This window comes from Arthrobacter sp. 01T425, from assembly GCF_056398725.1.
In genome coordinates, this window is the sequence record NZ_JBFTPY010000002.1 from 170,271 (window position 1) to 282,358 (window position 112,088).

Sequence of the window (112,088 nt, forward strand, 5' to 3'; positions counted from 1 at the left end):
GAGCGAAGTTGCCTAATCACACTTACAGCATTTCTGAAATTGTCGGAACCTCGAACGAGGGCGTCGATGCGGCCGTCCGGAACGGCATCGCCGAGGCCGCCAAGACCCTCCGGAACCTTGACTGGTTCGAAGTCAAGGAGATCCGCGGCCACCTTGAAAACGGGCAGGTCGCCGACTGGCAGGTCACCATCAAGCTCGGGTTCCGCCTGGAGCGTTGACGCCAGACTCCGGAGCGGGCCGGCACGCACCGTCCCGCTCCGGAGAAACCCGCAACCCGTCAGGGCAGAGGAGGCCAGGGCGGAGAGGAAAACTTCATGCGCTATACGCATCTGGGCCGCTCCGGCCTGACAGTCTCGCGCCTTTGCCTGGGCACCATGAACTTTGGCCCGCAGACCGAGGAGACGCAGGCCTTCGCCATCCTGGACACCGCGCAGGCCGCCGGCATCAACTTCGTCGACACGGCCAATGTGTATGGCGGGTCCAGCCACCGCGGCTGGACGGAGGAAATACTCGGCCGCTGGTTCGCCCAGGGGGGCGAGCGCCGCGAGCGCACGGTGCTTGCCACCAAGTTGTTCGGCACCATGACCGACCGGCCCAACGAGTCCAAACTCTCGGCACTGCACATCCGCCGGGCGCTCGATGCCAGCCTGAAGCGGCTGCAGACGGACTATATCGATCTGTACCAGTTCCATCACGTGGACCGGAACACGCCCTGGGATGAGATCTGGCAGGCTATCGAGGTCGCCGTCCAGCAAGGCAAGATCCTGTACTCCGGCAGCAGCAACTTCGCCGGCTGGCACATCGCCCGGGCCCAGGAAACAGCCGGCCGCCGCAACTACAACGGGCTGGTCAGCGAGCAGTCGATTTACAACCTGCTGACCCGGGACGTGGAATTGGAGGTCATCCCGGCCGCCCAGCAGTATGGCCTGGGGATCCTGCCATGGTCGCCGTTGCACGGCGGCCTGCTCGGCGGAGTGCTGAAGAAGGAGAACGACGGCGTCCGTCGCATCGCGGGCCGGGCCCTCGAGGCGCTCAAGTCGCACCAGAAACAGATCCGGCGATACGAGGAATTCGCCGCCGAACTGGGTCAGGAACCCGCGGACCTGGCACTCGCGTGGCTGCTCCACCAGCCGGCAGTCACCGCTCCGATCATCGGCCCGCGTACCCTCGAGCAGCTCGAAGCCTCCGTCAGGGCGCACAAATTGAAGCTCGACACCGATGCGCTCAAGCGCCTCGACGAGATCTTCCCGGGCCACAGGACGGCTCCGGAAGACTACGCATGGTAGGGCGCAGTCGGCTGTTTTGGCACCCCGCCCGGCGAACCCACGGGTGTCGGGTGGCTCTTTGATACTAAGCATGATTAGTATTAGGGCAGAAGGATGTAGCGCACCCGGCGATCCGGGTGCCTCCTCTATGAAAGAAGAAGGAACGAAAAATGGGTTTTCTCGCATTTCTGATTCTGGGCCTCATCGCCGGCGCCATCGCTAAGGCTATCCTCCCGGGACGTCAGGGCGGTGGCATCATCATCACTCTGATCCTGGGCGTCGTCGGCGCCCTGCTCGGCGGATTCATTGGCAGCGCACTGTTCGGCGTTGGCATCAACGAGTTCTTCTCGCTGTCGACTTGGCTGCTGGCCATCGGCGGTGCGATCATCGTCCTGCTCGTTTACGGCATGATCAGCAAGCGCTCAGCCCGCTAACACGGAAGCTGACCGGAAACCGGCCCTGGGTTATTCCCGGGGCCGGTTTTTTGCACTATTTTGACAGCAAGGCGGCCTGCCGGCCGCATGGTCCGGCACTGCCACCCACTGTCCACGAACTGTTCAACAACGTCTACTTTTCACCTACGTCAGGGAGCAGGAGCACAGCATGAAGGGCAAATTTCTTTTCGCCACCGGACTGGCAGCAGGGTACGTCCTGGGATCGCGGTCAGGCCGCGCAGCCTATGACAAGCTCAAGGCCAGGTCGGCAGAGCTCTGGAACAGCAAGCCGGTCCAGGACAAGGTGGCCGCGGCAGCAGAAACGGTCAAAGACAAAGCCCCCGAGGTCTCCGAGCATCTCGGCGAAGCCGCGCGCCGCGCCGGTACCGTCATAAGCTCCGCTGTCCACCGCGATGCCGGCCACGGAAGCACGTCCGCGGCCACGCCCGGAACGGCCACGCCAGGAAAACCGGGAGCAGCCACGCCCGGAACGCCGGCACCCGCGGCCCGCGATGTCCATTCCGACCCTGCGCTCACCGACCAGACCGGCCAGGACTGGTCAGACGAGGGCGGCGCCACCCCGGCGGGCCCCGCCACCAACGTGGACGGGGACAAACTGCCCTAGGAGTTTCTTTGAGGGGCCACCGTCGCCGCCCCTGCCGGCTACCGCCCGCCGGAGGGCAGCAGCACGCCGGCCACCACGGTGGCCCCCAGTTCCTCCGAGCGCAGCACCCGGGCCGCCAGTCCGTGCCCGCGGAGGATTCCGGCCGTCTGCGCGGACTGCCGGCGGCTGGTCTCTATCAGCACGTGGCCGCCGGGCGCCAGCCACTGCCGCGCGCCGGCGGCGACCCGCCGCTGCACCTGAAGCCCGTCGGCGCCGCCGTCGAGGCAGGCCCGCGGCTCGTGGACGCGCGCTTCCTGCGGCATGGTTTCGATGTCTGCCGAGGGAACGTAGGGGGCGTTGACGGCCAGCAGCCGGACCCGGCCCCGGAGGGCCGCCGGGAGGGGAGCATAGAGATCACCCTCGTGGACCTCCCCGCCCAGGGGCAGGACGTTGGTGCGTGCACAGGACACGGCCGCGGGGTCGATATCGGCGCAGTGGAGTTCGGCGGGGCCGGCGAGTGCCGCGAGCGCCGCACCGACAGCGCCGGACCCGCAGCACAGATCGACAACGACCGGTGCCGGGGCGTCGCCCCGCGCCATGCGGCTTGCGTCCAGGAACGCAGCGGCCTGCCGGACGAGGAATTCCGTCCGGCGGCGGGGCACGAAGACTCCGGCGTCGACCGCGATGCGGAGTCCGCAGAATTCCGCCCAACCGAGAATGTGTTCAAGGGGAAGGCCGGCGACCCTCCGGCCGGCCATCCGTTCGAGCGCCTCCGGGGTCGGGGCCGCGTCGATCAGCAGGCGGGCCTCGTCTTCGGCAAACACGCAGCCGGCTGCCCGGAGCCTGGCCGTGAGTATCTCGTGCGGGGAAAGATGGCGGATTACTGGCATGGGTGCGCCTTTCGGTCGGGTGTCAGACGCCCTCACCGTGAGCTGGCCGAGGCCGGCACTGCTGGGCGGGCATCCTTTCTGGACTTGCGTGAACGGGACCCACCTCCTTTTGCTGCAGTTGCTCGATTGCCCCATGCTACCGAAGCCGCCCGCGGCCAGCTGTGATTGGGTCTGCTGTGATTAGTCCGGGTTTTGCGGCGGACTGCGGCGGCGGATTGTGACGCCTGCTTGGGATGCCTTGGCGGCGGCGGCTGGCAGGATGGCAGCATGGACTCCCTCCCTGCCCACGATCTCATCTGGACCGGCTCCTACACGGCAGATTCCGGCGGCCGCGGCACGGGGATCGGCGCGGTTGCCGCGGCGGCCGACGGCACATTGCGCTGGTTGGGTGTTGCGGCGGCGGCCGACTCGCCGTCCTTCCTGGCGGTCCACCCGTCTCTCCCTGTGGTCTATGCCGTGGCCGAGCAGGCCAGGACCGTCCGGGCCTACCGCCGGGCCGGCGCGTTTGGACTGGAGCCCGCGGGCCCGGCGTGGCCGGCCGGTGACGCGGCCTGCCATGTCGCCGTCGAGCCTTCCGGCCGTTTCCTCGTTGTCTGCTGCTGGGGCGACGGCCGGGTGCTGTTCTATGAGCTCGACGCCGACGGCGGCATTGTTGACCGGACGGCCGGCGTCGAATCGCGCGACCCGTACGGTGAGACTCCCGGCGGCGGCCCCGGCGAACGGGAAAAACGGCCGAGCCGCGCTCATGCGGCACTTATGCTGGCCGACGGCAGGGTGATGACCACCGACCTCGGCCACGACCTGCTGCGGATCTGGAATGTCGGATCCGGACCGGGGCTGGCTCTGGGGCCGGCCCTGGACCACGAGGTGGTCCTGCCGCGGGGCAGCGGCCCCCGGCACCTGGTCCAGCATCAGGGCGGCCATGTCTTTGTGGTGACCGAGTATTCAATCGAGGTGGCTGTGGCCGGGTTGTCGCCGGACTCCGGGGACTTCCGGCTCGGATTCGTCGGGCCCGCCGGCGCCGCCGGGGCGCAGCCGGATGATTCGGCGGCAGAGATCGCGTTGGCGGCCGACGGCAGGTACGCCTATGTGGGCGTCCGCGGTTCGAACCGGGTCTGCGTGCTGGAGGTGGAGGCCGGGGGCGCGGCGCTGCGTCAGGTGGCCGACGTCCCCAGCGGCGGCGACTGGCCCCGGCACCACGTGGTCCGCGACGGCTTGCTGCACGTCGCCCACGAACGCTCCGGCGACATCGTGACGTTTCCTCTGGACGCGGCATCAGGGTTGCCGGGTATCCCTGCGGACCGGCTGCAGGTGGCCTCCCCCACGGCGCTGGTGCCGGCCCGGCCCCGGCTGGCGCACCGGGGGTGAGGAGCCGGCACCCGGCTGACGCGGTGCTGCGGCGAAGAGCAGGCCGCCGGGTCAGCAGGCCGCGGCAAGCCCCGCAGCAGCCTGATGGACGCCCTGTTCGCCCCCATCCAGCTGGATCCCGCCCAACTGAAACCCTCCCTCCGGCTGGAACACGCTCTCCGCCTGGAAACCGTCGGCGAAGTGGAGTCCGTCCCCCGGCTGGATACCGCCGTCGAGCTGGAAGCCACAGGGACAGCGCCACAGGGCCGGAAGATCGAGGGACGGGTCCGCGGGCCCGAACGAGTAGGAGGGCATCGCCGGCTCCGGCGAGGTCCACTGCATGGGTGCGCCGCAGTGCAGCGGGGCGCCGGGCGGGAGCACTGTCGCAGGGTCCCCGGTCAGGGTTGCGGATTCAGCCACGGCGCCTACTCTCGTTGAGATCTAAAAAACAAGTAGTAAGCATACATATAACTAGTTAAACGAGCTAGTTATGCCGCTCGGCGCCGATGGCCGCGCTCATCCGGCGGAGGAAAGTAATGACCACGCGGGCGTCCTCCGCGCTCATGGACTCTGCCACCTCCATCATGCGCCGGTGCATGTGTCCAAGCGTGGCGCGGACTTCGGAATCCGTCGCCACCGTCGGCACGATCACAAGGGAGCGCCGGTCCGTCGGGTGCGGCTCCCGCCGGACATGCTCGCTTGCTACCAGCCGGTCGATCAGGGACGTTGTGGAAGCGGTGGTGATACCCAGGACGCGGCTGAGATCCTTCGGGCCAACCCGTTCGCCTGTCGCTTTGGCCCGCAGCAGGTAGCGCAAAGCCAGCAGGTCGGTCTCACCCATCCCCATCGAATCGCGGGTGGACCGCCTGGTCGCCACCTCCGAGATCCGATAGTCGCGGAGGGCCTGCAGGATCGCCGCCGGAGGATCCAGGCTGTCATCGGGGCCATACCAGTATCCGGAGGCGCCGTGGGAGTCCATTCGCCAAGCCTAGCGGAACTGGTAACTAGCCAGCCGTGCAAATGAGCCTATACCGGCGTCCACAATCTATATACGCTAAGGCGCACAACCCAATAAAGACTGCTCACGGCTGATAAACGGCACTGGGACGCGAAGGGAAACTGATGGCCCGGATTGCAATAGACAGGCAGGGGATGGAACTAGCCGAGCGGATGGAATTGCTCGTTCATAACGCAACTGGGATCTTCTCCACGTTTCGTTGGACCAGGGCACGAGTGGATCGTCACGGCCGTCCTCCCCGACGGATACAGGATGTCCCTGATCCACGCCCGGGAGGGCGTGGCAGACGGTGACGTGCAAATGGCCAACAAGATGATAGAAACCCTGAAGACGCTGGGGTACCGGAAGGACGAGATCGGCCCGAGAGACTGAGCGCGAAAAGCCACGATCGACAGCGCTGATCGGTCGAGGTGCCGGGGCAGATGGCCGGGCCCACTATCCGCACCGCTGGGTCAGCAGCCCTTGGCAGGAGTGAGCCCGGGGCAGCCGTCCGCCAGGTTCGAGGCAGCCCCAATGCGCGGCCCGCTGAAACCCTAAGCCTCGGCCACATTCACACCCTGCTGACCGCAACCCCGCGGCCGGTTCTGGATTTCCACGAGGCGTCCGTTTTCCAGCCGCGGCTACCGGAGGCTCTGAATGCGCACAACTGGCGTAACCGCGTGTTCAACCTCGCCACGCACGACGTCGGTCTGGGCGGAACCGGGCTAACTTCCCACAAGCTCAGGCACACCGCGGCAAGCGCCGCCGTAGTTGCTGGCGCCGACGTCAACGTCGTTTAGCCCCTGCTTGGACACAAAGATGCCACGGCGACACTGAACACTTACGGGCATTCATGGCCGGAACGGCTGGACGAAAGTATCGCGCGCATTTGAGTCCGCCAGGGCTGCCGGTCTGGAGGCCACCCAGGGCAATGTCTCCAAAATGTCCCCACGAAGGGCCTAGCCCATCTTCCAAAACAATCAGAAAACGCACACAAAAAAACCCCGATCCCCTGCAATTGCAGGAAACCGGGGTTTTTCCACTCTTCGCTAAAAGAGTGGGCCCTGTGGGGATCGAACCCACGACCCACGGATTAAAAGTCCGATGCTCTACCAACTGAGCTAAAGGCCCCAGCCGACAGCCCCGAACCAGCGGATAAATCCGCTGATGCAGCGCGTTTCGGCCCAGTCCATTTCTGGACGTTAACACTGTACCCCAGACCCGGGCCGGCTTTTTTCACGTTGGCCGCACCGGCGGCGTCGGCCCCCGGCGTCTGCGGCAGCAGCGCGCACCGATCCTCGATTCCCTTGCGGCACTGGAGTAGCGTGGGGGCATGAGCGAGCAAGCAGGATCAAGCGCCCCCGGCCCGCGGCACCACAAGCCGAAACCCTTCGCACCGATCGACTTTGAGCCTTTCGCCGGAGGGGCCGATCCTGCCCGCGTCTCGGAGGCGGCCCATCTGGCCGCGCAGGCTCTCGTGCGCCGCGGCCGGGACAGCGACGATCCTAAAGTCACCAAACGGCTCGTCAAACTCGCCGATGAGCAGGGCCTGGAAGCAATCGCCGAAATGTGGGCCGAAAGCCCCGCCCGGTCCCTCCCCGGCGCGCTGTGGCGTCTGTACGCCCTGCGGGCCGCCACCATCCAGGATCCCGAGCGGATCTCCGTCTACTTCAAGGCGGGCAAGGACACGGCCCAGGTTTCGCATGTGGTCGCCGGCGCGGCCGAACCGCCCGGCGCCGATGAGATGAAATCCATGGCGGACGCCATCCTCTCCGGGGCGTTCGACGGCGAATTCGACGTCGCCCTGGAACGCTCCGCAGCGTTCTGCCGCGTGGTGGCCCTGGGCCAGGCAACGCTTGCGGATAACGCCGAGCACAGCAACGAAAACCACGCCAGCAAACTCACCCGCAACTCGCATCTGCTCGTCAAGACGGCCGAGGACCTCGAGCACGCCGCCAACGCGTGGCGGCTGGGCGAGCTGGACTGAGGGGCCTGGCGGCAGGGGCCCGGATGACGGGCCCGCAGCACCCAGGACACGCACGACGCGGGCAGGCTGTCAATGTTGACTTGCATGAACCTACGTAGAAAACTAAAAGCGGTGCCGAACCGCGAAACCCCCGGGCTTCAACATTTAGCCGCCTAGAGCGGCCTACCGCCGAGAGGCGTATCCGGTTCGGCACCATTTTCATGCCTTCTTACCCTGATGTTCGCCCGGTTTTCACCTGCGCCGTCACACGCCGCGTCGGGCCGGGCCGGACCCGCCGGGGACGGTAAAGTGATGCGTATGCACTGGTCACCGTCAAGTCACACGGCCGGCCGGCTCCACCCGCGAACCTCCTCCCGGAAGACCGGTGACACCACGTGAAGCTGCGCCTGTTCCCCCAGGAGTCCGCCGGACTGAACCTGCTCTCCCAAATGGCGCGCCAGATCGTGCTGGGGACCGGAACACTCTCGGAGATCCTCGGCGCCCCGGCCAGCGAGCATGCCCGGCTGGTGGAGGACATGCACAACCACGAGGCCAAATCCGCGGAGCTGCACTTTGCCCTCCTGACCCACATGCGCACCAGCTTCGTGAACCCGCTGCCGCGCGAGGACATGTACACGCTGTCCCGGTTCCTCAACGAGGCCATGGAGAAGCTCGACGCCGCCGCCGAGCTCGTCTCCCTCTACAAGCTCGAACGGCTGCCCAGGCGGGCCGCCGACCAGCTGGAAATCATCAGCCGCCAGGCCGAACTAACGGTCGATGCGATGCGGCGGCTGAACAATCTGGACGACCTCGAGGACTACTGGATCGAGATCCTGCGCCTGGCCAAGCGTGCCGAGCGCACGCACCGGGTCTGGGTCGCGGACATGCTCCACGAGATGAAGGCCATGCAGTACGCGCGCAACCGCGACGTCGCGAACCAGCTCGTGGAAGTCACGAAGGACATGCGCCGGATCGCCACCCAGGTGGGCAGCATCATCGTCAAGGAATCCTGACGTGGTGCTCTTCTTCCTTGCCCTGGTGCTGCTCTGCGCCGGGGCCTTTGCATTCCTCAACGGGTTCAGGGACGCGTCCTCGTCGGTGGCGCTGGCCGTGCGGACGCGGGCGCTGACCCCAACTGTGGCGGTGATTCTGGCCAGCCTGTTCAACTTCATCGGTGCCGGGCTGAGCGCCGTCCTGGCGCTGGCCGTCAGCCAGGCGTGGCTGTCGCTGCCGCCGGGCACAAACGGCCTGACGATTCTGCTGGCCGCGCTGCTGAGCGCCATCCTCTGGGGCGTCTACTTGTGGTGGCGCGGCATTCCCTCGTCCTCCACCCATGCCCTGGTCGGCGGCCTCGCCGGGGCGGGGGTCGCGAGCGTCGCCGTCGGCGGAAACCCCGTCATGGGCGTTGACGCCTCGCTCCTGTCCCAGGTGGTGCTCCCGCTGCTGATCTCACCGGTGATCGCCTATGCGGGGTCGTTCCTGCTGGTCTGGCCCGCGGGCTGGGCGGCCCGGTACACGCCGCCCAATGTCGTCAACACCCGCTCCCGGCGGGCCCAGGCCATTGCCGCGGGCGCCGTCGCCTTCGGGCACGGGCTGCAGGACGGCCAACGCACCAGCGCCGTGGTGATCCTGGCGCTGCTGGCGGCCGGTCTCTCCGACGGCGGTTCAGTGCCGGCGTGGGTGGCCCTGCTGACGGCCGTCTTGCTGTCGGCGGGAACCCTGGCGGGCGGGTGGCGGATTTCCTACACCATCGGCTACCGGCTGACCCGGGTCGATCCCCTGCGCGGATTCGTCGCGCAGATGTACAGCGCGGTGATGCTGCTGGTGGGCGCGATCGGGCTGCACTGGCCCGTCTCCACCACGCACACGGTGACGGCGGCAACCCTTGGCGCCGGCGCCAACCAGAGTTTCCCGGGCACCGACCGGCGGCTGGTGATCCGCATCCTGGTGTTCTGGGTAGCGACCCCGGTTGTCACCGCCGCCGCCGCGTTCGTCCTGCAGTTGGCGCTATCGACGGTGGCCGGCCTGTAGGACTCGGTTGGTTATCCGAAGCGGCCGGAGACGTAGTCCTCGGTGGCCTTCTCGGTCGGGTTGCTGAAGATCGTGGGGGTGTCGCCGAACTCGATCAGCTTGCCCGGCTTGCCGGTGCCGGCAATGTTGAAGAAGGCCGTCTTGTCCGACACGCGGGCCGCCTGCTGCATGTTGTGCGTCACGATCACCACCGTGTACTGGTCCTTGAGCTCGTTGATGAGGTCCTCAATGGCCAGCGTCGAGATCGGGTCCAGGGCGGAGCAGGGCTCGTCCATGAGGATCACCTGGGGTTCAACGGCAATCGCGCGCGCAATGCACAGGCGCTGCTGCTGGCCGCCAGAGAGCCCGGAGCCGGGCTTGGCCAGACGGTCCTTGACCTCGTTCCAGAGGTTGGCCCCCTGCAGGGACCGCTCCACCAGGACATCGGCCTCGCCCTTGGAGATCTTCGTGTTGTTCAGCTTCACGCCGGCCAGCACGTTGTCCCGGATGGACATGGTGGGGAACGGGTTGGGGCGCTGGAACACCATGCCGATCTGGGACCGGACGGTGACCGGATCGACGCCGGGGCCGTACAGGTTGTCCCCGTCCAGCAGCACTTCGCCTTCAACCCTCGCACCGGGAATGACCTCGTGCATGCGGTTGAGGGTGCGCAGGAAGGTGGACTTGCCGCAGCCCGAGGGGCCGATGAAGGCCGTGACGGACTTGGCGTCGATGTTGATGTTGACGCCTTCGACGGCCAGGAATTTGCTGTAGTAGACGTTCAGGTCCTTGACGTCGATGCGCTTAGACATGGTATTCCTTCACTTGCTGGAGGTAGGGGCGGCGGACGCGGCCGTGGCCTAGCGGCCTGTCTTGGGGGCGAACATGCGGGCAATCAGGCGGGCGCCAAGATTGAGCAGCATCACCAGGATGATGAGCACCAGGGCCGCGCCCCAGGCCCGTTGGGAGGACGGATCCGGGTTGGACGGCGAGGTGGGGTTCAGGATCTGGGTGTAGATGAAGGTCGGCAGGGAGGCCATCCAGCCGCTGAACACGTTGGTGTTGATGGTGGTCGCGAATCCGGCGGTGACCAGAATCGGCGCGGTTTCGCCGATAACGCGGGCGATCGCCAGGGTGATGCCGGACGCGATGCCGGAGATCGCCGTCGGGAGGACCACCTTGAGGATGGTCCGCCACTTGCGGACGCCGAGAGCGTAGGCGGCCTCGCGGAGTTCGTTGGGCACGATCTTGAGCATTTCCTCGCTGGAGCGGACCACTACCGGGATCATCAGCACCGACAGTGCGACGGCGGCGACGGCGCCGGTCTTGGTGCCCGGGCCGACCACCGCGAAGAACGCGGCGGCGGCGAACAGGCCGGCGACAATCGAGGGGATGCCGGTCATGACGTCCACGAAAAAGGTGATGGCCCGGGCCAGTGCGCGGTCCTCGCCGTATTCCACGAGGTAGATCGCGGTCAGCAGGCCCACGGGGACCGAGATGAGGGTGGCGAGCACCGTGATCAGCAAGGTGCCCATGAGCGCGTGGTAGATGCCGCCCAGCAGGGGGGCACCTTCCTCGACCGTCTTGTTGTCAAAGGCGCCGGTGACACCGTTCATGGAGGTGGTGAGGAAACCGGGATCCAGGAGCCCGGGTAGCCCATTGATCAACACGGTCCAGATCACCGAGAACAGGGGCAGCAGGGCAACCAGGAAGGCCCCCACAACCAGGCAGGTGGCCAGCTTGTCCTTGGCTTTGCGGGCGCCTTCCACAATAAGGCTCCAGCCCACCAGGCCGGCGGCGAAGAGGACGGCGGAGACGATTCCCCAGCCGAAGGCATTGAAGCCGATCAGCGCGAGGATCGCGGCGCCGAGGATCAAGGCAACGGCCAGGACGATGTACGGCGCGGCCTTGGGCAGTTGGCCCCTGGTCAGCGCCGAGCGCTTGCGTACCGGAGTCAGGGTGGAGGTCATTTAGTTGGCTCCCGAGAATTCTTTGTGCCGGCTGATGATTCCCCGGGCAATCATGTTCACTCCGAGGGTAATGACGAACAGCACCAGGCCCGCGGCGATCAGCGTGCTGACCTTGAGCCCGCTGGCCTCGGGGAAGTTCAGGGCGATTTCGGCGGCGATGGTCTGGTTGCCGGTCTGGATCAGGCTGGCGGTCAGGGCTCCGGAGGACAGCACCAGCGCGACGGCCATGGTCTCGCCGAGGGCCCGGCCCAGTCCCAGCATCACGGCGCTGATGATTCCCGGCCGGCCGAACGGCAGCACGGTCATCCGGATCATCTCCCAGCGGGTGGCCCCGAGCGCCAGCGCGGCCTCTTCGTGCAGCTTGGGGGTCTGCAGGAAGATTTCGCGGGTCAGGGAGGTGATGATCGGCAGGACCATGACGGCGAGCACGATGCCGGCCGTCAGGATGGTCTTGCCGGTGGCGGAGGCGGGGCCCTGGAAGATCGGCAGCCAGCCCATGTTCTCGGCCAGCCAGTTGTACGACGGCGAGATTTCCTTGGCCAGGAACGCGACGCCCCAGGCGCCGTAGACCACGGACGGGATGGCGGCGAGGAGGTCAATCACGTAACCCAGGCCGGAGGCGAGCTTGCGCGGCGCGAAGTGCGAAATGAACAGCGCGACGCCGATCGCGATCGGCGTCGCGATCACGAGAGCGATCACCGAGGCGATGAGGGTGCCGATGACGAGCGGCCAGATGTAGGTGAAGAATCCTTCGCCGCCCTGGATCTTGTCCGCCGGAGCCACGAGGGCGGGGAGCGCCTGGATCACGAGAAACAGTGCCACGCCGAAGAGCACGACGAGGATCAAACACCCTGCTGCCAAGGTGGCTGCGGAAAAGACTTTGTCACCGGCGTGGCCTGCGCCCCGGGACTTGGTCAGGGAGGTGGTGGTCACTTCACGGTCCTTCGGTTTGGATGGGGTCCGGGCGCCGGGTGCGGAGGCCTCCGCGGCCGGTGCCCGGCAAATATAGATGTATGGAACAAACGCGTCAGTTCCCTGCTCCATGGCGGCCGCCGGTGACGGCCGCCATGGAGCAGGGAACCTCGATCAGGCCTGTGTTTCCACTATGCCTTTTTCCACTTCGCCTCGCGGCGCAGCGTATCCCTAGGCCTTGGCCTTGACGGAGTCGACGGCAGCCATGGCCTTGTCCTGGAGGGTCTTGGACAGCGGCGCCGACTTGGCGGCGTCGGCGGCGGCCTGCTGGCCCGCGTCGGAGGCGGCGTACTTGACGAAGGCCTTGACCAGGTCAGCGGTGGCCTGCGTGTCGTAGCTGGTGCAGACGATGTGGTAGGACACCAGGACGATCGGGTAGGCACCCGCGACCGTGGTGGTGCGGTCCAGCTTGATGGCGAGGTCGTTGGCGTTGCGGCCCTCGACCGGCTTGCCCTGGTCGACTGCCTTGGAAGCTGCCTCGGCGGAGATCTTCGTGAAGGAGTCGCCGACCTTGATCTGCGCGGTGCCGAGCTTGCCGCTGACAGCGGAGTCGTCGGCGTAGGTCACGGCGCCGGGGGTGTCGGTGACAGTCTTGACGACGCCGGAGGTGCCCTTGGCGTTCTCGCCCTTCAGGCTGGCGGGCCAGACGCCGGCTGCCTTGTCGGTCCACACGGAGGGGGCTACGGCGGACAGGTAGTCGGTGAAGTTGGTGGTGGTGCCCGAGTCATCGGAGCGGTTCACCGGTGTGACCTTGAGGTCCGGCAGCTGGACGCCCGGGTTCATGGCCGCGATGGCGGGGTCATTCCAGTTGGCGACCTCGCCGCGGAAGATCTTTGCGACGGTGGCGGCGTCGAGCTTCAGGTCCGTGATGCCAGGGACGTTGAAGGCGACGGCGATCGGGGAAATGTAGACCGGAATGTCAATGGCTCCGTCGGGACCACACTTTTCCTTGGAGCTGGCGAGTTCGTCATCCTTGAGGTAGGCATCGGAGCCGGCGAACTGGGCCGAGCCGTCGAGGATCGCCTTGCGTCCGGCGCCGGAACCGTCCGGGGAGTACTGCACAGTTGCGCCCTGGTTCGCGGTAGCGAAGTTGGTCTTCCAGACATCCATGGCTGCGCCCTGGGCGGAAGAACCGATGCCGGTCAGGGTGCCGGTGACCGCGGGACCCGAGGCGGACGGCGCCGCGGTCTGGGCCGTGTTGGTTGCGTTGTCCGAACCGCAGGCGGTCAGCGCAAGTGCGCCGACGGCGATTACAGCGATAGCCGCGTTGCGGCCGAAGCGGAGAGCCTTCACTGAGTTGTACCCCTTCCAGGGCTGTGAGTGCCGGGCCTGGAGAAGGCCCGCAGGGATGCGTACGGGTTTGTACCTTTACCGACCGTAAGTGGCCCAGGTGAAGAGAATTGCGGACCAAAGTGAACGGCCGGTGAACGACGCGGGGCTATTGGCTTACATATGCCGGGCCGCCATTGTGTTCTGTGCGTCACAGTCGTATCAGCCACACAGTGCCCGCGGCCCGTGCCGTGTCCTGCCGTGCCGGCCGTCCCGGCGCAGCAAATAGACTGGAGGGCATGGCCTCCGCGACTGGACTCTCCGCAAGCGCACGATTCCTGCGCGGCCGGGTCCGCACCGGCTTTGTCCGGAGCCGGAACTCCCTGGGCCCGGCCATCCAGATGACCACTTGCGCCGTGGGCGCTTACGCTTTCGCAGAATACGTCCTGGGTCACAGCGGGCCGTTGTTTGCGGCCACGTCATCCCTTATTGCGCTCGGTTTTTCCCGCGACCCCAGACTGCGCCGCGTCATCGAGGTGGGCTTGGGCTGCACGCTCGGAATCGTGGTCGGAGACCTGCTGCTGCACTGGCTGGGCTCCGGTATCTGGCAGGCCGCCGTCGTGCTCCTTTTCTCCATCCTGCTGGCCAGGTTCCTGGACAGCGGGACGATTTTCACGACGCAACTGGGCCTGCAGTCGGTCCTCGTGGTGCTCCTGCCCGCACCGATCGGGGGTCCGTTCACCCGCAGCATCGACGCCGTGGTGGGCGGAGTGTTCGCGCTGCTGATGACCGTCCTCGTTCCCAAGGATCCGCGGCGTGAACCCCGCAGCGACGTCAAGAAGCTCCTGCACGAGCTCGCCGAGGTGCTGCGGGAATGCGCCTCGGCGCTGAGCTACAGCGATTCCACCCAGGCCTGGCATGCCCTCATCCGGGGCCGGAACTGCCAGCCGCTCGTCGACGCCATGCGCCAGTCGCTGCGTGCCTCCGGCGAAGTGGCAACCCTGGCCCCAGCCTACCGGCGGCACCGGGACGAGCTGGACCAGATGGAGCAGTCGCTGGACTACATCGATCTTGCGCTGCGCAACAGCCGGGTCTTTGCGCGCCGCCTGACCAGCGCCATCAACCATGCGGCGCTCTCGGACGAGGCCACCCAGAACATCGCCGAGGTCCTGCAGGAGACGGCCGCCGCCGTCGACGAACTCTCGCTCGGCCTGGCGGAAGTCCACGACGGCGCCCGCCGCGCCCACCTGCGGACAGCACGCTCGGAGCTGCGCGAGATCGCCGTCCGGCTGCATCCGCGGATACTGGACGTCCAGCGGCTGGAGGGCGAAACGGTGGTCATGCTGTTCCGCCCGCTCATGGTGGACCTGCTCGAGGCCGCGGGACTGGATTCCAAGGAAGCCCGGGACGTCCTGCCCCCGCTGTAGCTGCTGCAGCTGGCGCACGGCGCGCTTGTTGTCGCTGGCCCCCCGCCGGCGCACTTGTTGTCGCTGGCCCCCGATAGTGTGGACCAATGGCTACGAAGACTTCCCGGGGGCCGAAGGCGCCCGGCTATAAATGCGCCGAATGCGGCTGGACGACGGCCAAGTGGGTGGGCCGCTGCGGCGAGTGCCAGGCGTGGGGCAGCGTGGAGGAGACCGGCACCGCCGTCGCCCGGACGACGGCGGCCACGACGGTCCTGGAACCGGCCCGCCGGATCGCCGACGTCGACGCCACTACCGCCGCTTTCCTGCCCACCGGCGTGGATGAACTCGACCGTGTGCTCGGCGGCGGGCTGGTGCCAGGCGCCGTGATCCTGCTGGCGGGAGAGCCCGGGGTGGGCAAGTCGACGCTGCTGCTGGACGTTGCGGCCAAGTTCGCCCGCACGGCGCAGGACGTCCTCTACATCACCGGTGAGGAATCCGCGGCCCAGGTCAAGCTCCGCGCGGACCGGATCGACGCCGTCGCCGAATCCCTGTACCTGTCCGCCGAAACTGACCTGGGGCAGGCCCTGGGGCAGGTGGAGAAGCTGGAGCCGCGCCTGCTGGTGGTGGACTCCGTGCAGACCCTCAGCAGCGCCGACGTCGAGGGCAGCGCCGGCGGCGTGTCCCAGGTGCGCGAGGTGGCGGCGTCCCTGATCGCCGCGGCCAAGCGCCGCAACATGACCACGCTGCTGGTCGGGCACGTGACCAAGGACGGCTCCATCGCCGGGCCCCGGCTGCTGGAACACCTCGTGGACGTCGTCTGCCAGTTCGAAGGCGAACGGCACTCGCGGCTGCGGCTGCTGCGCGCGGTCAAGAACCGCTACGGACCCACCGACGACGTCGGCTGCTTCGATCTGAACGAGGACGGCATCGAGGGCCTCGCCGATCCCAGTGGGCTGTTCGTCTCCCGGACCAAGGAGCCCGTTTCGGGAACCTGCATCACGGTCACGCTGGAGGGCCGCCGGCCGCTGCTGGCCGAGGTGCAGGCGCTGCTCGCCGAGAGCGCCAGCTCCCAGCCCCGCCGCGCCACCAGCGGGCTCGACAGCTCGCGCGTCGCGATGCTGCTGGCCGTCCTGCAGCAGCGCGCCGGCTGCCTGCTGAACAAGGACGACTCATACGTGGCAACGGTCGGCGGGGTCAAGCTCAGCGAACCCGCCACGGACCTCGCCGTGGCCCTGGCGGTGGCTTCGGCCAAGGCCAGGAAGCCGCTCCCCCAGCGGCTCATAGCCTTCGGCGAGGTGGGCCTGGCGGGCGAAGTCCGCCCGGTGCCCGGCATCAACCAGCGCATCCAGGAGGCGCACCGGCTCGGCTTCACCCATGCCGTGGTACCGGCCAGCCCCAACGGGCACGGACCGGTTCCGGCGGGCTTCTCGGTCCGCGAGGTCGGCCACCTGGCCGAGGCCCTGGGACTGCTGATCAGCTGACGCCGCGAATGCCGGGTGGTCTGGTGGGCTGGGACCTCGGGATGATGGGCGTTATCGAGGTCCACTGAGGCTGGAAATGCCCTCTTGCCAAAGATACCCCCCGGGGGTATGTTTGGCGTAGCCGCAGATGACTGAGCATCCGTCAGGAGCACACACCATGGAACACCGGCACAGCAGCCCCGGCGCGGACCAGGGCCTCAGGAACCACAGCCCGGGCGGGACGCCGCACGGCAACCATGCCGTGGGCTCCGCCGCGGATGAGCACACGGTACACAGCCACGGCCAGCATGCCGGGCACAGCGTCGCGATGTTCAGGGACAGGTTCTGGCTGTCACTGGCCCTGGCCGTGCCGGTGGTCTTCTTCAGCCCCATGTTCGCGGAACTCCTGGGCTACGCTCCTCCCGCTTTCCCCGGCTCAGCGTGGATCCCGCCGGTGTTCGGCACGGCGATCTACCTCTACGGCGGCCGTCCGTTCCTCAAGGGCGGACTCAATGAACTGAAGACGCGAAAACCGGGGATGATGCTGCTGATTGCCATGGCCATCAGCGTCGCCTTTATCGCCTCGTGGGTGACCAGCCTCGGCATCGGCGGTTTCGATCTCGACTTCTGGTGGGAGCTGGCGCTGCTGGTCCCCATCATGCTGCTGGGCCACTGGATCGAGATGCGCGCCCTCGGCTCGGCGCAGGGTGCGCTGGATGCCCTGGCGGCGCTGCTGCCCGACGAAGCGGAACGCGTCACGGCCGCCGGCACGGAGACCGTCAGCCTCGCCGAACTCCGCGCCGGGGACACCATCCTGGTCCGCCCCGGCGGCCGGATGCCGGCCGACGGCACCGTCAGCGGCGGGCAGGCCGAATTCGACGAATCCATGATCACGGGCGAATCAAAAACCGTCCTGCGGGCCCCGGGGGATCCCGTGGTGGCCGGAACCATCGCCACTGACAACTCCGTGCGGGTCCGGGTGTCGGCCATCGGCGAGGACACGGCCCTCGCCGGGATCCGGCGCCTCGTGGCCGAGGCGCAGGCGTCCTCCTCCCGGGCCCAGGCCCTGGCCGACCGGGCTGCGGCCTTCCTCTTCTACTTCGCAGCCGGCACCGGCGTCCTGACGTTCATCTTCTGGACCCTGATGGGCAGCATAGGAGACGCGGTCACCCGCACCGTGACGGTCCTGGTAATCGCCTGCCCCCACGCCCTCGGCCTTGCCATCCCGCTCGTCATCGCCATTTCCACCGAGCGCGCCGCCCGGGCGGGCGTCCTGATCAAGAACCGGATGGCGCTGGAGCGCATGCGGACAGTCGATGTCGTGCTGTTCGACAAGACCGGAACCCTGACCAGGGGCGAACCGGAACTCAAGGAAGTCGCCGCCGCAGACGCGGGAACAACCGGCCAAGACGCCGCGCAGGATACGGTGCTGGCACTCGCGGCCGCCGTGGAGGCCGACAGCGAACATCCCCTGGCCCGCTCAATCGTTGCCGCCGCCCGGGAACGGGGACTGAAGCTTCCGACGGCGGACGGGTTCACGTCGCTGACCGGCCGCGGAGTCCGCGCCACGGTCGATGGCCGCACGGTCCAGGTGGGCGGTCCGGCTCTGCTACGGGAGCTGGGTCTGCAGGAGCCGTCGGAGTTGGCCGCCACGACTGGCGCCTGGCTGGAGCGCGGCGCGGCGGTGCTCCACGTCGTGGACGGCGGCAGGGTCCTGGGTGCTGTCAGCCTCGAGGATGCTGTACGGCCCGAGTCCCGCCAGGCCGTCCAGGCCCTGCAGGCACGCGGCATCAAGGTGGCCATGGTCACCGGCGACGCCCGGCAGGTGGCGCACGCCGTCGCCGCCGAGCTCGGCATCGACGAAGTGTTCGCCGAGGTGCTCCCCGCCGACAAGGACAAGAAAGTGGCGGAGCTCCAGGGCCGCGGGCTGAAGGTGGCCATGGTGGGCGACGGCGTCAACGACTCCCCCGCGCTGGCACGGGCGGAGGTGGGGATCGCGATTGGCGGCGGCACGGACGTGGCCGTGGAATCCGCCGGTGTGGTCCTGGCCGGCAACGATCCGCGGGCTGTGCTGTCAATGCTCGATCTTTCCAGGGCGAGCTACCGGAAGATGTGGCAAAACCTCGTGTGGGCCACCGGATACAACATCATCTCGGTGCCGCTGGCTGCCGGTGTCCTCGCCTTCGCCGGAATTGTCCTGTCCCCCGCCGCGGGCGCCGTGATGATGTCGGCGTCGACCATTGTGGTTGCCCTAAACGCCCAGTTGCTGCGCAGGCTCAAGCTCAACCCGGCCGCGGTCAGCTGAGCTGGTGGAGGCCCCCATGCCGGAAATCACCCGCCGTGAGTCATCATTCGGGAGATCGTATGCCCGGGTGGGTCCTCGGATGGACGCCCGCGGCGCAGCAGAGCACCGCCGGCGGCTCGTCGCGCCGGCGCACGGCATCGTCATCGAAATCGGGGCGGGCTACGGGGCCACCTTCCCGTTCTACCCTTCCACGGTGTCCGGCGTGCTGGCCCTCGAACCGGACCCCACGCTCCGTGCGCTGGCCCTCGCCGCCGCCGGCAAGGCGCCTGTGCCCGTCACGGTGAGGGACGGCGTGGCGGAAGCGCTGCCGGCGGCGGATGCCTCGGCCGACGTCGTCGTCTCCAGTTTGGTGCTGTGCAGCGTGGCGGACCCGCCCCTCGCCCTGGCGGAGGTGGTCCGGGTCCTGCGCCCCGGCGGCCTGCTGCTGTTCTACGAACATGTCCGCTCAGCGCACCGCCTGCTGGGGGCCGCCGAAGACCTGCTCACACCGCTGTGGGGCCGGATGGCAGGCGGATGCCACCCGAACCGTGACACCGCAGCCATGATCGCCGCGGCAGGCCTGAGCGTGCAGGGCGTCGAGCGCTTCGGCTTTTCGGTGCTTCCCGGCAATCCGCGGCTGGCCCACGTCCTCGGCGCGGCGGGCAAATCCTGACCCCGCCCCGGCACAACGAAGAGGGGCGCCTGCCCCGATGGCAGACGCCCCTCTCATGATTTCGCTCCGGCTGAGCCGGTCTGGATTTGCTAGGCCTTCTTGGGCGGCAGGGCAAGCTTGAAGATCTTCGCCCACGTGGAGCCGACCTGCTTCAGCAGCGGACCCGTGGTGTACGGCAGTCCGTAGCGCTTGCAGATCTCCTGCACCTTCGGCTGCACCTCCGCGTAGCGGTTCGACGGCAGGTCCGGGAACAGGTGGTGCTCAATCTGGTGCGAGAGGTTGCCGGTCATGAGGTGCATGAACTTGGAGCCGGAGATGTTGGCCGAGCCGATCATCTGCCGCACATACCAGTCACCGCGGGTCTCGCCCTCCACCATTTCCTCGGTGAAGGTGTCGGTGCCTTCGGGGAAGTGGCCGCAGAAGATCACTGCGTGCGCCCATACGTTGCGGACGGCGTTGGCGGTCACCGTGCCGTAGAGGGCCTGCTTGCCGGAACCGGTCAGCATGGCGACGGCGGGAGTGGCGGCGTAGTCCTTGGTGAACTGCGTCAGTGCCTTGCGGCCGAGGGCCTTCAGGTCCTTGGTCAGGGCTTCCTTGGACTTCCGGCCCTCTTTGTAGTCCACCAGTTCGAGGTCGTAGATCGCGATGCCCCACTCGAAGACCGGTGCCAGCAGCGCGTTGTACAGCGGGTTGCCCAGGTTGAAGGGCGTCCATTTCTGGTCCGGATCCATCCGCAGCAGGTTGTATCCGATGTCGTTGTCCTTGCCGACCACATTTGTCCAGCGGTGGTGGAGATCGTTGTGGGTGTGCTGCCAGGAGCGCGCGGGGGTGACGAAGTCCCATTCCCAGGTGGTGGAGTGGATGTCCGGGTCCCGCATCCAGTCCCACTGCCCGTGCAGGATGTTGTGCCCAAGTTCCATGTTTTCCAGGATCTTGGCGAAGCTCAGCAGCGCGGTGCCGGCGAACCAGGCGGGCTTCTTCTTGCTGACAAGGAGCAGGGCACGGCCGGAGAGCTCCAGGCCGCGCTGGATCTTGATCATGCGGCGGATGTAGGCGGCATCGGCGGACCCACGCTTGGCGAGGATGTCATCCTTGATGGCGTCGAGTTCGCGCCCCAGCTCCGCCACCTGCTCGTCGGAGAGGTGGGCGGCCGCGGGCGGACGCAGCAGCGGGCTGCCGGTCTCGGCGAGGGCGCCGGGCCGCGTCTTCGCGACCGTGACGACCTTCGCTGTGTCGGCTGAACCGCTGGTGGCGGGGGTGTCGGCGTCGGAAAGGTCCGGTTTGTTGGAAACAATCGTCATGCGGTGATACTCCTCAGAGGTCGAGGTTAACGGGGCCGGCGGCTGCCGACACGCACGTCTGGATTAGTTGGCCGGGCTCGCCGTGCACTTCGTTGGTGCGCAGGTCACGGACGTGGCCGGCCCGCAGCGGGATGAGGCAGCTGTGGCAGATACCCATCCGGCAGCCGCTGGGCATGAGGATGCCGGCGTCCTCGCCGACATCGAGCAGCGGGGTGTCGCCATCGGCCTCGACTTCACGGTCGGAGGCCTCGAAGGTGACCAGGCCGCCGTCGTGCCCGGCGCCGCCGGCGAGGCTGGTGCTGAAGCGTTCGATGGTCAGGGTGCCCGAGCTGGCCGCGGCCTGCTGGGCGTCCTCCGCTTCGGCCTCCCACAGCGCCTCGGCGTCGTTGAGGAACCCTTCCGGACCGCATGCGTAGGCGGCGCGCTGGCGCCAGTCCGGGCAGAGCCGGTCCAAGTCGGCGGCCGAGGTGAAGTCCAGCCGTCCGCTCTCACCGGTGAACCAGTGCGTGACGCGCAGGTTGGGGAACTGGTCGGCGAGCTCGGCGAGTTCTTCACGGAAGATGGTGTCCGCGGCGGTGCGGGCGGTGTGGATCAGGACGACGTCCGAATCCGGGCGGTGCGGAACGAGCGTGCGGATCATCGACATCACCGGGGTGATCCCGCTGCCGGCCGTGAGCATGAGCAGCGGCCGCGGATGCTCGGGCAGGACGAAATCGCCCTGCGGGGGCGCCAGGAACAGGACGTCGCCGGGCTTGGTGCCGCGCACGAGGGCCCCGGAGACGGCGCCCATGTCGGTCACGGTGATTGCCGGGTCCTGTCCGGCGGGGGCGCTGAGCGAGTAGGACCGCCAGTGGCGGACACCGTCGAGCTCGACGCCAATACGGGCCCACTGGCCGGCAAGATGTGCTTGCCAGCCGCGGCCGGGACGGAAGAAAATGGTGGCGGAATCGGCCGTTTCTGGAACCACCCTGGTGACTACGCCGCGCAATTGGCGGGCGGAAAACACAGGATTGAACAGCGACAGAATGTCTTCTGGAGCTAGTGGGGTGGTCAGTAGAGATGCGGCGCGCGCCAGCTTACGGAGCCGGATCATTCATCAAGCTTATGTCAGATTGCGCCATACTTCTTCACCCAAGGCATACGATCGACTCAAGAAAACTATCCCGCCGCAACAACTCATCGGACTGTTCATGAACACATCCCCTGCCCGGGAGCCTGCCGGCCCCACCCCCGCCTACGATCCTCCCTGGCTGGCCCTGCCGCGGGAGGTCAGCGACATGCTGCGGCCGCGGATGCCCGGCATTGTAGAGGCCATCATCGAAGCCGTCCCGCAGCTCGTCCCGGCGTACGCCAGGCCGATCGAGGGGCGCTTTGGCAGGGGGCTGCGCAGGGGCGTGGCCGCGGCACTGGACCGCTTCCTGCAACTGCCCGGGACCCGGCTGCCGGCGCTGTCCGAGGAAAGCCGGGAGCTGGTGGCCGGGCTGGGCAGCGGCGAGTTCCGGCAGGGGCGGAGCATGGACGCGCTCCTGAGCGCCTACCGGATGGGCGCCCGCGTGACGTTCCGGGAGATGTCCAAAGTCTCAGTGGAACATCATCTGGGCCAGGGCGTCGTGGTGGATCTGGGCGAATCGATCCTCGCGTACATCGATGAGCTGTCAGCGGTCAGCGCCGAGGCCTACGCCTTTGAGCAGTCCGAACGGGCCGGAGCAGTGGACCGGCGGCGCACCGAACTGCTGGACCTGCTCCTGCTCGGCCAGGCCGACGAGGCGGCCCTGCGCCAGACGGCGGCGATGGCGGACTGGTCCCTGCCCCAGCGCATGGCGGTGGTGACGCTGCCGCTGGACCGCGCGGCCGGGCTGCGGCTGCGCCTGGGCCCGGGCACCCTTGTGATTGAGCGCGAGACCGATGTTGTCGCCCTGGTGCCGGCGCGGATGTCGCGCTCCGCCCGGGACGACCTGGACCGTGCCCTGAAGGGGCGCGGCGCTTCCGTGGGACCGGCCGGGGGCTGGGAGAGGGTTCCGGATTCGCTGCGGCTGGCCGTGCTGGCCGCCGCAGCACTGCCTCCGCGGGAGGGACCGGATGACCCCCCGATCTGGGCCGACGAGCACTTGGCGCAGGTGATTCTCGGTGCAGAACCCTCGGCGATCACCGAACTCGCCAACCGCCGGCTCGCGCCGCTGGAAGGGCTCCGGCCCGCACAGCGCGACCGGCTCGCCGAAACCCTGCTCTCCTGGTTGCGCCACTGGGGCCAGCGGGCGCCCGTGGCCGCCGAGCTCGGGATCCACCCGCAGACCGTGGGCTACCGGGCGGCCCAGCTGCGCGAGCTCTTTGGCGACGCCCTCGAGGACCCAACGGCGCGCTTCGAACTCGAACTGGCCCTGCACGCCGGCCGGCGGTAGGCCAAGCCCGTCGGGCGGACCGCAGGTTACCCGGCGAGCGCCCGCCGGCTGTGGAGCCGCAGCTCCAGGTCGTGCATCACGAGCGCCGCCAGGTCCTCCAGCGCGGCAGTGTCCTCATCGCTGAACTCGCGGGGCTCACGGTCCAGGATGCAGAAGGTGCCCAGGTTGTAGCCGTCCGGAGTGCGCAGCGGCACCCCGGCATAGAACTGCAGGCCGAACTCGCCTGCCACGAGGGGGTTGGCCAGCGTCCGGGGATCGTTGACGGCGTCCCGGACAATCCAGGCATCGCCCTGCAGGACGGCGGAGGCGCACAATCCGGGGTCCCGGCCGATTTCCGTGACATCCGTGCCGTGGTGGGACTTGAACCAGATGCGGTCATGGTCCACAACACTGACAATCGCCACGGGCACCGAGAACATGCGTGCGGCCAGCGCCGCGATCCGGTCAAAGACGCCGTCCGCGGGAGTGTCCAGGATCCGGTACCGCTCGACCGCACGCATGCGCCCTTCTTCGTCGGTCAACAGCGCGGCCGGGTCCCGGCGGCGGCGTCCTGTGCCGTTGATGACTTCCTGGCGCAGGGCCAGGGACACTTCCCGGGCCGGCGGGCGGGCGGCCGGATCCCTGTCCAGCATGGAGGTCAGCAGGGCCGCCCACATGGGCGCGATGTCTTCGGGGACGTCCGGGTCGTGGAGCAACCGGGCCAGGGCGGACTGCACCGGCGCGCCCGGATAGGCCATTTTCCCTGTCAGGCCTTCCAGCAGGACCAGCCCCAGCGAATAGACGTCGCTGGCGGGGCCTGCCGGTTCGCCGGCAGCCTGTTCAGGGCTGAGGTAGGCCGGGGTGCCGGAGCTGTCATCGGGGTCGCCGTGGTGGCCTTCGCGGATGGTGATGGCCACGCCGAAGTCGCTGAGTTTGGCGCGGGCGCGCCGGTCCTCGACGCTGTAGTCCACGAGCAGGATGTTGGCCGGCTTGACGTCCCGGTGGATGATGCCGTGGTGGTGGATGTGCGCAAGACCGTCGGCGAGATCGTGTCCGATCAGCGCCATGTGGGCCGCCGACAGCGGACCCTCGGCCGAGCGGCGGCGCAGGTCGGGGCCGCGGACGAGTTCCATCACCAGATAACTGAGCCGGCGGGTCGGGTCACTGAGGTCCGTGCCGGCGTCGAACAGTGTCACGAGGGCGTGGTGGGCCATCCCCGCCAGGATCCGCACTTCATCGGCCTGCCTGCGGGTCCGCTCTTCGTCCACTGTCCCGTCGCGGAAGAGTTTGACTGCCACTTCACGCCCCAGGACCTCGTCCGTGGCACGGTACACGCTCGATTGGCTGCCCCTGCCAATGAGTTCTTCGATCCGGTAGCGCCCGTTGAGCAGGAAACCGGGGTCCATGGTTGTCAAAGGTCTACGTGGTCCCTCTAATGGGGCCGCCGCTGGAAGCGGGCGGATCAGTCCAAAGCCGGGACAAATCCCGGCACCCGCACCATAAGCAAGCTTACTTATCATAACGCGGAAACCGGATTCCGGAAGACTTCCCGGGACCCTTTCGGTCCGCCGCCTTGGGCTATTTTGCGGGGTTGTGGGTCCCGATCGGCACCAGGGTGAGGTCAGGGTGGTTCTTTTCGATCCGGCGCAGGGCCCAGACGTCGTTGAACAGGGCCAGGTATTCCCCGTCGGAGCGCAACAGGACTTCGGCGCCGGGGACGTTGGCCAGCGCCGGCATGGCGTCGGCGGTCGAGATCCGGGCCATGGAATACGGGAGCCGCTCCAGCCGCATCGGGGCGCTGAAGTCGTGCGCCATGCGGTCCTCGACCACTTCGAACTGCATGGGGCCGACGGCGGCAAGAACGGGCGCCTGGTCACCGCGGATGTCGGAGCGGAGCACCTGGATGACACCCTCGTGCTCGAGTTGTTCGATGCCGCGGCGGAACTGCTTGAACCGGCTCGGGTCCTTGGAGCGCGCCACCTGGAAGTGCTCCGGGGCGAACAGCGGGATCGCCGGGAACTCCACGGGCTGGTCCAGGAACAGGCTGTCCCCCACCCGGAGGGAGGAGGCGTTCACGAGGCCCACCACATCGCCCGGGAAGGCCTCGTCGATCACCTCGCGTTCGCGGCCGAAAACCTGCTGGGCGTACTTGGTGGCGAAGGATTTCCCCGTCCGGGTCTGGGTGACCACCATGCCGCGCTCGAACATGCCGGAGCAGACACGGATGAAGGCAACGTGGTCGCGGTGGGCCTTGTTCATGCCGGCCTGGACCTTGAAGACGAACCCGGCGAACGGGGCATCCACGGGGCGGGGGTCGCCGTCGACGTCGGGCCGCGGGGCAGCGGGCGGGGCGAAGTCAACGAGGGCGTCGAGGATTTCCTTGACGCCGAAGTTCAGCGCGGCCGAGCTGAACAGGATCGGCGTCGCCTTGCCGGCGTGGAAGGCCGCGACGTCGAACGCCAGGTTGGATTCGATGACCAGCCCGGCCTCGTCCACGGCGTTGGACCAATCGTCGCCCTGGCTGGCGGCGGCCTCGTCGGGGGTGAAGTATTCGGTGAGGGCGATGTTGGCGCCGGCGTTGTTGCGCTTGAACTGCGCGAAGCGGTCGTTGCGCAGGTCCCAGACGCCGCGGAAGTCGCCGGAGATGCCAACGGCCCAGGTCAGCGGCATCGGCTGCAGGCCGGTGCGCTCGGTGATCTCGTCCATCAGCGCCAGGGCGTCCAGGCCGGGCCGGTCCCACTTGTTGATGACAGTGATGATGGGCAGGTTGCGCTGCTTGCAGACCTCGAAGAGCTTCATGGTCTGGGTTTCCAGGCCCTTCGCGGCGTCGACCAGCATGACGGCACAGTCCACGGCCGCGAGCACGCGGTAGGTGTCCTCGGAAAAGTCGGCGTGGCCCGGGGTGTCCAGGAGGTTGATGACGGTGTCCCGGTAGGCAAACTGCAGAGCGGCAGAGCTGATGGAGATGCCGCGGTCCTTTTCCATCTGCATCCAGTCCGAGACCGTCTCCTTGCGGTTGGCCTTTCCGCTGGAGGCGCCGGCCGTGCCGATCACCTTTGCGTGCAGCGCCAGGGCCTCCGTCAGGGTGGATTTGCCGGCGTCGGGGTGCGAAATGACCGCGAAAGTCCGGCGCCGGGCCGCCTGCTTGTGAATCTCCTGGACTCGGGCGGGGCTGAGGACTTCTTGAGACACGATGCTACTTTCGCTGCGGCAGTGGACGGGTCACGGCGCGGAGAGCCCGCGGTACACCCAAGGATCCAAGTTTATCGCAGGCCGCGGACCACGGTCGAAGCTGCGGCCGGACCGCGCATGAAGCTGCGCGAGGCCCGGGCGCGAAGCTGCGGCCTTGCGGCGCCAAAATGCCGTCACGGACGGCGCCCGGGGCAGCCCTTCAGGAGGGCCGCGGCGGCACGCCGCAATGGACCACTTTAAGGCTTGCCTGTGCGGAAGTGGCCTTGCTTTACCCCTATCATGGGGAGAGCGGGGAACTGAGTACTTTGATCCTGCCGGGAGACCCTGGAATCCGGCGCACTTGCAGGCTCGTTCCTGCACCTTTGAAGGGAAATCTATGGCTCGGAGCCCTGAAGATGCGCTCAAGGCGACCCTGGCCAGGGTGGCACCGGGCACAGCCCTCCGCGACGGCCTGGAACGCATCCTCCGCGGCCGGACCGGCGCGCTGATCGTGCTGGGCATCGACAGGACCATCGAGTCCATCTGTTCGGGCGGCTTCGAGATCGGCATCGACTTCTCCCCCACCCGGCTGCGGGAACTGGCGAAGATGGACGGCGCCATCGTCTGCGACAAGGATGCCAGCAACATCCTGCGCGCGGCGGTCCAGCTCGTCCCGGATTCGAGCATCGAAACGCAGGAATCGGGCACCAGGCACCGGACCGCGGAACGCGTGGCCATCCAGACGGGCGTCCCGGTCATTTCGGTCAGCCAGTCAATGCAGATCATCGCGCTGTACGTGCACGGGCTGCGCCACGTCCTGGAGGGCTCCGAAAAGGTACTGGCCCGCGCCAACCAGGCCCTGGCAACCCTGGAACGCTACCGCTCGCGCCTGGACCAGGTCACCAGCTCGCTCTCGGCCCTGGAAATCGAGGCCATGGTGACGGTCCGTGACGTCGCGGTCACCCTGCAGCGCCAGGAAATGGTGCGCAGGATCTCCGAGGAAATCTCCCAGTACGTCCTGGAACTGGGCGAGGACGGCCGCCTGCTCTCGCTGCAGCTGGACGAGCTCACCGTCGGCCGCGGCCCGGGCAGCGACGTCATCATCCGCGACTACTCCGGGCCGGCCGCAACAGCGGAGGACATCGACAAAGCGGTCAAGGCCCTCGTCAGCCTGGGCCCAACCGAGCTGATCGACCTGGGCAAGATCGCCGGGATCGTCGGCTTCGCCGGCGGCGAGGCCAACCTCGACGCCGTCGTGCAGCCGCGCGGCTACCGCCTGCTCTCCGGGCTCAAGGCCGTGCCGAAGGCCGTCGCCGACCGGCTCGTCGACCACTTCGGCGGCCTGCAGTTCCTGATGGCGGCAACAATCGATGACCTCATGACCGTCGACGGGATCGGTGACCAGCGTGCCAGGACCGTCAGGGAGGGCCTGAGCCGCATGGCCGAGGCCAGCCTGCTGGACCGCTTCCTCTAACCCCCTCCACAAGCCCACCGGGGGGTAATCGGGGGGGTAACAGGAGTTATGCGGGTCAGCTGAGCTGGAACACGGCCTTGGGGCTGTTCTTGTTCGCCAGGCGCGCGGTGAAGACGTAGTAGGCGCCGCCGGCACCGGGCGTGGCCTCGACGGGCTCGCAGCCCTGCACCGTGCGGTTGCGCTGCCACGGGAAGTTCGCCGTCTCGCTCTTGCCCGGAGCAATGGTCTTCATCAGGTCCGCGCTCTCCGCCTGGCAGTCCTTGGAGGAGAAGATCCGGTCCGAGCCGCTGGTGATCATGTACTCCATCTGCGACGTCCCGATGTTGACCTCGCACGGGACCTTGTTGTTGTTGGTCACCGTGAGGCTCAGCAGCGGCTTCTCACCGGCGGCGTAAGCCTGTTTGTCGGTGGCGGCCGTAACGGTGATCAGATTCTGCTCGCAGCCCTCCCCCGATGTGGCCGTGGGTGAGGCCGAAGCCTCCCCGGACGCCGTCGGGCTCCCCGACGCGGAGCCAGCCGGGCTGGCCGCCGGCGACGCTCCTGCCCCGGACGGCTGGGCGCCGGCAGACTGGCCCCCGCCCATGGCATTCGAGACCGCCACAAAGCCGCCGAAGGCCACGGCGATGGCGAGCAGCAGGACCACCCCTGCAAACAGCCGGCGGCGGCGGTAGACCCGGCGCAGTGGGGGCCGTCCGGATTTGCGCCCGGATTGCCCCGGGGCGGAACCTTTCGGCCGCGAACCGCCCGTACCTGAAGTGCCTTGCCTGACCATTCTTCTAGCCTAGAGAACCACGCGGGCTATGGCGCCCGACCACGCCGCGGGACCTGACGCCGTCCCGATCCGTTACCCCGATCTATTACGCTGAATGGATCGAAACTCTAACCCCCACGCCCCCCGTATCCGCCGCGGCACTGCGGGACCCCCTGCCCGCCGGGGCGCCCGCCCGTGCCGACAATCTCCCAGCCCTCCATGCGGCCCTGGATGACTGGTTCGCGTCCAACGCCAGGGATCTGCCGTGGCGGGCCGCGGACTGCACGCCCTGGGGTGTGCTGGTCAGCGAAGTGATGCTCCAACAGACGCCGGTGGTCCGGGTCCTGCCGGTCTGGGAGGAGTGGCTGCGCCGCTGGCCGGAACCGGCAGATCTGGCCGGCGAACCCGCCGGGGAGGCCGTCCGGTCCTGGGGCCGGCTGGGATATCCCCGGCGCGCCCTGCGCCTGCATGCTGCCGCCGTCGCCATCAGGGACAGCCACGGCGGGGCCGTCCCCGGCACGTACACCGAGCTCCTGGACCTGCCGGGCGTGGGCAGCTACACGGCCGCGGCCGTCGCCGCGTTCGCCTACGGACGCCGCGAAACGGTGGTGGACACCAACATCCGCCGGGTCCACGCGCGGCTGGTCACCGGCTCTGCCCTGCCGGCCCAGGCCCTGACCGCCGCCGAAATGCGGCTGGCGGCATCCCTGCTTCCGGAACGCCCCGGCGCCTCGGTGCGCTGGAACGCCGCCGTCATGGAACTCGGCGCCCTGGTCTGCACTGCGCGGACCCCCAAGTGCGGCCAGTGCCCTGTCCGGGAGTCCTGCGCCTGGCTGGCGGCCGGGGAGCCGGCGCCGACGTACACGCCCAAGGGACAGGCCTGGCACGGCACGGACCGGCAGGTGCGCGGCGCCGTGATGGCCGTCCTGCGGGCAGCCGAGGAGCCCGTGGCGCCGGTCCTGTTCCACCAGGCTCCCGCGGACCTGGGCTTCGAACCGCAGGGCATCGGCATTCCGCTCGCGGCCCTGCACCGGCTCAACGCGGCCCCCGAGCAGCTGGAACGGGCGATGGCAGGGCTGCTGGGCGACGGCCTCGCCGAACTGCACCAGGGCGGCTTCCGGCTCCCGGGCTGAGGATCTACGCTGGAGCATGCGCAAGCTGGCGGCCGCGGCCGTGCTGGTCCTCACCGCAGTCGTGGCTGTCTCGTGCCGGCCGGAGGCCGCCTGCCCGGCGATCGCCCAGGCGCCCGTTGTGTCGCTCACGGTGGACCGGGAGTACGCCCCGTCAGTGCGGACCATCCATCTGGCCGCGTGCCAGGACGGCCGCTGCAAGGAGGCGGACCTCGAACTGGTTCCCGGGAGCACGGCCGTGGACCAAGGCTGCGAGCCGGGCCCCTACGGCGGCGACGGCGTCTGCTCGGCCACTTCTTCGCCCGACGGCACCCTGACCGGAATGCTGATGATGGAGACGCTGAGCGCCAGCCGGATCGAGGTGACGGCCACAGGCACGGACACCGCCGGGAACCCGCTGCCGGCCCGGACCGCGGCGTTCACGCCCCGGGCGGCACACCCGTTTGGTGAGCAGTGCGGAACCTTCATCACCGCCAGCGTGGTGCTCGACGCGGCCGGCCTCCGCCAGGCACCCTAGCGCTTACGGTTCTCCGAACCCCGAGCCGACCAGGCGTTCAAGGTAGTCGACCGCCTTGGCGGCGTCCGGGCCGCTGGCCTCCACGTGCAGGACGGTTCCCTTGCCGGCGGCAAGCATCATGAGCTCGGTCATGGAGGCGCCATCGGCGCCGTTCACGGTCACCTCGGCGTCCATGGCGGACAGGCCTCCGGCGATCTTCGCTGCCGGCCGGGCATGCATGCCGGTCTGGTTGACGAGCTCAAAGTCCCCGGTGGCGTCCGGCGGCTGCTGGTGCACATGCCCCGCCTCCGCGGGATGGGCGGGGGGCCGGTAGACGGCCTCGGCCGCGTCCTTCACCGCTGCCGCTTCGGCCCCTGCCTGGGCAGCCACCGCGGCCGCGACGAGTCCTTCGACGATGGGCGCGTCAGCAATCAGCACCGAGCCTGGATCGGCTGCAAACTCCGCAGCGGACTCGGCCGTCATCACCGCGGAGCCGAGGTCGGCGAGCACCACCACACCGTCACCGGCAGCCTGCTCCAGGGCCGCCATGACCTTGTCCAGGCTCGTGCCGATGCGGCCGTCGTCGGTGCCGCCGGCGGGGAGGATCAGGACGTCGGGAGCCATCTGCGCGGCGAGTTCGACGGCGCCGTCCGCGATCTTGGAGCTGTGCGAGACGACCACCAGCCGGACTGTCATTCGGCCGCTCCGGCCGCGGCGCGCAGAATCAGCGCGCTGGAGACCGCTCCGGGGTCGCGGTGGCCGATGCTGCGCTCCCCCAGGTAGCTGGCCCGGCCCTTGCGGGCGAGCATCGGATCCGTGGACACGGCGCCGGCTTCGGCGGCTTCCGCCGCGGCAAGCAGCACCTTTCTGACGTCCCCGTCGCCGTCGCCAGCCGCTGCGGCGGCCGCCTCGATCGCGGGAGTCCAGGCGTCCACCATGGTCTTGTCGCCGGATTCGGCCTTGCCGCGGGCGACGATCCCGTCGCGGGCGGCCTGCAGCGCGGCGGCGAGGGTGGCGGCGTCGACGTCGGAGCTCTCACCCAGGGCCGTGGCGGCCCGCAGGAACGCCGTGCCGTAAAGCGGGCCGGCCGCCCCGCCAACCTTGGACATCAGCGTCATGGCCGTCAGTTTCAGCGCCGCGGCCGGGGTTTCCGGCGGCGCCTCGGCAAGTTTGTCCATCACGGCCCTGAAGCCGCGGTCCATGTTCTCGCCGTGGTCCGAGTCCCCGATAGGCCGGTCCAGCTCGATCAGTTCCACCCGGTGTTCCGCCATGGCCTGCGCCGAAAGCGTCAGCCACCGCACCGCCCAGCCGACGTCCAAGCCCACGGTCAGACGCCCCAGCGAAGGGCCGGAGTGTGCACTGGAGCGTCCCAGAGCGTTGTCATCTCGTCATCGAGGCGCAGGACAGTGATGGAGCAGCCCTGCATTTCGAGGGAGGTGATGAAGTTGCCCACCAGGGAGCGGGCCACGGTGACGCCCTGCTCGGCCAGTTTCTGCGCGGCCCTGCGGTAGACGATGTACAGCTCGCTTTGCGGGGTGCCGCCCATGCCGTTGACGAACAGGAGCACCTGGTCCCCGGAAGCAAGGCCGAGGTCGCTGACCACCGGATCCAGGAGCCGGTCGGTGATGCCGTCGGCGTTCTCCATCGGGATGCGGTGCCGTCCCGGTTCGCCGTGGATGCCGATGCCGATCTCGATCTCGTTTTCCTCGAGCTCAAAACTGGGCACCCCGGCATGCGGAACGGTGCAGGCGGACAGCGCCACGCCCATGCTGCGCACGTTCTGGTTGACGCGGTCACCGATCGCGGCGACGGCGTCCAGGTTGTCACCGCGCTCGGCGGCCGCACCGGCGATTTTCTCGACCAGGACGGTGCCGCCAACGCCCCGGCGCCCGGCCGTGTACAGCGAATCCTCCACGGCGACGTCGTCGTTGACGAGCACGGTGCGGATCTCGACGCCTTCGGCCTGCGCGAGTTCGGCGGCGGTTTCGAAGTTCAGGACGTCACCGGTGTAGTTCTTCACGATGTGCACGACGCCGGCGCCGGAGCTTACGGCCAGCGTGGCCGGCAGGATCTGGTCCGGAGTGGGAGAGGTGAACACGGCGCCCGGGACGGCGGCGTCGAGCATGCCCAGGCCCACGTACCCGCCGTGCAGCGGCTCGTGTCCGCTGCCGCCGCCGGAGACGAGCCCGACTTTCCCTGCGACGGGAGCGTCCTTGCGCACGATGTACTTCGGGTCCGGGAAAACGGTCACGAGGTCGGCGTGAGCAAGCCCGAACCCTTCCACTGACTCGTCGACCACGGCTTTGGGATCATTGATGAGTTTCTTCATGGCGGTGCTCCCTGGATGGTGTCCTGGCTGCTTGCTTAGACCCTACTACCGGGGCACGGCCGGCGGTAGGCTCCCCGTTCCCCCGGCCCGGGCTCCCTGGCGGGCTGCGAATCCCGGGGCGGCGGGGTTGTGGCCGTGCGTTCCGAACCCCCGCGCTTCAGGCTTGCTGGTCGGCCCACGCCGGAGAATGCGGCCAGGCGTCGACGCCCAGCCATGAGAACGGCGGCGCGGCGAGCCGGCCCTTGCGGGCGCGGGACGCGGCCGGCGGTCCTGACGCGGCAGATACCGCCCCGGCGGTTTGCCCCGTCACGGGGGCGTCGGTGCCGGGCGAGGAGTGGTTGGCGGGTTCGGGCGGCAGCGCTTCCAGCGGCTGGTCCGGCGGCCCTGCCGGAGCACTGGCGATTGACCTGTGGATTGCGGAGAGATCGGGAAAAATCACGGCTTTGTGCAATTTTTTGCCTCCGGAAGTATGGCGGCCCACCCCCTGGGCCGGCATCAGTTTATCCATCAAATTTATTGAAGGGAAGCCCTGCGTGGACGTCGAGTTCCTGGCGGCCGCCGACGCCGGCGCCGTCTTCGCCGGCCGGGACGCCGCCTTCGCCGACCGGGGCCGCCCTCGCCGGCCGGGGCGCAGCCCTCGCTGGCCCGGGCGCAGCCGCAACCCGGCGGGGGCTACAGCTCCTTGATCATCCTGGTGTTGCCCAGCGTGTTCGGTTTAACCCGCGCCAGGTCCAGGAACTCGGCCACGCCTTCGTCGTGCGAGCGCAGGAGCTCGGAATACACCACGGGGTCGACGGCGGTCTGGTCAGCCATGACTTCAAAGCCGTGCTTCTTGAAGAACTCCACTTCGAACGTCAGGCAGAAGACCCGGGAGACTCCCAGCGCGCGGGCATCCTCCAGCAGGCGCTCCACCAGCGCGTGGCCCACGCCCTTGCCGCGCCAGACGTCCGAGGCCGCGAGCGTGCGGACCTCGGCGAGGTCCTCCCACATGACGTGCAGCGCCCCGCAGCCGATCACCTCGCCGTCTTCGGATTCTGCGATCCGGAACTCCTGCAGGCTTTCGTAATAGGCCACGGTTTCCTTGGCCATGAGGATCCGCTGGTCAGCCAGCGGCGCCACGAGGGTCTTGATGGCGCCAACGTCGTCGGTGCGGGCGGGGCGGATGCGGATCGTCTCAGTGGCGGTCTCAGTCACGGTCTCAGTCACAGCCCAATCTTACGGGTGCCCCGGGCGCGGCCGGCTCCCTGCCGGCACGGGCCCCGGGCCGTCAGAGACCTAGTTCGTCGGGGACGGGAACGTCCTTGTCCAGCAGGTTCCTGGCCAGGAAGTGCTCCACGACGCCGTACCAGACCTTGGCGTGCTGCGGCTGCAGGATCCAGTGGTTCTCGTCCGGGAAATACAGGAAACGGTGGTCCGTTTCGCCGTTTCCGTCCGCCGCCAGCTGCGACTTGGCGAGCAGCTCGTACCAGAGCCGGAGTCCCTCGCCGATCGGTACGCGGTAGTCCTTGTCGCCATGGATGACCAGCATGGGAGTGCGGATGTTCTCCACGTGCAGGTGCGGGGAGTTCTCCAGCGCCATCTCTGCCGTCATCTCCTTGAGCCAGTACTGCGCGGCGTCGGTGGTGGGGCCGAACTGGTCCAGGGCCCAGAGGCTGGCGTGCGTGACGATTGCCTTGAAGCGGTCCGTCTGCCCGGCCACCCAGTTGGCCATGTACCCGCCGAACGAGCCGCCCATGGCGGCCGTGCGCGTCTGGTCGATGTCGGAGCGCTGCACGACGGCGTCGGTGATGGCCATCAGGTCGGTGAACGGAGCCTTGCCCCATTCCCCCCAGCCCCGCTGGATGTGGTCCTGACCGTAGCCGGTGGAAAGGGCAGGGTCCGGGAGCAGCACCGCGTAGCCGCGCGCCACCAGCAGCCACGGGTTCCAGCGCCAAGTCCAGGCGTTCCAGGATCCCAGCGGGCCGCCATGGATCCAGAGCAGCAGCGGGGCCGGGGCCGCGGCGGACGCGCCCTCGGGCAGGGCCAGGTACGCGGGCACACGGGCGCCGCCGGCCGCCGTCGTCTCCACGCGCTCCAGCGTGCCCTTGAAGTGCGGGCGTTCCGCGGGCGCGGGCAGGCGGACGACGTCACCGGAGGCGAAGTCGATCCGCACAGGTTCGGCGGGGAATTCGTAGGAGCTGCGCAGGGCGTAGGCGCTGCGTCCGTCCGGTGCGACGACGACGTCGGTGTACGCCGCGGCGTCGGCCGTCAGGCGTAGCACCTGGGCCGCCCCGTCCGGGTCTCCGGCCACACCGATCCGGAATACCGGCGATGCGCCGTCCTCGTCGGCGGTGACCAGCAGGGCCGATCCGTCCGGCAGCCATGCGGCGGGGCGGGCCCAGCGGTCCCAGTCATGGGCGAGCGGCGTCAGGGCGCTGCCCCCTGCCGCCGGGCCAGTGACGTGGAGGAGGTGCAGCTTGACCTGCGGCGCCGCCAGCGGCGTGGTGTCGCTTTCGCTGACCACCACCAGGCTCCGGCCGTCCGGGCTGACCGGGCCCGGGAAGTAGCTCAGGCCTTCCGTGTCCAGCAGGACCGTGCGGGTGCCGGTGGCGACGTCGATGGCGACCAGCACGGAACGTGAATCGGCGTTGGCGAGGGGCTTGGCGAAGCTGCTGTAGATCGTCGTGCCGTCCGGACTGAGCACCGATTCGGCGTCCCTGAGCCGCGTTCCGGCGTCGGGCGTCAGGTTGCGCAGCTTCAGCGGCGGCGCGGCGTCGACGGTGGCCGGCTTTCCGGCCTCCAACGGGTCTCCGGGTTCGACGGCGAACAGCCGCGGCTGCGCCGGGCCCAGGTCCGCGTCCCAGTAGCGGACTGGGTAGCCGCTGTGCAGGATGGCCGCGACCTTGTTGTCCTTGCGCGCTTTCCGGCGTTCCTCGTCATTGTCCTCGTCCGTGGAGCCTGCCAGGACCGAGGCCGCGACCACCACGGTGTCGGCGTCCTTGGCGGCGTGGACCCCGCCGATTCCGCCGGCCCGGGACAAGGCCACCCGGGCTTCGCCGCCGTCGGACGGCAGGATCCATAGGGCGTTCACCGGGTCTGCCTCGGGGCTCTCCGGATCGGGACGGGCCGAGGTGAAGTACAGGTCGCCGTTGGCGGCAAACACCGCACCGGCCTCCCCCTTGGCGCTGCGCGTGATCCGGCGGGCCTGTTTGGCCCCGCCCGGATCCACCTCCCACAGCGCGGTGCAGTATTCGGTGCCCTTCGCGCCGAGGGTCGCCACTGTGGTCACCAGCCGGGTGCCGTCCGGGCTCAGCGTCAAACCGCTCACTCTGGGGATCGCGAGGTAGTGGTTCAGATCGTGGAAGGGGGTCTCGGGTTGTTCGCTCAGGGTCTCTGAGTCCTTAGCAGCCATGCACCGATTCAACACCGAATGTGGCATCGATCACAAAACGTTCACTAAGAGTGAAACATTGCTTTCAGATAGGGCTCCCGAGTCATGCGGGACGGGCCCTGGCGCTTTAGCACGGACACCGCCCACCGTTCGCCGAAGATGGCCGCTAAGCCAGCTCCCATAGCGGCCATCTCTGGCAAATGGTTCACGACGGCGGCGGGCAACGCAAAGGCCCCGCCGTCCCTTTCGGGGCAGCGGGGCCGTTGTTGATGGTGCTTAGACGCTCGGAGCGATCTCCGGGATGCGCGGCTTGGCGTTGCCGGCGAAGGTGAACTTCGCGTCGTCGCCTTCGCCTTCAACGTCCACCACCACGATGTCGCCGGCGTGCAGTTCGCCGAAGAGGATCTTCTCGGAGAGCTGGTCCTCGATCTCGCGCTGGATGGTGCGTCGCAGCGGCCGGGCACCCATGGCGGGGTCGTAGCCGCGGGTCGCCAGGAGCACCTTGGCCGCGGACGTGAGCTCGATGCCCATGTCCTTGTCCTTGAGGCGCTTCTCCAGGCGGGCGACGAACATGTCCACGATCTCGATGATCTCGTCCTGGGTCAGCTGCGGGAAGACCACAACATCGTCAACACGGTTCAGGAACTCGGGGCGGAAGTGCTGCTTGAGCTCTTCCGTGACCCGGGCCCGCATCCGGTTGTAGCCGGTCTGCGTGTCCGTGCCGGACTGGAAGCCGGTGGCAACGCTCTTGGAGATGTCCCGGGTGCCGAGGTTCGTGGTCATGATGATCACGGTGTTCTTGAAGTCCACCACGCGGCCCTGGGAGTCGGTCAGGCGGCCGTCTTCCAGGATCTGCAGGAGCGAGTTGAAGAGATCGGCGTGCGCCTTCTCCACTTCATCGAACAGGACCACGGAGAACGGACGACGGCGGACCTTCTCGGTCAGCTGGCCGCCTTCCTCGTAGCCCACGTAGCCCGGAGGGGCACCGAAGAGCCGCGACACCGTGTGCTTCTCCGAGTACTCGGACATGTCCAGGGTGATCAGGGCGTCTTCCTCGCCGAACAGGAACTCGGCGAGGGCCTTGGCCAGTTCGGTCTTGCCGACGCCGGTGGGGCCGGCGAAGATGAAGGAGCCGCCCGGACGCTTGGGGTCCTTGAGGCCTGCACGGGTGCGCCGGATCGCCTGGGACAGGGCCTTGATGGCCTCGTTCTGGCCGACCACGCGCTTGTGGAGCTCGTCTTCCATCTTCAGCAGGCGCGAGGACTCTTCCTCGGTCAGCTTGAAGACCGGTATGCCGGTGGAGTTCGCCAGCACTTCAGCGATGAGGTCTTCATCAACTTCGGAGATGTCGTCCATGCCGCCGGTCTTCCACTGGCGTTCCTTTTCGGCGCGCTCGGCAATGAGCTTCTGCTCCTTGTCGCGCAGCGACGCGGCGCCTTCGAAGTCCTGCGCGTCGATCGCGGATTCCTTCTCCAGCTTCATGGCGGCGATCTTCTCGTCCATGATCTTGAGCTCCGGCGGGGCAGTCATGCGGCGGATGCGGAGCCGCGCACCTGCCTCGTCGATCAGGTCGATCGCCTTGTCCGGCAGGAAGCGGTCCGAGATGTAGCGCTCGGAAAGGGCCGCCGCCGAGGCGAGGGCGCCGTCGGTGATGGTGACGCGGTGGTGTGCCTCATACCGGTCGCGGAGGCCCTTGAGGATCTCAATCGCGTGCGCGACGGAGGGTTCCTTGACCTGGATCGGCTGGAAGCGGCGCTCCAGCGCGGCATCCTTCTCGATGTGCTTGCGGTATTCGTCCAGCGTGGTGGCCCCGATGGTCTGGAGTTCGCCGCGGGCCAGCATGGGCTTCAGGATCGAGGCCGCATCGATGGCGCCTTCGGCGGCACCGGCACCCACCAGGGTGTGGATCTCATCGATGAACAGGATGATGTCACCGCGCGTGCGGATCTCCTTGAGGACCTTCTTCAGGCGCTCTTCGAAGTCGCCGCGGTAGCGGGAGCCGGCCACGAGGGACCCAAGGTCCAGCGTGTACAGCTGCTTGTCCTTGATGGTCTCAGGGACGTCGCCGCGGACGATCGCCTGGGCCAGGCCCTCGACGACGGCGGTCTTGCCGACGCCGGGCTCACCAATCAGCACGGGGTTGTTCTTGGTGCGGCGGGAAAGGACCTGCATGACGCGTTCCATTTCCTGCTCGCGGCCGATCACGGGGTCCAGTTTGTTCTCGCGCGCCGCCTGGGTCAGGTTGCGGCCGAACTGGTCCAGGACAACGGACCCGGCCGGGGTCCCCTCAGCCTGCCCGGGGCCGACACCGGCGCCCGTGGCTTCCTTGCCCTGGTAACCCGAGAGCAGCTGGATGACCTGCGAGCGGACCCGGTTCAGGTCTGCGCCGAGCTTGACGAGCACCTGGGCGGCAACGCCTTCGCCCTCCCGGATAAGGCCGAGGAGGATGTGCTCGGTACCAATGTAGTTATGGCCCAGCTGCAGCGCCTCGCGCAGCGAGAGCTCCAGGACCTTCTTGGCGCGGGGGGTAAAGGGGATGTGGCCGGAGGGCGCCTGCTGGCCCTGGCCGATGATCTCCTGGACCTGCTCGCGGACACCGTCGAGCGAAATGCTCAAGGATTCAAGGGCTTTGGCGGCAACACCTTCACCCTCATGGATCAGACCCAAGAGGATGTGTTCGGTACCAATGTAATTGTGGTTCAGCATGCGTGCCTCTTCTTGGGCAAGCACAACTACGCGACGGGCACGGTCCGTAAATCGCTCAAACATTTCGCCACACTCCTAGCTACGACGTACTTTGATGCTACGTGGCCGGGTTCCAGATTTGGGGCTTGTTCGCCACAGGGGAAACCGGAGGGTTGCGCAACCGCGCCCGGACCGGGTCCCCGGCAAGGGGCAAGAACCGTCCGGAACCCCACCGGACGGGCGCTACCCGCCGATCCGGAAGGGCGCATCCGGCTCTTCCGGACGGGCGCAACCGGCCGCCAAGCTGGCCGGCCGGGTGGACGGGCGCACCGCCGGACGGGCGCCGTCGGCAGCGCAAAGGTGCCCGAATTGACGAAGATGGCCGCTAAGCCTGGCCCCATAGCGGCCACCGTCGGCAAATGGTTCACTTCGTGCGGGACATATGCCTGGAAATGCTGCAGGGGAGGAACATGGGCGGCGGAGCCTGTTCATCGCCGGACGGGCGGGCCGATCTGCCGGACGGGCGCACCGACGCCGGCATGGCAATGCCCCCGTCAGATAACGGGGGCATTGGCATTTGACAGACGCTCGATTACGACGGCATGAAACGTGATTGCGGCTTGATACTGCGCTCACATGCCGGGCCCGGCACTGCGGCCTGACGCCGGGCCCTGCTAGGAATTAGCCTTTTGGTAGGCTTCCTGAATTTCAGCCTGGATGCGTCCGCGGCTGTTTACCGCATAGCCGTTGTCCCGTGCCCACTGGCGGATCTGGGCAGAGTCCTGATTCCGTCCGCTGGAAATTTTCGTGCGCGTGGCGCGTCCGCTTGACGTTTTGCGCGCGTGCGTCACAAATCGGTCCACCGCGGAGCGCAGTTCTGATGCATTGCCTGACGACAGGTCAATTTCGTAGCTGACGCCGTCAAGGCCAAACCGGACAGTTTCGTCCGCGGATCCCCCATCCAGATCATCAACGAGGATGATTTTTACTTTCTGTGCCATAAAGGACTCTCTTTCCAAAGATCGAGCGTTTAGAAAAGCAGGATGTATCTGGAATAAGTATCCTCCGCGTTACAGCAGGGAGTCAAAGCGCAAAACTCTGTCCAAAGGAAAACCTAAGGCGGCAATAGGGAACTATTACTTCTTTCGGGTAATTAGCTTCCCAGGGTCCCGGATTCCGGTCCTTTGGCCCTAGTTTCGGCCTCGGCATGGGCGCGGGCTTCTGCCTGCCGCTCTGATTTGTCGGCATTGAATATGGATTTCATGGCAAACCAGAAAAGCAGGCCCACCACGATGGGGGGCAGCAATACGGCGATATAGTCCATGCTCAGTGTCCTTCGGGCTTCAACAGGGGGAAGAGGATCGTTTCGCGGATGCCGGCTCCGGTGAAGAGCATCACGAGCCGGTCGATGCCGAGGCCGATCCCGCCCATGGGCGGCGCGCCATACTCGAGCGCACGGAGGAAGTCTTCGTCCAGCTGCATTGCCTCCACGTCACCCGCGGCGGAACGGCGGGACTGTTCGGTGAGGCGTTCGCGCTGGATGACCGGGTCGATCAGTTCGGAGAACGCCGTGCCCCGCTCCATGCCGCCGATGATGAGGTCCCAGGCCTCGATCAGGCGGCCGTCTTCGCGGTGCTGGCGGGCCAGCGGCTGCGCGGACGGCGGATAGTCGTAGACGAACGTGGGGTTGAGCAACGTCGGCTCCACCAGTTCACCGAAGAGTTCGACGACGAGCTTCTCGGCTTCCCAGGCGGCGTCGACCTTGACCTCGTGCTTGGCAGCCAGCTCCAGCAGCTCGGCAACCGGGGTGTCGGGGGTTACTTCCTGGCCCACGAAGTCGGACAGTCCCGGGTAGACCGCCAGCCAGGTCCATTCGCCGTCGAGGTTGATCTCCCCGGCTTCGGTCTGCAGCACGCGGCCCACACCGGCGGCGTCGGCGGCGTCCAGGATGATCTCCTTGATCCGGTCCGCCATGACGAACTGGTCCGCCCACGCCTCGTAGGACTCCAGGGTGGTGAACTCGGGGCTGTGCGTGGAGTCCACGCCCTCGTTGCGGAAGACCCGGCCCATGTCGTAGACACGGTCGATCCCGCCGACCACCGTGCGCTTGAGGTAGAGCTCGGTAGCGATGCGCAGCGTCATCTTCTGGTCGAAGGCGTTCATGTGCGTCTCGAAGGGACGGGCCGTGGCGCCGCCGTGAACCAGCTGCAGCATGGGGGTTTCCACCTCAACGTAGCCCTGGCGGTGCAGGGTTTCGCGGATGGAGCGGGTGATCGCGGCGCGGGTGTACACCATCTCGCGGGCTTCGTCTCGGACAATGAGGTCCACGTAGCGCTGGCGGACACGCGTTTCTTCGTTCAGCCCGGCGTGCAGCACGGGCAGCGGGCGCAGCGCCTTCGAGGCCATGGTCCAGGAATCCGCCATGACGGAGAGTTCGCCGCGGCGTGAGGAAATGACCTCGCCCTTGATGAAGACGTGATCGCCGAGGTCCACGAGAGACTTCCACTCCGCGAGCGCCTCCTCACCGATGTTGGCCAGGCTCAGCATGACCTGCAGCCGCACGGCCTTCCCGTCCAGGCCGCCCTCCTGGAGGGTGGCGAAGCAGAGTTTGCCCGTGTTGCGGATGAAGACGATGCGGCCGGTCACGCCAACGGCGTCGCCAGTGGTTTCATCGGCCTGCAGGTAGGCGTATTTCTCCCGGATTTCCGTGAGCGAGTGCGTGCGTTCGACACCCACCGGATATGCCTCGACGCCGCGTTCGATCAGCTTGGCGCGCTTCTCCATCCGGATGCGGGTCTGTTCGCTGGCATCATGCGGCTCGGCGGCGTTGTTCGGGGTGGGGGTGTTTTGGGAAGTCACAATCCCCAAGTTTACCGTCGATTTGCGTCCGGGAAGGTCCCGGCCCGGTTCTGCCCGGGCGGCAGCCAGGCGGACGGGGTGCGGGAATAGACTCGAAGTTGTGGAGACATGGACAGTGAGGACCGACGACGGCAAGGGACACCTTGAGCTGCACACCATCCGCCCGGCGGGGCACGCACCGGGCAGAACAGCCGCGTCCGACGCCGCCGTGGCGTCCCGCGGCGAAGGATCCGGCGTCGTCGTCGTGCACGGGACCCTGATCACCGATGCGCTCTACCGGTCCTTTGCCCGAAAACTTTGCCGGCTGCTGGACCAGCCGGTGCACTGCTACAACCGCCGCGGACGCGCAGGTTCCTCGCACCAGCCGGCCGACTATTCCGCCGCCACCGAGGTGTCCGACCTGGCAACCGTGCTCCGCGAGACCGGCGCCAGCGACGTCGTGGCCCACAGCTATGGCGGGTTCGTGGCCCTCGAGGCCGCCCGGCGCCTGCCGATCCGCAGGATGGTGACTTACGACGCCGCCGTGAGCCTCTCCGGGAACCTCACCCAGCGCTGGCGGCCCGAACTGGAAAGGTCCGTGGCTGCCGGCGAACTCGACCACGCCTGGGCGCATTTGGTGCAAGGCCTGGAGACGGCCGGCCCGGTGTCCATGCTGCCCCTGGGCGCGCTGCGCATGCTCAGCATCCTCTCGGCCCGGACCAGGCTCGGCGCCGAAATGCGGCAACTGCTGCCCACGGCCGTCGCCGAGATGCGCGCCGTGCTGGATGCCGACGCCGAACTCGAGGATTTTGCCGCCATCACCACCCCCACCCTCATGCTCAGCGGCGGCTGGAGCCCCGGCTACTTCGCCGACACGAGCCACCAGCTTGCCGATGCCGTCCCCGCGGTCAGCTTCGCTGTGGTCCCCGGGCAGCTGCACGAAGGCCCCATCCGGCCGGGAAGCCGGCTGGCCCTCCGCACGGCCCGGTTCCTCCACGGCGGGCCCGGGGCAGCGACCCCGCCGCCCGTCAGCCTGGCCGGCAGCCTTGCAGCCGCGGGCGTGCCGGCCCGGTGGCGGCGCAGTGGGCCCGGCCGCTGAGGGCTGCGACGCGACCGACCGCTAGAATCGGGGGCGACCCTTTCGAAAGGACCCCCTTGGCCAAGCTCTACTTCCGCTACGGCGCCATGAACTCCGGCAAATCTACGGGGCTTCTGCAGGCGGCCTTCAACTATGAGGAACGCGGCCAGCGGGTCCTGCTGGCCAAGCCGGACGTGGACACCAAGGGCGACTCCGACGTCGTGTCCCGCCTGGGCATGACCCGTTCGGTGGACTTCCTGATCCCCGCCGGCGCGTCGGCCCGCGACCTGTTCACCGCCCAGGCCCACGGCGACGATCCCGACGCCTTGCTGCAGCACGTGGACACCCCGCCGGTGGCCTGCCTGCTGGTGGACGAGGCCCAGTTCCTGGAACCGGAGCAGGTGGACGACCTCTTCCGCATCGCGGTCCTGGACAACGTCCCCGTCCTCGCCTACGGCATCCGCACCGACTTCCGGACCCGCGCGTTCCCCGGTTCCCTGCGCCTGCTGGAGATCGCGCACACCCTCGAAGAGCTCAAGACCATCTGCCGCTGCGGACGGAAGGCCATCTTCAACACGCGCCGGATCGGGGACCACGTGGTGTTCGACGGGAACCAGGTTGCGATCGATGGCCAGGACGTCTGGTACGAGTCGCTCTGCGGCGCCTGCTACCTCGAGGTCTCCGGCGGCCGGCTGGGCAACTAGCGCCGGCGCGATCATGCAGCGCCGCTGCGACGGGACCACAACTGAACTGCGGTCATAGTGGACTGCGCCCTACTGGACTGGCGCCATAGTGCACCGCGGCTTACTGCACTGGGGCGTGGCCTCGGCTAGGCTCGGAGCATGACCCGCGAGAACATCAGAACCCCCAACGGCGGAACGATCGAGCTTTTGAGCACGGGCGCCGAGCTCGCCTCGGCGGGTTCGGGCATCGTCGTCGTGCCGGCCTCGATGGTGACGGCCGCCGACTACACCCGTTTCGCGCAGAAACTCAGCGCGTCACTGGGGCGGCCGGTGCACACCTTCAACCGTCGCGGCCGCGGCTCGTCCTCCCCGCAGCCTGAGGATTACACCCTCGACGTGGACATCCACGACCTCGACGCCGTCATGAAGCACACCGCCAGCACGGACGTCTTCGGCCACAGCTTCGGCGGGGCAGTGGCCCTGCACGCGGCCCGCACCCTGCCGGTGGAACGGCTGGCCGTGTACGACCCCGCCGTGTCCGTCAACCACAGCGTCACGGCGGACTGGACGCCCGAATACGAGCGGGCGACCGCAGCCGGCGACGACGACCGCGCCCTCGCCGTCCTGCTCAAGGGCCTGGAGACCGGCAGCGCCCTGTCCCGGATGCCGCTGTCCATGCTGACGCTGGCGAACAAGCTTTCGGCGGGCACCCCGATCGGCAAGCAGCTGCGCGACCTCATGCAGACAGGCGTCCGCGAGATCAAGGCGATCATCGCCGCGGACATGCCGGCCGAACCCTTCCTGGAACTGCCGCTGGAAACGCTGATCATCGTGGGCGAGAAGAGCCCTGCCTATTTCGGCGTGGCCTGCGCCCAGATCCACGATGTGCTCTCCGGCTCCAGCTATACGATCCTGCCGGGCATGGGCCATGACGGTGTCAACAAGGCGCCGGACAAGCTGATCGCCGAGCTCAGCGCGTTTTACGCAGGCTGACCCGCAACACGCAACGCCCTACAACCAACGCGGGGTCACTTAGCGCCCATTCCGGAGGCTCAGACCGGCGCTAAGTGACCCCGCGTTGTTTGTTAATTGCAGCTAGTGGGCGGCCGCGTGTGCCGCGCCTTCGGTTTTGCGCATCATGGCGGACAGCACGACGGCGGCGACGGCTATGACGGCCGCCGTCAGGAATGCCGCATGCATGCCGGCGACCATGCCCGAGGCAACGGCCACGAAAGCGTAGATCGAGACCAGCAGCGCCGTGCCGGCGGCGCCGGCCACCTGCTGCAGCGTGCTCATGATGGCCGAGCCGTGGGAGTACAGGTGCGGCGGCAGCGGGTTCAGGCCCGTCGTGAACGCGGGGGTGAACAGCAGCGCCAGGCCCAGGCTCAGTGCCACGTGCAGGGCGATGATCCACCCCAGCGGCGACGTGGCGTCCAGCATGGAGAACTGCCAGAGGGACAGCACCATCATGATCGAGCCCGTCACTGTCAGCGGCAGGGGCCCGACCCTGTCGAATACGCGGCCGATGAAGGGCCCCAGCAGGCCCATGGCGAGGCCGCCGGGCAGCAGCACCAGGCCGGTCTCGAGGGACGTCAGGCCGCGGATCTCCTGCAGGTACAACGGCAGCAGGATCACCGCGCCGAAGAGCGCGATCATGGCCACGACCAGCAGCAGCACCGATACGGTGAACATCCGGAAGGTGAAGGCGCGCAGGTCCAGCAGGGGGCCGCCGGTCTTCTGCAGCTTCAGCTGGCGCAGAACGAACGCTGCCAGGGCCAGCACGCCAACGGCCAGCGCCACCACGGCGGGGGTGCGGGAGCCTGCCTGGCCGCCGCCGATCTGGCTCAGGCCGTACACCAGGCCGCCGAAGGCGGGGACCGTGAGCACCACGGAGAGGGCATCGAGCCGGGTTTTCCCGGTCTCACCGATGTTGGTCAGGTACCTGGCCCCGATGGCCAGTGCGGCGAGGGCGATCGGCAGTACGAAGACGAACATGAACCGCCAGGAATAATGCTGGAGGATCAGGCCGGAAACTGTCGGACCCAGTGCCGGCGCGACGGAAATGGCGATGCTGACGTTGCCCATGACGGCGCCGCGGCGCTCCAGCGGCACGAGCGTGAGGATGGTGGTCATCAGGAGCGGCAGCATGATGGCGGTGCCGCCGGCCTGGACGATGCGGGCCAGCAGCAGGACTTCGAAGCCCGGCGCGAGGGCGGCCAGCAGGGTGCCGCCGGAGAACAGTCCCATGGCCAGCATGAACACGGCACGGGTGGTCAGCCGCTGCAGGATGAATCCGGTGGTGGGGATCACGACAGCCATGGTGAGCATGAAACCGGTGGACAGCCATTGCACGGTGGGCGCATCGATGTTCAGGTCCACCATCAGCCGTTGCAGGGCCACGTTCATGATGGTCTCGTTGAGGATCACGACGAAGGTGGCCACCAGCAGCGTGGCGATGATGGCCACGGACTCCCGGGGCATCTTTGCCGGCGCGGTGGGCGCGGTGGATGCGGCCGGGGCGGCCGGGGTGGCCGATCCGGCGACGGCGGGGGCACCGCCCGGTGCGGGATCGCCAGAGGCGTTGGAAGAGACGTCTGTTGACATGGGAATTCCCTCAGGGAGTTTGGTGTGGGTCCGGCGAGCGTCGGCGCTGCTGCAGGTTCCAACAGTCTAGGGCCCGGGGGCATTCCCGTCACCGCGAAAGCAACGCGGGGTCAGTTACGGCCCATGACGGGCGGCGGCATGGGCCGTAACTGACCCCGCGTTGCTTTGTGGTGGGGCTGGGGGCTAGGAATTCAGGGGCACGTTGTCGATGAGGCGGACGGGGCCGACCGTGGCGGCGATGATCGCCAGCCCCTCGCCGCGGAACGGGGTGTCCCGGCAGTTCTCCGCGAGGGGCTCGAGGGTGCGCGGATCCACTACCTCGAAATAGTCCAGCTCCACGAGCGGCTGGGACCGGACGAGGGCCTGCGCCGATTCGATGTCCAGCGGCTCATGGGCGTTGGCGCGCTCCTCGATGAGCCGCAGTGCGCGGGAGAGCACCAGGGCCGCCTCGCGCTGGTCTTCGGAGAGGAAGCGGTTGCGGCTGGACAGCGCCAAGCCGTCGGCCGAGCGCACAATGGGCACCGGCACGATCTCCACGGGAAAATTCAGGTCAGCCACCATGCGCTGGACCAAGGCCAGCTGCTGCGCGTCCTTCTGGCCGAAATAGGCGCGGTACGCGGGCTGGCCTCCACCGGGCACGCCGGCCCCAGGGATGCCGTAGTGGAGCAGTTTCGCGACGACGGTCAGCGCGCCGTCGAAGTGCCCTGGCCGGGACGCGCCTTCCCATTTTTCGCCCAGGGGTCCCGCCGTGATCCGCACGAGGGGTGCCCCGCCGGGGTAGACCTCCTCAACACCCGGCGCGAACGCCAGGTCCACCCCTTCGGCGTCGAGCAGCGCGAGGTCGGCGTCGAGCGTCCGGGGGTAGCGTTCGAGGTCCGCGGCCTCGCCAAACTGAAGCGGGTTGACGAAGATGGTGGCCGCCACGACGTCGTTCTGGGCGACGGCCGTCCGGGCCAGCTGGGCATGTCCCTCGTGCAGGGCGCCCATGGTGGGCACGAGGCCCTGGGACGTGCCGCCTTTCTGTGCCAGCAGCCGGGCGCTTGCGGCGCGGAGCTGGGCAGCAGTGGTGACGAGTTGGATTGCCATGTCAGGGTCCTTCCGGGGCGGGCGTCCCGTTCTCGCCGGGGCCGCCGAGCGCCTGTTCGATGCCGTCGAGTTGTTCCGGTTTCAGCAGTCCGCGGCTTCCTGCCCGGCGGGCTGTCGCCCGGGCCATGGCCAGGTACGCCTCAAGAATATCGCCGGCGGCGCCGCCGTCGTACTCGCGGAGGGCGCCGGCGTGCGCGGCCACCGTGCCGGTGTCACCGCGGGCCACGGGCCCGGTCAGGGCCGTTTCGCCGGAGGCGAGGGCGTTCTCGAGGGTGGCGCGCAGCAGCGGGCCCAGCATCCGGTCCGGGGCGTCGACGCCGACGTCGCGGAGCAGCTGCGAGGCCTGCGCCACGAGCGTGACCAGGTGGTTGGAGCCGTGCGCGAGGGCAGCGTGGTAGAGGACGCGGTCGGCCTCGGCGATCGCGACGGGCTCGGCGCCCATTTCGACGACGAGTGCCTGGGCGATCGGCAGCATCGCGGCGTCGGCCGTGACGCCGAAGGTGCAGTCCAGGAGCCTGGTGAGGTCCAGGCTCATGCCCGTGAACGTCATGGCCGGGTGCAGCGCGAGCGGCACGGCACCGGCGGCGCGGACCGGATGCAGGATCCCGACGCCGAAGCGCCCGGAGGTGTGCGCCACGAGCTGGCCGGGCTGCCAGGCGCCGAGCTTGGCCAGTCCGTTCACCAGCGGGCCCAGGGCATCGTCCGGGACGGCGAGCAGGACCAGTTCGGCCCGCTCCACGATGTCCTGCACGTCCAGGATCGGGACGCCGGGCAGGAGCGTTTCGACGCGTTCTTTGCTGGCGTCCGAAACGGCCGACGCCCCGATGACGGCGTGCTCGGCTCCGCGCAGCGCCGCCCCCAGGACGGCTCCGACCTTCCCCGCGCCAATGATTCCGACGCCGAGGCGTCCTGGTTTAGCCATGATGCGGGCCTTCCTGGTGGTCTTCTGCGGGTGGTGCGGGCGGCTGGGCCGCCGGCTCCAGCCAGTGTTCGCTCTTCTGGTGCTTGCGCGCGGCACGGGCACGGGCCGACTGGGCATCGAACAGGGCCCGGGCTTCGTCGAGGCCGGCCTGTATGAGCCGCGGAGCCACCGGACCCGCCGTGGTGTGCAGGACCAGGTCGGCCACCCGGAACCGCCGGGCGAGCGGGCCCTGCTGGAGCGCCATGGACTGGGTGCGCTGGTGCGGCACCACCACGAAGTTCCGCCACCAGCGGCCCGACCTCAGGAGCAGGGCGGACTCCGTTGCCGCGAAGCCGTTGCGGCGCCAGCCCAGCGGCGCCAGGAACCGGGCCCGGCGCGGGCTGGTGACGAAGCCGCCGTCGGAGGCCTTCCCTGCTGCGCTGCCCGGGGTCCCGGCAGGGTCCGCGAGGCCGGTGATCCCCGCGGTGAACAGCCCCACCGGGTCCTGGGTCCCGGGATCCGGGAGCACCAGGGAGAGGATGTCCATGACGTCGCCGAGGTATCCCACCGGAAGCAGCGTGGTCCGGGCCGATCCTTCGCCGGCGCTGCCGGCCAGGCCGTAGCCGGCCACGTTGACCTGGATCCGGTACCAGCCGAACATCCGCCACAGCGGCGGCTGGCTGACCTTCAGCGCTTGGATCCTGCCCGGCGGAACGGTCTGCGCCTGCGTGTCCAGCAGGCCGTAGCGCAGCCGGATGCCGTCCGGGGAAATGGCGGCGGTGAAGTTGTAGCCCTTGTTGAACGAGGACCAGTAGGAGGCGATGAGCCCGATTGCGGCTGGGATCAGGAAGACCGTGAAGTTCCGGTTTTCCGTGACGGCGGAGAGCATCACCGAGGCAATGCCGCCAGCCAGGATCACGACACTTTGTTCGCTCAGGAGCAGCGAGCCCACCAGGCGCGGCGGCGGCACGGTGAGCACGGCCTGTTCGGGGGCTTCCACGGCGGCGGCCGCCGGCTCTCCGGACTCCGGGTCTCCCGGCTCCCGCGCCGGCTTCCCGCCCGCGGCACCGGAGGCTCGGGCCAGGATTGTCGCGCGGAGCTGCCGGGCCTCGTCCGCGCGCAGGTACGCCAGGCGCACCGCGGACTGGCCGGCGTCGGCGACTTCGAACCGCAATTCAGCCAGTCCGAAGATCCGTGCCAGCAGGGGTTGCACGACGTCGATCGCCTGCACCCGGTCCAGCCTGGCCTGCCGCTGCTGCTTGAACAGGAAACCGGTGTTGACGCGCACGTAGCCGCCGGCTACCTGGTAGCGGGTGAAGTACCAGCTCAGGACGTAGCCGAGAACGGTCAGCAGAATCAGGGCGCCGCCGCCGAGCAGCAGCCAGGGCGCCCGTCCGGCCAGCCGCTCGTCAAAAAGCGGGCCGCCCTGCAGGAACCGTTCGAAACTGTCGCGTCCAAAAAAGAACAGCAGTGCAGCCAGCGCCACCCAGCCGCGGACAAAGGGCGACGCGGGGTGCACGCGCAGCCAGCCGGCGTCGGCAGTTCCTTCGATACCGGAGCCGACGGCGGTTCCGTCGGCGGCGCGTCCGGCATCCTCCGGTGTCAGCGCCATCCCGTCACGGCCTTCCCGTCACAGCCCGGCCAGCCGGGCTTCGCCGCGGGCGGACAGTTGTTCGCGGAGCCTGGCGCCTTCGCTCGCGGGCAGCCCGGGAATCTCGGCGCTGGTCGCGGCGGCCGCGGTGTGCAGTTTCAGAGTGCACAGGCCCAGCTGGCGTTCGACCGGGCCCATCGCGATGTCGACGTACTGCATCCGCCCGTAAGGAACCACGAGCGTGCGCTGGAAGAAAATGCCGCGCCGGATCAGGAGGTCATCATCACGCTCGGCGTAGCCGATCGAGCGCACCTGCCGGGGAATCAGCGCGAGCCGCCACAGGGCCAGCAGCAGCGCGACAGCGGGCAGGGCGACGGCCAGCCAGACAGGCAGCCAGGTCCACACGCCGGTCAGCACCAGGATTAGGGGAAGCGACAGCAGGGCCACCGCGACCAGGGTTCCCAGCGCCCATCCCGCGAGGCGCACCGTGACGTACTTCGGGGACACCCGGAGCCAGTCGATGCCCGGAGGATCAATCGCTTCGGTAGGCATATTCGCCTTCCGCCGAGGGCTTGCTGCGCTTTCCCTGCACGCCGGGCCGGGATTCGGCGTCGCCGTCCTCGGGGGGAATCCGGCAGAACCGCTCGACGACGAGCCCGACGATCACCATGATCAGTCCGCCGCCAGCCATGGCCAGGGCCTGCCAGGTGATCTCCTGGTTGCTGCGCAGGTTCCACAGCCGCAGTTGCTCCACCACGATTCCCGCGTGCCAGCCCAGCAGGACCGACCCGGTGTAGGCGCAGGCCTGCGCGAGGACCAGGGTCCAGGCAGCCAGGATGGGGTTGAGGATTTTCTTCTTCTTGCCGTTGCGCCACCGGAGCACGCGGATGCCCAGCACCAGCGTGAGGGCCACGATCACGCCCATGGTCACCAGGCCCGTCAGCGGCAGCACCGGGGTGGCCAGGCCGTAGCGGCCGGAGAGCATGGTGGCGAACCAGCCGGCCACGGCCAGGACCACGCAAATGGCCAGCAGGAGCAGGGGGCTGGTCAGCTTCACGGCCGCTCCGCCGCACCGGGCACGCCGGTGATCTCCGTGGCAGTGACATCCGCTGCGGCGGGGTTCTGGAAGCCGTCAAAGGTGGCAAGGCCGGCGAAATCGGCGGCTTTCGCCGCGAGGTCGCCCACGCGTTCGCCGTTGAGCTCCGCCGCGGGATCGATCAGCGACCACGGGTAGAGCACGAACGCCCGTTCCGCGGCCCGGGGGTGGGGCAGAGTGAGCTCGGGATCGGAGCTGACCACATCCCCGTACGTGATGATGTCCACGTCCAGGGTCCGCGGCCCCCACCGGACCTCGCGCACGCGCAAATGCTTCTGCTCCACGTCGTGGCAGTGCTCGAGCAGTCCGCGCGGCGGCAGCGACGTCTCGACGGCAATCACCATGTTCAGGAAGTCAGGCTGGTCCGGCGGGCCTCCCACGGCCTTGGTCTGGACGATCGGCGAGATGGCCAGCAGGCGCACCTCCGGCGGGTCGACGAGGTCCGCGACGGCGGCGGACAGGGTGTCGCTGCGCTCCCCCAGGTTGCTGCCGAGCGCGAGCACGGCACGGGTGTAGAGCGGGCTCACGTCCGCCTCCGGTGCACGCTGACGGCGACGTCGCCAAAGTCGACTTCGATCGGGGCCTTGGGCTTGTGCACGGTGATGTCCACGGCGTCGACGGCGAATTTCTGCAGGACGTCCTCGGCAATCCGCACCGCGAGGGCCTCGATCAGGTTCAGCGGCTCACCCGTGATCCAGTCCCGGATGCAGTTGGCCACCTCGCCGTAATGCGCGGTGTCCAGGACGTCGTCGGAAGCGGCCGCTTTGCTGAAGTCCAGGTGCAGCACCGCGTCGACGACGAAGGGCTGCCCGTCGCGGCGCTCAAAATCGAACACACCGTGATGGCCGACGGCGGTGACGCCGCTCAGCGTGATCTGATCCATGGTGCCGGCCGGATCAGTTGGTGCCGGCGTGGGCGGAACCGGCCGGTGCCGGGGGAACCATGCGGGCGGCGACCTTGACGGCGTCCAGGCTCGCGCCGACGTCGTGCACGCGCACAGCCCAGGCGCCGCGGAAGGCGCTGATGGCGGTCATGGCGGCGGTGGCGGCGTCGCGTTCAACCGGCTGGGCGGCCTTGCCGGCCACGGTCAGGAGGCTGCCGAGGAAGCGTTTGCGTGAGCCGGCGACGAGGACTTTGTGGCCCATGGCCTGCAGGACATCCAGGTGCTGCAGGAGCTCCCAGTTCTGGCCCTCGTTCTTGGCGAAGCCCAGTCCCGGGTCCACAATGATCTGTTCCGGCGCGACCCCGGCGGCGTACAGCTTGTCGCGGACGCCGGCGAGCTCGGTCACGACTTCCCCGGCGACGTCACGGTAGTCCGTCAGGGAGTTCATGGTGCTGGCGTCGCCGCGGCGGTGCGTGAGGATGTAGGGGACCTTGGTGCGGGCGGCGAGTTCGGCCATTTCCGGTTCCATGGTCAGGCCCGAGACGTCGTTGATGATCGCGGCGCCGGCCTTCAGGGCCGCGGCAGCCGTCGCGGCGTGGGTGGTGTCGATGCTGACCAGGGCGCCGGCCTTGACCAGGGCCTCGATGACCGGCAGGACCCGGCGCTGTTCCTCGTCAGCGCCGACTGCCGTGGCACCCGGGCGGGTGGACTCGCCGCCGATGTCGATGATGTCCGCCCCGGCGTAGAACATCCGCAGCCCGGCCGCGATCGCCGTGTCCGCCGTCGCGTGGGCTCCGCCGTCGCTGAAGGAATCAGGGGTGACGTTGAGGATTCCCATCACCAGCGTCCGGTCCGTGGGCAGGTCCTGGAACTTCGCCGCCGGGCGCGGTTTGCGCAGGATGGGCAGGGGCGAAGTGGCGGGGCCGGTGCCCGGGGCTGCAGCTAGGGAGTCCATGGTCTGTGTTCTTACCTTCCGAGTATGAGGCTCATGGCTTCGGCACGGGTGGCCGGGTCATGGAGTTGCCCGCGCACTGCGCTGGTGACGGTCTTGGCGCCGGGCTTGCGGATTCCCCGCATGGACATGCACAGGTGTTCACATTCGACGACGACGATCGCGCCACGCGGATTGAGGTGCGTGACGAGGGCCTCGACGATCTGGGTGGTCAGGCGTTCCTGGACCTGCGGGCGCTTGGCGAACATGTCCACCACGCGCGCCAGCTTGCTCAGGCCCGTGACCTTGCCGTCGTGGGACGGGATGTAGCCCACATGCGCCACCCCGTGGAACGGCACCAGGTGGTGTTCGCAGGTGGAATAGAACGGAATGTCCTTGACCAGCACGAGTTCCTCGTGCTCGAGGTCGAAGGTGGTGGCCAGGATCTCGGCGGGGTCGTGGTGCAGGCCTGCGAACATTTCCACGTAGGCCTTGGCCACCCGCTTCGGGGTGTCCAGGAGGCCGCCGCGGTCCGGGTCCTCACCGATCGCCAGCAGGATTTCCCGTACTGCCGCTTCGATCCTGGGGCGGTCCACTTTGGACTTTGAATGCGGGGATCCTCCGTCCCCCGCCGAAGCAGCGGCGGGGGCGGGAACGTCGTCGTCGAAGTTAGAAGTCACAGAAGAAGCCTAGCCGGGATGACCATCAGTCCCGATATCTGTTGCACCGCCCTGGAAGGACTCCTGCCCGCCGACGCCCTGGGCATGCGGGGGCTGGGCATCCAAGGGCTCTTCGAGCCGGGCGTGGGTGGCTTCCTCCTGGGCTTCACGCTCCGCCTTTTCGCGGCGTGACTCCACGGGGCCGGCGGTCTGAAGCGTGCGGGTCTCCTTGGAGAGCCAGACGTCGCGGAAGTCGCGCTTGCGGATGTTGGTGAAAATTTGCGCGATTTCGGCCTGGTTCAGTGTTTCGCGTTCGAGCAGTTCCAGCGCCAGCTCGTCCAGGACATCCCGGTTTTCGGTCAGGATGGCGTAGGCCTCATCATGGGCACCGTCGATCAGGCGGCGCACTTCCTCGTCGACGATGTAGGCGATCTGGTCCGAGTAGTTGCGCTCGTGGCCGGCGTCGCGGCCCAGGAACGGCTCGCCGCCGCCCTGGCCGAGGCGCACGGACCCGACCCGTTCGCTCATGCCGAACTCGGTGACCATCTTCCGGGCGATCCCGGTGGCCTTCTCGATGTCATTCGACGCGCCCGTGGACGGATCATGGAAGACGAGTTCCTCGGCGACGCGGCCGCCCATGGCGTAGGCCATCTGATCGAGCAGTTCGTTGCGGGTGATGGAGTACTTGTCGTTTTCCGGGACCACCATGGTGTAGCCGAGGGCACGGCCGCGGGGCAGGATGGTGATCTTGGTGACCGGGGCGGAGTTCCGCAGGGCAGCCGCGACGAGGGCGTGGCCGCCTTCGTGGTACGCGGTGACTTTGCGTTCGTGTTCCTTCATGACCCGGCTGCGCTTCTGCGGGCCGGCCATGACGCGGTCGATCGCCTCGTCCAGGGCGCGGTCATCGATCAGGTTGGCGTTGGACCGGGCCGTCAGCAGGGCGGCCTCGTTCAGGACGTTGGCCAGGTCCGCGCCCGTGTAGCCGGGGGTCTTCTTGGCAACAGCCTTGAGGTCGACGCCGGCAGCCATCGGCTTGCCCTTGGCGTGCACCTGCAGGATCTGGTCGCGGCCGATCAAATCGGGGGCCTCAACCCCGATCTGCCGGTCGAAGCGGCCCGGGCGCAGCAGGGCCGGGTCCAGGACGTCGGGGCGGTTCGTGGCGGCAATCAGGATGACGTTGGTCTTGACGTCGAAGCCGTCCATTTCCACCAGCAGCTGGTTCAGGGTCTGCTCGCGCTCGTCGTTGCCGCCGCCGATTCCGGCGCCGCGGTGCCGGCCGACGGCGTCGATCTCATCGACGAAGATGATCGCCGGCGCGTTGGACTTGGCCTGCTCGAAGAGGTCGCGGACACGGGAGGCACCCACGCCGACGAACATTTCCACGAAGTCGGAGCCTGAGATGGAGAAGAAGGGTACGCCGGCCTCGCCGGCAACCGCGCGGGCCAGGAGGGTTTTGCCGGTGCCCGGAGGGCCGTAGAGCAGCACGCCCTTGGGGATTTTGGCGCCAACGGCCTGGAACTTGGCAGGTTCCTGGAGGAATTCCTTGATCTCCTCGAGTTCCTCGACGGCCTCATCGGCGCCGGCGACATCGCTGAAGGTCACCTGGGGCATGTCCTTGTTGACGAGCTTGGCCTTGGACTTGCCGAACTGCATCACCTTGGACCCGCCGCCCTGCATCCGGGAGAGCAGGAACCAGAACAGGACGCCGAGCAACAGCACGGGCACCAGCAGGGAGAAGAGCCCGGAGAACCAGTTGTTTTCGATCGGCTGGTCGGTGAAGCCGCCGGACGGTTTGGAGTCCGTGACGGCCTTGACGACGTCCTGGGCGCGGGCGTTGACGAAGTAGAACTGGACGTTCTTGCCCTTGTCCTGCCCGTCGACCTGAAGGTTGTCCTTCAGGACCAGGTCCACCCGGTTCTCGGCGTCAAAAATCTTGGCCTGTTCAACCTTGCCGCCGGCTGTCAGCAGCTCAAGGCCCTTGTCGGTGTCGATCCGGCTGGCGCCGCCCGGCGCAAGTGTGGCAAATGCCAGCAGCAGCATGGCCACCACGACGACAATCCAGATGCCGGGGCCCTTGAAGAAACTCTTAGCTTTCATCTGTTCGGGGCTGGCCCCGTCCCTCCTGGTAGTGCTGCACGGCGACCGGTCTGCGCGCGTGTGGTGCTGCGTCAGCTTCTAGCTATACACCGTCGCACTACCTCACGCACGGCAAAGGGCAAAAGTTCCCTGTGGGCGTAGCGGGGCCGGGCCTCCGGCCGCCCGGGGCCCGGGCGGGGTTGCCTTCGCGTGAACGATTTACTCGTAGACGTGCGGGGCCAGGGTGCCGACGAAGTCCAGGTTGCGGTACTTCTCGGCGTAGTCCAGGCCATAGCCCACCACGAACTCGTTGGGGATGTCATAGCCGACGTACTTGACGTCGATCTTGACCTTGGCGGCCGTCGGCTTGCGGAAGGCGGTGCAGATTTCCACCGACGCCGTGCCGCGGGATTCCAGGTTCGTCTTGAGCCAGGACAGCGTGAGGCCGGAATCGATGATGTCCTCGACGATCAGGACGTCTTTGCCCATGAGGTCGGTGTCGAGGTCCTTCAGGATGCGGACGACGCCTGAGGACTGCGTGCCCGAGCCGTACGAGGACACGGCCATCCAGTCCATGGAGACGTGGGTGTGCAGCGCACGGGCCAGATCAGCCATGACCATGACGGCGCCCTTGAGCACGCCCACGATCAGGAGGTCGCGGCCCTCGTAGTCCTTGTCGATCTGCGCCGCGAGTTCGGTGATCCGTTGCTGGATCTGTTCCTTGGTGTAGAGAACGTGTTTGAGGTCTGCCTGGACGTCGTTTGAATCCACCAATGGCTCCTGTGTAGATGCGGGGTGCGACTAATTTCGGGGCGGCTGTTGAGGCCGGAATACAAGCTTCCCACAGCGGGCGGCTTCGCGGGGAACACTTGCGGCGGACGGCTCCGCCGCAAGGAGCTGCGCGAGCGAGAGCCGGTAGACGCTGACCGCGCCGGGAAGCTCCACCGGGCCGGCCGATCCCTGCCGGCGCAGGAGCGCTTCCGCCGCGAGCAGGCGCTGGTAGCTGGGCTGCTGACCGCCGACGGCGGCGGCGGCCTTGGCGATCACCCGGAACCTCACGGCCGGGGCCAGGTCCCTCAGTCCGGCCTCCGGAAGGCTGATCTCCTCCCCTGTCTGCTGGCGCAGCCGCTCGAACGTGTCGTTCGCCACGTCCTCCAGGTAATCGGCGTCGAGCTGCAGGATCGCGGCCGTGCGGGCGAGCGATTCGGCAACGCCGGGGCCAAGCTTGTCCTCCAGCAGGGGCAGCACCTCAACCCGGGTCCGGGAACGCGCGTACACGGGATCGGTGTTGGACGGGTCGTGCCAGGGCTCCAGGTCCTCCACCCGGCAGATCTCCAGGGTGTCCGCGCGCCGCAGGCCCAGGAACGGGCGCAGCAGCCGGCCGCGGGCCGGCCGCATCCCGGCGAGGGACCGGGTGCCCGACCCGCGCGCCAGGCCCAGGAGCACTTGTTCGGCCTGGTCATCGAGGGTGTGGCCGAGCAGGATCGCGGTTGCACCTGCCTCGTCCGCGGCGGCCTCAAGGGCAGCATGGCGGGCGTCCCGGGCGGCGGCCTCTGGGCCCGCGCCGCTGGAGGCGACGTCGACAGTCCGGATCGTCACGGGAGAGAGCCCGAGCTCCTCGAGGGTGCGGGCCGTGGTGGCCGCGACCCCGGCCGAGCCCGGCTGCAGCTGGTGGTCCACGACGACGGCGCCGACAGAGACAGGATGGCCGTCCACGTGGCCCCGGCGCCCGAAATAGGCGGCGACGGCGGCGAGAGCCAGCGAGTCCGGTCCGCCGCTGCAGGCTACCAGGACGCGGTCCGGGTAGCCGGCCGCGGCGAGGGCGTCCTGCAGCATTTTTCGTGCCGTGCCGACCACCGGCGCGAGGCGGCCGGGCCGGCGTCGTCCGCTGGAAATCGAGGTAGAGCCGGCGCCGTCGGGGGCAGTCATGGCGGCTAGAGGCCCATCCGGTCGAGCCAGAGCCTGGAGTCGTGGATCTCGGGTTCGCTGGGGAGGTGGTCCGCGGACTCCCAGACTTTGTTGAAGCCCGCCATGCCGGCGGCGGCCACCACTTCCCGGACGAACTTGGCGCCGTCACTGTACTGGCGCATCTTGGCGTCGAGGCCGAGCAGGTTGCGGATGAATTTCTCGATCATGCCGCGGTCCTGGCCTCGGTCGTTGAAACGTTGCCGGATGGTCTTCACCGAGGGAACGATGCTGGCGTCCACGGCGTCCATGACCACATTGGCGTGACCCTCGAGAAGGCTCATGAGCGCAGTCAGGCGGGACAGGGCCGCCTTTTCCTCCGGGTTCTGGAGCAGGTCCAGGATGGCGCCGCGTCCGGGCGCGGCGCCGGGTGCCGCGCGGTCCTTCAGCGATTTCGCGGCCGCCGAGGCCCGTTCCATCAGGGAATCGACATTGCCCAGCAACAGTCCGCTGAGGTTTTCGATCTCCTGGAGCATGTGGTGCCGCAGCCACGGTGCGGCGGCGAACTGCACCCGGTGGGTCTGTTCGTGGAGGCAGACCCAGAGCCGGAAGTCCGCGGGTTCGACTTTCAGTTCGCGTTCCACGGAGATGATGTTCGGCGCTACGAGCAGCAGCCGTCCGGAAGCGGGGGCCGTGGAGTTTTCGGCCAGCGCGGAGAAGGGATCGTACTGGCCCAGGACTTTGCTCGAAAGGAAGGCCAGGATGGCGCCGAGCTGGCTGCCGGTGATGGCCGCGCTGACTCCGGCAGCTCCGGGGCTGAGGGAACCGCGGCCCTCCAGCAGCTTTCCCATGGCGGGCTTGAGCATGACGGCGAAGCTCTGCGTGTTGGCTTTGGCCCATGAGGCCCGGTCCACGACGAGGACCTCGGAGTCGCGCAGGTCCCGGGCGGCGTCCAGTCCGGTGATGTGGTGGACGTGCGGCACGGAAATGTCCGCCATGAGCCGCAGATTTTCGACGGCGGCGCCGATCTCGGCGCTGCCCAGGACGGGGCCTGCCGGCGTCAGCCGGGCTGCCGTGGATGCGGCGAGCTCCCAGTTGATGAGATCCGGGACCTGGACCGATGCCGCACTCGGCGTCTTGGGTGATGTCTCGCTTGATGTCTCGCTTGCAGAGGACTCCATGGGGTCCATCAGATCACAGGGCCCCGACAATGCGCCTTAATTTTCGCTGACCGGCGAACCGGCCGGGGCTCCGTGACCCCGGGCCGAAGGGCCAGACCGGCGCGGGGTCCGGGCCGGCCCGCGCTGTCAGCGGCAGCCGCAGCCGGCGAGGACGGCGGCGGAGCGGTCCAGTGCGGCTTTGTTCGCGGCGCCGGGGGTCAGCCCGTTGCCGACGAAGGAAAAGACCAGGAGCCGGCCGTCGGCGTCGACCACGGAACCGCTAAGCGCAATGACCGTGTTCAGTGTGCCCGTCTTGGCGCGGACCAGCCCGGCGCCCGCGGCCGAGGCCGCATCCGTGTAGCGGTCCCCCAGGGTGCCGGTGAGCCCGGCGACCGGGAACCCGCTCAGGGCTGCGCGCAGCCGGGGGTCTGTGCCCGAGGTCATGGCCCGGACCACGTCCGTGAGCTGCCGGGCCGAGACCCGGTTGGCCAGGGCAAGGCCGGAGACGTCCGCGGCCCGGAGCGAGTCAGTGGGAACGCCCATGTCCTTGACCTGCTGCAGCACGGCGGCAATGGCGTCGTCGCTGCTGCCGGGCCGGCCGACGCCGAGGGCGGTCATCCGTCCCATCACCTCGGCGAGGTAGTTGTCCGAGGTCTGCAGCATCATGTCCACCTGCTGCCCCACCGTGGCGGACTGGACCTCGGCCAGGACTTTGGCGTGCCCGCCCTCCGGCGCGTCACCGGTCCGGCCCCGGGCGACGCCGGGGGCAACGGACAGCCCCCCGGCCGCCGCGGCCGCCGTGAGCCGGGCGGCGAACACCTCGGCGGCGGTCATGGCGGCGTCCTGCGGGCGGGGTCCGGTGGTCTTGGCGGGATCGAACCTCGCGGAGTTCAGCGCCAGCGGGTACAGCGGGGCCATCTCCCCGGCGGCGACGTCCTCTGGGCTCCACGCCTGGCTGAGCGAGGGGCCGCTGAAGAGGGAGTCATCCAGCAGGACGGTCACCGTGCCGGTGACGCCGCCGGCTTTGAGGGCATCGATAGTGGCCTTCGCGAGCGTGGTCAGCCCGGCGCGGCCCAGAACGGCGCCCGGGGCCGATTCCCCGGCGCCCAGGAGGACATCGCCTCCGCCGGTCAGGACCACCGAGCCGGGGGTCGGCCCTGCCAGCACCCGGGTGCTGAAGCGGCGGTCGGGGCCCAGGACGCGCAGGGCCGCGCCGGCTGTGAGGAGCTTCATGTTCGACGCCGGAACGCGGGCCTCGTCGGCAGCCCGGTCGAAGAGGACCTGCCCCGTCGCGGCGTCCTGGACGATGCCGGTGAAGGTGCCGGCGCCGTCGGGCTTAAGGGTCTGGTTCAGCTGCGCGGCGAGGGCGGCCCCGGCCGGAACCGGCGCGGAAGCGCTGAGGGGCCCGATTGCCCCCGAACTGTTGCCGGGAGGGCTCAGTGTGGCGGGGATCTGCTGCCAGGGCGGTGCTGTCTGCGAGGCGTCGGAGGACCTGTCATGGCCGAGGAACGCCGGGGCGATGGCGATGCCGGCCGGCACTGCCACGGCCACCACGAGGAGGGTCTGGAGCAGCAGCGCGGGCATCCTGCGACCCCTGCCGGGCGCCGGCTGGGTACCCTCGCGGCTGGTTCTCGGTTTCATGCTGCTGCTGGTCCTTAGTCCTGAAATGTCCCCACTAGTTCCTGAAACCAGCGCCTCTCGCTATATCCTCAATAGTAGTCGGCGGCACCGACAGCCCTTATGCACGTGCCGCGCACCCCCTGAATTCGTCAAGGAGCATTCCATGAAGCATGACGTGACCATCGAGATCCCCAAGGGATCGCGCGTCAAGTACGAAGTCGACCACGAGACCGGCCGCGTCCGCCTGGACCGCGTCCTGTTCACGTCGATGCAGTACCCCACCCACTACGGTTTCTTCGAGAACACCCTGGGTGAGGATGGGGATCCGCTGGACGCGCTGGTGCTCCTGCAGGACTTCGACCTCTACCCCGGCGTGATCGTCGAGTCCCGCCCGATCGGCGTGTTCAACATGACCGACGACGGCGGCGGCGACGCCAAGGTCCTGTGCGTCCCGACCGATGCCCGGTTCGACCACATCAAAGAGATCAGCGATGTCAGCGAGTTCCTGATCAAGGAAATCGAGCACTTCTTTACCCGTTACAAGGATCTGGAGCCGGGCAAGTGGGTCAAGGCCGAGGGCTGGGGCGACCGTGCCGCCGCCGAAGCCGAACTGGCAGCCTCCATCAAGCGTTACGTTCCGGCAGCCGGCCACTGACCGTTCCTGCACTCCAGCGCGGGGTCACGTACCGCCCATCCGGGGTTCCGGAACGGGCGGTACGTGACCCCGCGTTTTTGTTGGGCGTTTTTCGATTGGCGTTCAGTCAAGTGGCTGGGGCGCGGTGATGCGGACTCTCGGCGTCGACCTCGCTGCCGCCGCGAAGAAGACGGCGGCGGCCGTCATCGAATGGGATGGCGGCGCGGCGCGCCTGGCGCATCTGTCGTTGAACGTGGGCGACGAGGAGATCCTCCGCCTCTTCGACACCAGCGCCATGACGGGGATCGATTCCCCCCTCGGCTGGCCGGACGCGTTTCTTCCCTTCATCGCCGGGCACCTGAGCTTCGAACCCCATCCGGTGCTGGACCATGACGGGATCGAGGGCCGCCGGCTGCTCGCCTACCGCGACACCGACCGTTTCGTCACCGGCAACACCGGCATGATCCCGCTCAGCGTCTCCGCGGACCGGCTGGCCCACCCGGCGATGCGTTGCGCGGTGATTCAGGCGAAGATCGCAAGGGAGTACGGTCCGCAGGCCAGGGACGGCAGCGGCCGGCTTGCCGAGGTGTACCCGGCGGCGTCGCTGAAGCTCTGGGGGATCCATGCCCGCGGCTACAAGGGGCGCGGGGCGCCGGAGGCGGAAATGCTGTCCTCAGCGGTGGCGGACCTGGCCGTGAAGGCGCCGTGGCTGGACCTGGCGGAGTACCGGGCCGATCTTGCGGCGTCCGATGACATGTTCGATGCCCTCATCGCTTCCCTGTCCGCGCGGGCCGTCGCCGTCGGCGCGACGCTGCGGCCCGGGCCCGGGCACGCCGCGGCGGCCCTGACCGAAGGCTGGATCCACCTGCCCTCCGGCCAGCTTTCCGGCCTCGCTTCCCGGTAACCGCCTCTGTTACGGCCCCGGCACAGCACGCCCGCCAACAACTTGCCCCGCAAGTGCCAGCAGGTAGTGTGTCATCAGAATGTTCACGCTGACCATCAATCAAACCGACAGCCGGCGCGACGGCGACCGCGTGCCGCAGCTCCTCAAGGACCTGCGGCACATTCCGGCGCGCCTTGATTTCGACCGTTCCGTCGAGGATGAGGTCCAAGGGATCCTGGACTGTCCGCATCAGACGGTGGAAGCGGCCATGATCGCCCTGCGCAGCGGCAGCTGGTACGTGGGCATTGGCGTGGGCCCGGTCAACGAACCCCTGCCGAACCAGATCAAGGACGCCTCCGGGCACGGGCTGATCTATGCCCGGCGCGCGGTGGATCGTCTCCGGAACCACAAGGACCGCGTCCGGGTGGCCGTGGAGGGCCCGCTGGCCGATCTTGCCGCAGAGGCGGAAGCCGTGCTGCGCCTCCTGGGCCACATTGTGCACGACCGCAGCCACGCGGAATGGCGGGTACTGGACCTGCTCACCCCGGGGGTGCGGGGTCAACAGAAGGCGGTCGCAGAGGAACTCGGGATCACCACCCAGGCCGTGAGCAAGGCCGTGGCCCGGTCCCAGTGGAATGAAGAGCACGCGGCCCGCCCCGCTGCGGCGCGGCTCTTGGGCCTCATCCTCGACGTCCGCTAGCCGTCCCGGCCCCTCCTCGGAACCGCCCGACCCTGCCGCGCCTTTGAGGCCTTAGAGGAGGCTGCGAAGCACGTGCGCGGCGCCGTCGTCGTAGACCGATTTCGTCACTTCGTCAGCGGCGGCAATCACCTCAACGGGGGCCTGGCCCATGGCCACGCCGCGGCGCGCCCAGGTCAGCATCTCGATGTCATTGCGGCCGTCGCCGACGGCGACAGTGCGGTGCGTTTCGATGCTGAGCCGGTCGCGGAGCTGTTCCAGTGCACTGGCCTTCGTGACACCGGCAGCGGCGATGTCCAGCCACGCCGTCCAGCCCACCGAGTACGTGACGCCAGCGAGCCCGATGTGGCGGATCGCGGTGTTGAATTCTTCGGGCGTGTTCTCCGAACTGAAGACCACCACGCGCACGGCGGTTGCCTCCAGCATGGTCTGGAAGTCGACGCCGACCGCTTCGACGCCGAAGCTGGCGTCCTGGAAGCGTTCCGTGGACAGGAAGTTACCGTCCCCGTCCTCGAGCGCGTACTTGGCCGAGGGCAGCCGCTTGCGCAGCGCGCGAAGGACCGGCCCGGGGTCAAACGTTGCCTTGTGGAGGATTTCGTAGCCCTCGGGCAGGCCGGAGTCGACGCGCAGGATCACACCGCCGTTGGAGCACACGGCGTAACCGTTCTCGATCCCGATGTGTTCGATGACGGGCAATGTGGCGTTGAGCGAGCGGCCGGTCGCGATCATGACGTGGTGGCCTGCGGCCACCACGGCCTGGGCGGCCTCGCGGACGGGAACCGACATGTGCCCGTCGTGGTCCACGAGGGTGCCATCGACGTCCAGGGCGATCAGCATCTTGTCGCCGGCCCGGTTCCGGGAGTTTCCCACCCGGGCCGCGCTGGCCGGGGCCGCCGTGTTCTGGTCTGTCGTGTTCTGGTCTGTCGTGTTCTGGTGTGTGGTGCGCCGGTCATCGTTGCCGGCGACTGAGGATTCAGTCATTGTTGTCATCTCACAAGTAGAGCAGAGACCCCCGACTGCCGCTAGGACACACGCCACAGCGAGGCGTGAACTTGCGGTAAACACCCACGGAATGTCCCCGTTGTGGGCGTTTACCCGGCGGCCATCGGAGGCCTGGCTGGGGTCGGATCGGGGTTAGAGGACGGGGAAGACCGTCATGCCGCCGAGGTACTTCTGCAGGGCGGCGGGGACGTTGACGGAGCCGTCGGGGTTCTGGTGGTGCTCCAGGATGGCGACGATCCAGCGGGTGGTGGCCAGGGTGCCGTTGAGCGTGGCGACTGCCCGCGTGCCCTTGGGCGCGCCGTCCTCGTTCAGAACCCGTTCCCGGATGTTCAGCCGGCGCGCCTGGAACGTGGTGCAGTTCGACGTCGAGGTCAGCTCCCGGTATGCGCCCTGGGTGGGGACCCAGGCCTCACAGTCAAACTTCCGGGCCGCGGAATTGCCCAGATCGCCGGCGGCGGTGTCAATGACGCGGTACGGGAGCTCGCACTTGGCCAGCATCTCCTCTTCCCATGCCAGCAGGCGGGCGTGCTCGGCGGCAGCGTCCTCAACCGTGGTGTAGATGAACATCTCCACCTTGTTGAACTGGTGGACCCGGATGATGCCGCGGGTGTCCTTGCCGTGCGAGCCCGCCTCGCGCCGGTAGCACGAGCTCTGGCCCGCATAGCGGATGGGGCCGGCCGAAAGGTCCAGGATCTCGTCGGCGTGGTAGCCGGCGAGGGCCACCTCCGAGGTGCCCACAAGGTACAGGTCGTCCTCGGCGAGACGGTAGATCTCGGCGTCGTGCTTGACGTCAAAGCCGGTGCCCTGCATGGTTTCCGGGCGGACCAGGGTGGGCGTGATCATGGGGACGAACCCGGCGTCGATCGCCTGTTCCATGGCCATCTGGAGCAGCGCCATTTCCAGCCGGGCGCCGACGCCGCGCAGGAAGTAGAAGCGTGAACCGGAAACCTTCGCCCCGCGTTCCATATCGATGGCCCCGATCAGCTCACCGATCTCGAGGTGGTCCTTCGGCTCGAAGTCGGGGAATTCGCGCGGCGTGCCCACCGTCTTGACCACAATGTAGTCGTCCTCACCGCCGGCCGGGACGCCGTCCTCGATCAGGTTCGGGATGGTCCGGAGGAGTTCGTCCTGGGCGGCCTGGACGAGATCGGCCTCGGCCGATGCCGCTTTGACGGAGGCCGCCAGAGCCTTGACCTCGGCGAGGAGGGCCTGCTTTTCCTCGCCCTTGGCCTGCGCGACCTTCTTGCCGTACGCATTCTGCTCGGCCCGCAGGTTCTCGAACCGGATCAGGGCTGCCCGCCGGGCCGAGTCCCCAGCGATGATCGCGTCCACCGCGGATTCGTCGGCGCCTCGGGCGCGCTGGCTGGCACGGAACTTGTCCGGATTTTCGCTGAGGTCTTTTACGTCGATCACCAGACAAGAGTATCCAATCCGGTCACGGTTGCCCGGCAAGCCGGCCTGCATGCGCTGGCGGGATACTGTTGGATCACAATGCGCGACTGGCTGCTCTACCTCGTCATCGCTGGGGCCCTGGTCTTTGCCGTCTCCAGCTGGTGGGGGGTGCGCCGGCTGAAGGCCAAGCACACCCGCCGTGCCGTGTGGGAGGAAACCCACAGCCCGGGCCCGGGCCGCCAGAAGGTGGCCGTGGTCCTGAACCCCATCAAAGCCAAGTCTGCCGAGGCCCGGGGCCTGATTGAGGCAGCGTGCGCGGCGGCCGGCTGGCCGGCGCCCCGCGTCTTTGAAACCACCGCAGAGGATCCCGGCTTCTCGCAGGCGCGGGCTGCGGTGGCCTACGGGGCCGACGTCGTCCTGGCCGGCGGCGGCGACGGTACCGTGCGTGTGGTGGCGGAGGTCCTCGCCGGGACGCACACCGCCATGGGCGTGATCCCGCTGGGCACCGCAAACCTCTTGGCCCGCAATGTGCATCTGGAGGTCAACGACCTCGCCGGCAACGTGCAGGCCGCCCTGTTCGGGCACCAGCGGTTCATCGATACGGCGCGGCTCACCCTGGAAAATTCCCTCACCGGGGAGTCAGCGCAACACACGTTCCTGGTGATTGCGGGCATCGGCATGGACGCCGAAGTAGTCAGCGACACCCTTGACGGCCTGAAGAGGGCGGTGGGCTGGCTGGCGTACACGGAAGCCGGGGCCAGGCACCTTCTGGGGCGCCGCAAGAAGGTCTCCATCGCGCTGGATGGCCAGCCTGAGCAGGCCCGGAAGATCCGCAGCGTCCTGTTCGCGAACTGCGGCCTGATCCCCGGGGGAATCGACTTCATCCCGCAGGCCATGATCGATGACGGGATGCTGGACGTGGTGGTGATGAGCCCGCGCAGTGCGATCGGCTGGCTGGCCATGTACACAAAGATCGTCCTGAAGCACAAGAAGGACCTGCCGGTCATGACGTATTACCGGTGCGGCAAGATCACCATCCGGTGCCCGGAACCTATGCCCACCCAGGTCGACGGCGATCCTTCCGGCGAGGCCACGATGGTCACCGTCGAGGTGGACCCGGGATCCCTGCTGGTGAGGGTAAAGGACGGCGCCAAAGGCCGCTAGGCCGACGGCGGCTGGAGCGCGCCAGGAGCGAGGGACTAGGCGCTGGCGGCCTTCTTGGCCTCTGCCGCCTTCTTCGCCTCGGCCGCAGCCTTGGCGGCCCGGGCTTCGGACTGCTCACGGATCATTGCCTGCTCCTCTTCGAAGCGCAGGCGGTCCGCGCGGTCGGCGTCGTCGCCGTCCCAGTCCTGATTTTCAGCTGTGGGCTTGGGATTGACAATCATTCCCTGGCCGTCATTTTCTGTGCTGGTGCCTGACATGACCCGCTCCCTCCCGTAGGGGAATTCCCCAATATGGATCAGGCAAGCATACGCACAGTTGGGAGGGCGTGGAAGTGCGCCATATGGCATTTGCCTACGCTCTGGGCGAAGCCCCCGGGGTATATTCCGGCACAGCAGATGCGCCGCCCAGTATGTCTTTCACCCACGCATGCGCGGCGCGGAATGCCTGGTCGGAGGTGTGCGGCGCGACGCTGGTCCGGTGGCCGTCGGCACGCTGGTAGGACCCGAGGAAGCGGGTGGCCGGGCTGATCCGGTGAAGACCTGCGAGCGCGTCGGCCACCCGGGCGTCGGCGACATGGCCGTCGGCGTCAATGCTGAAGAAATAGTGGCCCAGGTACTGCCCGGTGGGCCGGGATTCGATCCGGCTCAGGTTTACGCCGCGGGTGGCGAACTGGTCCAGGATCTCCATCAGCGCACCCGGCCGGTCCTCGGGCAGCGGCACCACGACAGTGGTCTTGTCGGCTCCGGTGGGGGCCGGCAGTTCGCCCGGGCGGCCCACCAGCACGAACCGGGTGACGGCTCCGGGGTTGTCGCCGATGTTTTCCGCCAGCACCTTCAGGCCCGGCTGCTCGGTGGCCACGATCGGGGCGCAGATCGCGGCGTCGTAGTGGGCGCCGTCGCCATCCAGCAAGCCCATGGCGGCAGCGGCGGTGGAAGAACCGGGAATGTATTCCGCATTGGGAATATTAGAGTCCACCCAGAGCCTGCACTGGGCCCAGGCGTGGCCGTGGGTGGAGACGCGCCGGATGTCCCCGAGCGCCACGCCGGGCCTGGCCACCAGGACGAAACTGATGGGCACCAGAGCCTCCCGGAGGATCCGGAGTTCCTGGCCGGTGGCGATGGCGTCGAGGGTGGCGGTGACCCCGCCCTCGACCGAGTTTTCGATCGGTACCATGGCCGCATCGGCGGAGCCGTCCCGCACCTTGTCCAGCGCCGTGTTCACATTCGAGGACGGAATGCGGATGGCCTCCGCCGCGTCCGGGACCTGCATCAGGGCCGCTTCGGTGAAGGTGCCCTCGGGTCCGAGGAATGTGTAGGTGAGCGTCGGTGCGGGCATCAGTTCTTCCTTCTTCAGTTACAGGACAACCGGTTTGAGGCCGTTGTCGGACACCAGCGGCATGCCGGTCTCAACCCACTGGTCCATGCCGCCGGCCACATTCACGGCGGAATATCCCATTCCGACCAGCCACTGGGTGGCCCGGAAGGAGCGGCCGCCAGTGCGGCAGATGACGTAGACGTCCTCGTCCGGGTCCAGCTCCTCGATCCGGGCCGGCAACTGGTCCATGGGAATGTGCAGGGCACCCTCGGCGTGGCCCGCAGCCCACTCATAGTCCTCGCGGACGTCCACGATCTTGGCACCATCGGGGATGCCAGACACGCTTACGCTCTGGAAGTCGCTCATGTTGACCCTTTCCGCAGAATTCAAGCTCCGATCCCAGCGTATCCCCCGCCGCTGGCACCGCACCCCCGCTGGCGGCACGTTACGCTTCTGGGGACCGCAAAGGAGACCTCATGGCTGCCGAACACCCCGCGGAGCGGCCGGTCCGCGGCCCCCGCCACGGGACATGCCCTCCCCTGGCCGCGCGCGCTGGGCATGATGCCAACGTGTCCTTCCGCCGGTCCCAGGAAGGGGCATGTCCCCCGGGCAGCCGGCCCTCGCGGCCCCAGGTACGGCCGGAGTCCCGCCTCCTTGGCTGAAATCCACGAACTCTCCGCCGTCGAGCTCCGCGATGCGCTCCGTTCCGGGGAACTGTCCGCCAGGGCCGCCGCCGATCATTTCCTGGACCGGATCGAAGCCGAGAATCCGCACCTCGGTGCCTTCATCACGGTCACCGCGGAACAGGCGCGGAAAGACGCCACGGCAGCTGACCGGCGCTACGCCCTCCGGAGCCGGAACGGCGGCGCCTTGCCCCTGCTGCACGGAATGCCGGTCGCCTTCAAGGACCTGACGGATGTGGCCGGGGTCGTCACCACGCATGGAAGCGCGGCCCTGGAACGCAAGCCGGCCTTGGCCGACGGCGCAGTTCCCGCCGCGCTCAAGGCCGCCGGGGTCCTCTCGCTGGGCAAGACACAAGTCCCGGAGTTCGGCCTGACCGCCTACAGCGAGAACCGGATCGCCCCGCCGTCGCGCAATCCGTATGCACTCAGCCGCAGTTCGGGCGGCTCCTCGGGCGGCAGCGCTGCCGCGGTGGCCGCGGGGCTGTTGCCGTTCGCCCCCGGGTCCGACGGCGGGGGCTCCGTGCGGATCCCGGCCGCGGCATGCGGACTGGTCGGGTTGAAGCCCGGACGTGGGCTTCTGCCGGCCGGGGAAAGCTCGGGCGATCCCGCGCAGCTCGTGGTTGCCGGACCGCTCGCCCGCTCCGCCGCCGACGCCGCGCTGCTGCTGGATGCTCTGGTGCCGGGCCCGGACAATCAGGGTGCGGGCGAACAGGGTGCGGGCGTTCCGGGCATGGGCAGCCGGACGCACGCCGGCTACCTCGAACTGACCGCCAGGGAGCCCCGACCGCTGAGGATCGGCATAAGTCTCGACAGCCCGTGGCAAGCGAAGTTTCCCTTCATCCCGGACAGTGAGGCGCTCGACGCACTCGCGGACGGCATCTCGCGGCTGGAGGCGGCGGGGCACGAGACGATGGAAGCCGCGATTCGCTACGACAACCGCTACCCGGATGCTTTCACCACAGCCTGGACGGCCGGCATTGGCAGCGCGCGCATCTCGCCGCAGCGCGAGGCGCTCCTGACGCCGCTCACCAGGACTTTCCGCCGGCGGGCACAGCAGCGCAGTGCAGCCAGACTCAACGAATCCCTCGGGTTCCTCCGGCAGTTCCAGCAGGACACGATTGTCCAGTACGCCCAATGGGACCTCATAGTGACGCCGGCCCTGGCGCAGACACCCCGTCCGGTGGGCTGGTTCACGGGCGCGACCCACGGCGGAGGCTACTGGCCAACCGCGGAATGGGCGGGCGACGCCGACGGCGACTACCGCAAACAGTGCGAGTACGCTCCATGGTCATCCATGGTCAACGTTTGCGGGCTGCCGGCCATCAGCATCCCGGTGCACTGGACCGGCGGCGCCCCTGGTTCCGGCCTGCCGATGGGCATCCAGGTGATCGGGCCGATGGGCTCCGAGGGGCTCCTGCTGCAGGTGGCCGCCCAATTGGGCTTCTAGCCGTGGACCCGGCACTCACCCGTGGGCATGCCCACTCCTGACGCCGCGCAGGGGACATGTCCGGAACTCACATCGGGCACCGGACATGTCCGTCCTCCACCAGTCGGGACATGCCCATTCCGCACGCCGCGCACCGGACCCGCCCGCCCTTCACGCCGCGCAATGGACATGTCCAGCGCTCATCACGGACATGTCCGCCCGTAGCCGAGGCGGGTGGACATAATGCCATCATGTCCACGCCCGGGCGCCAAGAATGAGCATGTCCCCCGGTGAGGCCCAGGAACTCAACCAACTCGCCCTCGACGGACCGCAGCCCTACCCGCGGAAGTAGCCCGCAACGTCGGCGATGATCTGCACCGAGCCACTCGAGGTATTCGTGATCTTGACCTTGCCGTCCGGCCCCACCGGGACCACAGCGAGGTTAGCAACCGCCTGACCACGCTGGTAGGAGAGGTTCGAGGCGTTCGGCGTGGACGAGCCCGAGGCGAACGCAGTGAGGTATCCGATGGACTTGGACTCGGTGACGGTCAGGTTGACTACCACGGCGGCCACGGTGGTGGGAATCCCCTTGACGCCGCGCACGTGGACAGTGACTGAACCGCCCGCCGCGACGGGGCCGGAGGTGACCCGCGTGTCCAGGAACCGCGTGGGGCTCCAGGCTCGCAGGGCCCCTACCTGTGTAGGTTTGCCGGGTAGGAAGTACCCGGTGACGTCTGCGATGATCTGTGCCGATCCGGACGACGTATTTGCCACCGTCACTTTCCCGTCGGTCCCGACGGGAACCACAACACCGTTGGACACGGTCTGTCCCGCGGAGTAGTTCAAATTGGAAGTGCTTGGCATCGGGGACCCCGTGGCGTAGGCGGTCAGGTAGCCGAGCGACTTCGTCCCGAATGCCGTGATTCTCAGGACCACCGCCGAGGCATTGGCCGGGATACCCGTCGTGCCGCCGGCTTTGAAGGACACCGTCCGTCCGCCGGCGACGGCCCCGGAGGAGGAACCCGTGTCCAGCAGCCGGGTGGGCTTGACGGCACTGAAAACGCCCGGCGCTGTCGGTGTGCCGTCATGGAAGTACGCAGACACATCGGCGATCAGATGCACGGTCCCGGACGAGGTGTTGGTCAGGGTCAGCCGGCCGTCGGTGCCAAGCGGGACCATGGCGAGGTTGGAAACAGTCTGCCCCGCAACATAGTTCAAGTTCGGGGTGTCCGGTTTGGATGTCCCGGAGGCATAGGCGGTGATGACGCCGGACGACGTCGCCGAGGTCACCGTCAGGTTCACGGCGACCGCGGACGCATTCGCCGGTACGCCGCGGACGCCGGCGACGCGGAAAGTTACCGACTTGCCCGCTGCCACCCGGCCCGGCCAAATCCTGGTGTCCAGGAATCGTGTTGGGTCGATGGCGATGGCCCGGCCCGCACAGTTGGGCACGCTGAGGGCCGGTGTGGCGATCGGCGACGCCCGGGTGTTCGCGATCGCCTGCCAATACGCGGCAAGAAATGCCCGCCCCAGGTATTCGACCCCCGTCCGCGAGAAGTGGGTGGAGTCCCCCGGGTTCAGGGCGCAGGCCATCGATGGCGCGAATCCTGTATAGGCCACGCGGTCTGGGGTTTGGTAGTGGCTCTTGTCCACGTTGGCCCGGCCAGGCACACTCGCTATGCTTTCCGGCGACATGCGTCCCACGACAAAGGGCAGCGTCGGCGCGGACAGCCGACTGCGGAAGAAGGCAATGAGTCGGTCCAGGCTCGCACTGTATATGGCGGTGGTTGTGGCGGAGTTACTCTCGCCCTGGTGCCACAGGATCCCTTTGAGGTCCACCGCGTACCCGGCCGCCTTCGCCGCCGCAATACCGCTCAACGTCTGCTTGACCGCCAGCGCGGGCAGGTCATAGCCCGGCGCGGAAGCCGCCCCGACTGACCAGGTCAATGTCCCCGGCGCTGCCGTGAATGCGGTGTCGCCGTGTGCCGCGGGGATGATGAGGACTCCGACGTCGGCGGGCTGGGTCTTCAAATACTCCCTGGCCATCGTCGTCGCCGGAGAAATGCCGCTGGGGGTGTCGAGCATGTCAAGCGGGACGGAGGCCGAACGGAACGTGCGGGTTTTCGCTCCGTACTGGAAGATACGCGGGTCTGCCGCCGTGTCTGCCAGGCCGAGGACGGGAACGCCCCGCCCCGACATGTTCGATTGACCGACCGCGAGAAAGACGTGAAGAGTGGTGATGGCCTTTGCGGCCTGCGCCGGCACCATGCCCGCGATCATCAGCACGCATACCGACAGGCCGATCAGCAACCGGTGAAACCGCCGGTCGTGGACCGACGTCGCAGACCTTCCCGGCGGTTCCGGGGCCCAGTGCCACCGGGGCAACAGCCGCAGGATAGAGGCCGTTGTTGAGGAGGGCACTGTCATCACTGCCGGCTCTGCCGAGTCCGGGGGACGGCAGAGCTTTCCCCAACCAGCCATGGTTCACACTTTGGCGCAGTCACCTTGAGGTTTTCTTGCCCGCGGCGGTGGCTGGCTGCCCTCCGCGAAACCGCCGCACCCCCAGCCACCCCAAGCCCGCGGCCGCCGTCGGACCTCCCCAGCCCCCCAAATGGACGCTGGCGGCGGCAGGCGGCTATCGTTCACTCAAACCCGACCAGGCCGCGAAAGAGGATCGATGAAGATCACCGGTGCAGTACTTGAGGAAATCGGCCGCCCCCGCCCTTTCGCGGAGTCCAGGCCGATCAGCATCTCCGAGCTGGAACTGGCGGCTCCCGGGCCCACCGAGATCCTTGTCCGGATGGAGGCCGCCGGAATCTGCCATTCGGACCTGAGCGTCGTCGACGGCAACCGGGTCCGGCCCGTTCCCATGCTGCTGGGCCACGAGGCCGCGGGCCGCATCGTGACGGTCGGTTCCGGCGTCACGGACCTGCAGCCCGGCCAGCGGGTGGTCATGTCCTTCCTGCCCCGCTGCGAGAACTGCGCGAACTGCGCCGAGGACGGCCGGCTGCCCTGCACGGCAGGGTCCAAGAGCAACAACGACGGGACCCTGCTGCACGGATCCCGGCTCCTGAGCCGCGACGGCGAGCCCGTCCACCACCACCTTGGCGTCTCAGGCTTCGCCACCCACGCCGTCGTGGACCGCGCTTCCGCCGTGCCGGTGGACGACGACATCCCCGCGGACATCGCGGCGGTGCTGGGCTGCGCCGTGCTGACCGGCGGCGGCGCGGTGCTCAACGCGGCCCGGCCCCGCCCGCAGGACAGCATCATGATCGTCGGCCTCGGCGGGGTGGGCATGGCGGCGCTCATCACCGCCGTCTCGCAAGGAATCTCGCGGATTGTCGCTGTGGACACGCTGGAGCAGAAACTCGATCACGCCCGCCGCCTCGGCGCCCACGAGACATACACCCCGCAGCAGGTCCTCGACGCCGGGGTCAAAGCCAGGTTCGTGATCGAGTGCGCGGGAAATTCCCGCGCGTTCGAGACCGCTTTTGCCGCCACCTCCCCCGGCGGCACCACCGTCACGGCGGGACTGCCCTCCCCCGAGGCCCGCGCCCAGCTGGCACCGCTGACCGTCACCGCCGAAGCCCGGACGATCGTGGGCAGCTACCTGGGCTCCGCCGTCCCGTCGCGGGACATCCCGAGATACGCCCAGTTGTGGCGGGACGGGAAACTGCCCGTCGAGGAGCTGATCTCGGACCGCATCGCCCTGGCCGATATCAACCGGGCCATGGACCAGCTGGCGGACGGCCTCGCCATCCGGCAGATCATTATGTTCGACGCCAGCGAGCCCGCCCAGGAGCCCGCCGACGAGCCCGTCTAGGACACAGCCGCCCAGCCCGGAACGCCCCGCGAAACCGGCGGAAAGAGAGGCAAAACACGGCCGCGGTTGCTTGCCTCGAGCCTGCTCGAATGTGACAATCGCGCGTCACAATGTCACCATTAAGTAAATGAGCACAACTCATTTATCCAATCCCCCCGCTATAACGCCGGGCGATCCCTCGTTACGTCCCCCCACCAAGACACCGGGCGACACCTCGTTTTTTGGCCACCCAAAGATGCTGGCCAGCCTTTTCTCCGTAGAGATGTGGGAGCGCTTCTCCTTCTACGGAATGCAGGGGATCCTCCTTTACTACATGTACTTCACGGCTGCCCAGGGTGGCCTTGAGATTCCACAAGCTTTGGCGGCCGGCCTCGTCGGCGCCTACGGCGGCGGCGTCTACCTCTCCACAATCCTCGGCGCCTGGCTCGCGGACCGGCTCTTCGGGTCCGAGCGGGTGCTGTTCGGCGCGGCCGTCCTGATCATGGCCGGCCACATCGGGCTGGCACTCGTGCCCGGCATACCCGGCCTGATCGCCGGACTGGTGCTGGTGGGCGTCGGCTCCGGCGGCCTGAAGGCCAATGCCACCGCCCTCGTCGGCAGCCTGTATGGGGAGAAGGACGAACGCCGCGACGCCGGGTTCTCCATCTTCTACATGGGCATCAACGCCGGTGCGCTGATCGGCCCGCTGGTCACCGGCTGGCTGCAGGAAAGCCAGGGCTTCCACTGGGGCTTCGGCGCCGCCGCCGTCGGCATGGCCATTGGCCTTGTCATCTACTCGCTGGGCCGCAAGAAGCTGCCCGAAGAAGCACACCGGGTACCGAACCCGCTCCCGGCCGCCCAGCGCACCCGCTACGGCCTCGTCTTCGCCGGCATCGCCGTGATCATCGCCGTGCTGCTCGTGACCGGCACGGTGAACGCCGAAAACCTGGCCATGTCCATGGCCTACGCCGCAATCGGCGCGTCGGTGCTGTACTTCGCGCTGATCTTCAGCAGCAAGAAGGTCACCCCCACCGAGCGCGGACGGGTCGCAGCGTTTATCCCGCTGTACATCGCCTCCGCGGCGTTCTGGGCCCTGTTCCAGCAGCAGTTCACCTTCATCGCCGTGTACTCGGAGGAGAAGCTGGACCGGAACCTGTTCGGCTGGGAAATGCCTGCCGCCTGGGTCCAGTCCATCAACCCGGTGTTCATCATCATCTTCGCCGGCATCATGGCCGCCCTCTGGACCCGGCTCGGCCGCAAGCAGCCCGGTTCGGCCCTGAAGTTCTCGATCGGCCTGTTCGTGATGGGCCTTGCTTTCCTGGCGTTCATCCCGCTGGCCGGCGGTGGCAAGACCCCTCTGCTGGCTCTGGTTGGAATCCTGCTTCTGTTCACGCTTGCAGAGCTGTTCCTTTCCCCCATCGGCCTGTCTGTGACCACCAAGCTGGCGCCCAAGGCCTTCCACACCCAGATGGTGGCACTGTTCTTCCTCTCGGTGTCCCTGGGCACCACCCTGGCCGGCATCCTGTCCGGCCTGTACAACCCGCAGGACGAGCTGCCCTACTTCATCGGCATCGGCGGAACCGCAATGCTGCTGGCTGTGGGCCTGGCGGTCGCCTCACCGGCGATCAAGAAGCTCATGGGCGGCGTACGCTGACCCGATGAGCACCGCACATCGCGTTCCGGTTGCTTCGCGCGTCTACACCCCCGCCCCCGGCGAGGCGTCCGACGTCGAACTCATGCCGGCAGGCGATGTCACCGACGGCGTGGTGCGGGTTGGCGGAACCATCCGCCGCCCGCACCAGCCGCAATCCCTCGCCGTCGCCGAGTACCTCGACTGGCTGGACGACGCCGGTTTTGCGGGCTCCCCCCGCTTCCTCGGCCGCGACCCGCAGGGCCGGGACGTCCTGACCTTCGTGCCGGGAGACTGCGCCGGGACGCCGCCGGAATCCTGGGTGCAGTCCGAGGACCTGCTGGCCTCCGTGGCCCGCCTGGTGCGGCGTCTGCACACCGCGTCCGCCGGCTTCGTGCCGCGGGCCCACGCGTTTCCGCCCCGGCCGGTGCGGCCAAACCCCGCCGACGCCGCCGGACTCATCTGCCACCTGGACGTGACACCCCAGAATGTGGTGGTCCGGGGCGGCCTGGCCGCGGGACTGGTGGATTTCGACCTCGCCGGACCCGCCACGGCACTTCACGATTCGCTCAACACCGCCATGCACTGGGTGCCGCTCCGCGACCCGTCAGATAGGTGGCCGGGCTGGGAAGACCAGAATCCGTTCCGCCGGCTGCGCATCTTCGCCGATGCCTACGGCTGGAGCGAGGATGAACGACGCCGGCTGCCCGGCGCCGGGATCGACGCCGCGGCGCTCAGCTACGAGCGGATGCGGCACAACGCCGCCGCCCTGGGCGGCGGCTGGGCGCGGATGTGGCAGGAGGGCGTGGGCGGCCAGATCAACCGCCGGCGCGCTTGGCTTGAGGCCAACGCGAAGCCCCTGGTGGCCGCGCTGACAACCTGACCAGGCGCGGCTCCGGCGCCACAGGGCAGACCTAGGCTCCGTACCCGCTGTTGCGCGCGGTGCCGATGACCAGTCCGAAAATGACCAGGACCAGGATGGTGACGGCGATGCCCACGTAACCCATCACCAGGCCGGCGATCGCCATGCCCCGGCCGGCCGGTTCGCGGCGCAGGGCCATGTGCCCCAGAATCACGGCGGCCAGCTGTGGGAGCAGGAAGAATCCGAATCCCACCAGTGCCGCGATTCCGCAGCACATGCTGGCGATGCTCAGACTCTTGGGCGACGGCGGCGCGCCGTAGTACGCGGGCTGGCCGTAGGCGTTGGGGCTGCCCGGCTGGGCATACGGCGACGGCTGGCCATACGGGGCGGCCGGCTGGCCGTAGATCGGGGGGTACGGGCTTGAGTACTGGCCGCGGTCAGGTGCCGCCTGGCCGGTGTAGGGCTGTTGTCCGGTGTAGGGCTGCTGTCCGACGTGGGGCTGCTGTCCGACGTGGGGCTGCTCGCCCGTGTCGGGCTGCTGGCCAGTGTGAGGCTGCTGGCCTGTGTGAGGCTGCTGGCCCGGGTAGGGCTGCTGCGGGGATTCGGGTTGCGCGAACTGCTGCGTCGCCGACGGTCCCTGATCCTGGCCGGCGGGTGGTGCCTGCCCCGGCGAAACGTCGGGTTGCTGGTCCGGGAGGCGCAGGGTCGGCTGGTAGCCCTCCGGGGTCTCGTCTTTGCCTTGTTTTGGCTGTTCAGTCATGGCTTGTCCCCTCAAGAAGTCTCTGGATCCAGAGTACCGCCGCACGGTTGGCTTGGGACCGGGCCTATTGGCGGGTTTTCTTTCGCCACAGGAGCGGGTTTGGCGCGAAACCGTGTTGCACCCCGCCCTCGTCTGGCATGCTGGTGCCATGGCTAGCCGCGCGGGCACAGTTGCCCAACCCCAAGACCTTGTTGACCTCACTGCGCTTTTGGATGCGTACTACGACATTTCGCCGGACCTCTCGGACCCGGGCCAGCGGGTGGCCTTCGGCACCTCCGGGCATCGGGGATCGAGCCTGAAGGCGTCCTTCAACGAACCCCACATCCTCGCCATCACGCAGGCGATCGTGGAATACCGGGCAGGCCAGGGCATCACCGGCCCCCTCTACATGGCCAAGGACACCCATGGCCTGAGCGAGCCCGCACAAAACTCCGCCCTCGAGGTGCTGGCAGCCAACGGCGTGCACGTCCTCATCGACGCCCGCCACGGCTACACGCCCACCCCTGCCCTGAGCCACGCCATCCTGACGCACAACCGCAATGCCGCCCCTGGCGCGCCGCAGGCCGACGGCATCGTGGTGACCCCCAGCCACAACCCCCCGGGCGACGGCGGATTCAAGTACAACCCTCCGCACGGCGGCCCCGCGGACACCGACGCCACCGGCTGGATCGCCAACCGCGCCAACGAGCTGCTGGAAAACGGCCTGCGCGGCGTCAAGCGGATTCCGGTGGCCGAGGCCCTGGCCGCCGGGACCACCGGCAAGTTCGACTTCCTGAGCAGCTACGTCGACGACCTCCCGTCGGTACTGGATCTCAACGCGATCCGCGAGGCGGGCGTCCGGATCGGCGCCGACCCGATGGGCGGAGCGTCGGTGGACTACTGGGGCGAGATCGGTGAGCGCCACCACCTGAACCTCACCGTGGTCAACCCCACCGTCGACCCGCAGTGGGCTTTCATGACGCTGGACTGGGACGAGAAGATCCGGATGGATTGCTCCTCGCCGTCGGCGATGGCGTCCCTGATCAACCGCATGTCCGACGGCGCCAAGTTCGACGTCGCCACAGGCAACGACGCCGACGCCGACCGCCACGGGATCGTCACCCCGGACGGCGGGCTGATGAACCCAAACCACTACCTCGCCGTCGCCATCGATTATCTGTACCGGCACCGGACCGGCTGGAACCCGCAGTCCGTGATCGGCAAGACCCTGGTTTCCTCATCCATCATCGACCGCGTGGCCGAGAGCCTGGGCCGCAAACTTGTCGAAGTGCCCGTGGGCTTCAAGTGGTTCGTCCCCGGGCTGCTGTCCGGAGAGGGCGCCTTCGGCGGCGAGGAATCCGCCGGTGCCTCCTTTAACAAGATGGACGGGAGCGTCTGGACCACCGACAAGGATGGCATCCTGCTGGCTCTGCTGGCCTCGGAGATCACGGCGGTGACGGGCAAATCACCGTCGCAGCTGTACAAGGGCCTCACCGACCAGTTCGGCGACCCCGTCTACGCCCGGATCGACGCGGCCGCCACCCGGGAGCAGAAGGCGGCGCTGGGCAAGCTCTCGCCGTCGGACGTCACCGCGACCGAACTGGCCGGCGAAACGATCACGGCCAAACTGACCGAAGCGCCGGGCAACGGCGCCGCGATTGGCGGCCTCAAGGTCGTTACCGAAAACGCCTGGTTCGCGGCCCGGCCCTCCGGCACGGAAGACGTCTACAAGATCTACGCCGAGTCCTTCAAGGGTACCGAGCACCTCAAGCAGGTCCAGGCCGAGGCGAAGGCGCTGGTGGACGGGGTTATCTCGTAGTTCAGCCGCCGGTGGCCAACTCGGCGCGGTCCCTGCCAAGCGTCTTTGCCTGGTAGAGGGCCGCGTCGGCCGAGATCACTGCGGCGTCGAGGCCGCCCGGGCCGGCGCCGGTGGACGCGATACCGTAGCTCACGGTGGGCAGCCGGGGAATGACTGCGGAGCCGGATTGATGGAGCCGGACGCTGATGTCGGCAGCGATTTCCCGTGCCCGGTCCGGCGTGACGCCAGGCAGCAGGAGGATGAATTCCTCGCCGCCGTAACGGCCCACGAGGTCGGTGGAGCGGACGGTGCCGGAGCAGGCCCTGGCAAAGGCCTGCAGAGCGGAGTCTCCGGCCGAGTGGCCGAACTGATCGTTGATGGCCTTGAAGTGGTCCAGGTCCGCGAGGATGATCGATGCCGTGGTGCCGGTCCGGCGCAAACGGCGCAGTTCGTTTTCGGCGAGGTCCAGGAACGCAGAACGGTTGAGCAGGCCCGTGAGGCCGTCCACGGTGGCCCGTGCCCGGAGATCCTGGGTCTGCTGTTCGTAGCTCAGCTCGGCCATGGTGAAGGAAGCAACCACGAGCGTGATCGTCGAGAAGACGGTCATGGGGACGGAGCCGAACACCAACGTGAAGACCGCACCGTCCGGTCCGTTCGCCAGGAAAGCGACCAGGCGGCCCAGGTAGAACACGGCCAGGATGCCGGCGCCCACGGCGAGGGGACGGTGGACGCGCGAGTAGTCGCGCTCGAGCAGGAACAGCTCCCGGGATGCCAGGCCGATCAACACGGCCATGAATCCCAGGTACACCGGGCCTCCCGCCCAGACGTTGGTGGCCGGGTGGCCGAGGAAGGAAGCGACGGCGGTGGCGGCAGGACCGGCCGCGAGCTGCCAAGGCCGGAGGGAGGGGGCACGGAGGGATCGTCCGCCGGCCCAGATGCTGGCGGCACCGGCGACCAGCAGGACGTTGCCGGCAGGGATGGCCCACCCCTGCTGCGCCGTACCGTCCAGCAGGTACGCGGCGTTGCCGACCAGGAACAGCAGGAGCGCCATGCACCACCAGCCGCTGTAGTGCGACCGGGTGCGCCGGAACGTAATGAAGTAGAAAAGCATGAGCAGTGTGAGGTCGACAAGCGCCAAGGCAACCCGCAGTGTCGCGGCGTCAAGCATCATTTAGTGGTCCCCCCGGTCCGCTGTGACTTGCCCGAAATACTCACTTCGTCTTCGAATAACCCTCGAATAGCTGCCGAAGTTGACCCAAGTATGGCACCCGGCCCGCAGGAATCCAGCGCCGGCGTCGCGGATATGACGCCGGGCCCTCCCAAGACGCCGTTCTGGCGCCTCGCCTACGCCTGGCCGGCGGTCCACAACTTCAGGATCCGGCGCGTGGCGTGCCCGCCGTCGGGCGCCATGTCCACGAGCGCTATTCGGTCAAGCGCGAACGTGTCGCCCTGCCGGAGCCGTTTGTCGCCGTGGTGCGAGACGTGCGGCCGGTACCCCTCCAGGGTGTAGGCAGGCGTGGAGATCCGGCCGGGCAGCTGATCCACGATCCGGACCAGCTTGTTGTGGAGGACCTGCAGCTCGTCGCTGGGTTCAATCAGGTTGACCGGGATTGACCCTGCGCGCCCGAACCCGGCTTCGCCGCCCACGCTGATCCGGCAGCCCAGGGCAGCGGCCACCGGGTCCGCCATGAGGGCGGCGATGTGGCCGGCGAGCGGATCGCCCGCGGCCGGCGGCGTGCCCGGCGCGGGTTCGGCGCGGGCTTCCTGGCCGGGTTCGACGACGTCGGACTTCACGACGCCGGCCTTGACCACGTCGAACTTGACCAGGGTGAGATGCAGCGGCCAGTCATCCCGGGGAAACTCGAGCCCTTCGGCTACTGGTTCCACGAAGGCCACCGCGATCAGGTTCCGCATGGGAAAAGTGTGCCACGCCGCGGCGCCTCCGGGGCCGGGCGGGCGCCGCAAACTCACAGTGCCGGCGGCGACGGCGCGGACTAAAATGGGAAGTGGCCTTGGATGTGGGCCTTGCGCTGAACCGCAGAATCGCATCCCGCGTGCCTCCGGCCTGTCCCCCATGGTGCCGGAGGCACCTCCGCGGGAGGACAGTGCCGCAGGCACCTCCGCGGGATTACAGTGCCGGAGAACGGCGCCGCAGGCTGTTAGACGGTGCGGACGACGTCCTCGTAGGCGAATTTCGGCTTGGCTTCGCCCCAGGCGTCTGCCCCGGGCTGGCCGATGTTGACCACCAGGAAGCTCTTCTGGCGCCCGTCGGGGAAGAACGCAGCGTCGATCTTGGCGAAGTCGGCACCGGTCATGGGACCTGCCGCGAGGCCCAGGGTGCGGACCGCGAGGATGAAGTAGCCGGCCTGCAGGTGGGCGTTGTTGTTGCCCGTGGCCGCGGCGAGATCCGGCGCGGCGTCATACATGGCCTTGGGGGCGTTGTAGCCGGGAAGGAACGCGTCCCACTGGTCCTGCCACGCGGTGTCGTAGCTCAGGACCGCGACGAGCGGCGCTGATGCCGTCTTGGCCCGGTTTCCGGCGGCCAGCGCATCAACAAGCGTGGCGCGGGCTTCGTCGGAGCGCACGTACGTAACGCGCAGCGGCTGGGAGTTGAACGCCGTGGGGCCGAACTTCGTCAGTTCGTAAATCGCGCGGGCCTGCTCGTCGGTGACGTCGCCGGTGAAGGCGTTCGCCGTGCGGGCTTCGGCAAAGATGGCGTCGACGGCGGCTGCCTCGATTACTGCTTCATCGTGGGCGAGTGTCATGGGCATCCCTTTCGCTGGGCCGGCGCACTCTTGGGCGGCCGGCGTCTCCTGCTGTCAATAGTTGCAACTTCAACGGACGGCGCCTGCTTCCCGCTGCGCCCTGTGACCTCGGGCACACCGGCCCGGCCCGCAGCACGCCGGCCCGACGGGACGGCCGGTAAATGCTGCGCGGTAAAGTTGCTCGGGAAGATTCCTTCCCGCCCGCCCCACATTCTCTGAAAGGCTCCCGGCATGAGCATGCTCGGCACCAAATGGAAGCTCCACGGCAACGGCAAGTCCGTCCGCCCCGGTGAGGTCGTCAGGCCGGATGAGCGGCTCACCTGGCCCCTGACGGTAGGGATCGGGATGCAGCATGTTGTGGCCATGTTCGGTGCTACCTTCCTGGTCCCGATCATCACGGGAATGCCGCCAGCCACCACCCTGTTCTTCTCCGGCATTGGCACGCTCCTGTTCCTGGTCATCACGCAGGGACGGGTGCCCAGCTACCTCGGTTCCAGCTTCGCGTTCATCGCGCCGATCATGGCTTCCCAGCAGCAGTTCGGCGTCCCCGGGGCACTCGGCGGCGTGGTCCTGGCGGGCGCGACCCTCGCCGTCGTCGGCGCCGTAGTGCAGAAGTTCGGCGCCGGCTGGATCAACCGGGTCATGCCGCCGATCGTGACCGGCGCGATCGTGGCGCTGATCGGCCTGAACCTGGCACCCGCGGCGAAGGCCAACTTCGACCAGGCCCCCGTCACCGCCTTCATCACCCTGGCCGTCATCATCGTGGTCAGCGTGCTGTTCCGCGGCATGCTGGGCCGGCTGAGCATCCTGGTGGGTGTCCTGGTGGGCTACCTTGTTGCGATGATCCGGGGCGAGGTGGACTTCTCCAAGGTGGACAGTGCTGGGTGGGTGGGCCTGCCGCATTTCCAGACCCCCGAATTCCACCTGGGCGTCGTGGGCCTGTTCGTGCCGGTCGTACTGGTGCTGGTGGCAGAGAACATCGGCCACGTGAAATCCGTGTCCGCCATGACGGGGCAGAACCTCGACGGCGTCTCCGGCCGCGCGCTGCTGGCCGACGGCGCCGCCACCGTACTTGCCGGTCTTGGCGGCGGGTCCGGGACGACCACCTACGCCGAGAACATCGGCGTCATGGCCGCCACCAAGGTGTATTCGACGGCGGCGTACTGGGTGGCCGGCGGCTTCGCGGTGATCCTGAGCTTCTCGCCGAAGTTTGGCGAGCTTATCGCCACCGTCCCCGCCGGCGTCCTGGGCGGCGCGGCCACGATGCTGTACGGCATGATCGGCGTGCTGGGCGTGAAAATCTGGGTCCAGAACAGGGTGAACTTCTCCAACTCGATCAACCTGACCACGGCCGCCGTCGCCCTTATTGTCGGGATTGCCGACTACACCTGGACCATCGGCGACTTGAAGTTCACCGGGATTGCGCTCGGCTCGGCCGCGGCCTTGGTGATCTACCACGGCATGAAGGCGATCGCGAAGGTGCGCGGCACGGTGGCCGAACCGGAAACCGAAGATCCCGCGCCGGCCGCGGCTTCGACGGCCGCGGTCAAGGCAGCCGTCAAGCGCTCCCCCAAGAAGCGCCGCTAGAGAACGCCGCCGGGAAGCGCGCGGCGAGCGGGCAATCCCGCCCGACGAGAAAGGCCGGACTCCGCCCAGGGGCAGGAGTCCGGCCTTTTCGCTGTCACGGCCGGCAGCGCCGGTGGCGGCGGGGCGCGACGGGCCCGGGCCTAGCCGGCGTCGAAGGCGTCCTTGTCATCGTCGCGGTCCTTCGGCGACTTGTTCTCCGGCAGGTCCGTCCCGGAGCCGTCCGGCAGCCCCGCCGCGTCCTGTCCGGACTCAGAGGAGAAGGGCCGCCCGGCGTCGGGCTCTTCCGTGTTGGCACCGTCCATCTCCGCTTCCGACGACGGCACTGCCGCCTCGGAATTCTCCGAGGCGTCCGGGTCGAAGCCGGGGGTTGCGCTGGCGTTTTCTGAACTCATTTGTTCCTCCGCTCCTCCGAAGCGTCCTGCTCCGGGTTCTCCTGCACTGTCTTGGTCTTCTGCACCGAACTGGCTCAGGTCCGGCGCGCCGGCCGGATACGTCTCGCCGTCGGGGCTGTCCTGGTTCAGCCCGGCGGCGTCGAAGGCCTCCTCCTCGCGGGGCTGGGCAAATTTCTTCCCATCGCCGCCCATCTCCTGCTCGGCGGTCGGCGTGCCGTAGCCGCCCGCTTCCTCGGTGAGGGACTTGGGATCCTGCTGGTTTTCAGTCATGTCATTCCTCCTGGTACTGGAAACTGGTGCTGGAAATGGGACTAGCTGGCAGTGGACGGGTCCGGAGCGGGTTCAGAGACCCTTGCCTCCGGTGACCGGAAGCACGGCTCCGGAAATGTAGGAACCGTGGTCGGAGGCGAGAAGGACATAGGCGGCCGCGAGCTCCGCCGGCTGCCCCGCCCGCTGCAGGGGCGTGTCCTGGCCGAAGGACAGGAGCTTGTCGGGCCATTCGGTGGCCGGAATCAGCGGTGTCCAGATGGGACCCGGGGCCACGGCGTTGACCCTGATCCCCTTGGGCCCGAGCTCCTGGGCCAGGGCTTTGGTGAAAGCCACCTGGGCCGCCTTGGTCATGGCGTAGTCAATGAGTTCCGGGGACGGGTTGAAGGCCTGGATTGATGCAGTGGTGATGATCGACGCTCCCGCTTCCAGATGCGGGACCGCGGCACGGGCCGTCCAGAGCAGGGAGTACAGATTGGTTTTGAAAACTCGATCAAACTCTTCGGTGGGCAGTGATTCGAAGCTCTCGCGGTTCTTCTGGTAGGCCGCGTTGAGCACCAGGACGTCGAGGCGCCCGAATTCGGCCAGCGTCGCCTTCACGATGTCCGCCGCGAAGTCCTCGCTGCGGCCGTCGCCGGGGAGCAGCAGGGCCTTGCGGCCGGCCTTTCGGATCCACTCGGCGGTGTCCTGCGCGTCGTCTTCTTCCTCCGGCAGGTAGGAGATGGCGACGTCGGCCCCCTCACGGGCGAAGGCGATTGCCACCGCCCTGCCGATCCCGGAGTCGCCGCCGGTAATCAGGGCGGCCTTGCCGCTCAGGGCACCGCTGCCGCGGTAGCTTTCCTCGCCGTGGTCCGGCTTGGGCTCCATGGGCGCGGTGAGGCCGGGCTGCTTCTGGACCTGTTCCGGGAACGGGCCGGAATGGTAGCCGGCGCGCGGATCGCGCGGCTGTTCGGGCTGCTTGGGCTGATCCTGCCGTTCGCTTGAGTCGCTCATAGTCCGCCTAACAACGTGTCGGTTTCCAGGATGTTCATCGGTCCCATGGGGCCTGGGCCCGCTGAATCCATCCCAGCGAAGTAATCAGTTTCTACCCTAACCACAATATCGTCAGCAAGCTTAGTACCAACTTGTTTTTGGCAACTCTCAAGCCTAGGTTGAGGGTGGGGCCGCGTGCTGCGGCGGGTTCCCTTGGTTTGAGGATTTTGCGGAGGAGTACCGATGACTGGCCCAGTAGCGCCGAAGAACGACGGCAGGGACGAGTCCCTTGCCGAGCGGATGGACCGCAACTGGGTCGAACTGCTGCAGGAACTGCGCGTACTCCAGACCGGCGTCCAGATTCTCGCCGGCTTTCTCCTGACGCTGCCGTTCCAGTCGCGCTTCGAGACGCTCGATGACTACCAGACCCGCCTGTATCTCGCCAACGTCGTCCTGGCCGCCCTGACCACGGCCACGATCCTGCTGCCCGTGAGCGTGCACCGCCGGCTGTTCCGGCAAGGGCTGAAGCAGGCCCTCGTGAGCAGCGCGGACATCATCGTCAGGTTTTCGTTGACCGGGGTAGGTCTGCTGAGCGTGGGCACCACCTCACTCATCTTCGATGTCACCGTAGGCCGGACGGCGGGCTTGATCGCCGGCGTCGGACTGCTCGCCGTGCTGGTGCTGCTGCTGGTACTTGTCCCTGCCTGGATCCGTCGACGGGCCCGCAAAGAGGAGTCGCTATGACAAACGTTTCACATGAGCGCCACACCGCAGGCACGGGAACCATGGGCAAGTGGGTCAAGGAACATGGACTGCTTCTGGCCAACATCGGGCTGTTCGTCGTGTTTTTCGGCGGCATGGTCCTGAGCGGGGCAAGCACCTACAGCGACGAGCAGCAGGCCCACGGCGAACCTGCCGTGACCGTCTTGCAGTACCTTGGCACCGGGAACTTCCTGGAGGCGACTTTCGAGAACTGGGAGTCGGAATTCCTGCAGATGGGCATGTACGTCATCCTCACCGTCTTCCTGTTCCAGAAGGGGTCCTCCGAGTCCAAGCCGGTGGGCCGGACCGCCCCGCAGGATGAGGATCCCCGGCAAGCAAAGCTCAAGGAGTCCACGCCGTGGCCGGTGCGGCGCGGCGGCTGGGTCCTCAAGCTCTATGAACACTCGCTTTCGCTCATGTTCCTCCTGCTGTTCCTGGCGTCGATCGCCCTGCACGCGGTTGGCGGCGCGGAGGACTACAACAGTGACCAGCAGGCGCACGGCCAGCCCACCGTGACGGTGCTGGGCTATCTGGCGACGAGCCGATTCTGGTTCGAGTCCTTCCAGAACTGGCAAAGCGAGTTCCTCGCCGTGGCGGTCCTGGTGGGCGCCTCGGTATACCTGCGCGAGAAAGGCTCCCCCGAGTCCAAACCCGTGGCCGAACCGCACTACGAGACCGGCGCCTAGACGGCAGGCCCGCCGGCACGGGCGTCAGGAAGGCGCGTCAGGCGCCTTCGAGGACCTGGCTGGTGACCCAGGTAAGGTACTTTGCGGCGTTTGCTATTGCGTCCTGGGGGCTGCCGGCGACGTCCAGCAGCTGTGCCGCGGCCACCACGCCGTGGCGGGCAAGGTCCTCCGGGGTGACGAGGATCCGTCCGGCCACCACTACCACCGGAATGCCAAGGGCCTGCGCGGCATCGGCGAGGGCGATCGGCGCCTTGCCTGTCAGCGATTGGCTGTCCATGGAGCCTTCTCCGGTGATGACCAAATCAGCCACCGCGAGTTTCGCGTCCAGCCCGGTGAGGCCGGCCACCAGCTCGAAGCCGCCTTCCAGGGCGGCCGTGCTGAAGGCCAGGAACGACGCCGGGAACCCGCCGGCCGCCCCGGCGCCGGGCACGTTGACGTCCCGGCCGGTACTCTGGCGCAGGACCGAAGCCCAGTTGCGCAGGCCGGCGTCGAGCAGTTCCACCGCATCGGCGTCGGCGCCTTTTTGCGGTCCGAACACGTGTGCCGCGCCGTCACTGCCGAACAGCGGGTTTTGGACGTCGACGGCGATCCGGAACTTCACCCCGGCCAGCCGCGGGTCGAGGCCGCTGATGTCCACGGACGCGACGTCGGCAAGCCACCCGCCGCCGAGGGGCACCACGTTGCCGGCGGCGTCCAACGGCTTGAGTCCGAGGGCGCGGAGGGCCCCGCTGCCGCCGTCGCTCATGGCCGAACCGCCTACGCCCAGCACGATTTCCGTGGCACCGGCGTCCAGTGCGGCGGCGATCAGCTGGCCGCAGCCGTAGCTGTGGGCGCGCAGGGCGTTGGCCGGTGTGGGCTCCATGTGCGCCAGCCCTGAGGCCTGCGCCGTTTCAATCACCGCGGTGGCGCCGCCGAAAGCATCCGCCCGGATGGCCCACGCGGCACCGATCGGGGCCAGGATCGGGCCGACGACCGCGTTGAGCCGTTCCTCGTAGCCGGCCGCGACGGCCGCCTCGAGGGTTCCTTCGCCGCCGTCGGCCACCGGGAACTGGATGGCGTCGGCCTCGGGGTAGACGCGGAGGGCGCCCTCGGCAATGGCCGCGGCGGCTTCGACGGCGGTGAGGGAACCCTTGAACTTGTCCGGGGCGATGAGGATGCGCATGGCTCTATCCTGCCAGCCCGGCGGCCCCGGTGTTGCTCGATCGCCGGTGCAGGGGACAAATCCGCGCCACCGGGAGTAACCTTTCTGCCACACATATTCCAGCCCGGGCCCGCCCGGCAGAGGACGACGTTGGAAAGCAACGGATAGGGGGAACGGTGAGCCACTATGGACACGGCGTTCCGGGCGTGAGCGAGTTACTGCTCGTGCGGCACGGTGAAAGCCAGGGCAACGTTGCCGCCACGCTGGCTCAGCAGGCCGGCGCGCATGTCATTGACGTCCCGGCCCGGGACGCGGACGTCGGATTGTCGGACACGGGACGGGAGCAGGCGCTGGCCCTGGGCAGACTCCTCACGGACTACCCGGACGGCCGGCGCACGCCAGTCTGGTCCTCGCCCTACCTGCGCGCACGCCAGACCGCGGAACTCGCCGTCCAGACCGGCGGCTGGCAAACATCTATCCTGATCGATGAGCGGTTGCGCGACCGTGAGCTCGGCATCCTGGACATGCTCACTTCGGCCGGGGTGGAAGCCCGCCTCCCGGAGGAGGCCGGCCGGCGGCGGTGGCTCGGCAAGTTCTACTACCGGCCCCCGGGCGGCGAGTCCTGGGCGGACGTCGTGCTGCGGCTTCGCTCGCTGCTCGCCGACCTCGACACCAGGCATCCGGGCGGGGGCGTCCTGCTGGTCTGCCACGATGCCGTGATCCTGCTCATCCGCTACATCCTGGAGGGGCTCTCGGAGGAGCAGCTGCTGGACATCGCGGCCGCGTCCACCATCCTCAACGCCTCCGTCAGCCGCTTCATCCGGCCCGGCGGCCGGGGGGAATGGCAGCTGGAGGGGTTCAATATGGCCGACCACCTCACGAGCGAAGGTGTCCCGGTAACCCAGCACTCGGGAGACGCCGATGCCCACCCCCGCTAACTCCCGGCAAGCGAAACGCCGCCCCCAGGCCGAGGCCGTCACCCCTGCTTTGCTGCGGGCCTGGCCGCTCCCCGACGGCGGCTCCGGAAAGGATGACCGCGGCTCCGTGCTGGTGATCGGCGGCGCGCGCAAGACGCCCGGAGCGGCGTTGCTCGCCGGCGTCGCCGCCCTCCGCGCGGGCGCTGGCCGGCTGACCCTGGCCGTGGCGGAGTCCGTGGCGGTGCCGCTCGCCATCGCCCTGCCCGAAGCCGGCGTCCTTGGCTTGCCGGAAACGACGGCCGGGACTGTGGTCGGTTCCGCCGCCGGGTCCCTGGCCGCCGAGCTGGAAACCGCCGACGCCGTCCTGGTGGGGCCGGGCCTGGACGACAAGGACCAGACCACGGCGCTGCTGCGCGAACTCCTTAAGGCCACCCCGGGCAGCCCGCCGTGCATTGTCCTGGATGCTTTTGCCCTGGCCAGCGTCCCGGAGCTCGAAGCCGAACTGGCGCCGTGGGCCGGCCGGCTGATCCTGACCCCGAACGTCACGGAGGCGGGCATCCTGCTCGGGCGGGAGGTCGAGGACCTGCACCGCCAGCTCCCTGAGGTTGCCGACAAATACGGGGCCGTGGTCACGTGTCAGGGGGCCATCGCAGAACCCCGCAGCACCGGCAGGGCTGCCACGTCCGGGGCCGGCCTCTGGGAGATCACCACAGGGCACAGCGGGCTGGGCACCTCGGGCAGCGGGGATGTCCTCTCCGGCGCCATCACCGGCCTCCGCGCCAGGGGAACGGGCAACGCGCAGGCCGCCTGCTGGGGAACGCATCTGCATGCTGCGGCCGGAGACCGCCTTGCCAGCCGGCTGGGCGGCCTGGGCTATCTCGCCCGGGAGCTCACCGACGAATTGCCGCCACTCATGATGGAACTCTCCGCCTGAGCGGAGCGACCCTTCAGGACCAGGTTCCGCGCTCCTGGAGGACCGACTTGAGCAGGTCCGCGCGGTCCGTGACAATCCCGTCGACGCCAAGGTCAAGCAGCCGGTGCATTTCCGCGGGCTCGTTGATTGTCCAGACGTGGACCTGCAGCCCGTGCCGGTGTGCCCGCCGGATGAAGCCCGGCGTCACCACCGGCACGGCACCGTAGCGGACGGGCACCTGCAGGGCGTGGACTCCGTGCAGTGCCCGGCGCACCACGGCGGACATCAGCGGCGTCGGCAGCACGGGGCCCAGCAGGACGAACACGGCGTTGGACACGATGCCGGCCGAGCCCGCGGCGGGACGGCTCAGCTGCTTCAACACTGCCCGGCGCCGCCGGTCCGAGAAACTGGCCACCAGCACGCGGTCGTGCAGTCCGTGGCGTTCGATCGCCGAGGCCAGGGTGCCCACGGAGTTCCAGTCCTTGACGTCGATATTGAGCCGGACGTCCGGGAAGGCAGCGATCAGCTCATCGAACCGCGGGATCGGTTCGGTCCCGCCGATCCTGGCCCGGGCCACAGTTGAGGCCGGAAGGTCAGCGATTTGGCCCCGGCCCTCCGTGATCCGGTCCAGGGTCTTGTCGTGGAAAAGCACCAACACGCCGTCGGCCGTGGTGTGCACGTCCGTCTCCAGATGCCGGAACCCGAGGTCGACGGCGGCGCGGAACGCGGCCATCGAGTTCTCCAGCCCGTCCAGCGAAAAGCCCCGGTGGGCCAGCGCCAGCGGCGCCCGGGAACCGCCCGGGGCCGGGGTGGCGGCGCCCTCCGGGCCGCCGTCGCGATCCCCGCGGGGGGCAAAGTAGGGGTGCAGGTCAGTCACTCCTGAAGCGTACCTTGGTCTGCCTGGACCGGGGCTCGAGCAGGGCTTGCGGGCCGGGCCCATCGGGGCCGGGTCAGCGGGGCCGGGTCAGCGGGCCTCAGCGGGACGGGGTGTCAGCAGCCTGCTGGCGGATTTCGACGCCGTCGCTGCAGTGCAGCAGCGTGCGGCCGCGGCCGCCGTCGAGGTCGACCCAGACCACGCTGTGGTCAGCCGTCACGGCGTCCACAAGCCCGCCGGTCTCAAGGCCCGGGGCGAGCCGGACGCTGACGCGGTCGCCCTGGCGCAGCTGCCTCCAGTGCCGGTCCGGTTCCACCGGGTGCAGGGGTTGTTCGTCCGTGTTGTTGAGTCGGTGCCTGGCCATGATGTCCCCATTCTCGGTCAAACGTTTCGTCGCGAGCTTCCAGCCTAGGAGGCCAAGGTGAACGCCAGTTGACCGCGAGCTGGGAATCCGGTGTCCGCCGGGAACCGGGCGACCGGTGGGGGGACCTGGGCCGGGGCGGGCGTGGGGAGCGGGTGCGGGACCGGGGTTTTAGGGCAGCCGGACGCCGAGTTCGGCGAGCTTTGACTCGAGGATCTGGGCGACGCCGTCGTCGTCGAAGTGCGGGGCCTGCCGGCCGGCGGCCCGGATCGCTTCCGGGTGGCCGCTGGCCATCGCGTAGCCGTGCCCGGCCCAGCGAAGCATCTCGATGTCGTTGGGCATGTCCCCGAATGCCACCACGTCCGCGGCGCCGATGCCGAGGGACGACGCATATTCAGCCAGGGCCACGGCCTTGTTCACGCCTGGCAGGGACAGCTCGAGGAGCGCCATGTTCGGCGCCGAGTGCGTCGCGGCGGCCAGATGGGCGACGGCGGGCGTCACCTCGGCCAGGAACTCATCGGCGGTGCCTTCGCGGACAATGGCCAGGAACTTCGCCACGGCGTCCGCCTCCGTGAGGGTGGAGTGAAGCGGGGCCGGGGTGAATTCCGCGAGCAGTTCGCTCGAGCCGTTTTCGATAAAGCCCGGTTCCAGATGGAAGCCGGTCAGGGTTTCGGCGGCAAACAGCGCGGACGGACGCAGCCGCTTGATGATGCGGCGGGCCTCGAACATGGCGTCGAGGTCCAGTGTCCGCGCCGAGAGCAGGCGGTCGGCCTCGAGGTCCCACACGACGGCGCCGTTGGAGCAGATGACCGTTCCGGCATGCCCCAGCTGGTCCTGCAGGGGGTGGAGCCAGCGCGGCGGCCGTCCGGTGACGAACACCAGTTCCAGCCCGGCGTCGCGGCAGGCGTGGAACGCGCGGACGGTCCGGTCGCTGATTTTGCCGTCATGGCCGAGGATCGTTCCGTCAATGTCACTTGCTACCAGCCGCATAGTGCCAGTCTACGTGCGCCGGGGCGGCAGGCCCTCGCGGCCGCATTCGCCGAGTTCGCCGGACCGCGTCGGGTTCGCCGGACAATCACGGCGAATTGGGGAGGTTCCGGCGAACTCGGCGACAGGGGCGACAGGCTCGGCGGGCGGCGGCGGGCTCAGTGACGTTCGAAGATGCCGGTCAGCGTGCCCCGGCCCAGGGTGTGCTGCGACAGCTTCGCCTCCAGGCTGCCCGGAGCGGTGTGCTCGTTGAGTCCGGACGGTGCGATGTCGAGCGCGTGGACGGTGATGACGTACCGGTGCGGCCCGTGTCCGGGAGGCGGTGCGGCGCCCAGGTAGCCATGGAATCCGGCGTCGTTCTTCAACTGGATGGCGCCCGCGGGAAGGAGCCTGCCGCCCTCGGCGCCCGCTCCTGCCGGCAACGAGGTGACGTCGGCGGGGACGTCCAGCACGGCCCAGTGCCAGAAGCCGCCGCGCCCCGGGGCGTCGGGGTCGAACATCGTCAGCGCGTAGCCCTTGGTGCCGGCCGGGGCGCCACTCCAGCTCAGCTGCGGGGATTCGTCCCGGCCGCCGGCGCGCATTTTGCCGCTGCGCTGGGCGGCCGGGAGCGTCTGGCCCTCCGCGTAGGATTCACTGCGGACGGGGAACACCGGAACATCGTGCCGTGTCATGGCTGCCTTTCACTCACTGCAGGGGCTGGGCCCCCATTTCCATCCGTGCCAGTTCCGCGCGCGTGGGCGGGTTCGCGCCGGCGCGGGACACGGTGACCGCCGCTGCCCGGGAGGCATGGGCGAGGACATCGCGGAGGCTTTCGGCTGAGAGTTCGCGCAGGCCCTTGCGGTTTTGTGCCCCGTCCAGGCCCAGATCCACCACGCCGGACAGGAGCGCGGCCATGAAGGAATCCCCGGCGCCGACTGTGTCCGCGACGTTGATCTCAGGGGCCGGGAACTGCGCCTCACCGGCGGCGTTGATGCCCCAGGGCCCCTTGCTGCCGCGGGTCACCACCACCATTGCCGGCCCTTCGGAACCGCCCAACGCCTGCCAACGGCGGGCCGAGTCCAGCGGGTCCACGCCCGGGTAGAGCCATTCGAGGTCCTCGTCGGAGGCCTTCACAACGTCGGCGAGGCGCACAAACTTTTCGGCCTGCCCGCGGGCGTAGTCCACGTCCGGGATGATGCTGGGACGGCAATTGGGGTCGAAGCTGATGGTGGCGGACGGGTGGGCGCGCTCGACGGCGGCAAACACGTCGGCGGCGCCCGGCGCCAGCATGGTGGCGATCGAACCGGTGTGCAGCAGCGTGGTTCCCTGGAGCAGGAACGGCAGTCGCGCCGCGACGCCGGGAAGCTCCCAGGCGAGGTCGAACGTGTACGTGGCGGCGCCGGCGTCGTCGATCAGGGCGGAGGCCACACTGGTGGGCAGCTCGTCGGGTCCCAGCGGGAGCAGCACGGAGCTCGACTTCAGGTGCGCGGCCAGGGCCTCGCCATACGCATCGCGGCCGTAGCGGCCGATGAACTGGACCGGATGGTCCAGCCGCGCCAGCCCCACCGCCACGTTGAGGGGGCTGCCGCCGACATGGGCCTGGACGCCGGAGGACCGCTGGACAACATCAACCAGCCCCTCGCCAATAACTGTGAGCATGACCATACTCTGCCAGAGAATGCGCTCCGGTGCCGTGTGTTGCGCCCCGACCCGCTTCCGCCCTGCCGGCGTCACTGCCGGCATCACTGCCGGCGCTCAGGCCGCGGTGGTGTCCAGCGCGATCCCCGCGGACGCGGCATGGGCAAACCTGGCGTCGATGTGGACCACGTCCCGGCCTGCCCGTTGCAGGAGGCTGGCGGCGACCCCGGCACGGTACCCGGAGCCGCAGTGCACCCAAAGTTTCCCGGCGGGAATGTCGCCGAGGCGCAGCAACAGTTCGTGCAGCGGCACGTTGACCGCGCCCACCACGCGGGCGGCAGCGAATTCGTCGGCCCGGCGCACGTCCAGGACAGTGTCCTCAGGCGCCCGGCCGGCGAGCATGCCGTCCCAGCCCACGCGCGGGTAGGAGGCGAGGCCGGCCTGCGGGGCGAGGGCGTGCGGCTCGGAACCGAGCGCGGCGTCGGGGGATTCGATGCCGATCCGGGCGAGGTCGCGGATGGCGTTCTCAACGTCTTCCCGCGAGCCCACCAGGGTCAGCGGTTCGCGCCACGGCAGCACCCAGCCGAGATAGGTGGTGAAACTGGAGCCGGAGCCATACTCAAAACTGACGCTGCCCTTGAGGTGGCTGTTGGCGAACGCCACGCGCCGGCGCAGGTCCACCACCCACTCGCCGCCGTCCAGGCGCCGGGTGAGTTCGGCGGCATCGAGCGATGCCGGAACGGCCAGCTCGGCAGGGCCCGGGCCCCGGACATTGGCCGGGCTCATGTGCGCGTAGTAGGAGGGGTGGTCCGTGAGGTTGGCGATGAGCTGGCGGACGAAGTGGTCCTCATCGGGGTCCGTCAGGGCGTGGTTGGCGGCAAGCTGCTCACCGATGGTGGAGGACCGGGCACCGCTGGCGGGTCCGGAGGAGCAGAACGAGCCGAATCCGTGGGTCGGGAACAGCGCCGCGTCAGGGCCGGCCTCTGCGGCGAGGCGACGGACCGAGGCGTACTGGTCGTGGGTCAAGCCAACCGTGTCCGCCTCGGCGACAAGGTCCGTGCGGCCCACCGAGCCATACAGGAGGCTGCCGCCCGAGAAGACGGCCTGCTTCCCGCCGTCGTCCACGATGAACGACAGGTGGGTATGCGTGTGCCCCGGCGTGGCGACCGCCTTGACCGTAAGCGAGCCCACGCGGACCGTTTGGCCGTCCGTGATGGGAGTGCGCTCGAACCCGACGGCGTCCGCGGCGTTGACGAGATAGCTGGCGCCGTGGGCGCGGGCCAGGATCAGCCCGCCGGTGATGTAGTCATTGTGCATGTGCGTTTCGGCCACGTGCGTGATGGCTACCCCGGCGTCACGGGCGGCCGCCTCGATGCGGTCCGTGTCGCGCTGCGGGTCGATCGCCAGCGCCACCGAGCCGTCGTGGACCAGGTAGCTGCGGTCCCCGAGCTGCGGGGTCTCGATGACGATGACTTCCATGGTCCCTCCGCTGCGGTCAGCCCTTGAAGGTCAGCCCCGGTTGACGGGGTGTCCCTCGTCCTGCCACTTCATGATCCCGCCGGTTACGTTGACGGCGTCGTATCCCTGGTCCTCCAGGTAGGTGGCGGCCTGGGCACTGCGGCCCCCGGCGGCGCACATGACGTAGACGGTGCCGCTGGCCGGGACCTCGGCGAGGGACTGGACCAACCGTGAGAGCGGGATGCTCCGGGCGCCGGGAACGCGGACGGCGACGTATTCGTCCTCCTCGCGGACATCGACGATTTCGGTGGCATCGCCCAGGGCGGCCAGGTCCTTGACGGAAATGCTCTTCATGCCTGTTCCTTTCGCGGGCGCCAGACGGCCCGGCGCGCGTATTCCAGCTCAATCATGATACCCCTTGGGGTATCATTGACCCTCCGGACGGCCCCTCCCGCCACACCCCTAAATATAGCCCGTCGGCCCGGCCTGCCAACCTAGCCTGCGGGGCGGTCCTGCTGGTAGACGTCCGGGATGCCGTCGTGGTCCGAGTCGACCTGTTCCGCCTCCTCCGCACGCCGGTACTGGTGGTTGCGTGTCCGGAGCACCGTGGTGGCGAGGAGCGCGGCGAGCAGTGAGGCCGCGAGGATCCCTACCTTCGCGTGGTCTTCATGCGCAGTGCCCTGGCCGAAGCTCAACTCGGCAAGCAGCAGCGAGACGGTGAAACCGATGCCGGCGAGGATGGCGAGGCCGAAGACGTCAATCCACTTGAAGGACCCGTCCAGGCGGGCCCGCGTGACTTTGGTGATGAGCCATGTGGTGCCGAGGATGCCCGCCGGCTTTCCGGCAACCAGCGCCACGATGATGCCCACCGCCACGGGGTCCGTCAGGGCGGCGCCGAGGCCCTGCCAGCCGCCTATGGCCACCCCGGCGGAATAGAACGCGAAGACCGGGACGGCGATCCCGGCCGAGATGGGGCGGAACCGGTGTTCGAAAATCTCCGCCAGGCCCGGGCCGGCTTCAGGGCCGCCGCTGGCCTTGGAACGTTTGACGGGAATGGCAAATCCGAGCAGGACGCCGGCCACGGTGGCGTGGATTCCTGATGCGTGCACGAGGGCCCACGTCGCGAAGCCGAGCGGCAGCAGGATCACCCAGGCTGCGGCTGCGTGCGTGCCGAAGAACCGCCGGTATTTGTGCGCCAGGAACGTGTAGAGGCCCAGCGGGAGCAGGGCCAGCAGGAACGGTTCGGGGTGGAGATCGCTGGTGTAGAAGATCGCGATGATGGCGATGGCCAGGAGGTCGTCGACGACGGCGAGGGTCAGCAGGAAGATCCGCAGCGCACTGGGCAGGTGGGAACCGATGAGCGCCAGCACCGCGACGGCGAAGGCGATGTCGGTGGCGGTGGGAATGGCCCAGCCGTGCAGCGTTTCGGGACCGGAGAGGTTGATGGCCGCATAGATGAGTGCCGGAACGGCCACACCGCCAACGGCGGCGGCCACCGGAACCACGGATTTGCTCGGCTCGCGCAGGTCGCCGGCGACGAACTCGCGCTTGAGTTCGAGCCCCACCAGGAAGAAGAAGATGGCCAGCAGTCCGTCGGCGGCCCAGGCGCCCAGGCTCAGGTCCAGATGCCAGGGCGCGTAGCCGATGGTGAAGTCGCGCAGTGCGAAGTAACTCTCCGAGGCCGGTGAGTTGGCCCAGATAAGGGCCACCATCGCCGCGGCGACCAGCAGGGCCCCGCCCACGGTTTCCTTGCGGAGGATCTCGCCGATCCGCAGGGCCTCGGCATAGCTGCCCCGGCCGAAAATGGTGAGGCGGGGCGGCGAAGGAGGAGGCGGTGTTGGCGAAGGGGGCAGGGCGCTCATGGGGTCCTCAAAATGGGGTCGACGGAACTATGCCGACCAGACTTCCCGGCGCACCTGCGCTCCAGTCTATTCGCTTTCGCCGGCCAGGGGATGCCATCGGGGACACCGGGGCCCCCCATCCCGGCCGCCGGGCGGACTTCAGACCAGCAGCTGCTGCACGAGTTCACGGCATTTCCGGTATGCGGGTGCCTTTGGGTCGATGAGCGCGAAGTGGTCGCCCGGGACCTTGAGCAGCTGGACCGGCGCGCCGGCGGCCTTGGCTGCGCCGGCGTAGGTCTCGGACTGGCTCACCGGCACGGTATCGTCCTCCGTGCCGTGAACGGCATATACGGGCACGCCCAGCGGTACCGCACTCATGGGGTCGGCAAATTTATGCCGTTTGGGATATTTCTCCGATGAGCCGCCCAGGAAGTTGCTGACGGCGCCGTTGCTGAGGTTGAGCCGCTCGGCGGCCGCGAGGTTAAGTACCCCCGACTGGCTGACGACGCCGGTGAGCTGCACCGCGCCGTCGTCGTCGCCCCGACGCGTCAGCTGGCGGTCCGCGTCCGGGGCACCAAGCCCCGCGAGCCGGCGGCGTCCCGCCGCCCAGACGGCGAGGTGGCCGCCTGCCGAGTGGCCCAGGGCCACCACGCGGTCCAGTCCCAGCCCGTGCTCGTCGGCCAGTTCACCGAGCTTGTCGATGCCGGCCAGGACGTCGGCGAACGTGTTGGGCCAGCCTCCGCCGTTGCCGGCCCGCCGGTACTCCAGGTTCCAGGCCGCCATGCCGTGCGCGGCGAGGTCCTTGGCAAGGGGCTCCCCCAGTTCTGCGCCGTACTGCGAACGCCAGTACCCGCCATGGATCACCACCACCACGCCCTTGGGCGCGGCAATATCCGGGAGGAAGAGCTCACCCCACTGGCTGGGGTCCTCGCCATATTGGTACTTGTGCCTCTTCACAGCGTCCTCCTTGGGGCCCGGTGAACAGGCGGCGGAGACTGCCCCCAGAGTCACCGCCGCTGCGGCCGCGATCATAGTCCGCCGCCGCATTTCAGCCATATGCTGAGCCTACCTTGGGCACCAAGCGGCCCAGCGCAGGCCGGACCCCTCGCATGCCGGACCCCGCCCTTGCCTGCTGCGCTGCCCTTGCCTGCGGGCGTGCCCGGCGTTGCCAGCCTGCGGGCCGGTGTCGTTGGTGCGCCGTAAGCTGGATCCATGGCGAGCAACTGGGACCGTTTGGACGTGAGCCTGCGCGATTCCGTGCAGGAGAACGTGGAGTTGTACGAGCGGGTCCGGCCTGCCCTGAAGCTGGTCACCCGGGAGGTCCTGCTCACGCTGCGGACCATGCTCAAGGACACCGAAGTCACGCCGCTGTTCGTCACCGGACGCACCAAGACCGTTGAATCATTCCGCGAGAAGATTTCCCGCATTGAGGAACCGCTGGAGCCGGGCGGGCCACCTGTGCTGAAGTTCCCGGACCCGTTCCGGACCCTGAATGACATGGTGGGAATCCGTGTGATCACGAAGCTGCCGGCGGAAAACGCGGTGGTGGCGAATCTGATCAAGCGCCAGCGCCAGCTCTTTGACTGCCGGGGGGACCGGGAAAAGGACATCGGCTCGATCGAGTCCGGCACATACGGCTACTCCAGCCGGCACCTGATCCTGCGGACCATCCAGAACGAGGCCGTCAAGGACTACCAGCTGGCCTTCAACCCGGACGTCCCGCCGAATGGCAGCTACTTCTTCGAGTGCCAGATCCGCACCGTCTTCGCCCACGCCTGGAGCGAGATCGAGCACGACATCCGGTTCAAGGCCGAGGACCCGCGGGCCTGGACCCCGCACTTCGACCGCCAGTTCACCGCGACGGCCGCCATGCTGGAGACCGTGGAGAGCGCGTTCTCGGACCTGCACGAACGCTACGAGGAGGTCCGCGGCTACTGGGACATGGACGGTGAGGGTGCCGCGCAGCTGACGCCCAACCGGATCCGCGACGTCTGGCGGACCCTGCTGCCGCACGTGGACCGGAAGGTCGACGACGACTGGGGCTGGGCCGCGGAGCTCATGGCCGCCCACGGCCTCAACCAGACCATGCAGCTCGCCGGGCTGCTTAGCGCCAACCGGATCACCGAGGTCCGCAAGGCCCTGGACCACCGCTACTCCCCCGGCCCGGACCGGCTCCTCGATGACCTGCTGCTGTGGCAGTACGGCACCGAGCACATCGAGCTCACCGCCGAGCCGGCCGACGCCGTCCCGCACCCCCGGCGCGACAGCCTCCTGCGGCGGCTCAAGCAGATCGAACGGTACCGGCTCACCCAGGGCTAGCGCGCCTGCCTCAGCGGATGCCCTCTGCCACCACCGATTCTCCCCACCTTTGAACCAGCGACGCCGGGCCTCACCGGCGGTTCGGCCCGACACGCCGGGTGCGGCGACCAAAGGTGGGGAATTTCAGCGCCAGCGGGGCGGATGGTCGATGGACGCGGACGGCGGGTGCGGCTACGTGTGGGCGTAGGTGAGGCAGTCGGCGTTGTCGACGCCCGGACCCACATGAACTTCGGGCGCCTTGCACATCAGATGGTCGTTGTGGGTGCACTCGGAACGCTGGCAGGCGCCGACGTCGGCCAGCACCTTGGGGAGCCCGCCGTGCACCCCGATGTCTATGAAGGTCGCGCAGGAGGCATGATCTGCGGCGCCGCCGACGGTAATGGCGGCCGCGTTGCAGTGGGAGTGGTCATTGAAGGAGCAATTGCTCACGCTGCAGTCGGCTACGTGCGTCGTCATTGGATTTCCTCCATGCTCCGGCCACCCGGACGGGCGGCACCGTAAATCCACGCTAGGCCGCACCAAGGCAAACAAAAAGACCCAAACGTGTGACCTAATACCGGCCCGACCGGTCGCGCCGCCCCGTCAGTTCCCCGCGCCGAGCTTGCCGGCCAGACGTTCGCGCATCAGGGCGCTGGCCTGGTTCAGGCCCACGACGTCGACGCTCTTGCCGTGCTGCCGGTACTTCTCCGTGATGGCATCCAAAGCGGCGATCGTGGAGGTGTCCCACAGGTGGGAGTCGCGCATGTCGATGACGACGCGTTCGGGGTCCAGTGCGTACTCGAACTGGGTGTAGAGGTCATTCGCGGAGGCGAAGAACAGCTCGCCGTCCACGCGATACGTGGCCCGGCCGCCGTCGTGTTCCGTCACGGTGCGCTCGACGGTGACGAAGTGGGCCACCCGCCTGGCGAACAGGACCATCGCGACGAGTACGCCCACGCCGACGCCGATTGCCAGGTTGTGCGTGGCAACGGTGACCACCACCGTCGCCGCCATGACGGCGGTTTCGCTCTTGGGCAGGGCCTTGAGGGTGGCGAGCCGGATGCTGTGCCAGTCAAAGGTGGCAACTGATACGAAAATCATGACGGCCACGAGCGCGGCCATCGGGATGAGGGACACAATGTCTCCGAGTGCCACCACGAGGATGAGCAGGAAGACGCCGGCCAGAAGGGTGGAGATCCGGGTCCGGGCGCCGGAGGCTTTGACGTTGATCATGGTCTGGCCGATCATTGCGCAACCGCCCATGCCGCCGAAAATGCCGGTGACAATGTTCGCGACGCCCTGCCCCCAGGCCTCGCGGGTCTTGGCCGAACGCGTGTCCGTGATGTCATCCACGAGCTTCGCGGTCATGAGGGATTCGAGCAGGCCCACGAAGGCCATGGCCAGCGCGAACGGGAAGATGACCTGCAACGTTTCGAACGTGTTCGGCACGTTGGGCAGTGACAAAGAGGGCAGCGAGTCCGGCAGTGCACCCTTGTCCCCCACAGTGGGAACGACGACGGCGGCCGTCACCGTGATGAGCGTCAGGGCCACAATGGCCACGAGGGGTGCGGGGACGGCTTTGGTGAGCCTGGGCAGGCCGAAGACGATCAGCAGGCCCAGCGCGGTGAGCGGGTAGACCAGCCAGGGCACGCCGATCAGCTCAGGCACCTGCGACAGAAAGATCAGGATGGCCAGGGCGTTCACAAACCCCACCATGACCGGGCGGGGGATGAACCGCATCAGTTTCGCCACGCCGGAGAGGCCCAGCACGATCTGGAAGATGCCGGCCAGAATCACCGCCGCCACAAGGTAATCCAGTCCGTGGGACTTCACCAGTGGGGCGATCACCAGGGCGACGGCGCCGGTGGCCGCAGAAATCATCGCCGGACGGCCGCCGACGAAGGCGATGGTCACTGCCATCGTGAAGGACGCGAAGAGCCCGATCCTCGGGTCCACGCCGGCGATGATCGAGAAGGCGATCGCCTCAGGAATCAGAGCCAGTGCCACCACGAGGCCGCCCAAAACCTCGGTCTTGAGCCGTCGCGGGGACGTCAAGGCGCCTCGGACCGATTGCAGTTGCGCGGGCGTGGCGGCCGGGGCCTGCGCGCCGATACTGGTGGCCATCGCTGGCTCCGTTCGTGGTCAAGGAGGCCGAACGGCCTCCAGATGTCAAAGAATGTGCAGAATTCAGGGAAGGTGGGGCGCTGCGTCGCGCCGGGGTGGGGAGTTCGCCTTTTCGGGCTCACCCACGCAATGAACCCTACCCGTCGGACTCCTGCCCGCACGGCGGCATAAAAATCTGACATATTTGTCCGACAGGTGGTCACGAAGTGGCCACCCCGTGGACGCCGGTGGCACCATTCTTGGATGCTTGAGGCAACTAAAACTTCGAATACCGCCCGGGACGCGGGCACTGCCGCCGACGTCCCGGCCAATCCCGCCCTCGCCGCCGAGGCAAAGATTGCCCGCATCGCGGTGACGGTCTTCCCGGTCCTTGTGGTGGTGGCCGGGCTCGCCGGTTTCCTGCTCCCCGGCGCGTTCAAACCCCTCGCCCCCAGCGTGCCCTTCCTGCTGGGCATCATCATGTTCTGCATGGGCCTGACGCTGACGCCGCCCGATTTCGCGTCGGTGGCCAAGCGGCCCTGGGCCGTGGCCCTGGGAATCGTGGCGCATTACCTCATCATGCCGGGGGCCGGCTGGCTGATCGCCGTCGGCCTCCACCTCGAGCCGGAGCTTGCGGTGGGCCTGATCCTGGTGGGCTGCGCGCCGTCAGGCACCGCCTCCAACGTGATGGCGTTCCTCGCCAAGGGCGACGTCGCCCTGTCCGTGGCCGTCGCCTCCGTGTCCACCCTGATCGCGCCGATCGTGACGCCGCTGCTGGTGCTGTTCCTGGCCGGCTCGTACCTGAACATCGACGCCGGGGGCATGGTCCAGGACATCGTCAAGACCGTCCTCCTGCCGGTCATCGCCGGACTGCTGGCCCGCCTCTTCCTCAAGAAGCTCGTGGCCAAGGTCCTGCCCGCGCTGCCGTGGGCCTCGGCCGTCGTGATTTCCCTGATCGTCGCGATTGTCGTGGCCGGCAGCGCCAGCAAGATCGTCGCCGCGGGCGGCATCGTGTTCCTCGCCGTGGTGCTGCACAACGGCTTCGGCCTGGGTCTGGGCTACCTGGCCGGCAAGCTGGGGCGCCTGGATGACAAGGCGCGCAGGGCCCTCGCCTTCGAGGTCGGGATGCAGAATTCCGGCCTGGCTGCCACCCTCGCCACCGCGCACTTCGGCGCGCTGGCGGCGCTGCCGTCTGCGGTCTTCTCCCTGTGGCACAACGTCTCCGGCGCGATCGTGGCCGCGTGGCTGGCCCGGCGTCCCTTCCGGGAGGCCGCAACCCCGGAAGCCGCACCCGAGGCCGCAACCCCGGAAGCCGCACCGGAGGCCGCAACCCAGGACGCGGCACCGGAGGCCGCGCTGAAAGCCTAAGGGTCCTAACCCCGCAACTGTGCCAGCAGCAGAGTGACGGCGCGCCCGGCCAGGATCTCGGGGGTGTCCGTGCCGGCGGGGACCACCTCTTGTCCGTCCTGGACAGCAAGGCTGCCGGGCCCGGCGTCGTCCGTGATGAACACGTGGGGCGTGCCGCGGCCGGCGGGCTCTGCCATGGCACCGGAATCGTCGTCCGCCTTCGGCGCGCTGGTGTGGATCACGCCGTCGGCTCCGCCGGAGAGCATGAACTGCCGCCAGTTCCCGCCCAGCAGGATGACCGACTGGTAGCCGTGCTCCGGCAGGATCCTGGCCAGCACCGTGGCGATGGCCCTGTCCCGGGGCTGCTCGAGGTCCGGGACGGCCACGGCCACCAACTCCGTCCGGCCCCGGCGCATTCCCCGGGCGGCACTGTTGGCCACATAGCCAAGTTCACGGACCGCGGCGTGCACCCGGTCCTGGGTGGCTTCGCTGATCCGGGTGGTACCGCCGGAGCGGCCGGAGAGGACATAGGAGACGGTGGTCAGGGAGACCCCGGCCGTCTGCGCGACATCGCGGATGGTGGGCTTGGATCCAGGCCGCACTGATGACTCCCGGCTGTTTCTCCGCCGGGTCCGCGGCGGCTCGTGAAAACGTTGTTTTAGGGCAGACCCCCTGTGTGAACTCTAGCCCGAAGCGCCGGTTCCCGGCCCACGCCGACCAAGCAGCGCGGCGGGGAGCGCGGCGGGGTTTGCGGCGGGCAGGTCCTTGGTGAATGCCAGCGGCCCGATGGTTTCCGGGTCGGCGGAGAGATCGAACTGTGCCTCGTAACCGGTGCTCAGGTAGAGGTGTTTCGCCTCCGGCTGGCGCGGGCCGGTTGTCAGGTAGACCTTCCGGTAGCCGCGACGGCCGGCCAGCGCCTCCAGCTCGGCAAGGACAAACCGGGCCAGTCCGCGGCGGCGGTGCGCTGAATGCGTCCAGATCCGCTTGAACTCGGCGGTCTGCGGGCCGTGCCGGCGGAACGCGCCGCCGGCCACGGATTCGCCGTTCTCGCGCACAATCAGCAGGGCCCCGCCCGGCGCGGCGAATTCCTCGGCCGGGTAACGGTTGAGTTCCTCCGCGGCGGCCCCGCGGCCAAAGAGGCTGCCGTAGCGGGTGTCGTATTCGAGCGCGAGCTCGTCCAGGAGCGGACGGACCCTGGCATCGCTCATGGGGAGATTGAGGACCGTCAGCGCGGCGGTGTCCACGGGCGGGGTGTGTAGTGGGGACGGGGTCATGACGGGTCCTTTCCGCCGGCGGCGGCCTGCGGCACCGCCCGGCCGGCGTCCGTTTGATCGTTGTTCGCCAGGCCGCTGTCGGCCGGGCCGGTGTTGGGGTTCGCCAGCAGGTTCAGGACTCGCCGGGCCAGGGCATCGTTTTCGCGGAACGGCGCGGCGTTGGTGCCGGGCCGGGCGAAGGCGCCGGCGCCCCAGCCGGAAGTACCGGGCCCGACGCCGAACAGCCGTTCGCGCCGCTCCCCCACCGGACTGATGAGCTCGTTGTGGGCGGACACCAGGAGCCGTCCGGTCGCGTGCGTGCCGTCGGCAGTGAGGAGTTGCTGTTCAGTGCCGAGCCCGGAGGCGTGCAGCTGGCGCGGCAGCGGGTTCGCGGAGCGGGCCACCGACGGCGCCGGGAGCCGGGCCTCGATCAGGGCCGGCGCTGACACGCTGATCCCGGATTGGGCCGAGCGGGCGACGAACCGGCCCGAGTACTCCGCGGCCTCGATCTCCAGTCCCGGGCCAATGAACTGCAGCAGACCGGCCCGGTGGATCGCCAGCATCTCCCGCAGCCTGCGCGGCGGCGGCCCGGAATCCACGAAGCTGAAGAAGCCGTGCCACCAGCTCTGGACCTCCCGCTGCGATCGTGCGTTCAGCCGCTCGGACGGCACCAGCCGGCCCAGGTCCATGTAGGACTTCAGCAAGGAAGTGAACAGGGCCAGGGTTTCCGAATGGTCCGGCCCGGTGCGCAGCTCAAGGTCGCGGCCAATGTACGCTGCCACCGCCGACTGGAAGTCTGCGTGGCCGGCGAAAACGCGGCCGGCGAAGGGATGGTCCAGCCGTTCGAGGTCCAGGTGGAGCCCTACGTCCGGGACGGACCCGGCGACGAGCCGCCGGCGCTCCTGGCTGTACCAGTCCGCAGCGGCGAACCGTTCGGCGAATTCCCGCCAGCCGATCCGGACCCGTTCCGGGTAGCCGGTGAACAGCTCGCGGTAGTACGCGTAACCGGCGTCCTTGGCGATCAGGGGCCACAGCTGGGCGCGGAAGTCCACCTCGCCAGGCGCATCCAGCAGCGCCGTGACGGCGTCGGCCGTGAAGAACGCCGGCTCGCCCGCTGCGTCGCCGCGCAGGGCGGACGTGATCTTGGAGTGGTAGGGCACGCCGCGGCGGGAGCCGGCCCACAGCCGCGGCTCGGCACCGGAGGGCACGTAGCGCAGGCCGCCGCCTGGCAGCTCCTCGAATCTGCCGCCGCGGCCCTCCATGAGCAGGACCAGCAGGTCCACGAAGGCCAGGCCCATGCCGGAGACAATCACGTCCTGGCCGGCGGCGAGGGGTGAGTAGTCGACGTCGGTGGTGTAGCTGGGCGCCGCGTGGAACGCACCGTGCCGGGCGGCAAAACCGGCCCACGCCGCAGACTCCTCATTGGGCAGCGAATCCGTGTGCCCCAGGGAGGCGATCACGACGTCGGCGGGCAGCACCGCGCCGCCGGCCAGCCGGACGCGGTAGCGTTCCGGACCCTGGTCGGCTTCATGCTGCACCGGTTCGACGGCGGATGCCGTGTCCCGGTGCACGGTGACGGTGGTGTCCGGTCCGAGGGCAGCGACGGAGCGGCGGAAGAACCATTCCAGGTAGACACTCTGCAGCTGCCGGGTGGGGAAGCTGGCACCGGTGAGGGCGGCCAGCTGGCGCCGGAGTTCCGCCGGCAGCTCCGGAACATCCGCGATGGACCCGTCCAGGGCCCCGGCGGCCCACTTTGCCAGGCCGGGGCCGTCGACTGCGGGTCCCTCGCATTGGACGGAGGCATCCGTGAACATCGTGACGTCCGCCGCCGCGGAGTTGAGCATCAGCCCGGGATGCTGCTCGTAACGCCAGATCCTGCCGGCACCCGGGGTGTGCGGCTCCACGACGTGGATCTGCAGGGCGCCGTCGAGCAGCTCCGGCCGGTTGGCGGCGAGGCGTTCCAGCAGCCCGGCCGCGCGCGGGCCGCCGCCGATGAGGACCACGGATCGGGCATTCACTGGCATGACGGTCTCCTGGCTCGGGTGCGGAGCCCTCATGCTAGGCACCCGAAATGGAGCCGGTCGAGGCGCCGGTCACGGCCGTTCACCCCGCGTAACGCGACGTAAATCGAGGCAAGAATTCGTCGTGTGACGCCGTGCGAACCTGCGTGAACGTATGCAACCTGCCGCCTTGCCGCGCGTTTTCGCACGGCCCTAGATTGGCAGCCAACTACCCCCACAGCAACTGGAAGAAGCGAGGTGGCGCATGAGTTCAACAGCAACCCCGGTGGCACAGTCCGCCCCGGAGCCGGCGTCCGCCGGCATCGAATCCGCACCCGAGACCGCGGAGGTCCGGCCCGCAGGACCCGTACCCGCCGGCGAGTGCGCACCGGCCGGAACAGTCGGCTCCGGTTCGGTGGGCCGCAAGGCCGCAACCGACTACGCCGACTACCGGCTGGTCCCGGCCCGCCACCCGTGGCGCTGGGTGGGCACCGCCGTCGTCGCCGTGGGCGTGGCCGGCATTGCCTGGTCGCTGGCCACCAACCCGCGCTGGGAGTGGGGCGTGGTGGCGCAGTGGTTCACGGCGCAGTCGATCGTGAACGGCCTGCTGGAGACCCTGAAACTGACGGCGATCTCCGGGGCGCTCGGCTTCATCCTGGGGTTCATCCTGGCGCTGATGCGGCTGTCCGCGTCGCCCCTGCTGGTCTCCGTCTCCTGGACGTTCTCCTGGATTTTCCGGTCCACGCCGCTGCTGGTGCAGATGCTGCTCTGGTACAACCTGGGCTACCTCTACGAGAAAATCAGCCTGGGGCTCCCCTTCACGGACGTGCGCTTCTTTGAAGCGCAGACCACCACCCTGATCAGCCAGTTCGCCGCTGCAGTCCTCGGCCTGACCCTGAACCAGGCCGCCTACTCCGCCGAGATCATCCGCGGCGGCATCCTGTCCGTGGACCAGGGCCAGCTCGAGGCCGCAACCGCCCTGGGCATCCCGGCCTGGCGGCGTTCCACCAGGATCGTCCTGCCCCAGGCCATGCGGGCCATCCTGCCCACCGCCTTCAACGAGGTGATCGGCCTCGTCAAGGGCACCTCAATCGTCTACGTCCTGGCCTATTCCGAGCTGTTCTACACCGTCCAGGTCATTTACAACCGCACCCAGCAGGTCCTGCCGCTGCTGCTCGTGGCCACGCTCTGGTACATCGTCATCACCTCGGTCCTGAGCGTCTTCCAGTACTACATCGAGCGGCACTACTCCAAGGGCGCGGTCCGCACGCTGCCCCTGACCCCGCTGCAGAAGGCCCGCAAATTCCTCGCCATCCATACGCCCGCCGCCCGGGAATCGAACCAGGAAAGGGGCACCCGATGAGCACCGCACTCCGTACGACCACCCAGACCCCGTCCGCGGCCGCTGCCACGGACGCCGTAACCACCCGCGGCCTTGTCGAGATCACGAAGGTCCGCAAGTCCTTCGGCGCCGCGGAAGTCCTCAAGGGCATCACGCTGACGGTCGAGCCCGGGGGTGTCGCCGTGATCGTCGGACCGTCCGGATCCGGCAAATCCACCCTCCTGCGCACCATCAACCACCTCGAAAAGGTCGACGCCGGGTTCATCGCGATCGACGGCACGCTGGTGGGCTACGAGGTCCGCGGGCGCCGGCTCCACGAGTTGCGCGAAAAGAACATCCTGAAGCAGCGCACCGAGATCGGCATGGTGTTCCAGAACTTCAACCTCTTCCCGCACCTGACCGCGCTGGAAAACGTTACCGAGGCACCGATCGTCGCGCCGCGGACCGGAAAACCCCGGCTCTCCAAGACCGAGGCCCGCGACCGCGGGCTGGAACTGTTGGACCGCGTGGGCCTGAAGGACCGTGCCGGCGCCTACCCGCGCCAGCTGTCCGGCGGCCAGCAGCAGCGCGTCGCGATCGCCCGGGCGCTTGCCCTGGACCCGAAGATCCTGCTCTTCGACGAGCCCACGTCGGCCCTGGACCCGGAACTGGTCAACGAGGTCCTGGACGTCATCCGCGGGCTGGCCAAGTCCGGCACCACGCTGATCATCGTCACGCATGAGATGGGCTTCGCCCGCGACGTCGCCGACACGGTGGTGTTCATGGACCAGGGCCAGATCGTCGAGCAAGGCACACCCCAGGAAATTTTCACCAACCCGCGCGAAGTTCGCACCCGGAGCTTCTTCTCCAAAGTCATCGAACCCGCTTTCAACATCTAAGGAACCCCATGGCAATGAGCTCCGCCCTCCGCACCGCCCGCGCGAGTACTGGTCCCCGGCGGACGCGTGCGGCGCTTCCCGCCGTCGTCCTCATCGGCACCCTGTCCGGCACCGTGGCCCTGAGTGGCTGCGCGGATCCCGGCGCATCTGCCGCGTCCGGCGGGCAGCCGGCGACGACGGCTGCCCGCAACGGCGTCGTCTACAACACCTCGCCGGACCAGCAGCGGATCCGGGCCGAGAAGGACGCATCCCTGGCCGCGAAGGTCCCCGCGCTGATCGGCAAGGACGGCAAGCTGACCGTCGCGACGACGGCGGGCGCGATTCCGCTGTCCTTCCACGCCACGGACGACAAGACCCCGATCGGCGTGGAGGTGGACCTGGCCCAGCTGGTCGCGGACAAGCTGGGCCTGGACCTGGACGTCCAGGTGACCTCCTGGGAGAACTGGCCGTTGAAGACCCAGTCCGGCGACTTCGAGGCCGTGTTCTCCAATGTGGGCATCAATGCCGCCCGCGTGAAGCTCTTCGACTTCTCCAGCTACCGCGCCGCGTACATGGGCTTCGAGGCGAAGAAGAGCTCCGGTTACAACATCAAGGGCTCCGATGACATCTCCGGGCTGAAGATCTCGGTGGGCTCGGGCACCAACCAGGAGAAGATCCTGATCGCCTGGAACAAGGAGCTCGAGGCCAAGGGCAAGGCGCCCGCGGTGCTGCAGTACTACTCCTCCGACGCCGACACCATCCTGGCGCTGTCCTCCGGCCGCACCGACCTGAACCTCGCGCCCTACCCGTCCGTCACGTACCGGGAAAACACCCGCGACGACCTCAAGGTGGTGGGCAAGGTCAACGCCGGCTGGCCGTCCGAGACCCTGGTCGCGGCCACCACGCTCAAGGGCAACGGCCTGGCCCCGGCCATCACGGACGCCCTGAACTCCGCCATCAAGGACGGCTCCTACGCCAAGGTCCTGGACCGCTGGGGACTCTCCGAGGAAGCCCTTCCCGAGTCCACGACCGTCACTGAGGGCAACTTCGGCGCCGGCCCTGCAGGGAAAACACAGACCGGGAAAACCCAGACCGGGATCAGCAAGTGAGGTTCCAGATCCTCGACATCATCCCGCACCTGAAGAACCCGATCACCGGCGAGATCGTCTCCACCGCGGACCGGCTCAACCAGGTGGTGGAGACCGCGCGCCGGGCGGAGGGCCTCGGCTACGACAGCTTCTCCGTCGGGGAACGCCACGCGGGTGAGTTCATCTCCTCCTCCCCCACCACCGTGCTCGCCGCCATCGCCGCCGTCACCACCAGGATCCGGCTGCAAAGCGGCGTGACGGTGCTGTCCGTGCTGGACCCGGTGCGGGTCGCCGAGGACTACGCCACGATCGACCAGCTCAGCCGCGGCCGGCTGGAACTGGTGATCGGCAAGGGCAATGAGGTGCTGCAGTACCCGCTGTTCGGCCTGGACCTGGCGGACCAGTGGGAGCTCCTCGCGGAGAAATATGCCCTGCTCCGCCAGCTGTGGACCGAGGAAAACGTCACGTGGTCCGGGAGGTTCCGCGCCGCGCTGACGGAGCCCACCACCACGACGCCGCGGCCCTTCGCCGGGGCGCCGCGGGTCTGGCACGGCTCCGCCACCAGCCTGGCCTCGGCGGCGCTGGCGGCGCAGTGGGGCGATCCGCTGTTCACGGCCAACGCGATCCAGCCGCGGGAAAACTACAAGGTGCTCATTGACCACTACCGCGAGGAATACGCGCGCCACGGCCACGATCCCCGGCACCAGTACCTGGGCTCCGGATCGGGCGCGGGCGGGGTGTTCATCGCGGACACCACGCAGGAGGCCAAGCGGCAGTTCGGCCCGGTCTACGAGGCCCTCACGACCGGCCGGAACGTTCCCGGCAACAACTCCCCCTACCGGGACATCGACCACGCCGTCGCCGACGGTCCGGCCCTGGTGGGCAGCGCGGAGCAGGTGATCGACAAGATCCTCAGCTACCACGCGCTCTACGGCCACGACCTGCAGTCCATCTCGCTGCCCACCACACTGCCCTTCGCCCAGCAGCTGGAAATCCTCGAGCGCTTCGCCCTCGAAATCATTCCGGCCGTCCGCGCCGCCGCGCCCACCACGCTCTGGGCCGACGGCGACCCGCACGCCGGCCGGCCTGCATTCGCCGGCACTACTGAGACCGACGCCGCCGCCCGCGTCACAGCCGACCACAACCACCACAGGAGCTCCCATGTCCACGCCCGCTGACACCGACAGCCGTCCTGACATTCGTCCCGACCGCCGTCCCGACAATGAATTCCAAGCCGCCTGGGCGGACTGGCATGCCGCGCACGAACGCCACCGCGCCGACCCCCACGGCTTCCTCGCCGTTACGCACCTGCATTGGCTCGATGCCTCACCCGCCCTGCTGGACGGCGCCCCGGGCACGTGGAGCGTCGAGGACGGCGCAGTCCGCCTGGCTTTGGGGGCAGGCGAACGCGTCCTTCGCGACGGGCAGGAACTGAACCCGGACGGGACCGGAGCTACCGTGTTCCTCGGCCCGATTCCCGAGCGCGACGGCCTGAACCTGCGGGTGGAGGATGCCGGCGCCGGCCATACCGTGATCGAGCTCGCCAAGCGCGGCGGCCGCTATGTCGTGCGGCCGCGGCATCCCCTGAACCCGCTGCTCACCGGCTACCGCGGCACGCCCGCCTACGCCCCCACCGCTGAATATGCCATTTCAGGAATATTCGTCCCGTTCGCCGAACCGCGGCCCACCACCGTGGGCGCGGCGGTCGAAGGAATCCACCACGTCTACGAGGCCCCGGGGGAAATCCACTTCCGGCTCCGCGGCAAGGACCTGAGCCTCACCGCATTCAACGGCCACGCTCCGGGCACGCTGTCTGTCCTTTTCACGGACGCGACCTCGGGCAAGAGCACCTACGCGGCCAACCGTTCGCTCACCGTGGCGGCTCCGGGCCCCGACGGCACGGTCTGGCTCGACTTCAACCGGGCGGTGAACCTGCCGTGCGCCTATACAGACCTCGCCACGTGCCCGCTGCCGCCGGCCGAGAACCGCCTGCCGGTGGCCATCGAGGCCGGCGAACAGATCCCCTACGAACGACAGGACGCATCATGAGCACCCATCCCGCCAAGAACGGGCCCCGCGAACTCGGCCTGCTCCTGCTGGAGCTCGACGGCGCCGGCAGCCACCCGGCCGCGTGGCGGGTGTCCCACACAGCACCCGCGTCCGTGCTGGGCCCGGAACACCTCCGCGGCGCCGTGCTCGCCGCCGAGTCCGCCGGATTCCACGCGGCGACGTTTTCCGACCCCGGCCTGCCGGCCCCCGGGCACCCGGACGCCGCGGCCCGGCTCAACGCCCTGCAGCGCGCCGCGTTCGCCGGCCCCGTGACCCGCTCCCTCGCACTGATTCCGGAAGTGGACACCGCCTACACCGAGCCGTTCCACATCTCCACCCAGCTCGCCAGCCTGGACTATGTCTCGGGCGGACGGGCCGGCTGGCTGGTATCCGCTTCATCAAGCGCGGCCGATGCCGCCGCCGTCGGACGCGACACCATGCGCGGGGACCGGCTCGCCCGCGAGGCCGCCGATGCGATCGAGGTCGGCCGCAGGCTCTGGGACTCCTGGGAGGACAACGCCGTGATCCGCGACGTCCCCACCGGGCGCTACCTCGACGTCGACAAGCTGCATTACATCGACGTCGAAAACGGCAGCTATTCCGTCAAGGGTCCGTCGATCATTCCGCGGCCGCCCCAGGGCCAGCTGCCCGTCCTGGCCCCGGCCGGGCTCCTCGCCGCGGAGGCCGTCGCGGCCGGGGCAGCGGACGCGCTGCTGGTTTCGGCCCCGACGCCCGGGCTCCTGGCCGCCGAGCTCGCGGCGACGCGCGCAGGCCTCGCCGCCGGCGGGAAGGGGCCCGCGCTGATCGCCGAGCTCGACGTCGTGCTGGACTCCCGCGGCCAGGCCGCCGCCCAGCGGCTGGCCGGGCTGAACGGCCACACCCCGTGGCAGAGCCCGCGCGCACAGTTCATCGGCTCGGCGGCCGGGCTTACAGATCTGCTCACCGAGGTGCTGGCCTGGGCCGAAGGGGTCCGCCTGCACCCCGCCGTGCTGGACACGGATCTTGAGGAACTGACGCGGCTGGTGCTGCCCGAACTGCGCCGGCGCGGGGTCCTCGCCCCCACCAGCCCGGACGCCACATTCCGCGATCAGCTGGGGCTGGCACGGCCAGCCAGCCGCTACGCCGCCGCATCCAGCGCCCCCGGCGCGGAAAACTAAGGAGCCCACCATGAGCCACAGCACCCACCCCGCCGCTGAATTCACCGCGTCCGGGTTCATCCCCTCTGGTCAGCTCCAGCTGGGCGTGTTCTTCCAGGGCGTCAACTCCGGAACCGTCTGGAAGGCGGCCGAGTCCGGCTCCCAGACCGACTTCGAATCATTCCGGCACATCGCCCAAACCGCCGAGCGCGGCCTGTTCGCGGCGTTCTTCCTCGGCGAAGGCCTGCGGCTGCGCGAGCATCTTGGCCGCCCGCACGCGCTCGACGTCGCCGGCCGTCCCGACGCGCAGACCGCCCTCGCCGCCTTGGCCGCGGTGACCACCAAGATCGGGCTGGTCGCAACCCAGAACACCACGTACAACGACCCCGCAGACCTGGCGCACCGGCTCTCCACGCTGGATCTGCTGTCCGGTGGCCGCGCGGCCTGGAACATCGTCACCACGGACAACGCCTGGACCGGCGCCAACTTCCGCCGCGGCGGCTACCTGGACCACGCCGACCGGTACACCCATGCCGAGGCCTTCGTGGAAACCGCCAAGCGGATCTGGGACGCGTGGGACGACGGCGCCGTCGCGGACTCGGCCTCCGCCGAGCGGTGGTCGGCGGAGGGCGCGGTCCGGCGGGTGCGCCACACCGGCCGGCACTACACCGTCGACGTCACCCCGCGGCTGCCGCGCAGCGCCCAGTACCGGCCGGTGCTGTTCCAGGCCGGGGATTCGCCCGCGGGCAGGGACTTCGCCGCCCGGCAGGCGGACGTCATCTTTTCCGCGCACCCGCAGCTCGATGACGCCCTGGAGTTCCGCCGCGACATCGTGGAGCGCACCCTCCGGGCCGGCCGCGGCGCCCAGGACGTGAAGATCATGCCTGCCAGCGAGTTCATCCTCGCCGCCACGCCGCGGGAGGCCCTCGAAAAGAAGGCCTGGGTCCGCAGTCTGCAGATCGGCCCGCAGCAGGCCATCGCGTACCTCGAACAGTTCTGGGGCCGGGAACTGCAGGGCTACGACCCCGACGGCCCGCTGCCGGACATCGACCCCGTGGTGGAGGAAACCTCCGAAACGCGCGGCAGCGGCTTCCACGGCGCCAAGGCACGCCAGCTGGCCGACCAGTGGCGGGCCGAGGCCACGGAGAAGGGCCTGTCCATCCGCCAATTCGTCTCGGCCAAGACCAGCCGGGGCGACTCCACCTTCACCGGCTCGTACACCGAGGTCGCGGACCGGCTCAGCGAGTATGCCCGGACCGGCGCCGTCGACGGCTTCAACATCTCGCCGTGGCTGATCCCGTCCGGC

General features: G+C 68.5%; 107 protein-coding genes and 1 tRNA gene (1 of these 108 only partly in view). 43 read left to right on the forward strand and 65 right to left on the reverse strand.

The genetic code is table 11. The features are described 5' to 3' along the window. The first annotated feature begins 8 nt into the window (after positions 1-8). From AC1DNG_RS04595 to AC1DNG_RS04610, 4 genes are all read left to right on the forward strand, one after another. Positions 9-218 carry a dodecin gene (locus tag AC1DNG_RS04595; RefSeq protein ID WP_223914666.1) on the forward strand — a complete coding sequence of 70 codons (210 nt, stop codon included), beginning with the start codon at positions 9-11 and terminating at the stop codon, positions 216-218. A 96-nt stretch (positions 219-314) separates the two neighbouring features. Further along, entirely contained in the window at positions 315-1,286 is a 972-nt protein-coding gene (locus AC1DNG_RS04600; RefSeq protein ID WP_223914667.1) for an aldo/keto reductase, read from the forward strand. 149 nt (positions 1,287-1,435) lie between these two features. Beyond that, positions 1,436-1,699: a GlsB/YeaQ/YmgE family stress response membrane protein gene (locus AC1DNG_RS04605; protein ID WP_018774889.1), complete on the forward strand. Its 264-nt coding sequence runs from the start codon at positions 1,436-1,438 to the stop codon at positions 1,697-1,699. Positions 1,700-1,868: 169 nt separating this feature from the next. Further along, entirely contained in the window at positions 1,869-2,324 is a 456-nt protein-coding gene (locus AC1DNG_RS04610) for a hypothetical protein (RefSeq protein ID WP_476849883.1), read from the forward strand. Between the two features lie 38 nt (positions 2,325-2,362). On the opposite strand, the gene AC1DNG_RS04615 is transcribed toward AC1DNG_RS04610, so the two are convergent. Then, on the reverse strand, positions 2,363-3,193 hold the full coding sequence (locus tag AC1DNG_RS04615) for a putative protein N(5)-glutamine methyltransferase (protein ID WP_230009174.1): 831 nt from the start codon (positions 3,191-3,193) through the stop codon (positions 2,363-2,365). Positions 3,194-3,460: 267 nt separating this feature from the next. Between AC1DNG_RS04615 and AC1DNG_RS04620 the strand changes: the two genes are divergently transcribed. After that, positions 3,461-4,561, forward strand: a complete 1,101-nt coding sequence (locus tag AC1DNG_RS04620) for a lactonase family protein (RefSeq protein WP_476886741.1) — start codon at positions 3,461-3,463, stop codon at positions 4,559-4,561. 51 nt (positions 4,562-4,612) lie between these two features. On the opposite strand, the gene AC1DNG_RS04625 is transcribed toward AC1DNG_RS04620, so the two are convergent. The 3 genes from AC1DNG_RS04625 to AC1DNG_RS04635 form a co-directional block, all read right to left on the reverse strand. Continuing rightward, positions 4,613-4,960: a hypothetical protein gene (locus AC1DNG_RS04625; RefSeq protein ID WP_476849886.1), complete on the reverse strand. Its 348-nt coding sequence runs from the start codon at positions 4,958-4,960 to the stop codon at positions 4,613-4,615. Between the two features lie 64 nt (positions 4,961-5,024). Further along, on the reverse strand, positions 5,025-5,519 hold the full coding sequence (locus tag AC1DNG_RS04630; RefSeq protein ID WP_476886742.1) for a MarR family winged helix-turn-helix transcriptional regulator: 495 nt from the start codon (positions 5,517-5,519) through the stop codon (positions 5,025-5,027). Positions 5,520-6,595: 1,076 nt separating this feature from the next. Then, a tRNA-Lys gene (locus AC1DNG_RS04635) sits at positions 6,596-6,668 on the reverse strand. 202 nt (positions 6,669-6,870) lie between these two features. On the opposite strand from AC1DNG_RS04635, the gene AC1DNG_RS04640 reads away from it, so the two are divergent. The 3 genes from AC1DNG_RS04640 to AC1DNG_RS04650 all read left to right on the forward strand — a co-directional run bounded on the left by AC1DNG_RS04640 (position 6,871) and on the right by AC1DNG_RS04650 (position 9,534). After that, entirely contained in the window at positions 6,871-7,524 is a 654-nt protein-coding gene (locus AC1DNG_RS04640; protein ID WP_018774895.1) for a hypothetical protein, read from the forward strand. Positions 7,525-7,898: 374 nt separating this feature from the next. Continuing rightward, positions 7,899-8,516, forward strand: a complete 618-nt coding sequence (locus AC1DNG_RS04645; protein WP_028276610.1) for a DUF47 domain-containing protein — start codon at positions 7,899-7,901, stop codon at positions 8,514-8,516. Position 8,517: 1 nt separating this feature from the next. Beyond that, complete coding sequence (locus AC1DNG_RS04650) at positions 8,518-9,534, forward strand: inorganic phosphate transporter (RefSeq protein WP_230008137.1); 1,017 nt, start codon at positions 8,518-8,520, stop codon at positions 9,532-9,534. A gap of 11 nt (positions 9,535-9,545) precedes the next feature. Here the strand turns inward: AC1DNG_RS04650 and pstB are convergent, their stop codons facing one another. The 4 genes from pstB to pstS form a co-directional block, all read right to left on the reverse strand. After that, positions 9,546-10,325, reverse strand: a complete 780-nt coding sequence (gene pstB, locus AC1DNG_RS04655; protein ID WP_018774898.1) for a phosphate ABC transporter ATP-binding protein PstB — start codon at positions 10,323-10,325, stop codon at positions 9,546-9,548. 48 nt (positions 10,326-10,373) lie between these two features. Further along, on the reverse strand, positions 10,374-11,483 hold the full coding sequence (gene pstA / locus AC1DNG_RS04660; RefSeq protein ID WP_476886743.1) for a phosphate ABC transporter permease PstA: 1,110 nt from the start codon (positions 11,481-11,483) through the stop codon (positions 10,374-10,376). Beyond that, the gene (gene pstC, locus AC1DNG_RS04665; RefSeq protein WP_223914675.1) at positions 11,484-12,416 is read right to left on the reverse strand and encodes a phosphate ABC transporter permease subunit PstC; all 933 of its coding nucleotides are present in this window, start codon (positions 12,414-12,416) and stop codon (positions 11,484-11,486) included. It abuts the gene before it with no gap. A gap of 210 nt (positions 12,417-12,626) precedes the next feature. Then, positions 12,627-13,748 carry a phosphate ABC transporter substrate-binding protein PstS gene (gene pstS, locus AC1DNG_RS04670; protein WP_476849890.1) on the reverse strand — a complete coding sequence of 374 codons (1,122 nt, stop codon included), beginning with the start codon at positions 13,746-13,748 and terminating at the stop codon, positions 12,627-12,629. Positions 13,749-14,023: 275 nt separating this feature from the next. Between pstS and AC1DNG_RS04675 the strand changes: the two genes are divergently transcribed. The 4 genes from AC1DNG_RS04675 to AC1DNG_RS04690 all read left to right on the forward strand — a co-directional run bounded on the left by AC1DNG_RS04675 (position 14,024) and on the right by AC1DNG_RS04690 (position 19,547). Continuing rightward, entirely contained in the window at positions 14,024-15,151 is a 1,128-nt protein-coding gene (locus AC1DNG_RS04675; protein ID WP_476886744.1) for an FUSC family protein, read from the forward strand. 86 nt (positions 15,152-15,237) lie between these two features. Next, the gene (gene radA, locus AC1DNG_RS04680; protein WP_223914678.1) at positions 15,238-16,611 is read left to right on the forward strand and encodes a DNA repair protein RadA; all 1,374 of its coding nucleotides are present in this window, start codon (positions 15,238-15,240) and stop codon (positions 16,609-16,611) included. 157 nt (positions 16,612-16,768) lie between these two features. Further along, positions 16,769-18,895: a copper-translocating P-type ATPase gene (locus AC1DNG_RS04685; RefSeq protein WP_476886745.1), complete on the forward strand. Its 2,127-nt coding sequence runs from the start codon at positions 16,769-16,771 to the stop codon at positions 18,893-18,895. 16 nt (positions 18,896-18,911) lie between these two features. After that, positions 18,912-19,547 (forward strand): class I SAM-dependent methyltransferase, encoded by a 636-nt coding sequence (locus AC1DNG_RS04690; RefSeq protein ID WP_476886746.1) that lies wholly within the window; start codon positions 18,912-18,914, stop codon positions 19,545-19,547. An 89-nt stretch (positions 19,548-19,636) separates the two neighbouring features. Here AC1DNG_RS04690 and AC1DNG_RS04695 read toward each other — a convergent pair whose 3' ends face one another. Next, the gene (locus tag AC1DNG_RS04695) at positions 19,637-20,848 is read right to left on the reverse strand and encodes a fatty acid desaturase family protein (protein ID WP_476886747.1); all 1,212 of its coding nucleotides are present in this window, start codon (positions 20,846-20,848) and stop codon (positions 19,637-19,639) included. 13 nt (positions 20,849-20,861) lie between these two features. Then, positions 20,862-21,941 (reverse strand): ferredoxin reductase, encoded by a 1,080-nt coding sequence (locus tag AC1DNG_RS04700; protein WP_028276907.1) that lies wholly within the window; start codon positions 21,939-21,941, stop codon positions 20,862-20,864. 97 nt (positions 21,942-22,038) lie between these two features. Between AC1DNG_RS04700 and AC1DNG_RS04705 the strand changes: the two genes are divergently transcribed. Further along, positions 22,039-23,247 carry a PucR family transcriptional regulator gene (locus AC1DNG_RS04705; RefSeq protein WP_476849894.1) on the forward strand — a complete coding sequence of 403 codons (1,209 nt, stop codon included), beginning with the start codon at positions 22,039-22,041 and terminating at the stop codon, positions 23,245-23,247. A gap of 26 nt (positions 23,248-23,273) precedes the next feature. On the opposite strand, the gene AC1DNG_RS04710 is transcribed toward AC1DNG_RS04705, so the two are convergent. Further along, on the reverse strand, positions 23,274-24,632 hold the full coding sequence (locus AC1DNG_RS04710; protein WP_476886748.1) for a protein kinase domain-containing protein: 1,359 nt from the start codon (positions 24,630-24,632) through the stop codon (positions 23,274-23,276). A 172-nt stretch (positions 24,633-24,804) separates the two neighbouring features. Next, positions 24,805-26,418: a peptide chain release factor 3 gene (locus AC1DNG_RS04715; RefSeq protein ID WP_028276909.1), complete on the reverse strand. Its 1,614-nt coding sequence runs from the start codon at positions 26,416-26,418 to the stop codon at positions 24,805-24,807. Positions 26,419-26,794: 376 nt separating this feature from the next. Between AC1DNG_RS04715 and disA the strand changes: the two genes are divergently transcribed. Next, positions 26,795-27,871 (forward strand): DNA integrity scanning diadenylate cyclase DisA, encoded by a 1,077-nt coding sequence (disA, locus tag AC1DNG_RS04720; RefSeq protein ID WP_018774911.1) that lies wholly within the window; start codon positions 26,795-26,797, stop codon positions 27,869-27,871. Positions 27,872-27,926: 55 nt separating this feature from the next. Here disA and AC1DNG_RS04725 read toward each other — a convergent pair whose 3' ends face one another. Further along, positions 27,927-28,643 carry a hypothetical protein gene (locus AC1DNG_RS04725; RefSeq protein ID WP_476859500.1) on the reverse strand — a complete coding sequence of 239 codons (717 nt, stop codon included), beginning with the start codon at positions 28,641-28,643 and terminating at the stop codon, positions 27,927-27,929. 275 nt (positions 28,644-28,918) lie between these two features. Here AC1DNG_RS04725 and AC1DNG_RS04730 point away from each other — a divergent pair, with 275 nt between their 5' ends. Then, the gene (locus tag AC1DNG_RS04730) at positions 28,919-29,755 is read left to right on the forward strand and encodes an HhH-GPD family protein (protein WP_476859501.1); all 837 of its coding nucleotides are present in this window, start codon (positions 28,919-28,921) and stop codon (positions 29,753-29,755) included. 16 nt (positions 29,756-29,771) lie between these two features. Continuing rightward, positions 29,772-30,269 (forward strand): hypothetical protein, encoded by a 498-nt coding sequence (locus AC1DNG_RS04735; RefSeq protein WP_476859502.1) that lies wholly within the window; start codon positions 29,772-29,774, stop codon positions 30,267-30,269. A 3-nt stretch (positions 30,270-30,272) separates the two neighbouring features. Here AC1DNG_RS04735 and dhaM read toward each other — a convergent pair whose 3' ends face one another. From dhaM to AC1DNG_RS04755, 4 genes are all read right to left on the reverse strand, one after another. Continuing rightward, a complete protein-coding gene (dhaM, locus tag AC1DNG_RS04740; protein ID WP_243178322.1) occupies positions 30,273-30,944 on the reverse strand; it encodes a dihydroxyacetone kinase phosphoryl donor subunit DhaM in 672 nt (223 codons plus the stop codon). Next, positions 30,941-31,573: a dihydroxyacetone kinase subunit DhaL gene (gene dhaL, locus AC1DNG_RS04745; protein ID WP_223914688.1), complete on the reverse strand. Its 633-nt coding sequence runs from the start codon at positions 31,571-31,573 to the stop codon at positions 30,941-30,943. The genes dhaM and dhaL overlap by 4 nt, the downstream gene beginning before the upstream one ends. Positions 31,574-31,575: 2 nt before the next feature. Further along, positions 31,576-32,577, reverse strand: a complete 1,002-nt coding sequence (gene dhaK, locus AC1DNG_RS04750) for a dihydroxyacetone kinase subunit DhaK (RefSeq protein ID WP_476849901.1) — start codon at positions 32,575-32,577, stop codon at positions 31,576-31,578. Between the two features lie 157 nt (positions 32,578-32,734). Continuing rightward, positions 32,735-33,016, reverse strand: a complete 282-nt coding sequence (locus tag AC1DNG_RS04755) for a hypothetical protein (RefSeq protein WP_476886749.1) — start codon at positions 33,014-33,016, stop codon at positions 32,735-32,737. A gap of 94 nt (positions 33,017-33,110) precedes the next feature. On the opposite strand from AC1DNG_RS04755, the gene AC1DNG_RS04760 reads away from it, so the two are divergent. Next, entirely contained in the window at positions 33,111-33,263 is a 153-nt protein-coding gene (locus AC1DNG_RS04760; protein WP_476886750.1) for a hypothetical protein, read from the forward strand. On the opposite strand, the gene AC1DNG_RS04765 is transcribed toward AC1DNG_RS04760, so the two are convergent. From AC1DNG_RS04765 to lysS, 6 genes are all read right to left on the reverse strand, one after another. Further along, positions 33,250-33,783 (reverse strand): amino-acid N-acetyltransferase, encoded by a 534-nt coding sequence (locus AC1DNG_RS04765; RefSeq protein ID WP_230009315.1) that lies wholly within the window; start codon positions 33,781-33,783, stop codon positions 33,250-33,252. The genes AC1DNG_RS04760 and AC1DNG_RS04765 overlap by 14 nt on opposite strands. 61 nt (positions 33,784-33,844) lie before the next feature. Next, positions 33,845-35,968: a S9 family peptidase gene (locus AC1DNG_RS04770; protein ID WP_476886751.1), complete on the reverse strand. Its 2,124-nt coding sequence runs from the start codon at positions 35,966-35,968 to the stop codon at positions 33,845-33,847. A gap of 255 nt (positions 35,969-36,223) precedes the next feature. After that, entirely contained in the window at positions 36,224-38,716 is a 2,493-nt protein-coding gene (locus AC1DNG_RS04775) for an ATP-dependent Clp protease ATP-binding subunit (protein WP_476856120.1), read from the reverse strand. Between the two features lie 590 nt (positions 38,717-39,306). Beyond that, positions 39,307-39,633: a histone-like nucleoid-structuring protein Lsr2 gene (locus tag AC1DNG_RS04780; RefSeq protein WP_476886752.1), complete on the reverse strand. Its 327-nt coding sequence runs from the start codon at positions 39,631-39,633 to the stop codon at positions 39,307-39,309. Between the two features lie 152 nt (positions 39,634-39,785). After that, complete coding sequence (locus tag AC1DNG_RS04785) at positions 39,786-39,956, reverse strand: hypothetical protein (protein ID WP_223914693.1); 171 nt, start codon at positions 39,954-39,956, stop codon at positions 39,786-39,788. Positions 39,957-39,958: 2 nt separating this feature from the next. Beyond that, entirely contained in the window at positions 39,959-41,491 is a 1,533-nt protein-coding gene (lysS, locus tag AC1DNG_RS04790) for a lysine--tRNA ligase (protein ID WP_223914694.1), read from the reverse strand. A 100-nt stretch (positions 41,492-41,591) separates the two neighbouring features. On the opposite strand from lysS, the gene AC1DNG_RS04795 reads away from it, so the two are divergent. The 3 genes from AC1DNG_RS04795 (at position 41,592) to AC1DNG_RS04805 (ending at position 44,224) form a co-directional block, all read left to right on the forward strand. Next, positions 41,592-42,569 (forward strand): alpha/beta fold hydrolase, encoded by a 978-nt coding sequence (locus tag AC1DNG_RS04795; RefSeq protein ID WP_476886753.1) that lies wholly within the window; start codon positions 41,592-41,594, stop codon positions 42,567-42,569. Between the two features lie 56 nt (positions 42,570-42,625). Next, positions 42,626-43,252, forward strand: coding sequence for a thymidine kinase (locus tag AC1DNG_RS04800; RefSeq protein WP_028276920.1), 627 nt, complete (start codon positions 42,626-42,628; stop codon positions 43,250-43,252). Between the two features lie 138 nt (positions 43,253-43,390). Continuing rightward, positions 43,391-44,224, forward strand: a complete 834-nt coding sequence (locus tag AC1DNG_RS04805; protein ID WP_028276921.1) for an alpha/beta fold hydrolase — start codon at positions 43,391-43,393, stop codon at positions 44,222-44,224. Positions 44,225-44,326: 102 nt separating this feature from the next. Here the strand turns inward: AC1DNG_RS04805 and AC1DNG_RS04810 are convergent, their stop codons facing one another. The 15 genes from AC1DNG_RS04810 to dacB form a co-directional block, all read right to left on the reverse strand. After that, positions 44,327-45,835: an MDR family MFS transporter gene (locus AC1DNG_RS04810; RefSeq protein WP_476886754.1), complete on the reverse strand. Its 1,509-nt coding sequence runs from the start codon at positions 45,833-45,835 to the stop codon at positions 44,327-44,329. Positions 45,836-46,018: 183 nt separating this feature from the next. Next, complete coding sequence (panC, locus tag AC1DNG_RS04815; RefSeq protein WP_476886755.1) at positions 46,019-46,921, reverse strand: pantoate--beta-alanine ligase; 903 nt, start codon at positions 46,919-46,921, stop codon at positions 46,019-46,021. A 1-nt stretch (position 46,922) separates the two neighbouring features. Continuing rightward, on the reverse strand, positions 46,923-47,843 hold the full coding sequence (locus AC1DNG_RS04820) for a Rossmann-like and DUF2520 domain-containing protein (protein WP_230007210.1): 921 nt from the start codon (positions 47,841-47,843) through the stop codon (positions 46,923-46,925). Beyond that, entirely contained in the window at positions 47,836-49,434 is a 1,599-nt protein-coding gene (locus AC1DNG_RS04825) for a PH domain-containing protein (RefSeq protein ID WP_230007209.1), read from the reverse strand. The genes AC1DNG_RS04820 and AC1DNG_RS04825 overlap by 8 nt, the downstream gene beginning before the upstream one ends. Before the next feature lie 18 nt (positions 49,435-49,452). Beyond that, positions 49,453-49,965, reverse strand: a complete 513-nt coding sequence (locus tag AC1DNG_RS04830) for a PH domain-containing protein (protein ID WP_230007208.1) — start codon at positions 49,963-49,965, stop codon at positions 49,453-49,455. Beyond that, complete coding sequence (locus AC1DNG_RS04835) at positions 49,946-50,470, reverse strand: DUF3180 domain-containing protein (protein WP_223914701.1); 525 nt, start codon at positions 50,468-50,470, stop codon at positions 49,946-49,948. The genes AC1DNG_RS04830 and AC1DNG_RS04835 overlap by 20 nt, the downstream gene beginning before the upstream one ends. Further along, positions 50,467-51,036 (reverse strand): 2-amino-4-hydroxy-6-hydroxymethyldihydropteridine diphosphokinase, encoded by a 570-nt coding sequence (folK, locus tag AC1DNG_RS04840; protein ID WP_476886756.1) that lies wholly within the window; start codon positions 51,034-51,036, stop codon positions 50,467-50,469. The genes AC1DNG_RS04835 and folK overlap by 4 nt, the downstream gene beginning before the upstream one ends. Continuing rightward, positions 51,033-51,392: a dihydroneopterin aldolase gene (gene folB / locus AC1DNG_RS04845; RefSeq protein WP_476856113.1), complete on the reverse strand. Its 360-nt coding sequence runs from the start codon at positions 51,390-51,392 to the stop codon at positions 51,033-51,035. Before folB ends, folK begins: the two co-directional genes overlap by 4 nt. A gap of 13 nt (positions 51,393-51,405) precedes the next feature. Further along, positions 51,406-52,347 (reverse strand): dihydropteroate synthase, encoded by a 942-nt coding sequence (gene folP / locus AC1DNG_RS04850; protein ID WP_476886757.1) that lies wholly within the window; start codon positions 52,345-52,347, stop codon positions 51,406-51,408. An 11-nt stretch (positions 52,348-52,358) separates the two neighbouring features. Beyond that, a complete protein-coding gene (gene folE / locus AC1DNG_RS04855) occupies positions 52,359-53,003 on the reverse strand; it encodes a GTP cyclohydrolase I FolE (protein ID WP_223914705.1) in 645 nt (214 codons plus the stop codon). A gap of 9 nt (positions 53,004-53,012) precedes the next feature. Continuing rightward, a complete protein-coding gene (ftsH, locus tag AC1DNG_RS04860; protein WP_223914706.1) occupies positions 53,013-55,079 on the reverse strand; it encodes an ATP-dependent zinc metalloprotease FtsH in 2,067 nt (688 codons plus the stop codon). A 198-nt stretch (positions 55,080-55,277) separates the two neighbouring features. Further along, on the reverse strand, positions 55,278-55,829 hold the full coding sequence (gene hpt / locus AC1DNG_RS04865) for a hypoxanthine phosphoribosyltransferase (RefSeq protein WP_018774939.1): 552 nt from the start codon (positions 55,827-55,829) through the stop codon (positions 55,278-55,280). A 30-nt stretch (positions 55,830-55,859) separates the two neighbouring features. Then, positions 55,860-56,894 (reverse strand): tRNA lysidine(34) synthetase TilS, encoded by a 1,035-nt coding sequence (gene tilS, locus AC1DNG_RS04870; protein WP_476870340.1) that lies wholly within the window; start codon positions 56,892-56,894, stop codon positions 55,860-55,862. A 98-nt stretch (positions 56,895-56,992) separates the two neighbouring features. After that, positions 56,993-58,153 carry a zinc-dependent metalloprotease gene (locus tag AC1DNG_RS04875; protein WP_476856110.1) on the reverse strand — a complete coding sequence of 387 codons (1,161 nt, stop codon included), beginning with the start codon at positions 58,151-58,153 and terminating at the stop codon, positions 56,993-56,995. A gap of 117 nt (positions 58,154-58,270) precedes the next feature. After that, on the reverse strand, positions 58,271-59,764 hold the full coding sequence (gene dacB, locus AC1DNG_RS04880; RefSeq protein ID WP_476886758.1) for a D-alanyl-D-alanine carboxypeptidase/D-alanyl-D-alanine endopeptidase: 1,494 nt from the start codon (positions 59,762-59,764) through the stop codon (positions 58,271-58,273). A gap of 142 nt (positions 59,765-59,906) precedes the next feature. Between dacB and AC1DNG_RS04885 the strand changes: the two genes are divergently transcribed. From AC1DNG_RS04885 to AC1DNG_RS04895, 3 genes are all read left to right on the forward strand, one after another. Next, on the forward strand, positions 59,907-60,398 hold the full coding sequence (locus tag AC1DNG_RS04885) for an inorganic diphosphatase (protein ID WP_018774943.1): 492 nt from the start codon (positions 59,907-59,909) through the stop codon (positions 60,396-60,398). Between the two features lie 127 nt (positions 60,399-60,525). After that, complete coding sequence (locus AC1DNG_RS04890; protein ID WP_476873316.1) at positions 60,526-61,281, forward strand: DUF429 domain-containing protein; 756 nt, start codon at positions 60,526-60,528, stop codon at positions 61,279-61,281. A gap of 79 nt (positions 61,282-61,360) precedes the next feature. After that, positions 61,361-61,960, forward strand: a complete 600-nt coding sequence (locus AC1DNG_RS04895; RefSeq protein ID WP_223915353.1) for a hypothetical protein — start codon at positions 61,361-61,363, stop codon at positions 61,958-61,960. A gap of 51 nt (positions 61,961-62,011) precedes the next feature. Here the strand turns inward: AC1DNG_RS04895 and AC1DNG_RS04900 are convergent, their stop codons facing one another. Next, positions 62,012-62,947, reverse strand: coding sequence for an HAD family hydrolase (locus AC1DNG_RS04900; protein ID WP_476849918.1), 936 nt, complete (start codon positions 62,945-62,947; stop codon positions 62,012-62,014). Between the two features lie 144 nt (positions 62,948-63,091). Next, positions 63,092-64,372 (reverse strand): serine--tRNA ligase, encoded by a 1,281-nt coding sequence (gene serS / locus AC1DNG_RS04905; protein ID WP_476886759.1) that lies wholly within the window; start codon positions 64,370-64,372, stop codon positions 63,092-63,094. 78 nt (positions 64,373-64,450) lie between these two features. On the opposite strand from serS, the gene AC1DNG_RS04910 reads away from it, so the two are divergent. Continuing rightward, positions 64,451-65,515 (forward strand): diacylglycerol/lipid kinase family protein, encoded by a 1,065-nt coding sequence (locus tag AC1DNG_RS04910; protein WP_230008895.1) that lies wholly within the window; start codon positions 64,451-64,453, stop codon positions 65,513-65,515. Positions 65,516-65,550: 35 nt separating this feature from the next. Here AC1DNG_RS04910 and AC1DNG_RS04915 read toward each other — a convergent pair whose 3' ends face one another. From AC1DNG_RS04915 to AC1DNG_RS04925, 3 genes are all read right to left on the reverse strand, one after another. Beyond that, complete coding sequence (locus tag AC1DNG_RS04915; protein WP_018774949.1) at positions 65,551-65,772, reverse strand: hypothetical protein; 222 nt, start codon at positions 65,770-65,772, stop codon at positions 65,551-65,553. A 94-nt stretch (positions 65,773-65,866) separates the two neighbouring features. Then, positions 65,867-66,850 (reverse strand): prephenate dehydratase, encoded by a 984-nt coding sequence (gene pheA / locus AC1DNG_RS04920; protein ID WP_223914712.1) that lies wholly within the window; start codon positions 66,848-66,850, stop codon positions 65,867-65,869. An 18-nt stretch (positions 66,851-66,868) separates the two neighbouring features. Continuing rightward, positions 66,869-67,195 (reverse strand): rhodanese-like domain-containing protein, encoded by a 327-nt coding sequence (locus AC1DNG_RS04925; protein WP_223914713.1) that lies wholly within the window; start codon positions 67,193-67,195, stop codon positions 66,869-66,871. A gap of 288 nt (positions 67,196-67,483) precedes the next feature. Here AC1DNG_RS04925 and AC1DNG_RS04930 point away from each other — a divergent pair, with 288 nt between their 5' ends. After that, a complete protein-coding gene (locus AC1DNG_RS04930; protein WP_476859517.1) occupies positions 67,484-68,959 on the forward strand; it encodes an amidase in 1,476 nt (491 codons plus the stop codon). A 315-nt stretch (positions 68,960-69,274) separates the two neighbouring features. On the opposite strand, the gene AC1DNG_RS04935 is transcribed toward AC1DNG_RS04930, so the two are convergent. Further along, positions 69,275-71,206, reverse strand: coding sequence for a sialate O-acetylesterase (locus tag AC1DNG_RS04935; RefSeq protein WP_476863696.1), 1,932 nt, complete (start codon positions 71,204-71,206; stop codon positions 69,275-69,277). 409 nt (positions 71,207-71,615) lie between these two features. On the opposite strand from AC1DNG_RS04935, the gene AC1DNG_RS04940 reads away from it, so the two are divergent. From AC1DNG_RS04940 to AC1DNG_RS04950, 3 genes are all read left to right on the forward strand, one after another. After that, positions 71,616-72,761 carry an alcohol dehydrogenase catalytic domain-containing protein gene (locus AC1DNG_RS04940; protein ID WP_476886760.1) on the forward strand — a complete coding sequence of 382 codons (1,146 nt, stop codon included), beginning with the start codon at positions 71,616-71,618 and terminating at the stop codon, positions 72,759-72,761. Positions 72,762-72,888: 127 nt separating this feature from the next. After that, a complete protein-coding gene (locus AC1DNG_RS04945) occupies positions 72,889-74,394 on the forward strand; it encodes a peptide MFS transporter (protein WP_218670209.1) in 1,506 nt (501 codons plus the stop codon). A 4-nt stretch (positions 74,395-74,398) separates the two neighbouring features. After that, positions 74,399-75,253 carry a phosphotransferase gene (locus AC1DNG_RS04950; RefSeq protein ID WP_476886761.1) on the forward strand — a complete coding sequence of 285 codons (855 nt, stop codon included), beginning with the start codon at positions 74,399-74,401 and terminating at the stop codon, positions 75,251-75,253. Positions 75,254-75,284: 31 nt separating this feature from the next. Here AC1DNG_RS04950 and AC1DNG_RS04955 read toward each other — a convergent pair whose 3' ends face one another. Continuing rightward, complete coding sequence (locus tag AC1DNG_RS04955) at positions 75,285-75,992, reverse strand: DUF4190 domain-containing protein (RefSeq protein ID WP_476886762.1); 708 nt, start codon at positions 75,990-75,992, stop codon at positions 75,285-75,287. 148 nt (positions 75,993-76,140) lie between these two features. Here AC1DNG_RS04955 and pgm point away from each other — a divergent pair, with 148 nt between their 5' ends. Next, complete coding sequence (gene pgm, locus AC1DNG_RS04960) at positions 76,141-77,790, forward strand: phosphoglucomutase (alpha-D-glucose-1,6-bisphosphate-dependent) (RefSeq protein ID WP_476886763.1); 1,650 nt, start codon at positions 76,141-76,143, stop codon at positions 77,788-77,790. 1 nt (position 77,791) lies between these two features. On the opposite strand, the gene AC1DNG_RS04965 is transcribed toward pgm, so the two are convergent. From AC1DNG_RS04965 to AC1DNG_RS04975, 3 genes are all read right to left on the reverse strand, one after another. After that, a complete protein-coding gene (locus tag AC1DNG_RS04965) occupies positions 77,792-78,940 on the reverse strand; it encodes a GGDEF domain-containing protein (protein WP_476886764.1) in 1,149 nt (382 codons plus the stop codon). Between the two features lie 173 nt (positions 78,941-79,113). Beyond that, on the reverse strand, positions 79,114-79,683 hold the full coding sequence (locus AC1DNG_RS04970) for a hypothetical protein (protein WP_476856101.1): 570 nt from the start codon (positions 79,681-79,683) through the stop codon (positions 79,114-79,116). A 245-nt stretch (positions 79,684-79,928) separates the two neighbouring features. Continuing rightward, on the reverse strand, positions 79,929-80,534 hold the full coding sequence (locus AC1DNG_RS04975) for a malonic semialdehyde reductase (RefSeq protein WP_476886765.1): 606 nt from the start codon (positions 80,532-80,534) through the stop codon (positions 79,929-79,931). A gap of 231 nt (positions 80,535-80,765) precedes the next feature. Here AC1DNG_RS04975 and AC1DNG_RS04980 point away from each other — a divergent pair, with 231 nt between their 5' ends. Beyond that, entirely contained in the window at positions 80,766-82,121 is a 1,356-nt protein-coding gene (locus tag AC1DNG_RS04980) for a uracil-xanthine permease family protein (RefSeq protein ID WP_476886766.1), read from the forward strand. A gap of 140 nt (positions 82,122-82,261) precedes the next feature. On the opposite strand, the gene AC1DNG_RS04985 is transcribed toward AC1DNG_RS04980, so the two are convergent. Continuing rightward, the gene (locus AC1DNG_RS04985) at positions 82,262-82,783 is read right to left on the reverse strand and encodes a hypothetical protein (protein ID WP_476886767.1); all 522 of its coding nucleotides are present in this window, start codon (positions 82,781-82,783) and stop codon (positions 82,262-82,264) included. Positions 82,784-82,855: 72 nt separating this feature from the next. Beyond that, the gene (locus tag AC1DNG_RS04990; RefSeq protein ID WP_476886768.1) at positions 82,856-83,773 is read right to left on the reverse strand and encodes an SDR family oxidoreductase; all 918 of its coding nucleotides are present in this window, start codon (positions 83,771-83,773) and stop codon (positions 82,856-82,858) included. A gap of 222 nt (positions 83,774-83,995) precedes the next feature. On the opposite strand from AC1DNG_RS04990, the gene AC1DNG_RS04995 reads away from it, so the two are divergent. Together AC1DNG_RS04995 and AC1DNG_RS05000 are read left to right on the forward strand one after the other, a co-directional pair. After that, positions 83,996-84,496: a DUF6328 family protein gene (locus tag AC1DNG_RS04995; RefSeq protein WP_476886769.1), complete on the forward strand. Its 501-nt coding sequence runs from the start codon at positions 83,996-83,998 to the stop codon at positions 84,494-84,496. After that, the gene (locus tag AC1DNG_RS05000; protein ID WP_476886770.1) at positions 84,493-85,200 is read left to right on the forward strand and encodes a DUF6766 family protein; all 708 of its coding nucleotides are present in this window, start codon (positions 84,493-84,495) and stop codon (positions 85,198-85,200) included. The genes AC1DNG_RS04995 and AC1DNG_RS05000 overlap by 4 nt, the downstream gene beginning before the upstream one ends. A 37-nt stretch (positions 85,201-85,237) precedes the next feature. Here the strand turns inward: AC1DNG_RS05000 and AC1DNG_RS05005 are convergent, their stop codons facing one another. Then, entirely contained in the window at positions 85,238-86,362 is a 1,125-nt protein-coding gene (locus AC1DNG_RS05005; RefSeq protein ID WP_476886771.1) for a glycerate kinase, read from the reverse strand. Positions 86,363-86,517: 155 nt separating this feature from the next. Between AC1DNG_RS05005 and AC1DNG_RS05010 the strand changes: the two genes are divergently transcribed. Both AC1DNG_RS05010 and AC1DNG_RS05015 read left to right on the forward strand, forming a co-directional pair. Continuing rightward, positions 86,518-87,279: a histidine phosphatase family protein gene (locus AC1DNG_RS05010; protein WP_476886772.1), complete on the forward strand. Its 762-nt coding sequence runs from the start codon at positions 86,518-86,520 to the stop codon at positions 87,277-87,279. Continuing rightward, positions 87,263-88,192, forward strand: a complete 930-nt coding sequence (locus AC1DNG_RS05015; RefSeq protein ID WP_476886773.1) for an NAD(P)H-hydrate dehydratase — start codon at positions 87,263-87,265, stop codon at positions 88,190-88,192. The genes AC1DNG_RS05010 and AC1DNG_RS05015 overlap by 17 nt, the downstream gene beginning before the upstream one ends. Before the next feature lie 13 nt (positions 88,193-88,205). Here AC1DNG_RS05015 and AC1DNG_RS05020 read toward each other — a convergent pair whose 3' ends face one another. The 9 genes from AC1DNG_RS05020 to AC1DNG_RS05060 all read right to left on the reverse strand — a co-directional run bounded on the left by AC1DNG_RS05020 (position 88,206) and on the right by AC1DNG_RS05060 (position 96,266). After that, complete coding sequence (locus tag AC1DNG_RS05020; RefSeq protein ID WP_476886774.1) at positions 88,206-89,048, reverse strand: glycerophosphodiester phosphodiesterase family protein; 843 nt, start codon at positions 89,046-89,048, stop codon at positions 88,206-88,208. Positions 89,049-89,145: 97 nt separating this feature from the next. Further along, entirely contained in the window at positions 89,146-89,409 is a 264-nt protein-coding gene (locus AC1DNG_RS05025) for a hypothetical protein (protein ID WP_476886775.1), read from the reverse strand. Between the two features lie 168 nt (positions 89,410-89,577). Continuing rightward, on the reverse strand, positions 89,578-90,396 hold the full coding sequence (locus tag AC1DNG_RS05030; RefSeq protein WP_476886776.1) for an HAD family hydrolase: 819 nt from the start codon (positions 90,394-90,396) through the stop codon (positions 89,578-89,580). A gap of 155 nt (positions 90,397-90,551) precedes the next feature. Continuing rightward, positions 90,552-91,064 carry a YbhB/YbcL family Raf kinase inhibitor-like protein gene (locus tag AC1DNG_RS05035; RefSeq protein WP_476886777.1) on the reverse strand — a complete coding sequence of 171 codons (513 nt, stop codon included), beginning with the start codon at positions 91,062-91,064 and terminating at the stop codon, positions 90,552-90,554. A 13-nt stretch (positions 91,065-91,077) separates the two neighbouring features. Further along, positions 91,078-92,031: a carbohydrate kinase family protein gene (locus AC1DNG_RS05040; RefSeq protein ID WP_230010142.1), complete on the reverse strand. Its 954-nt coding sequence runs from the start codon at positions 92,029-92,031 to the stop codon at positions 91,078-91,080. A gap of 96 nt (positions 92,032-92,127) precedes the next feature. After that, entirely contained in the window at positions 92,128-93,489 is a 1,362-nt protein-coding gene (locus tag AC1DNG_RS05045) for an MBL fold metallo-hydrolase (protein WP_476886778.1), read from the reverse strand. Between the two features lie 30 nt (positions 93,490-93,519). Next, positions 93,520-93,822 carry a rhodanese-like domain-containing protein gene (locus AC1DNG_RS05050; protein ID WP_476886779.1) on the reverse strand — a complete coding sequence of 101 codons (303 nt, stop codon included), beginning with the start codon at positions 93,820-93,822 and terminating at the stop codon, positions 93,520-93,522. A gap of 140 nt (positions 93,823-93,962) precedes the next feature. Then, the gene (nhaA, locus tag AC1DNG_RS05055; RefSeq protein ID WP_476886780.1) at positions 93,963-95,330 is read right to left on the reverse strand and encodes a Na+/H+ antiporter NhaA; all 1,368 of its coding nucleotides are present in this window, start codon (positions 95,328-95,330) and stop codon (positions 93,963-93,965) included. Between the two features lie 138 nt (positions 95,331-95,468). Then, positions 95,469-96,266 (reverse strand): alpha/beta hydrolase, encoded by a 798-nt coding sequence (locus AC1DNG_RS05060; protein WP_476886781.1) that lies wholly within the window; start codon positions 96,264-96,266, stop codon positions 95,469-95,471. Between the two features lie 255 nt (positions 96,267-96,521). Between AC1DNG_RS05060 and AC1DNG_RS05065 the strand changes: the two genes are divergently transcribed. Continuing rightward, positions 96,522-97,628: a GTP pyrophosphokinase gene (locus tag AC1DNG_RS05065; RefSeq protein WP_223914734.1), complete on the forward strand. Its 1,107-nt coding sequence runs from the start codon at positions 96,522-96,524 to the stop codon at positions 97,626-97,628. 171 nt (positions 97,629-97,799) lie between these two features. Here AC1DNG_RS05065 and AC1DNG_RS05070 read toward each other — a convergent pair whose 3' ends face one another. Together AC1DNG_RS05070 and AC1DNG_RS05075 are read right to left on the reverse strand one after the other, a co-directional pair. Beyond that, positions 97,800-98,084: a DUF1540 domain-containing protein gene (locus tag AC1DNG_RS05070; RefSeq protein WP_028275954.1), complete on the reverse strand. Its 285-nt coding sequence runs from the start codon at positions 98,082-98,084 to the stop codon at positions 97,800-97,802. A 126-nt stretch (positions 98,085-98,210) separates the two neighbouring features. Beyond that, positions 98,211-99,731 (reverse strand): SulP family inorganic anion transporter, encoded by a 1,521-nt coding sequence (locus tag AC1DNG_RS05075; protein ID WP_476886782.1) that lies wholly within the window; start codon positions 99,729-99,731, stop codon positions 98,211-98,213. Between the two features lie 243 nt (positions 99,732-99,974). Here AC1DNG_RS05075 and AC1DNG_RS05080 point away from each other — a divergent pair, with 243 nt between their 5' ends. Then, positions 99,975-101,078: a bile acid:sodium symporter family protein gene (locus AC1DNG_RS05080; protein WP_476886783.1), complete on the forward strand. Its 1,104-nt coding sequence runs from the start codon at positions 99,975-99,977 to the stop codon at positions 101,076-101,078. Between the two features lie 5 nt (positions 101,079-101,083). On the opposite strand, the gene AC1DNG_RS05085 is transcribed toward AC1DNG_RS05080, so the two are convergent. From AC1DNG_RS05085 to AC1DNG_RS05095, 3 genes are all read right to left on the reverse strand, one after another. Continuing rightward, complete coding sequence (locus AC1DNG_RS05085; RefSeq protein ID WP_476886784.1) at positions 101,084-101,659, reverse strand: LacI family DNA-binding transcriptional regulator; 576 nt, start codon at positions 101,657-101,659, stop codon at positions 101,084-101,086. Between the two features lie 81 nt (positions 101,660-101,740). Next, positions 101,741-102,331 (reverse strand): GNAT family N-acetyltransferase, encoded by a 591-nt coding sequence (locus AC1DNG_RS05090; protein ID WP_476886785.1) that lies wholly within the window; start codon positions 102,329-102,331, stop codon positions 101,741-101,743. Next, a complete protein-coding gene (locus tag AC1DNG_RS05095; RefSeq protein WP_476886786.1) occupies positions 102,328-104,334 on the reverse strand; it encodes an FAD/NAD(P)-binding protein in 2,007 nt (668 codons plus the stop codon). Before AC1DNG_RS05095 ends, AC1DNG_RS05090 begins: the two co-directional genes overlap by 4 nt. A gap of 241 nt (positions 104,335-104,575) precedes the next feature. Here AC1DNG_RS05095 and AC1DNG_RS05100 point away from each other — a divergent pair, with 241 nt between their 5' ends. The 7 genes in view from AC1DNG_RS05100 to AC1DNG_RS05130 are tightly spaced (at most 14 nt apart) and all read left to right on the forward strand, a layout consistent with a single transcriptional unit that may run on beyond the window. Then, entirely contained in the window at positions 104,576-105,673 is a 1,098-nt protein-coding gene (locus AC1DNG_RS05100) for an amino acid ABC transporter permease (RefSeq protein WP_476886787.1), read from the forward strand. Next, complete coding sequence (locus tag AC1DNG_RS05105; RefSeq protein WP_476859542.1) at positions 105,670-106,530, forward strand: amino acid ABC transporter ATP-binding protein; 861 nt, start codon at positions 105,670-105,672, stop codon at positions 106,528-106,530. Before AC1DNG_RS05100 ends, AC1DNG_RS05105 begins: the two co-directional genes overlap by 4 nt. Before the next feature lie 14 nt (positions 106,531-106,544). Then, positions 106,545-107,618 (forward strand): ABC transporter substrate-binding protein, encoded by a 1,074-nt coding sequence (locus AC1DNG_RS05110; protein WP_476886788.1) that lies wholly within the window; start codon positions 106,545-106,547, stop codon positions 107,616-107,618. Continuing rightward, positions 107,615-108,775, forward strand: a complete 1,161-nt coding sequence (locus tag AC1DNG_RS05115) for an LLM class flavin-dependent oxidoreductase (RefSeq protein ID WP_476886789.1) — start codon at positions 107,615-107,617, stop codon at positions 108,773-108,775. The genes AC1DNG_RS05110 and AC1DNG_RS05115 overlap by 4 nt, the downstream gene beginning before the upstream one ends. Beyond that, a complete protein-coding gene (locus AC1DNG_RS05120) occupies positions 108,759-109,646 on the forward strand; it encodes a DUF1684 domain-containing protein (RefSeq protein WP_476886790.1) in 888 nt (295 codons plus the stop codon). Before AC1DNG_RS05115 ends, AC1DNG_RS05120 begins: the two co-directional genes overlap by 17 nt. Next, positions 109,643-110,803, forward strand: coding sequence for an LLM class flavin-dependent oxidoreductase (locus AC1DNG_RS05125; RefSeq protein ID WP_476886791.1), 1,161 nt, complete (start codon positions 109,643-109,645; stop codon positions 110,801-110,803). The genes AC1DNG_RS05120 and AC1DNG_RS05125 overlap by 4 nt, the downstream gene beginning before the upstream one ends. Positions 110,804-110,813: 10 nt before the next feature. Next, positions 110,814-112,088, forward strand: partial view of an NtaA/DmoA family FMN-dependent monooxygenase gene (locus tag AC1DNG_RS05130; RefSeq protein ID WP_476886792.1) — the 5' portion only. Its footprint extends 171 nt past the window's final position; 1,275 of the gene's 1,446 nt are visible here — the first part of the coding sequence; it begins with the start codon at positions 110,814-110,816; its stop codon lies off the right edge, out of view.

Bases quoted from the DNA above. Each gene is read 5' to 3' on its own strand.
- AC1DNG_RS04945 (WP_218670209.1), top strand. From the start codon at position 72,889: ATGAGCACAACTCATTTATCCAATCCCCCCGCTATAACGCCGGGCGAT.
- AC1DNG_RS04985 (WP_476886767.1), bottom strand. From the start codon at position 82,783: ATGACTGAAAACCAGCAGGATCCCAAGTCCCTCACCGAGGAAGCGGGC.
- AC1DNG_RS04965 (WP_476886764.1), bottom strand. From the start codon at position 78,940: ATGATGCTTGACGCCGCGACACTGCGGGTTGCCTTGGCGCTTGTCGAC.
- AC1DNG_RS04685 (WP_476886745.1), top strand. From the start codon at position 16,769: ATGGAACACCGGCACAGCAGCCCCGGCGCGGACCAGGGCCTCAGGAAC.
- AC1DNG_RS04980 (WP_476886766.1), top strand. From the start codon at position 80,766: ATGAGCATGCTCGGCACCAAATGGAAGCTCCACGGCAACGGCAAGTCC.
- AC1DNG_RS04950 (WP_476886761.1), top strand. From the start codon at position 74,399: ATGAGCACCGCACATCGCGTTCCGGTTGCTTCGCGCGTCTACACCCCC.
- AC1DNG_RS05125 (WP_476886791.1), top strand. From the start codon at position 109,643: ATGAGCACCCATCCCGCCAAGAACGGGCCCCGCGAACTCGGCCTGCTC.
- panC (WP_476886755.1), bottom strand. From the start codon at position 46,921: ATGGCAATCCAACTCGTCACCACTGCTGCCCAGCTCCGCGCCGCAAGC.
- AC1DNG_RS04995 (WP_476886769.1), top strand. From the start codon at position 83,996: ATGACTGGCCCAGTAGCGCCGAAGAACGACGGCAGGGACGAGTCCCTT.
- AC1DNG_RS05045 (WP_476886778.1), bottom strand. From the start codon at position 93,489: ATGGAAGTCATCGTCATCGAGACCCCGCAGCTCGGGGACCGCAGCTAC.
- AC1DNG_RS05075 (WP_476886782.1), bottom strand. From the start codon at position 99,731: ATGGCCACCAGTATCGGCGCGCAGGCCCCGGCCGCCACGCCCGCGCAA.
- AC1DNG_RS04885 (WP_018774943.1), top strand. From the start codon at position 59,907: ATGAAGCATGACGTGACCATCGAGATCCCCAAGGGATCGCGCGTCAAG.
- AC1DNG_RS05040 (WP_230010142.1), bottom strand. From the start codon at position 92,031: ATGCTCACAGTTATTGGCGAGGGGCTGGTTGATGTTGTCCAGCGGTCC.
- AC1DNG_RS04955 (WP_476886762.1), bottom strand. From the start codon at position 75,992: ATGACTGAACAGCCAAAACAAGGCAAAGACGAGACCCCGGAGGGCTAC.
- AC1DNG_RS04810 (WP_476886754.1), bottom strand. From the start codon at position 45,835: ATGTCAACAGACGTCTCTTCCAACGCCTCTGGCGATCCCGCACCGGGC.
- AC1DNG_RS05100 (WP_476886787.1), top strand. From the start codon at position 104,576: ATGAGTTCAACAGCAACCCCGGTGGCACAGTCCGCCCCGGAGCCGGCG.
- AC1DNG_RS04990 (WP_476886768.1), bottom strand. From the start codon at position 83,773: ATGAGCGACTCAAGCGAACGGCAGGATCAGCCCAAGCAGCCCGAACAG.
- AC1DNG_RS04820 (WP_230007210.1), bottom strand. From the start codon at position 47,843: ATGGCTAAACCAGGACGCCTCGGCGTCGGAATCATTGGCGCGGGGAAG.
- AC1DNG_RS05005 (WP_476886771.1), bottom strand. From the start codon at position 86,362: ATGCGCATCCTCATCGCCCCGGACAAGTTCAAGGGTTCCCTCACCGCC.
- tilS (WP_476870340.1), bottom strand. From the start codon at position 56,894: ATGCTGCAGGACGCCCTCGCCGCGGCCGGCTACCCGGACCGCGTCCTG.
- AC1DNG_RS04735 (WP_476859502.1), top strand. From the start codon at position 29,772: ATGCGCAAGCTGGCGGCCGCGGCCGTGCTGGTCCTCACCGCAGTCGTG.
- AC1DNG_RS04700 (WP_028276907.1), bottom strand. From the start codon at position 21,941: ATGATCCGGCTCCGTAAGCTGGCGCGCGCCGCATCTCTACTGACCACC.
- AC1DNG_RS04690 (WP_476886746.1), top strand. From the start codon at position 18,912: ATGCCGGAAATCACCCGCCGTGAGTCATCATTCGGGAGATCGTATGCC.
- AC1DNG_RS04925 (WP_223914713.1), bottom strand. From the start codon at position 67,195: ATGAGCGACTTCCAGAGCGTAAGCGTGTCTGGCATCCCCGATGGTGCC.
- AC1DNG_RS05035 (WP_476886777.1), bottom strand. From the start codon at position 91,064: ATGACACGGCACGATGTTCCGGTGTTCCCCGTCCGCAGTGAATCCTAC.
- AC1DNG_RS04900 (WP_476849918.1), bottom strand. From the start codon at position 62,947: ATGACAACAATGACTGAATCCTCAGTCGCCGGCAACGATGACCGGCGC.
- AC1DNG_RS04615 (WP_230009174.1), bottom strand. From the start codon at position 3,193: ATGCCAGTAATCCGCCATCTTTCCCCGCACGAGATACTCACGGCCAGG.
- folB (WP_476856113.1), bottom strand. From the start codon at position 51,392: ATGGATCAGATCACGCTGAGCGGCGTCACCGCCGTCGGCCATCACGGT.
- AC1DNG_RS04825 (WP_230007209.1), bottom strand. From the start codon at position 49,434: ATGGCGCTGACACCGGAGGATGCCGGACGCGCCGCCGACGGAACCGCC.
- AC1DNG_RS04610 (WP_476849883.1), top strand. From the start codon at position 1,869: ATGAAGGGCAAATTTCTTTTCGCCACCGGACTGGCAGCAGGGTACGTC.
- AC1DNG_RS04785 (WP_223914693.1), bottom strand. From the start codon at position 39,956: ATGGACTATATCGCCGTATTGCTGCCCCCCATCGTGGTGGGCCTGCTT.
- AC1DNG_RS04910 (WP_230008895.1), top strand. From the start codon at position 64,451: ATGCGCGACTGGCTGCTCTACCTCGTCATCGCTGGGGCCCTGGTCTTT.
- AC1DNG_RS04875 (WP_476856110.1), bottom strand. From the start codon at position 58,153: ATGGACCCCATGGAGTCCTCTGCAAGCGAGACATCAAGCGAGACATCA.
- AC1DNG_RS05080 (WP_476886783.1), top strand. From the start codon at position 99,975: ATGCTTGAGGCAACTAAAACTTCGAATACCGCCCGGGACGCGGGCACT.
- folP (WP_476886757.1), bottom strand. From the start codon at position 52,347: ATGGACTCCCTAGCTGCAGCCCCGGGCACCGGCCCCGCCACTTCGCCC.
- AC1DNG_RS05105 (WP_476859542.1), top strand. From the start codon at position 105,670: ATGAGCACCGCACTCCGTACGACCACCCAGACCCCGTCCGCGGCCGCT.
- AC1DNG_RS05090 (WP_476886785.1), bottom strand. From the start codon at position 102,331: ATGACCCCGTCCCCACTACACACCCCGCCCGTGGACACCGCCGCGCTG.
- nhaA (WP_476886780.1), bottom strand. From the start codon at position 95,330: ATGAGCGCCCTGCCCCCTTCGCCAACACCGCCTCCTCCTTCGCCGCCC.
- dacB (WP_476886758.1), bottom strand. From the start codon at position 59,764: ATGAAACCGAGAACCAGCCGCGAGGGTACCCAGCCGGCGCCCGGCAGG.
- AC1DNG_RS05050 (WP_476886779.1), bottom strand. From the start codon at position 93,822: ATGAAGAGCATTTCCGTCAAGGACCTGGCCGCCCTGGGCGATGCCACC.
- AC1DNG_RS04890 (WP_476873316.1), top strand. From the start codon at position 60,526: ATGCGGACTCTCGGCGTCGACCTCGCTGCCGCCGCGAAGAAGACGGCG.
- pstB (WP_018774898.1), bottom strand. From the start codon at position 10,325: ATGTCTAAGCGCATCGACGTCAAGGACCTGAACGTCTACTACAGCAAA.
- AC1DNG_RS04940 (WP_476886760.1), top strand. From the start codon at position 71,616: ATGAAGATCACCGGTGCAGTACTTGAGGAAATCGGCCGCCCCCGCCCT.
- AC1DNG_RS04640 (WP_018774895.1), top strand. From the start codon at position 6,871: ATGAGCGAGCAAGCAGGATCAAGCGCCCCCGGCCCGCGGCACCACAAG.
- AC1DNG_RS05015 (WP_476886773.1), top strand. From the start codon at position 87,263: ATGCCCACCCCCGCTAACTCCCGGCAAGCGAAACGCCGCCCCCAGGCC.
- AC1DNG_RS05095 (WP_476886786.1), bottom strand. From the start codon at position 104,334: ATGCCAGTGAATGCCCGATCCGTGGTCCTCATCGGCGGCGGCCCGCGC.
- AC1DNG_RS04600 (WP_223914667.1), top strand. From the start codon at position 315: ATGCGCTATACGCATCTGGGCCGCTCCGGCCTGACAGTCTCGCGCCTT.
- AC1DNG_RS04705 (WP_476849894.1), top strand. From the start codon at position 22,039: ATGAACACATCCCCTGCCCGGGAGCCTGCCGGCCCCACCCCCGCCTAC.
- AC1DNG_RS04970 (WP_476856101.1), bottom strand. From the start codon at position 79,683: ATGCGGAACCTGATCGCGGTGGCCTTCGTGGAACCAGTAGCCGAAGGG.
- AC1DNG_RS05110 (WP_476886788.1), top strand. From the start codon at position 106,545: ATGAGCTCCGCCCTCCGCACCGCCCGCGCGAGTACTGGTCCCCGGCGG.
- AC1DNG_RS04915 (WP_018774949.1), bottom strand. From the start codon at position 65,772: ATGTCAGGCACCAGCACAGAAAATGACGGCCAGGGAATGATTGTCAAT.
- AC1DNG_RS04710 (WP_476886748.1), bottom strand. From the start codon at position 24,632: ATGGACCCCGGTTTCCTGCTCAACGGGCGCTACCGGATCGAAGAACTC.
- AC1DNG_RS04770 (WP_476886751.1), bottom strand. From the start codon at position 35,968: ATGGCTGCTAAGGACTCAGAGACCCTGAGCGAACAACCCGAGACCCCC.
- AC1DNG_RS04775 (WP_476856120.1), bottom strand. From the start codon at position 38,716: ATGTTTGAGCGATTTACGGACCGTGCCCGTCGCGTAGTTGTGCTTGCC.
- AC1DNG_RS04805 (WP_028276921.1), top strand. From the start codon at position 43,391: ATGACCCGCGAGAACATCAGAACCCCCAACGGCGGAACGATCGAGCTT.
- pgm (WP_476886763.1), top strand. From the start codon at position 76,141: ATGGCTAGCCGCGCGGGCACAGTTGCCCAACCCCAAGACCTTGTTGAC.
- AC1DNG_RS04780 (WP_476886752.1), bottom strand. From the start codon at position 39,633: ATGGCACAGAAAGTAAAAATCATCCTCGTTGATGATCTGGATGGGGGA.
- AC1DNG_RS05025 (WP_476886775.1), bottom strand. From the start codon at position 89,409: ATGGCCAGGCACCGACTCAACAACACGGACGAACAACCCCTGCACCCG.
- AC1DNG_RS04695 (WP_476886747.1), bottom strand. From the start codon at position 20,848: ATGACGATTGTTTCCAACAAACCGGACCTTTCCGACGCCGACACCCCC.
- pheA (WP_223914712.1), bottom strand. From the start codon at position 66,850: ATGCCCGCACCGACGCTCACCTACACATTCCTCGGACCCGAGGGCACC.
- AC1DNG_RS04675 (WP_476886744.1), top strand. From the start codon at position 14,024: ATGGCCTCCGCGACTGGACTCTCCGCAAGCGCACGATTCCTGCGCGGC.
- AC1DNG_RS04895 (WP_223915353.1), top strand. From the start codon at position 61,361: ATGTTCACGCTGACCATCAATCAAACCGACAGCCGGCGCGACGGCGAC.
- AC1DNG_RS05070 (WP_028275954.1), bottom strand. From the start codon at position 98,084: ATGACGACGCACGTAGCCGACTGCAGCGTGAGCAATTGCTCCTTCAAT.
- AC1DNG_RS04630 (WP_476886742.1), bottom strand. From the start codon at position 5,519: ATGGACTCCCACGGCGCCTCCGGATACTGGTATGGCCCCGATGACAGC.
- AC1DNG_RS04830 (WP_230007208.1), bottom strand. From the start codon at position 49,965: ATGCCTACCGAAGCGATTGATCCTCCGGGCATCGACTGGCTCCGGGTG.
- dhaK (WP_476849901.1), bottom strand. From the start codon at position 32,577: ATGAAGAAACTCATCAATGATCCCAAAGCCGTGGTCGACGAGTCAGTG.
- AC1DNG_RS05000 (WP_476886770.1), top strand. From the start codon at position 84,493: ATGACAAACGTTTCACATGAGCGCCACACCGCAGGCACGGGAACCATG.
- AC1DNG_RS04935 (WP_476863696.1), bottom strand. From the start codon at position 71,206: ATGGTGCCGGCGCAGGCCGCAAAGGCCATCACCACTCTTCACGTCTTT.
- AC1DNG_RS05065 (WP_223914734.1), top strand. From the start codon at position 96,522: ATGGCGAGCAACTGGGACCGTTTGGACGTGAGCCTGCGCGATTCCGTG.
- AC1DNG_RS04605 (WP_018774889.1), top strand. From the start codon at position 1,436: ATGGGTTTTCTCGCATTTCTGATTCTGGGCCTCATCGCCGGCGCCATC.
- AC1DNG_RS04975 (WP_476886765.1), bottom strand. From the start codon at position 80,534: ATGACACTCGCCCACGATGAAGCAGTAATCGAGGCAGCCGCCGTCGAC.
- AC1DNG_RS05120 (WP_476886790.1), top strand. From the start codon at position 108,759: ATGTCCACGCCCGCTGACACCGACAGCCGTCCTGACATTCGTCCCGAC.
- disA (WP_018774911.1), top strand. From the start codon at position 26,795: ATGGCTCGGAGCCCTGAAGATGCGCTCAAGGCGACCCTGGCCAGGGTG.
- dhaM (WP_243178322.1), bottom strand. From the start codon at position 30,944: ATGACAGTCCGGCTGGTGGTCGTCTCGCACAGCTCCAAGATCGCGGAC.
- AC1DNG_RS04620 (WP_476886741.1), top strand. From the start codon at position 3,461: ATGGACTCCCTCCCTGCCCACGATCTCATCTGGACCGGCTCCTACACG.
- AC1DNG_RS04725 (WP_476859500.1), bottom strand. From the start codon at position 28,643: ATGGTCAGGCAAGGCACTTCAGGTACGGGCGGTTCGCGGCCGAAAGGT.
- radA (WP_223914678.1), top strand. From the start codon at position 15,238: ATGGCTACGAAGACTTCCCGGGGGCCGAAGGCGCCCGGCTATAAATGC.
- pstA (WP_476886743.1), bottom strand. From the start codon at position 11,483: ATGACCTCCACCCTGACTCCGGTACGCAAGCGCTCGGCGCTGACCAGG.
- AC1DNG_RS05030 (WP_476886776.1), bottom strand. From the start codon at position 90,396: ATGCGGCTGGTAGCAAGTGACATTGACGGAACGATCCTCGGCCATGAC.
- ftsH (WP_223914706.1), bottom strand. From the start codon at position 55,079: ATGAAAGCTAAGAGTTTCTTCAAGGGCCCCGGCATCTGGATTGTCGTC.